General features: G+C 55.5%; 83 protein-coding genes, 3 tRNA genes and 1 other RNA gene. 35 read left to right on the top strand and 52 right to left on the bottom strand.

All coding sequences use genetic code 11. From position 1 onward, the window contains the following. The 16 genes from AC2FJ5_RS18825 to AC2FJ5_RS18900 all read right to left on the bottom strand — a co-directional run. Positions 1-747, bottom strand: a 747-nt coding sequence (locus AC2FJ5_RS18825) for a lipid-A-disaccharide synthase (protein WP_496794306.1), incomplete at its 3' end; no start/stop codon positions are given. After that, on the bottom strand, positions 747-1,541 hold the full coding sequence (locus AC2FJ5_RS18830; protein ID WP_496708432.1) for an LpxI family protein: 795 nt from the start codon (positions 1,539-1,541) through the stop codon (positions 747-749). The genes AC2FJ5_RS18830 and AC2FJ5_RS18825, both read right to left, overlap by 1 nt. A gap of 4 nt (positions 1,542-1,545) precedes the next feature. Then, positions 1,546-2,331, bottom strand: a complete 786-nt coding sequence (gene lpxA, locus AC2FJ5_RS18835) for an acyl-ACP--UDP-N-acetylglucosamine O-acyltransferase (RefSeq protein ID WP_271947043.1) — start codon at positions 2,329-2,331, stop codon at positions 1,546-1,548. Beyond that, positions 2,328-2,801, bottom strand: coding sequence for a 3-hydroxyacyl-ACP dehydratase FabZ (fabZ, locus tag AC2FJ5_RS18840; protein WP_496794308.1), 474 nt, complete (start codon positions 2,799-2,801; stop codon positions 2,328-2,330). The genes lpxA and fabZ overlap by 4 nt, the downstream gene beginning before the upstream one ends. Before the next feature lie 72 nt (positions 2,802-2,873). Continuing rightward, complete coding sequence (locus AC2FJ5_RS18845) at positions 2,874-3,356, bottom strand: OmpH family outer membrane protein (protein WP_496695397.1); 483 nt, start codon at positions 3,354-3,356, stop codon at positions 2,874-2,876. Between the two features lie 108 nt (positions 3,357-3,464). Continuing rightward, complete coding sequence (gene bamA, locus AC2FJ5_RS18850) at positions 3,465-5,825, bottom strand: outer membrane protein assembly factor BamA (protein WP_281972129.1); 2,361 nt, start codon at positions 5,823-5,825, stop codon at positions 3,465-3,467. A gap of 128 nt (positions 5,826-5,953) precedes the next feature. Continuing rightward, the gene (locus AC2FJ5_RS18855; RefSeq protein ID WP_496695396.1) at positions 5,954-6,082 is read right to left on the bottom strand and encodes a hypothetical protein; all 129 of its coding nucleotides are present in this window, start codon (positions 6,080-6,082) and stop codon (positions 5,954-5,956) included. Positions 6,083-6,174: 92 nt separating this feature from the next. Further along, entirely contained in the window at positions 6,175-7,527 is a 1,353-nt protein-coding gene (rseP, locus tag AC2FJ5_RS18860) for an RIP metalloprotease RseP (protein WP_496693192.1), read from the bottom strand. Position 7,528: 1 nt separating this feature from the next. Beyond that, positions 7,529-8,704 (bottom strand): 1-deoxy-D-xylulose-5-phosphate reductoisomerase, encoded by a 1,176-nt coding sequence (dxr, locus tag AC2FJ5_RS18865; RefSeq protein WP_496794309.1) that lies wholly within the window; start codon positions 8,702-8,704, stop codon positions 7,529-7,531. Further along, positions 8,704-9,486 carry a phosphatidate cytidylyltransferase gene (locus AC2FJ5_RS18870; protein WP_142633917.1) on the bottom strand — a complete coding sequence of 261 codons (783 nt, stop codon included), beginning with the start codon at positions 9,484-9,486 and terminating at the stop codon, positions 8,704-8,706. The genes dxr and AC2FJ5_RS18870 overlap by 1 nt, the downstream gene beginning before the upstream one ends. Further along, positions 9,483-10,214 carry an undecaprenyl pyrophosphate synthase gene (gene uppS / locus AC2FJ5_RS18875; protein ID WP_142633919.1) on the bottom strand — a complete coding sequence of 244 codons (732 nt, stop codon included), beginning with the start codon at positions 10,212-10,214 and terminating at the stop codon, positions 9,483-9,485. Before uppS ends, AC2FJ5_RS18870 begins: the two co-directional genes overlap by 4 nt. A 9-nt stretch (positions 10,215-10,223) precedes the next feature. Next, positions 10,224-10,787 (bottom strand): ribosome recycling factor, encoded by a 564-nt coding sequence (gene frr / locus AC2FJ5_RS18880; protein WP_142633921.1) that lies wholly within the window; start codon positions 10,785-10,787, stop codon positions 10,224-10,226. A gap of 186 nt (positions 10,788-10,973) precedes the next feature. Further along, the gene (acuI, locus tag AC2FJ5_RS18885) at positions 10,974-11,969 is read right to left on the bottom strand and encodes an acryloyl-CoA reductase (protein WP_496691270.1); all 996 of its coding nucleotides are present in this window, start codon (positions 11,967-11,969) and stop codon (positions 10,974-10,976) included. Positions 11,970-12,054: 85 nt separating this feature from the next. Further along, positions 12,055-13,158 carry a dimethylsulfoniopropionate demethylase gene (locus AC2FJ5_RS18890; RefSeq protein WP_496788600.1) on the bottom strand — a complete coding sequence of 368 codons (1,104 nt, stop codon included), beginning with the start codon at positions 13,156-13,158 and terminating at the stop codon, positions 12,055-12,057. A 141-nt stretch (positions 13,159-13,299) separates the two neighbouring features. Further along, complete coding sequence (locus tag AC2FJ5_RS18895; RefSeq protein ID WP_281994647.1) at positions 13,300-14,004, bottom strand: DUF1326 domain-containing protein; 705 nt, start codon at positions 14,002-14,004, stop codon at positions 13,300-13,302. A gap of 4 nt (positions 14,005-14,008) precedes the next feature. After that, complete coding sequence (locus AC2FJ5_RS18900; protein ID WP_496688004.1) at positions 14,009-14,800, bottom strand: DUF2182 domain-containing protein; 792 nt, start codon at positions 14,798-14,800, stop codon at positions 14,009-14,011. Between the two features lie 87 nt (positions 14,801-14,887). Here AC2FJ5_RS18900 and AC2FJ5_RS18905 point away from each other — a divergent pair, with 87 nt between their 5' ends. From AC2FJ5_RS18905 to AC2FJ5_RS18935, 7 genes are all read left to right on the top strand, one after another. Then, entirely contained in the window at positions 14,888-15,622 is a 735-nt protein-coding gene (locus tag AC2FJ5_RS18905) for a FadR/GntR family transcriptional regulator (RefSeq protein ID WP_142633929.1), read from the top strand. 7 nt (positions 15,623-15,629) lie between these two features. Further along, positions 15,630-15,992: a DUF4345 family protein gene (locus AC2FJ5_RS18910; RefSeq protein ID WP_496688002.1), complete on the top strand. Its 363-nt coding sequence runs from the start codon at positions 15,630-15,632 to the stop codon at positions 15,990-15,992. 37 nt (positions 15,993-16,029) lie between these two features. Next, positions 16,030-16,375: a transfer-messenger RNA gene (gene ssrA, locus AC2FJ5_RS18915) on the top strand. A gap of 100 nt (positions 16,376-16,475) precedes the next feature. Beyond that, positions 16,476-16,907 (top strand): ester cyclase, encoded by a 432-nt coding sequence (locus AC2FJ5_RS18920; RefSeq protein ID WP_142633933.1) that lies wholly within the window; start codon positions 16,476-16,478, stop codon positions 16,905-16,907. A 129-nt stretch (positions 16,908-17,036) separates the two neighbouring features. Then, positions 17,037-17,840: a chromate resistance protein ChrB domain-containing protein gene (locus AC2FJ5_RS18925; RefSeq protein WP_496794311.1), complete on the top strand. Its 804-nt coding sequence runs from the start codon at positions 17,037-17,039 to the stop codon at positions 17,838-17,840. After that, a complete protein-coding gene (gene chrA, locus AC2FJ5_RS18930; RefSeq protein WP_496794312.1) occupies positions 17,837-19,093 on the top strand; it encodes a chromate efflux transporter in 1,257 nt (418 codons plus the stop codon). Before AC2FJ5_RS18925 ends, chrA begins: the two co-directional genes overlap by 4 nt. 76 nt (positions 19,094-19,169) lie before the next feature. Further along, positions 19,170-19,628, top strand: coding sequence for an SspB family protein (locus AC2FJ5_RS18935; protein ID WP_281972137.1), 459 nt, complete (start codon positions 19,170-19,172; stop codon positions 19,626-19,628). A 34-nt stretch (positions 19,629-19,662) separates the two neighbouring features. Here the strand turns inward: AC2FJ5_RS18935 and AC2FJ5_RS18940 are convergent, their stop codons facing one another. Then, positions 19,663-20,226 carry a hypothetical protein gene (locus AC2FJ5_RS18940; RefSeq protein ID WP_496794314.1) on the bottom strand — a complete coding sequence of 188 codons (564 nt, stop codon included), beginning with the start codon at positions 20,224-20,226 and terminating at the stop codon, positions 19,663-19,665. Between the two features lie 206 nt (positions 20,227-20,432). Here AC2FJ5_RS18940 and fumC point away from each other — a divergent pair, with 206 nt between their 5' ends. The 4 genes from fumC to AC2FJ5_RS18960 all read left to right on the top strand — a co-directional run bounded on the left by fumC (position 20,433) and on the right by AC2FJ5_RS18960 (position 22,886). Further along, positions 20,433-21,827 carry a class II fumarate hydratase gene (gene fumC / locus AC2FJ5_RS18945; RefSeq protein ID WP_496794315.1) on the top strand — a complete coding sequence of 465 codons (1,395 nt, stop codon included), beginning with the start codon at positions 20,433-20,435 and terminating at the stop codon, positions 21,825-21,827. After that, positions 21,827-22,003, top strand: a complete 177-nt coding sequence (locus AC2FJ5_RS18950) for a DUF4169 family protein (RefSeq protein ID WP_281972139.1) — start codon at positions 21,827-21,829, stop codon at positions 22,001-22,003. The genes fumC and AC2FJ5_RS18950 overlap by 1 nt, the downstream gene beginning before the upstream one ends. Continuing rightward, positions 22,000-22,215, top strand: a complete 216-nt coding sequence (locus tag AC2FJ5_RS18955) for a ribbon-helix-helix domain-containing protein (RefSeq protein WP_271947000.1) — start codon at positions 22,000-22,002, stop codon at positions 22,213-22,215. Before AC2FJ5_RS18950 ends, AC2FJ5_RS18955 begins: the two co-directional genes overlap by 4 nt. Positions 22,216-22,283: 68 nt before the next feature. Beyond that, positions 22,284-22,886: a DNA-3-methyladenine glycosylase I gene (locus tag AC2FJ5_RS18960; protein ID WP_496691276.1), complete on the top strand. Its 603-nt coding sequence runs from the start codon at positions 22,284-22,286 to the stop codon at positions 22,884-22,886. A 6-nt stretch (positions 22,887-22,892) separates the two neighbouring features. Here AC2FJ5_RS18960 and AC2FJ5_RS18965 read toward each other — a convergent pair whose 3' ends face one another. From AC2FJ5_RS18965 to AC2FJ5_RS18980, 4 genes are all read right to left on the bottom strand, one after another. Next, positions 22,893-23,774 carry a fructose bisphosphate aldolase gene (locus tag AC2FJ5_RS18965; protein ID WP_496794316.1) on the bottom strand — a complete coding sequence of 294 codons (882 nt, stop codon included), beginning with the start codon at positions 23,772-23,774 and terminating at the stop codon, positions 22,893-22,895. Positions 23,775-23,846: 72 nt separating this feature from the next. Next, positions 23,847-25,196: a cytochrome P450 gene (locus AC2FJ5_RS18970; protein ID WP_496794317.1), complete on the bottom strand. Its 1,350-nt coding sequence runs from the start codon at positions 25,194-25,196 to the stop codon at positions 23,847-23,849. Next, a complete protein-coding gene (locus tag AC2FJ5_RS18975) occupies positions 25,193-26,407 on the bottom strand; it encodes a hypothetical protein (protein WP_496691279.1) in 1,215 nt (404 codons plus the stop codon). The genes AC2FJ5_RS18970 and AC2FJ5_RS18975 overlap by 4 nt, the downstream gene beginning before the upstream one ends. 63 nt (positions 26,408-26,470) lie before the next feature. Continuing rightward, positions 26,471-27,223 carry a cytochrome c biogenesis CcdA family protein gene (locus AC2FJ5_RS18980; RefSeq protein WP_271946989.1) on the bottom strand — a complete coding sequence of 251 codons (753 nt, stop codon included), beginning with the start codon at positions 27,221-27,223 and terminating at the stop codon, positions 26,471-26,473. A 105-nt stretch (positions 27,224-27,328) separates the two neighbouring features. Between AC2FJ5_RS18980 and AC2FJ5_RS18985 the strand changes: the two genes are divergently transcribed. Further along, positions 27,329-27,562, top strand: coding sequence for a sulfurtransferase TusA family protein (locus tag AC2FJ5_RS18985; protein WP_496794319.1), 234 nt, complete (start codon positions 27,329-27,331; stop codon positions 27,560-27,562). A gap of 45 nt (positions 27,563-27,607) precedes the next feature. On the opposite strand, the gene AC2FJ5_RS18990 is transcribed toward AC2FJ5_RS18985, so the two are convergent. The 7 genes from AC2FJ5_RS18990 to purC form a co-directional block, all read right to left on the bottom strand. Continuing rightward, positions 27,608-30,343, bottom strand: a complete 2,736-nt coding sequence (locus AC2FJ5_RS18990) for an Rne/Rng family ribonuclease (RefSeq protein ID WP_496794320.1) — start codon at positions 30,341-30,343, stop codon at positions 27,608-27,610. Positions 30,344-30,849: 506 nt separating this feature from the next. After that, positions 30,850-32,184, bottom strand: coding sequence for a sigma-54-dependent transcriptional regulator (locus AC2FJ5_RS18995; protein WP_142633961.1), 1,335 nt, complete (start codon positions 32,182-32,184; stop codon positions 30,850-30,852). A gap of 12 nt (positions 32,185-32,196) precedes the next feature. Beyond that, positions 32,197-33,975, bottom strand: a complete 1,779-nt coding sequence (locus AC2FJ5_RS19000) for a sensor histidine kinase (RefSeq protein ID WP_496691283.1) — start codon at positions 33,973-33,975, stop codon at positions 32,197-32,199. 36 nt (positions 33,976-34,011) lie between these two features. Beyond that, positions 34,012-34,680 carry a phosphoribosylformylglycinamidine synthase subunit PurQ gene (gene purQ / locus AC2FJ5_RS19005; RefSeq protein ID WP_142633965.1) on the bottom strand — a complete coding sequence of 223 codons (669 nt, stop codon included), beginning with the start codon at positions 34,678-34,680 and terminating at the stop codon, positions 34,012-34,014. A gap of 22 nt (positions 34,681-34,702) precedes the next feature. Continuing rightward, complete coding sequence (purS, locus tag AC2FJ5_RS19010; protein WP_142633967.1) at positions 34,703-34,933, bottom strand: phosphoribosylformylglycinamidine synthase subunit PurS; 231 nt, start codon at positions 34,931-34,933, stop codon at positions 34,703-34,705. 95 nt (positions 34,934-35,028) lie between these two features. Continuing rightward, on the bottom strand, positions 35,029-35,688 hold the full coding sequence (locus AC2FJ5_RS19015; RefSeq protein ID WP_496794321.1) for a MarC family protein: 660 nt from the start codon (positions 35,686-35,688) through the stop codon (positions 35,029-35,031). A 130-nt stretch (positions 35,689-35,818) separates the two neighbouring features. Next, positions 35,819-36,574: a phosphoribosylaminoimidazolesuccinocarboxamide synthase gene (gene purC, locus AC2FJ5_RS19020; protein ID WP_271946969.1), complete on the bottom strand. Its 756-nt coding sequence runs from the start codon at positions 36,572-36,574 to the stop codon at positions 35,819-35,821. Between the two features lie 186 nt (positions 36,575-36,760). Between purC and AC2FJ5_RS19025 the strand changes: the two genes are divergently transcribed. Both AC2FJ5_RS19025 and bmt read left to right on the top strand, forming a co-directional pair. Continuing rightward, positions 36,761-37,078: a DUF1476 domain-containing protein gene (locus AC2FJ5_RS19025; protein WP_142633973.1), complete on the top strand. Its 318-nt coding sequence runs from the start codon at positions 36,761-36,763 to the stop codon at positions 37,076-37,078. Positions 37,079-37,196: 118 nt separating this feature from the next. Then, positions 37,197-38,210, top strand: a complete 1,014-nt coding sequence (gene bmt / locus AC2FJ5_RS19030) for a betaine--homocysteine S-methyltransferase (protein ID WP_271946964.1) — start codon at positions 37,197-37,199, stop codon at positions 38,208-38,210. A gap of 5 nt (positions 38,211-38,215) precedes the next feature. On the opposite strand, the gene AC2FJ5_RS19035 is transcribed toward bmt, so the two are convergent. The 10 genes from AC2FJ5_RS19035 to AC2FJ5_RS19080 all read right to left on the bottom strand — a co-directional run bounded on the left by AC2FJ5_RS19035 (position 38,216) and on the right by AC2FJ5_RS19080 (position 49,632). After that, positions 38,216-38,992 (bottom strand): enoyl-CoA hydratase-related protein, encoded by a 777-nt coding sequence (locus tag AC2FJ5_RS19035; RefSeq protein WP_142633977.1) that lies wholly within the window; start codon positions 38,990-38,992, stop codon positions 38,216-38,218. 71 nt (positions 38,993-39,063) lie between these two features. Further along, positions 39,064-39,522 (bottom strand): cytochrome c-type biogenesis protein, encoded by a 459-nt coding sequence (locus tag AC2FJ5_RS19040; RefSeq protein WP_496708417.1) that lies wholly within the window; start codon positions 39,520-39,522, stop codon positions 39,064-39,066. Then, entirely contained in the window at positions 39,519-41,483 is a 1,965-nt protein-coding gene (locus AC2FJ5_RS19045; RefSeq protein WP_496693202.1) for a heme lyase CcmF/NrfE family subunit, read from the bottom strand. Before AC2FJ5_RS19045 ends, AC2FJ5_RS19040 begins: the two co-directional genes overlap by 4 nt. Positions 41,484-41,558: 75 nt before the next feature. Beyond that, entirely contained in the window at positions 41,559-42,137 is a 579-nt protein-coding gene (locus AC2FJ5_RS19050) for a holin family protein (RefSeq protein ID WP_496794322.1), read from the bottom strand. Beyond that, on the bottom strand, positions 42,128-42,739 hold the full coding sequence (locus AC2FJ5_RS19055) for a holin-associated N-acetylmuramidase (protein ID WP_496708415.1): 612 nt from the start codon (positions 42,737-42,739) through the stop codon (positions 42,128-42,130). Before AC2FJ5_RS19055 ends, AC2FJ5_RS19050 begins: the two co-directional genes overlap by 10 nt. A gap of 121 nt (positions 42,740-42,860) precedes the next feature. Beyond that, positions 42,861-43,307, bottom strand: coding sequence for a cytochrome c maturation protein CcmE (gene ccmE, locus AC2FJ5_RS19060; RefSeq protein ID WP_142633987.1), 447 nt, complete (start codon positions 43,305-43,307; stop codon positions 42,861-42,863). Between the two features lie 7 nt (positions 43,308-43,314). Beyond that, a complete protein-coding gene (gene argC, locus AC2FJ5_RS19065) occupies positions 43,315-44,343 on the bottom strand; it encodes an N-acetyl-gamma-glutamyl-phosphate reductase (protein ID WP_496794324.1) in 1,029 nt (342 codons plus the stop codon). Positions 44,344-44,437: 94 nt separating this feature from the next. Then, the gene (gene murI / locus AC2FJ5_RS19070) at positions 44,438-45,247 is read right to left on the bottom strand and encodes a glutamate racemase (protein ID WP_271946944.1); all 810 of its coding nucleotides are present in this window, start codon (positions 45,245-45,247) and stop codon (positions 44,438-44,440) included. A gap of 8 nt (positions 45,248-45,255) precedes the next feature. Then, entirely contained in the window at positions 45,256-46,134 is an 879-nt protein-coding gene (locus AC2FJ5_RS19075; RefSeq protein WP_271946941.1) for a lysophospholipid acyltransferase family protein, read from the bottom strand. Between the two features lie 78 nt (positions 46,135-46,212). After that, entirely contained in the window at positions 46,213-49,632 is a 3,420-nt protein-coding gene (locus tag AC2FJ5_RS19080) for an indolepyruvate ferredoxin oxidoreductase family protein (protein ID WP_496794325.1), read from the bottom strand. 169 nt (positions 49,633-49,801) lie between these two features. Here AC2FJ5_RS19080 and AC2FJ5_RS19085 point away from each other — a divergent pair, with 169 nt between their 5' ends. From AC2FJ5_RS19085 to grxD, 6 genes are all read left to right on the top strand, one after another. After that, entirely contained in the window at positions 49,802-50,707 is a 906-nt protein-coding gene (locus tag AC2FJ5_RS19085; RefSeq protein WP_142633997.1) for a LysR family transcriptional regulator, read from the top strand. A gap of 278 nt (positions 50,708-50,985) precedes the next feature. Next, complete coding sequence (locus AC2FJ5_RS19090) at positions 50,986-53,235, top strand: mechanosensitive ion channel family protein (protein WP_271946936.1); 2,250 nt, start codon at positions 50,986-50,988, stop codon at positions 53,233-53,235. A gap of 234 nt (positions 53,236-53,469) precedes the next feature. Further along, complete coding sequence (gene purL, locus AC2FJ5_RS19095) at positions 53,470-55,629, top strand: phosphoribosylformylglycinamidine synthase subunit PurL (RefSeq protein WP_496691347.1); 2,160 nt, start codon at positions 53,470-53,472, stop codon at positions 55,627-55,629. 134 nt (positions 55,630-55,763) lie between these two features. Next, positions 55,764-56,000, top strand: a complete 237-nt coding sequence (locus AC2FJ5_RS19100; protein WP_142634001.1) for a BolA/IbaG family iron-sulfur metabolism protein — start codon at positions 55,764-55,766, stop codon at positions 55,998-56,000. A 238-nt stretch (positions 56,001-56,238) separates the two neighbouring features. Further along, positions 56,239-56,514, top strand: coding sequence for a hypothetical protein (locus tag AC2FJ5_RS19105; RefSeq protein ID WP_282021284.1), 276 nt, complete (start codon positions 56,239-56,241; stop codon positions 56,512-56,514). A gap of 1 nt (position 56,515) precedes the next feature. Next, the gene (gene grxD, locus AC2FJ5_RS19110; protein ID WP_281972151.1) at positions 56,516-56,878 is read left to right on the top strand and encodes a Grx4 family monothiol glutaredoxin; all 363 of its coding nucleotides are present in this window, start codon (positions 56,516-56,518) and stop codon (positions 56,876-56,878) included. On the opposite strand, the gene AC2FJ5_RS19115 is transcribed toward grxD, so the two are convergent. From AC2FJ5_RS19115 to AC2FJ5_RS19125, 3 genes are read right to left on the bottom strand one after another with little or no spacing between them, the layout of a single operon-like run. After that, positions 56,879-57,223 (bottom strand): MliC family protein, encoded by a 345-nt coding sequence (locus tag AC2FJ5_RS19115; RefSeq protein WP_496691294.1) that lies wholly within the window; start codon positions 57,221-57,223, stop codon positions 56,879-56,881. It lies immediately after the preceding gene. 5 nt (positions 57,224-57,228) lie between these two features. Beyond that, entirely contained in the window at positions 57,229-57,624 is a 396-nt protein-coding gene (locus tag AC2FJ5_RS19120; protein WP_281994664.1) for a cell division protein ZapA, read from the bottom strand. Then, positions 57,624-58,370: a hypothetical protein gene (locus AC2FJ5_RS19125; RefSeq protein WP_496794326.1), complete on the bottom strand. Its 747-nt coding sequence runs from the start codon at positions 58,368-58,370 to the stop codon at positions 57,624-57,626. The genes AC2FJ5_RS19120 and AC2FJ5_RS19125 overlap by 1 nt, the downstream gene beginning before the upstream one ends. Positions 58,371-58,604: 234 nt before the next feature. Here AC2FJ5_RS19125 and tkt point away from each other — a divergent pair, with 234 nt between their 5' ends. Beyond that, positions 58,605-60,629 (top strand): transketolase, encoded by a 2,025-nt coding sequence (gene tkt / locus AC2FJ5_RS19130; protein WP_496691296.1) that lies wholly within the window; start codon positions 58,605-58,607, stop codon positions 60,627-60,629. A gap of 58 nt (positions 60,630-60,687) precedes the next feature. Here tkt and AC2FJ5_RS19135 read toward each other — a convergent pair whose 3' ends face one another. Continuing rightward, positions 60,688-61,650, bottom strand: a complete 963-nt coding sequence (locus AC2FJ5_RS19135) for a DUF808 domain-containing protein (RefSeq protein WP_142634015.1) — start codon at positions 61,648-61,650, stop codon at positions 60,688-60,690. A gap of 184 nt (positions 61,651-61,834) precedes the next feature. On the opposite strand from AC2FJ5_RS19135, the gene gap (AC2FJ5_RS19140) reads away from it, so the two are divergent. The 3 genes from gap (AC2FJ5_RS19140) (at position 61,835) to gap (AC2FJ5_RS19150) (ending at position 64,138) form a co-directional block, all read left to right on the top strand. Beyond that, positions 61,835-62,836 (top strand): type I glyceraldehyde-3-phosphate dehydrogenase, encoded by a 1,002-nt coding sequence (gene gap, locus AC2FJ5_RS19140; RefSeq protein WP_142634017.1) that lies wholly within the window; start codon positions 61,835-61,837, stop codon positions 62,834-62,836. A gap of 71 nt (positions 62,837-62,907) precedes the next feature. Next, entirely contained in the window at positions 62,908-63,051 is a 144-nt protein-coding gene (locus tag AC2FJ5_RS19145; RefSeq protein WP_496679620.1) for a hypothetical protein, read from the top strand. A gap of 82 nt (positions 63,052-63,133) precedes the next feature. Next, complete coding sequence (gene gap / locus AC2FJ5_RS19150; protein WP_496794327.1) at positions 63,134-64,138, top strand: type I glyceraldehyde-3-phosphate dehydrogenase; 1,005 nt, start codon at positions 63,134-63,136, stop codon at positions 64,136-64,138. Here the strand turns inward: gap (AC2FJ5_RS19150) and coaD are convergent. From coaD to AC2FJ5_RS19165, 3 genes are all read right to left on the bottom strand, one after another. Next, positions 64,130-64,621, bottom strand: coding sequence for a pantetheine-phosphate adenylyltransferase (gene coaD, locus AC2FJ5_RS19155; RefSeq protein ID WP_142634021.1), 492 nt, complete (start codon positions 64,619-64,621; stop codon positions 64,130-64,132). The two genes, gap (AC2FJ5_RS19150) and coaD, sit on opposite strands and share 9 nt — an antisense overlap. 85 nt (positions 64,622-64,706) lie before the next feature. Next, a complete protein-coding gene (locus tag AC2FJ5_RS19160) occupies positions 64,707-65,144 on the bottom strand; it encodes a CBS domain-containing protein (protein ID WP_142634023.1) in 438 nt (145 codons plus the stop codon). A 60-nt stretch (positions 65,145-65,204) separates the two neighbouring features. Continuing rightward, positions 65,205-66,107, bottom strand: coding sequence for a LysR family transcriptional regulator (locus tag AC2FJ5_RS19165; RefSeq protein WP_496708410.1), 903 nt, complete (start codon positions 66,105-66,107; stop codon positions 65,205-65,207). A 101-nt stretch (positions 66,108-66,208) separates the two neighbouring features. Between AC2FJ5_RS19165 and AC2FJ5_RS19170 the strand changes: the two genes are divergently transcribed. Together AC2FJ5_RS19170 and AC2FJ5_RS19175 are read left to right on the top strand one after the other, a co-directional pair. Beyond that, positions 66,209-67,708, top strand: coding sequence for a CoA-acylating methylmalonate-semialdehyde dehydrogenase (locus AC2FJ5_RS19170; RefSeq protein WP_142634027.1), 1,500 nt, complete (start codon positions 66,209-66,211; stop codon positions 67,706-67,708). A 201-nt stretch (positions 67,709-67,909) separates the two neighbouring features. Beyond that, positions 67,910-68,497, top strand: a complete 588-nt coding sequence (locus AC2FJ5_RS19175) for a L,D-transpeptidase (RefSeq protein ID WP_185956612.1) — start codon at positions 67,910-67,912, stop codon at positions 68,495-68,497. A 55-nt stretch (positions 68,498-68,552) separates the two neighbouring features. Here AC2FJ5_RS19175 and AC2FJ5_RS19180 read toward each other — a convergent pair whose 3' ends face one another. Continuing rightward, positions 68,553-69,029, bottom strand: coding sequence for a fasciclin domain-containing protein (locus tag AC2FJ5_RS19180; RefSeq protein WP_496695341.1), 477 nt, complete (start codon positions 69,027-69,029; stop codon positions 68,553-68,555). Between the two features lie 77 nt (positions 69,030-69,106). Further along, positions 69,107-69,952 carry a class I SAM-dependent methyltransferase gene (locus tag AC2FJ5_RS19185; RefSeq protein ID WP_496693212.1) on the bottom strand — a complete coding sequence of 282 codons (846 nt, stop codon included), beginning with the start codon at positions 69,950-69,952 and terminating at the stop codon, positions 69,107-69,109. 144 nt (positions 69,953-70,096) lie between these two features. Here AC2FJ5_RS19185 and AC2FJ5_RS19190 point away from each other — a divergent pair, with 144 nt between their 5' ends. From AC2FJ5_RS19190 to AC2FJ5_RS19215, 6 genes are all read left to right on the top strand, one after another. Continuing rightward, positions 70,097-71,212 (top strand): carboxylate-amine ligase, encoded by a 1,116-nt coding sequence (locus AC2FJ5_RS19190; RefSeq protein ID WP_496794328.1) that lies wholly within the window; start codon positions 70,097-70,099, stop codon positions 71,210-71,212. Between the two features lie 128 nt (positions 71,213-71,340). Next, on the top strand, positions 71,341-72,483 hold the full coding sequence (locus AC2FJ5_RS19195; protein WP_142634037.1) for an acyl-CoA dehydrogenase family protein: 1,143 nt from the start codon (positions 71,341-71,343) through the stop codon (positions 72,481-72,483). Between the two features lie 7 nt (positions 72,484-72,490). Continuing rightward, a complete protein-coding gene (locus AC2FJ5_RS19200) occupies positions 72,491-73,531 on the top strand; it encodes an enoyl-CoA hydratase/isomerase family protein (RefSeq protein ID WP_496700941.1) in 1,041 nt (346 codons plus the stop codon). A 3-nt stretch (positions 73,532-73,534) separates the two neighbouring features. Beyond that, complete coding sequence (mmsB, locus tag AC2FJ5_RS19205; protein WP_496679606.1) at positions 73,535-74,407, top strand: 3-hydroxyisobutyrate dehydrogenase; 873 nt, start codon at positions 73,535-73,537, stop codon at positions 74,405-74,407. 94 nt (positions 74,408-74,501) lie between these two features. Then, complete coding sequence (locus AC2FJ5_RS19210) at positions 74,502-74,900, top strand: hypothetical protein (RefSeq protein ID WP_496695335.1); 399 nt, start codon at positions 74,502-74,504, stop codon at positions 74,898-74,900. Between the two features lie 143 nt (positions 74,901-75,043). Then, positions 75,044-75,700: a site-2 protease family protein gene (locus tag AC2FJ5_RS19215; protein ID WP_496708407.1), complete on the top strand. Its 657-nt coding sequence runs from the start codon at positions 75,044-75,046 to the stop codon at positions 75,698-75,700. A gap of 17 nt (positions 75,701-75,717) precedes the next feature. Here AC2FJ5_RS19215 and uvrA read toward each other — a convergent pair whose 3' ends face one another. From uvrA to AC2FJ5_RS19230, 3 genes are all read right to left on the bottom strand, one after another. Then, a complete protein-coding gene (gene uvrA, locus AC2FJ5_RS19220) occupies positions 75,718-78,576 on the bottom strand; it encodes an excinuclease ABC subunit UvrA (protein WP_496794329.1) in 2,859 nt (952 codons plus the stop codon). Between the two features lie 167 nt (positions 78,577-78,743). Continuing rightward, a tRNA-Asp gene (locus AC2FJ5_RS19225) sits at positions 78,744-78,820 on the bottom strand. A gap of 44 nt (positions 78,821-78,864) precedes the next feature. Further along, positions 78,865-78,941, bottom strand: a tRNA-Asp gene (locus AC2FJ5_RS19230). Between the two features lie 547 nt (positions 78,942-79,488). Here AC2FJ5_RS19230 and AC2FJ5_RS19235 point away from each other — a divergent pair. Together AC2FJ5_RS19235 and AC2FJ5_RS19240 are read left to right on the top strand one after the other, a co-directional pair. Further along, positions 79,489-81,315 (top strand): M10 family metallopeptidase, encoded by a 1,827-nt coding sequence (locus AC2FJ5_RS19235; protein WP_496794330.1) that lies wholly within the window; start codon positions 79,489-79,491, stop codon positions 81,313-81,315. Between the two features lie 142 nt (positions 81,316-81,457). Continuing rightward, positions 81,458-81,532: transfer RNA gene (locus tag AC2FJ5_RS19240), tRNA-Val, on the top strand. Positions 81,533-81,643: 111 nt separating this feature from the next. Here AC2FJ5_RS19240 and lon read toward each other — a convergent pair. Further along, positions 81,644-84,052 carry an endopeptidase La gene (gene lon, locus AC2FJ5_RS19245; protein ID WP_496794331.1) on the bottom strand — a complete coding sequence of 803 codons (2,409 nt, stop codon included), beginning with the start codon at positions 84,050-84,052 and terminating at the stop codon, positions 81,644-81,646. Between the two features lie 351 nt (positions 84,053-84,403). Here lon and AC2FJ5_RS19250 point away from each other — a divergent pair, with 351 nt between their 5' ends. After that, a complete protein-coding gene (locus AC2FJ5_RS19250) occupies positions 84,404-85,573 on the top strand; it encodes a sugar-transfer associated ATP-grasp domain-containing protein (protein ID WP_142634053.1) in 1,170 nt (389 codons plus the stop codon). A 49-nt stretch (positions 85,574-85,622) separates the two neighbouring features. Here AC2FJ5_RS19250 and AC2FJ5_RS19255 read toward each other — a convergent pair. Further along, on the bottom strand, positions 85,623-86,291 hold a 669-nt coding region (locus AC2FJ5_RS19255; RefSeq protein ID WP_496794332.1), incomplete at its 5' end, for a tRNA guanosine(34) transglycosylase Tgt.

Raw genomic sequence — 86,291 nt, forward strand, 5'->3', positions numbered from 1 at the left:
GATCACGACGGGATTGCCTGGCCATGTCTGCAGATGTTCGGTTACGGCCTCGACCATATGTGCAACCGCCGGAACAATAACCCGCGTACCCGGCCGGTCGGCTAGGAATTGCCCTAAGGCCTGACCAAATACAGGCGCCAGACGGTCAACCTCACCCTTGCGCGACCCCGGCAAGGCAAGAACCAGCGGAGCATCCCCAAGATCATAGGCGGCGCGAAACTCCTGGATATCGCGATCTGAGGCGATGGGTTCGCTTGCAACCGGATGGCCAACAAAATCACATTCCATCCCGGCGCGTTCCATATAGGGCGGCTCAAACGGAAGCAACGCCAGCACATGGTCGATGACCTTGGCCATCTTATCCGCACGCCCCGGTCGCCAGGCCCAAACGCTGGGGGCCACATAGTGGACGGTTCGAGTATCGCTTGCTGCTTTGACCAACTTGGCAACGCGCAACGAGAAGTCTGGACTGTCGATGGTGATCAATACGTCAGGTTTGGTGTCCAGAACGGCCTGCGCTGTCTCAGATATCCGGCGCTTGAGGTGAAAGAATTTTGGCAATACCTCGATCAAGCCCATCACTGACAATTCGGACATCGGAAAGCGGCTGTTCAGACCCTGGGCCTGCATCAATGGTCCGCCGACCCCGTCGAATGTAACATCTGGGACAAGGGCACGTAGCCCTTCCATCAACGCGCCGCCCAATCGATCGCCCGAAGGTTCGCCGGCGACCAGAAACACCCGCATCAGTTGGTTCGCTCACGCACATAAAGGAACAAACCCAGGCGATCGCACTCAGCAATTACACGTTGTCGCTGCAATACAAGCACCCCGCCCTTTTCGATCACGATCCCGGACAAACCAGCTGCGACGGCGCTGGAAATGGTTTCAGGTCCAATAGCTGGCAGATCCGCGCGAAAGTCCTGATCAGGCTTTGGACCCTTGAAAAGCACCCCACCCCCCGCATCGGGCCGTTGAGTCAGAGACTCGAGCATCCATGCGGTGCCAAAAATTCCTTCGATCGCCAAAGCCTGCCCTTTGGAAACTGCACAGGCCTGGCCGATATCAGCTGCCCCCATGGCACGCAGGATACTGGATGCCCGATCCGCATCTGCGCGATCCGCGTCTGAGGGCTGTGCCTCTGTCAAACAACCAAGCGGAGGCAGCAGTTCAGGCGCAATCTCATGCGCGGCACGGACATTCAGGCCTGAGTTTTCGAATATCCCAATGACAGCCCGTAATGCGCCGTCATCGCCGGATTGAATCGCCTGCACCAGAATAGGCACCAACGGCATCGTCGCGGCATCAATGCGCGACGGGTCAACGGCGGGACGTTGAACCGCTCCGGCCATACAGATTTCAGTTACGCCACGGGTTTTGAGATCTGCGATGAATGATCCAAGCTGTTCCAGCGGGAAAACGATGTCGGCAGACAGAGTATCCGGGGCAAAGCCTTCCATCGCGCAGATCAAGGGCCGTTCAGCCAGACAGGAAACCACTTCGTCCGGCAACACACCTGTTCCCGCGATCAGTGCCAACATGATGTTACTTCCTCGGTGTCAGAAAGGACCGATCCGAATCGCCGGTTACGAAATTGACGATTTCGCGGACATATTCGCTTTCGGCATCTTCACCCAAGCGCTTGGCGCGGTCCATAAAAGTTCCGTCACCATCGGACAATTCGCGAAACGCTGCGCGTAAAGCTGAAATATCAGCTCGTGCGACACCGCGCCGTTTGAGGCCAACAAGATTCAGGCCGTCCAGCTCGCCGCGAGGCGCTTGAACAAGCCCATAGGGAATCACGTCGTTGGGCACCATCGTCAGCGCGCCGATAATCGCCCCACGGCCCACACGAACCCATTGATGCAAACCCGAAATCCCGCCGACGATAACATCGTCTTCGATAATGCAATGTCCCGCGGCACCAGAATGGTTCACCATGATCACGCGATTGCCAATCTGAACGTCGTGAGCCACGTGAACACCAGCCATCAGCAAACAGTCATCGCCAATCCGGGTTACACCGCCACCGCCGTCTGTTCCAGAATTCACTGTTACATGTTCACGGATACGGTTTCGTTTGCCAATTTCCAGCCGCGTATCTTCACCGCCGAACTTAAGGTCTTGCGGGATTTCACCGATGACCGAAAAATTGAAGATTATGGTATCTTCATCCACCTCGGTGTCACCGGTAACAACAACATGCGACTTCAGTTCTACCCGGTCTTTCAACCGCACCCTTGAACCAACAAAACAAAAAGGGCCGATGACACAGCCCTCTCCGATCTGAGCACCGTCTTCGATGATTGCGCTAGGGTGAATCCCACTCATGTTGTCTTTTCCATGTCCCAATCAACATAGGCTGAGAACTCAGCTTCGGCTGCGACCTCTCCATCAACCGTGGCCCTGCCAGAGAACTTGAAGATCTTGCCACCCTTCTTGCCGCGCACAGTGTCAACATGCATCTCGAGCACGTCACCGGGCACGACTTTGCGGCGGAACTTGCACTTGTCGATATTCATGAAATAGATCAACAAGTCGCTGTCGATGACATCCATCCCAACGCCAAGCATAACACCTGCGGTCTGCGCCATTGCTTCAACAATGGTCACACCAGGCATGATCGGTGTACCAGGGAAATGGCCCTGGAAATGCGGCTCGTTCATGGTGACGTTCTTGATGCCGACCGCTGACTGATAGCCTGAAATCTCGACCACCTTGTCGACCAGCAGAAACGGATAGCGGTGCGGCAATATCCGTTGAATCAGCTGAATGTCGGCGCTTTTGGTGTCCGTGCTCATAGTTCTGATATCCTGTTCTGGATTTCTCTTTTCAATGTGGTTAGCAACACCGCGACCCGAGGGCAAGCAAACCTATTCGCCTGTACCTTCGTCAAGTGTTGTTCCATCACCAATGGCTGTATCAATTCGGGTGATGGCGGCATCTGTCACATCGGACAGATCCGAACTGAGAAACACGCTGGAGCGTTGAATAATGACCGAGGCGCCAGATTCGCGCAAAAGATCGATCAATACTGGGCGGGCGAGTTCAAAAAACATCTGTTGTGCATCTTCACTGCGACGCGCAAGGGCATCAAGCTTGGCGCGCTGCCCTTCTCGGTGGTTCTGAACCTTTCTGTCGAACGCCTCTGCGAGGGGACGAAATTCTTCAGCAGACAGAGAGGCGCGCTTTTCGGTGAGGTCCTTCTCCTCCGCGCTGAGCTCTGCAACGATCCGCTCGTTCTCGGCAGCAAGCAGAGTCCCCTCTGCTTCGATCTCACTGAGAATGCGACGTCCAAACGCCGAGTCAGAAAACAATCGTTCGCTGGAGATTGTCAGGACGCTGGCTTGTGTCACGCCAAGCTGCTGTCCGGTAACCGGTCCTGCCAGGGTTAAGGTCAGAAAAAGACACAGGGCCCGAATGGGGCCCTGCATATAGGTTTGAAGACTACCTCGCATCCGAGATCAGAACCTCGCCTGAATGGTCAGGTCGAAATTCTGTTCCTTGTCAAAGTCCTCTTTCTTGAGCGCTTGCGAAAAGTTAAAGCGCAGCGGGCCAAACGGTGTTTCCCATAGGACTGCAACACCCAGAACATGGCGGATAGACCCATCCGCACCGACAATGTTGGCACCCGAAGTGTTTACATCGTCGATATTGTACAGGTTACCGAAATCATAGAACACGCCTCCACGCAGGCCCAATTCTTCGGGCAAGCCCAGAGGAAAGTCCGATTCCAGACGCGCGACCCAATAGTAATTCCCGCCGATAGCGTCATCCTGACCATTTGACAGATCCCGTGGCCCCAAACCCGCTGGCTCGAACCCGCGGAATTTATTGGGGCCCAACACAAAGCGATCCAACGTCCGGCTGAAATCGTTGCCAGTCCAGTGCATTGCACCCATTTCAAGCGATGCACGAAGAACGACTTCTTCACTCAGAACGCGTGTTTGGGCAATCCCGCGTGCGCTGGTTTTGTAGAACTTGTTGTCCCCACCCAGCCCAGCGGCATCCAGGCCAACCTCAAACAAAACACCGGCATTGGGGTTAAGCCCACCAAGGCGGCTGTCATATACATAGGACACACCCAGAGAACTGGTCGTGCGTTCACCCTGATCAATCTCAGAGGCGATGACCGCGCCGTTTGCCTCGTTGTCCTGCTGCTTCATCTCGCTGTTTTCCCAGGCATAGCGTACGCGCAACGAAGACAGCTCTCCGATCGCATAGCTCAACTGAGGGTTAAAGAACACACGCTCGGTGTTATAGCTGGCAAAACTGGAGTCGGTCGACGCCAAACCCAGACCAAGATCAAAGCGAAGCTTGCGGCCCAAAAGATAGGGTTCGGTGAAATTCAGGGAGTACTCTTCTGAATCCTGTGCGGTCGAAATCGTAACCCCGACGGTCTGTCCACGGCCTAGAAAGTTTGACTCACTTAGGCCGATCGCAATGCCGAAACCGTCAGAGATCGAGTAGCTACCACCGAGGCTGAGCGAGCCTGTTGGCTGTTCTTCGACGTCGACATCCACGATCACTTGGCTGGGCGTCGAACCCTCGCGCGGTTCAACATCAGCGACGGCGAAATAGCCCAATGCCCGGATACGTTCAGCCGCCTGCCGGATTTCACGCGGGTTGAAAGGATCACCCTCGACGGTGTCGAATTGACGACGGATCACGCGGTCAAGCGTGGTGGTGTTGCCCTCGATGTCGATACGCTCGACAAAGATACGCGGTCCTTTGGTCAGAACGAATTCAACATCCAGCGTCAGATCACGTGCATTGCGCGTGACGCGCGGCTCAACCCGCAGAAAGTCCACCCCTTGCCGAATGCCCAAACGCTCTTGCCTGGCGATAGAGTTTTCGACCAGTGAAGGAGAATAGGTGACACCCGGCTTGACCTTGAGTGCGGCCTGATATTCGGCCGCATCCACACCGGGTATTTCGCTCACGGTGGTGATCTTGCCGAATGAGAATTTCTGACCTTCGGTTACATTCATCACCAGGAAAAACGCGTCGCGCTCACGCGTGAATTCAACATTGGCGCTGTTGACGCGGAAATCGACATAGCCACGCGACAAGTAGAAATCACGGATGACTTGTTTGTCGAACTCGATCCGGTCAGCGATAAAAGTATCGCCCCGCAGGAACGTACGCAGGAAATTGGCTTGCTTGGTTTCAAGCACACGGCGCAGACGCCGGTCGGAATAGGCCCGGTTGCCAACAAAGCTTACGCGCTCAACCTCGATCGTCGTACCTTCGGAGATTTCAAAAACGAGGTCTACCCGATTGTCGCTGCGGCGGATGATTCTGGGGATGACGGTTGCTGCAACACGTCCTTGAGCCAAATAGATTTCGGCAATCATGTCTGCGTCAGCTTCAGCGACCTGAGGTGTAAAGACCCGGCGGGGCTGAGACGAAACGGCATTGAGCAACAGCTCATCCTTAAGCCTCTTGTTACCCTCGATGCTGATCTGGTTGATCGTAGGATATTCCTGAACTTTGATGACCAAAGTGCTGCCACGAGGGGTCAAATCGACTGTTTCAAAAACACCACTGTCAAGCAGCCGTTGGAAGGCATCGTTGAGTTGTCCAGCTGTCACCGTCTGCCCAGGTTCGATTCCCGATCGTGCGATGATTGTCGATGTCTCGATGCGCCTGTTCCCCTCAACTTCGAACGAGTTGATGGTGTAGCTTTGCGCCTGAGCAGCCTGCGGCAGTGACAGCAAACTAACTGTGGCAAATAAGAAAAAGAATGTTAGGGCCTGCCACAAAATCTTGTTTACCGGCTTTTGCCCCCCGCAGGATGTGCCTGCGCCTCGCCTGTCGGTCATATTTTTCTCTACCCAGAATTTTAAGACTTTAAAGCTGAGTAACGGGATTGTCTGGCCTTGTCAAAAGCCGAAAAAGAGAAAGCGGCCCAATGGGCCGCTGTTCAGCAAATAAAAAGAAAGGAACAGAATCACATGGTGATCAGATAAGCGCATCCACCCATAGCCAACGCAGTCGCGCCGAAAAACAAGATCGAGTCCCAGTTCAGCACAAGCAGGAAGCTAAAGCTGCGATATGATTTTTTGATAGCATTCGCCATGATCGCCTCTGACAGACAAAATTATGAAACGAACACATCCTATGAGGGAATTGGGGCGGAATTGCGACTAGATTGTGCAAGCCCCGCCCAAATCAACAGAATAGGTCATTTGAGACGGAAAACAGCATCAGAGCCAGAATGATTGACACTCCGATGCCCATCAAAATCCGCAGCGCTTTGTCGCTGGGTGGTTTCCCGGAAATGGCCTCATATGCGTAAAATACCAAGTGTCCCCCATCCAAAGCCGGAATCGGAAACAGGTTCAGCAAACCGACAGCAGTTGACAGAACGGCGATAAAGAAGATGAAGTTCTGCGCTCCCTGGCTGGCCATCGCACCCGAGGTTTCGGCGATTCCGATCGGGCCGGACATGTTGCAGGTGCTGATCGCTCCGGTCACCATGTGCCAGATACCTGAAAGAGACCCGTCAATAATTCGCAATGTTTGTCGCACACCGCCGCCAAGAGATGTCAGGATGCCCGCCCTTTCGGTTGCAGGTTCTAGCATCATGCCGCCGACGATCCCGATCCTCCAATGCGTTACAAAACCACCATCAGACTGCGGCTCATCCGTGCGGCGTGGAGCCAGGGCAAACTCCAGTTCCGCTCCGTCACGCCAGACATTCAACAGCAGTGGCCGCCCATCAGAGCTTTCCACATGGTCCTTGAGCTGTTCAAAGGCATAAACCGGGTCGCCATTAACCGCTGTTATGACATCCCCCTGTGCCAAGCTGATATCCATTGCTGCGCTGCGCGGAACAACCTGTTGAATCAGGGGGGGGAACAGCCAAGGTGCGGAAACGTCCAATGTGTCACCGTCACGAAGAACTGTGTAATCAAGTACGGGGTCAACGGGCAAAGAGTCTACGAACTCGCTCCACGATCCTTCTTGCTCGAAATCTGGCAGGTCAATACCTGCAATCGCGTGGATTTCATCACCTTCACGCAGCTCTTGCACTGTCCCCGGCAGAGGATGCAGAGACCCAACGGTCAGAGGGTCTCTGGTTGCGCCTTGCGTAAAGAAAATTAGGGCAAAGACCAGTATCGACATTGCGAAATTAAAGATTGGCCCTGCCGCAACAGTTGCCGTCCTAGCCCAAAGTGGCGCGCCATGCATTGTGCGGCGCAGCTCCTCCGGGCTTTGCTCAGAAATTTCAGACATAGCCGCTTCGTCTTTGCCGGATGCTGCATTGGCGTCACCCAAAAACTTGACATACCCGCCGAATGGAAGCGCTGCGATCTGCCAGCGCGTTCCCCTTTTGTCGATACGGCTCCAGAGTACCGGACCGAAACCGATTGAGAACACTTCGGCGTAGATGCCGGACCAACGGCCAACAATGTAATGCCCGTATTCATGTACGGCTACGATGGCGGATAACGCGATCACAAAGGCGAATATGGTGTAAATCAAATTGCCGAACTGTGGGATCAGTGAGAGTACGTCCAATTTATTTTCCTGCTCGTTGCGCAACGGCGCTATCGACCCATATACGTGCCAGATGGTCGGTTTGCAGCACGTTATCAAGGGTCATTGGGGCGTCAATATGGTTGTCTTGTGCATCGAAACGATCCAAGACGGCGGCCACGATGTCTGCCATATCAAGAAAACCAATGCGACCTGCAATGAAATGGTCGAGTGCACATTCTTTGGCTCCGTTGAAAACCGCTCCGGACAGCCCGCCCCGCTCCATGACGTCGCGCGCTAACCGCAAAGCCGGATATCGGTTTTCGTCTGGTTCCTGAAATCGCAACTGTCCCAGCTTTGCAAGGTTCAGCCTTTCGACCGGAAGGGTCTGACGTTTTGGCCAATTCAGGGCATATCCGATCGCGTGGCGCATATCTGGCGCGCCCATATGGGCCATAACCGCTCCATCGTTAAACCCGACCATCGCATGAACGATGGATTCCGGATGCACAATCACTTCGATCATATCCGGGGATATTCCGAAGAATTCGCGTGTTTCGATCACCTCGAGCGCCTTGTTAAACATCGAAGCGCTATCAATCGTGATCCGCTGCCCCATATTCCAGTTCGGGTGGCTCGATGCCTGCTCAACCGTGGCCGAGGCCAATTTGCTCATTGGCCAATCACGGAAAGCGCCGCCGCTGGCAGTGATGATGATACGCTCGACCGATGCCATATCTTCACCGACCAGAGCTTGAAAAACGGCAGAATGTTCGCTGTCCACCGGCAGCAATCGGGCATTGTGCTTTCGGGCAGTATCCAGAACCAAAGTACCCGCGCAGACAAGCGTTTCTTTATTCGCCAAAGCCAGCGTCGCGCCCTGTTCAAGCGCCGTCAGCCCTGGTTGCAACCCCGCAGCCCCAACGATGGCAGACATGACCCAGTCAGCCGGTCGCGCCGCAGCTTCGGCCAGAGCATTCGCGCCGGCGGCGACCTCGACATCAGAACCGGCCAAGGCCGCTCGCAGGTCCTCAAGCCGGTCTGGGTGGGCTGTAATCGCGATATCCGCATTCAAACGTTTGGCGTCACGTGCAAGTTGTTCGATATTGGCTCCACCAGTCAGGGCGACAACATCATACGCTGATGGATTTCGGTCAATCAGATCTATCGTGTTTTGCCCGATAGAACCCGTCGCTCCAAAAACAGAGATTTTGCGCATCACATGGCTCCGGGGGAAAAAATCAACCCCACAAGCAGAACGAACAGAGCGGCCCCCATCATCCCATCGAATCGATCAAGGAAGCCGCCATGGCCGGGAATCAGGTTCGAACTGTCCTTGACGCCGAATTTTCGTTTGGCCGCGCTTTCGACAATATCGCCGGCCTGGCTGGCCATTGACGCCAGAACCGAGATCACGATGAACCAAGTTCCGAAGCCGCCGTAAGCCGCAAAGGCTAAGCCAACAATGGCAGCCGCTACCCAGCCTCCTGCTGTTCCCGACCACGTCTTTTTCGGGCTGACTCGTGGCCAGAATTTTGGCCCACCCAATGCCTTTCCGACAAAATATCCGGCGACATCCGTAGCAACGACGACCGATATCAGCCAGACCATCCAGACAAATCCCATATTCGTCCGGATTGAGATAAAGCCCAGCCCCGCGGCCGCGATCCACAGCGCGAAGAGAGTATAGATACCCCGGTACCGGCTGACCTGCCCTGCCCCGACCAGTGCCGGAGCAAGCAAGAAGGGAAGTTTATAGAGTGCCGGAAGATGGTAACTCAGCACCACCGCAAAACCGGTCAATATGGCAAGCTGGATCGCAACAGCTTTCCTGCCCGGGTCGATCATACGGACCAGTTCCCAGGTCATCAGCCCGCAAGCAATGGAAATGAAGGCTTCGAACCACAGACCGCCCAGCCAGACCTCGACAGCGCCAACGGCAACAAGGACACCCGCCGACAATACGCGGGCAGTCAGGTCGGACCAGCGCCCGTCACTCATGCCGGTACAGCTCCGAACCGTCGGTCTCGGCTGCCATAGCTCAGGCACAGGCGCTCAAGCTCTGCCGCAGTGAAGTCTGGCCAGAGCGTGTCGATGAATTCGTATTCCGAATAGGCGGATTGCCATAACAGAAAATTGGAAATACGAGCCTCGCCGCTGGTTCGGATCACCAGATCAGGATCGGGAAGAACATGTGTGTCCAGATATTTCGGCAGCGTTTCTTCGTCTACATCATCAGGATGCAAGCGCCCGTCAGCGACATCCTGTGCCAGACGTTTGGTAGCCCGCGCGACTTCATCCCGACCGCCATAGTTCAACGCAATGGTCAGGTGAACCAGATCATTTCCCTCGGTCTCGGCCTCAAGCGTATCCATCAATTCGATCAGTTTGGCATCCAACTTGACCCTGTCACCGATGAAACGCACCCGAACACCCGAGTCTCGGAGCGTCCGGGTTTCCTTGATAATATAGCGCCGAAACAAGCTCATCAGACCGGCAACTTCGACCTGAGTGCGTTTCCAGTTCTCGGTCGAAAACGCAAAAACAGTCAGATATTTGATACCAAGCCTCGGGCAGGCCTCGACCACATCGCGCACACGTCTTGCCCCGGCGTGGTGGCCAAACAGGCGAGGTCGCCCGCGGGCCTGCGCCCAGCGACCATTGCCATCCATGATGATCGCGACATGCTGGGGCCCTCTTTCGGGCATGGTATGCGAGGAAGAGGGCATCACCCGGTCTCAGACCTGCATGATTTCTGCCTGCTTGGTCTCAAGCGCGGCATCTACTACCTTGATCATCTGGTCGGTTAGATCCTGCACTTCGCTTTCCCAGAACTTCTGGTCATCTTCGGACATACCGTCAGCCTTGGCCTTCTTGATCTGATCCATCCCGTCGCGGCGCACATTGCGGATCGAAACGCGCGCGTGTTCGGCATATTGTCCGGCGACTTTGCCCAACTCGCGACGGCGTTCTTCGTTCAGTTCCGGGATCGGTAGCATGATGATCGTTCCGTTAAGCTGAGGGTTGATGCCCAGCCCACTTTCGCGGATCGCTTTTTCCACTTTGCCGACCAGCCCTTTATCCCAGACATTGACCGTTACCATACGCGGCTCGGGCACATTGACCGTTCCCACCTGGTTGATCGGCGTCATCGAACCATAGGCATCGACCATCACCGGCTCGAGCATCGAGGCCGAGGCGCGCCCGGTGCGCAGCGATGCAAATTCGGTTCTGAGGTTTGACATTGCGCCGTCCATACGGCGCTTCAGGTCGTCTGTGTCCAGTTCGAAATCGTCAGACATTCTGCTCACTCCCCGTCTTCAGGTACTGTTTGCATGGCTCATAAGCCATTCAATTTGGGATGTATAGCAATGATGATCCGTATTTACGCCATTGACCAGAGGTGTTTGCCGGATTTTCGCGAACCTGCAGCTACAAAATTAACCGACCGCAAATCAATGCGGTCGGTCAGACATATTCATTCCGGATCAGGCGTTTACGTCTACGACAACACGACCTTTAACCTGACCTTGCAGGATATCCGCCCCTAATTGGGGCAGATCGCTCAGCTTTGCGGGATGGATCATCGCCTCAAGCTTGTCCATCGGAAGGTCGGTTGCTATCCGCTGCCAGGCCCGCAGCCGATTTTCATAAGGCTGCATCACGCTGTCGATCCCCAAGAGGTTCACACCGCGTAAAAGGAAAGGGATAACAGTTGCCGGAAGGCCCGCGCCGCCAGCCAACCCCACGGCCGAGACCGAGGCACCGTATTTCATCTGCCCCAGAACGCGTGCCAGCATTGCGCCGCCAACCGCGTCCACACAGCCAGACCATGCCTCGCTTTCCAGGGGGCGCTTAGTTGTCTCGTTCAACTCTTCGCGTGGCACAATGGTCGTGGCGCCCAAAGACTTCAGGTAATCGCTGGTTTCCGGTCGTCCGGTGACGGCTGCCACTTCGTATCCCAAATTGGCAAGAATCGCCGTCGCGACCGAACCAACACCACCTGCTGCCCCTGTGACCAAAACCGGACCCTGCCCCGGTTTCAGCCCATGATCCTCAAGTGCCATAACTGCCAGCATCGCGGTGAACCCAGCGGTTCCGACGGCCATGGCCTGGCGGGGCTCCAACCCATCGGGCAGCGGAACCAACCAATCGGCACGGGCATTAGCTTTTTGTGAGTACCCACCCCAATGCGCCTCACCGACACGCCAACCGGTCAGGACCACTTTGTCACCCGGTTTATATCGCTCATCCGAAGACGACTCGACCGTCCCCGCATAGTCGATGCCAGGAACATGCGGATAGCTGCGTACCAGCCCCCCGCCTTTGGGCGACAGGCAAAGACCATCCTTATAATTTACCGTTGAATACTGAACCGCCACGGTAACCTCACCCTGCGGCAGATCCCCTTCCGAAAGCTGTTGAACCGAGGGGCTGGCCAGCCCGCTTTCCTCGTCTTTTTCCATCACCAGTGCGTTGAACATCAAAATGTCCTCCTGTTTTGGACGTCAGAGTACAGCCCCGACCCCGTGTAATAACCTGTTTCTGAACCCGATACGCCGCTTGCGATCATATCCAGAATTTTTCCCTTACAGTCGCCTCACGCATACCGTCGGGCGTTTCGACCTCTATCTTCGTGCCTTCGTCCCAATGGCTGAGCTTGAGCATCCCAATGGAAACATTGGTGTTGAAATCCGGAGACCAAGCGGCAGAAGTGATTTGACCAACCCGTTTCCCCTGAGCGTATACCGACCATGGAGCAACGCAGGCACCCACCGCCGGCCCAGCGATTTCAATCGGACGGATTTGCTGGATCGGCCCTTCTTTTGCGACCCGCAACAACGCGTCCCGGCCAATGCACCCAATCGCCGTGTGTGTGTTACAGAACTTGCCCAGGCCACATTCATGTGGGGTGTTGTCGTCGGTCATATCGTTTCCGTAGGACAGCAACCCAGCCTCAATGCGTTCGATCAGGTTGGGACAACCTGCGCGTATGTTCAAATCCTCGCCTGCCGAAAACAGCGCATTCCACAGCGTCATTCCGATATCGCTGCCCTCGACATAAATCTCGAACCCGCCCTGCTTTGAATACCCCGACCTGGCGATGGCCAGATCGCGGCCCGCAAACTCGAACATGTCGAACTTGAAAAACCGAATGTCTTTGACGCGCTCGCCAAATACGCGAGACATCAGTTCATCCGCCATTGGCCCCTGTACCGCCAAGGGTGAGACGTCTGGCTCATCCACCAGAACATCCAGCCGATAACCGTTCGCGATTCCTTTGACCCATAACAACAAATCGCTATCCGCGATGGAGATCCACCAGCGGTCCTCGGACAGTTTCACCGCAACCGGATCATTCAACATGCCACCGGTCTCATCAACGATAGGGACGTAATAGCACTGGCCGGGCAACATGCCTCTCAAATCGCGTGGCGTCAGCATTTGCATAAGGCGTGCCGCGTCGGGACCTCTGAGTTCGACCTGTCGCTCACACGAGACATCCCAGACCTGCACATGCTTTTTCAAGTGCCGGTAATCAGCCTCGACGCTGTCGAATACAGTTGGCAATAGCATCCGGTTATAGACCGTGAATGCCTTTACGCCTGCGGCTTCGACCCCTTCAGAAAAAGGTGTGCGCCGCAACCGGCGAGAGAAGGAAATATTGGCCACTCAAGCCTCCTCGTGCATAATGCCAGATCACAATTCGAAGCCTGCGGTCCCGTCAGCATCTGGTGCAAAAGGCCGCGATGGCGTGTCTGGCGATTGAAAAATTTGGATCACGTATTGCACGTAATCCTTTGAGATTACGTATTATTTCGGCCCTTGCCAGTCGATTGGGCAAATTTCTGCGGATTTTCCACCGAAATCCCAGACCCGACCGTAATCGCGGACTTTGGATTTGGTGCCGCGCGCCACGATAATGTCCGGTCCCATCCAGTATTTCGAGTTTGAGACCATCACCGGATGCTCGGGGTCTTTGCCCGCCAACATCTCGATTTCGCCCTGGATTTTCCGACCAATCATGATGCGGCGCTTGGTCCCGTCGCGTTCGATCTGAACCGGAGCACGTTCGGCCCCGATAATTTCGCTGACCAGCATGGTAAACAAGCCGGTCGTGCCCCCGGCCTGACCGCTGAATATCTGGAGCAACCCGTTATAGGCCTTACCGCTGGCCCGTTCGTCGACATAGGCGGCAACTTTCCACTGCCCCTCACCCATGCGACCCGGAATATCGACCAGAAGGCCAACATTGAGGCCCGACAGATCTTCGCCCTCGTAATGGCCCTCATCGATGACAATCCCCATCCAGGCATGACAATGACCCTCGGTCGGAGGATGCGCGCCAAGCGATACGACACAGGGGCAGAACAGATCGCACGAGCAGTTAAGGATCAGCTCTCCCTTGATCGCCCAATTCGTCGGGCTCATCTCACGCCGCTTGGGGTTGGGCATGCGGCTGTCGATACGTTGGCTGATCGGCAGGCGATCTGCCTCTGGTTTTTTGTTCTTAGCCAATAGCTTATCCTCCATAGATAAAGGGGTATACGAGCAAGGCACAGCCGCCCGCGATAAGAGCAAATCCCAGCGGCCGTGTAATCACGTGACCGATCTGGGGTAGTTTTTCGAGAACCATAAAAAAGGTCGCCAGACCCATCCACAGCAGACTCATGACGCCGCCCACAAAGCCGAGCGCCATAAAGCCCCAGCAGCATCCGACGCAGAACGCACCAAGGCCAAGCCCCATGCGAAAACCGCCTGAAAAACCGGTTTTCCAATGGCCGAGAAAATAGGTCATTGGGGCATGGCAGACCCCATGGCACAGCTCTTTGGCGCGGGTGAATTGAAAGGCGCCGACGGCGATCATCAACCCGCCCGCAACAAGCCCGGATTTCGCAATGCCCAGCATGTCGACAACGCCGCCAAACAGCAGAACCAGTTGCACCCCGGTAATGAGCGCGGCAAACCCGACCCAGACCACGAAGTAGCCAATCAAGACACCAATCCAGCCGGAGCGTGTGCCATTTGCACTGCGGATTAGATCGTCGTAGCTGCGCAGAGTTGGAATAATGGTCGGCAACATCATTGCGGCCATCATGATGGCCCACATCCAAAACAGCGGGCCGAACTCTGCCATGGGCATATACATGTCCATCCTGGGGTCCATGGCGCGCATCGCCTGCCCCATTGCTCCGGGACGGCCGATCCAATCCAGATCCATGGCGCGGTTCATCACGAACATCATCCACCACGCCCACAGGATCAGAGCGTAGAATCCCAGCCAAAACCCATTACGTAGAACTGCGCGACTCACTTGTTCCTCCCGACTCAGTCCTTGCAATTCAAATGTCAGACTTTTAAATGTCAGACAAATGAAAATTTGCCTGCGGCCCTGCTCAAAATGAAAATCGACCCCAAGAAACCTGCTGACCTTTCGGTTCAGATCGCCCAATCAATCCGAGATGCGATCATATCGGGTCGGTTGATTGTAGATGAACGCCTGCCTTCTGAGGCGGAACTGTCCGACCAGTTTCAGGTGTCCCGACCAACCGTGCGTGAGGCCCTTAAACGCCTTGCGGCACAGTCCCTGATCCGCACCCAACGTGGCGCGACGGGCGGAGCATTTGTCAACCGGCTGAGCTATCAGGATGCGTATTCCCAACAGATCACCACATCCACGTTGCTGCTGTCCATGAACGCGGTCAGTTTTGAAACGGCTTGCGAGGCTCGGTATTCGCTGGAACGCGCCTGCGCAACTTTGTCAGCCGAACGCAGGACGGCGGATCATCTGGCGACGATGCGTGCCGAGATATTTCGGCAGGCTCAACCCGGGCTGACAGACGAAGCCTTTTGCGCCTCGGATGTGACCTTTCACCGGGCATTGGTCGATGGGGCCGGCAATCCGGTGTTATCCTATCAACTGGCCGGCGCCGTCGAGGCGATGCAGCCTTTGATGAACATGATCACGTTTACGGCGCGGTCCCGAGAAGAGATCATCGTATTGCACAACCAGATTGCCGATGCTTTGGATCGGCGGGACGCTGCTGCGGTAGATTCAGCACTGGTGGATCTCGAAGCTTATACCCGTAAGCTTGCCCTGGACGTCGCCAAACAGCGGCGCAAACCAACCGAATGAGGGTACAATGACGTCGATTTTGAATATTGCCGCGGCGGTTCTGACAATCGGTTTCGGCCTCTTTGGGTTTCTAGCACCCGCTTGGACCGCGGCCTCGCTGGACCTGGCGCCTACGAACAGCACCATGGGGTTAAGCGAATTGCGCGCTTCGGTCGGTGGGCTTTTTGTTGTCACCGGAATTGCGGTCATTTGGCTGAACACTCCCATGGCCTATGCGATGTTGGGCGTTGTTTATGCCGGCGCAGCCTTGGGCCGGTTTGTTTCCGTCATTCTGGATCACCCCCCTTTGATCAAAGCGATGACATTTGGGGGAATCGAGCTGATATTGGCGCTGTGGCTGATCCTGGCAAACATTAACCGAACAAGCTAAGACGTTATTATATAATCCGTCTTTTCGTTGAAGTATGGGGTTTGCTTTCCCCTTGTGGCTCACCTATATAAGGGATGTCCTTCGGGACTATGGACATAAACGCGCTCGTAATAAGCGGATCGGACCCGGGGGCGGTACCCGGCGGCTCCACCAACATCCTTCATTTGAGGATCGCGGGGCCGAAATAGGATCGACGAACGTCTAAAGGGGTTAGCTTTGTCTCGGCGGGGTGCCACCGTACCGGCCCAAACAGTACAATTGCAAATGACAATCGTGCTCCGGTTGCAGTTGCTGCGTAAGCAGTAGCAAGACCGAAACTTAAGCCCTTGCGCCTAGCAGCGTAAGGCGGGGTTCGCAGGTACCTGGCAACAGAAACCTGCATTTTCCCTTAAATGTCTGCTGTTTAACCCTGTCTGTGTTCACGTTCAGAGTTTGTTCACTCATTCGCGTCATGCTCGGCCCGTGAGGAAAAGGAGAGCTGGGATGTCACACGCAGATATACTCAGAGAATGGTATTCAGAGGTTTGGGAAAACGGAAATACCGATGCGATTGATCGGTATTTCGCGCCGGAAACGACAGCCGAAGGACTGATTCCGGAAATGCAGGTGGGGGCCGATGATTTTCGGGATCTGGTCATGGCGTTTCGCCACATTCTGGGCGATATCCATGTTGAGCTGCCCAAAATCATCGAAAATGGCGATTGGGTATCGGCGATATTGCAGGTCAGCACAACACGCGCCGATAACGGCGCACCACTGCAGGCCTCTGGCAGTATGATTGGCCGCATTAAAGAAGGTCGTATTGTCGAGGCGTATAACCAGTTTGACTTCATTTCCTTATTTGAACAGCTTGGTCAGTTTCCCAAGGACACCCTGCCCGTATGCATGACTGGTCAACGGCTGGACTGGGCCTAGGAAATGAGCTCGCAATCTTGACCCCGACCGGCCTGTCGCGGTAGCAAAGCCTATGGGGTAAGATTGCGAACGCCCCGTGAGGCGACAGCCCAAGTTTCGCATGTATCCGTCGATCACAGGAGACATGCTATGCCTGCGCCTAATGCTATCACACCGAAACAACTGTTACGTCTGATCGGAACGCCTCGGGCGCCTGTTCTGGTGGATATCTGCACCGATGCCGATTTTGAAATGGATCCCTTTCTGATACCGGGCTCGGTTCGTCATCCGGCGAAGGATCTGGATGGGCTGAAGGGGCTCATCGCTAACCGCCCCAGCATCATCATTTGCCAAAAGGGCAAAAAGCTGAGTCAGGCCGTTGTTTCCTGGCTGAGGAGTGAAGGCGTGGCCGCTGAGTATCTGGAAGGCGGCATATACGCATGGCGCGAAACACCCGATGCTCCGCGCATCCCATTTGCAGATATACCAGCGTCTCCTTCACTCTGGGTAACGCGCCATCGGCCTAAGATTGACCGCATCGCTTGCCCCTGGTTGATCCGCCGGTTCATCGACCCCAACGCACGTTTTCTGTTTGTTGCCCCATCCGAAGTGGCAAAGGTATCCGAAGTCTTTAACGCCACCCCGTTCGATGTTGAGGGCGTCTGCTGGAGCCATCGAGGGGATAACTGCACATTTGATGCTTTGGTAAAAGATTTCCAACTCGCCACGCCCGCAATGAACAGGCTTGCGACAGTTGTCCGGGCCGCGGATACGAACAGGCATGATCTGGCGCCCGAAGCAGCCGGGCTTCTTGCGGTTTCAGTGGGGCTATCGCGCCTATATAAAGACGACCATCAGGCCATCGAGGCCGGGATGCATCTGTACGATGCCTTGTATCTCTGGGCCCGCGACGGGTTTGACGAGAAACATGATTGGCCGGCAGTCGAGAAATGAGCACACCAACATATCCTGAACTCATCCGAGTGTTTGGCCGCATTGGATTGCTGTCCTTCGGCGGCCCGGCAGCCCAAATATCATTGATGCATCAGGAACTCGTCGAAAGGCGTCCCTGGCTGGACGAAGAAACCTATCTTCGGGCTCTGTCGCTGTGCATGTTGCTGCCCGGCCCTGAAGCGATGCAGCTTGCAACCTATTCCGGCTGGCGTCTGCGCGGCGTCTCGGGCGGTATGATCGCAGGCAGCCTGTTTGTTCTGCCCGGTGCGATCATTATCTCAGCATTGGTGGCACTATACGCGGCCTATGGCGCGCTTCCTCTGGTGCAGGCCGCGTTTCTGGGCGTGAAAGCTACGGTGATCATCATCGTGCTACAGGCCCTGCGAAACCTGTCCCGCAAAGCGCTGTCGGACGTCTCACATCGTGCGATCTCGGGCCTCGCGTTTCTGGCAATCTTTCTGTTCGACCTCCCCTTCCCCGCGATCATCGCGGCGGCAGCCCTTTGGGGGTATCTGAGCTTCAACGGCGTCGCCGCCCGACCGGTCGACACCCCCACCCCGCGCCTAAGCGAAGTGCTGCGGAACGCGTCGATCTGGTTGGTTCTTTGGCTTGGCCCGTTGTGGCTGTTAAGTCTTTCTGGGCAGAAACTTCTCAGCGATCTTGGCTGGTTCTTTGCCCGCCTCGCAGTTGTGACATTTGGCGGGGCCTACGCTGTTCTAGCTTACATGACGCAGACCGTTGTGGATCAGTATAACTGGATATCCACAGATCAGATGATCGACGCGCTTGGTCTGGCGGAAACGACACCGGGGCCTTTGATTTTGGTAACACAATTTGTCGCTATGCTGACCGGTCAGATCTCGGGCGGATCGATGCTGGCCATCGCCGCAGGTATCGTTGCACTTTGGGCAACATTCGTTCCCTGCTTTCTGTGGATATTCCTCACAGCCCCCTATCTTGACCACATCGCTGCGCGGCCCCGGTTATCGGCGGCCCTGCAAGGTATTGCCTCTGCTGTAGTTGGGGTGATTCTCAACCTATCCGTGTGGTTTGCCCTGAATGTGCTGTTTTCAGAACTGCCAAATAAAACCTTTGGACCAATCAGCCTGCCCTGGCCTGAATTGACCTCATTGGATGTGAAAGCCGCTGTGCTGACTGTCTTCGCCGGAGCGTTGATTTTTAAACTTAAATTCGGCATGGCGCTTACGCTAATGGTTATGCTAGCTGCTGGCACCGGCCTGTTTTTTCTCTGAACAGTCAGCGTGTAACCGGCCTTTCGTTTCCAAAGGAATCCCTTATGCTGAGGGAAGCCACTTTTGAGGATGACACATGTCGCAAGACATCGACTATGGGAACCTGATGCACACCGCCATGCGCGGGTTGATCAAGACGGTTCTGACCAGCGTTTCAGAAAATGGCCTGCCGGGTGCGCACCACTTTTTCATTACGTTTGATACCAGGTGTGACGGCGTGGAAATTGCCGACTGGCTACATGATCGTTATCCGGAAGAGATGACTGTCGTGATGCAGCATTGGTTCGAAAATCTTGAGGTCGGCGAAAGCGGATTTGCCATCACGCTCAACTTTGGCGACGCGCCGGAACCTTTGTACATCCCCTATGCCTCGATCAAAACATTTGTCGACCCCTCTGTGGAATTTGGCCTGCGTTTTGAAAGCCCGGATGAAGAGGATGACTTTGATCCGATGGACGATGAGATAATCGAGGTCGAAGAAGAACCGCAACAGCATGACGCTGATGTCGTGTCGCTGGACAGCTTCAGAAAATAGTATATGCGCTCGTAAGCCTCGCGGTTCGCGGGGCTTACTCTTTCGTCAGGAACGTCTCTACGGAACGTGATTTGGTACCGTTGCGGAAACGGGAAAATGACAGGTTCAGACCGCCTTCTGCCAGCGTTCTGTCATATTGCTGCAGCTCATAGCCGCCATTTTCTGCAATGAACAACGAAAACACGGTCAGAGTTTGACCCTCAATCCGGCCCCAGACGAACGGTTCCCCCTGCATCGGGTCAAGCGGAACTTCATGGCCGAATACATTGCGCTTCATGGCCGCGGAAAAGATGTCCGATCTGTCCGAGGTCTGAAAATCAATCGAGAACGCCTGTTCCTTGACGCGGCCATTCAGTTTGTAAGTTGTCGTCTTCCAACTAACATTGAACCCGTTCTTCGATTCCTGGATTGACACACTCATATCACGAGGTGTTTCGGTCCCGTTTGCATCGACAACATTGGCAGACCCAACGTAGCTGCCAACAAAGGGCTCAATATCTGCCGCATGAAGCGGATTTACCGCCAAGGAGGCCCACAGAACGGTGGCAAAGGAATAGATAATGAATTTCAGGCAAGTGGTCGGGTGATTCAGACGCATTGCGGCCTCCGGCGTGCTCTGACTCTATAGTAGCTCACCCACCGACGCGTACAATGGCGGTGATGGCGATTGCGACGAGAAAAATGACGCAGCTCTGCGCCTATACCTTTGTCAGGCATAAGTTTATGGTGCGCGCAACTGGCCGATTGCACCGCGACGCTGCTGACTGTAATTGGCATGCAATGGTATACATGACGGAGTGACCGATGTCTCAAACCCGCACCGAATCCGACAGCTTTGGCCCGTTGGAAGTTCCCGCAGACAAATATTGGGGTGCACAGACCCAGCGTTCGATTATGAACTTCCCGATCGGATGGGAAAAACAGCCTGTGGCCATTGTGCGGGCATTGGGTGTGATCAAAAAAGCCTGCGCCTTGCAGAACAAGTCGACCGGGAAACTGGACGCGCGGATTGCGGATGCGGTGATTCAGGCCGCGGGTGAGGTTTTTGAAGGCAAGTTCGACGACAACTTTCCGCTGGTCGTCTGGCAAACAGGATCCGGCACCCAGTCGAACATGAACTCGAACGAGGTTATTGCGAACCGGGCTATCGAAATCCTGGGTGGTACAATCGGCACAAAAGACCCGGTTCATCCAAACGATCATTGCAACATGGGCCAGTCCTCGAACGACACGTTCCCGACGGCCATGCATATCGCCACGGGTATGAGCGTTCGGGACGTTCTGCTGCCGGGTCTGGAAAAGCTGGCCTCGGGGCTGGAGCAGAAGGCCGAAGAATTCAAAGACATCATCAAGATCGGCCGGACCCATACGCAGGATGCCACGCCGCTGACACTGGGTCAGGAATTTGGCGGCTACGCCCATCAAATTCGTCAGGGTATCGCACGGGTCAACGCCGCGATGCCTGGAATTTACGAGCTTGCCCAGGGCGGAACTGCTGTTGGTACTGGCCTAAACACTCAATCCGGGTGGAGCGAAGCGGTCGCTGCGAATATGGCAGATATCACCGGCCTGCCCTTTGTTACCGCTCCGAATAAGTTCGAGGCGCTCGCCGCCCATGATGCGATGGTTTTCCTATCGGGTGCTTTGGCGACCATTGCTGGCAGCTGCTATAAAATTGCAAATGATATCAGACTTTTGGGATCTGGACCGCGTTCCGGTCTGGGCGAATTGATCCTGCCTGAGAATGAGCCCGGATCGTCCATCATGCCAGGCAAGGTAAACCCAACACAAGCCGAAGCACTGACACAGGTCGCAGCACACGTCATGGGCAACGATGCCGCCATAAAATTCGCCGGCAGCCAGGGGCATTTCGAACTGAACGTCTATAACCCTATGATGTCCTACAATCTTTTGCAGTCGATCCAGTTGCTTGGTGATGCCACAGACAGCTTTACCGAGCGGATGTTGCTAGGCATTCAGGCCAACGAACCACGCATCGAAAAACTGATGAAGGAATCGCTGATGCTGGTCACCGCGCTGGCGCCAACCATTGGGTACGACAACGCAACGACTGTTGCCAAGACCGCGCATAAAAACGGCACCACCCTTAAGGAAGAGGCCATCGCGCTTGGCTTTGTCGACGCCGAAACCTTTGACGCGGTTGTGCGCCCCGAACAAATGATTGGACCCAAGGACTGATGGCAAAGCCGGTCAATCTGAACCGGTACAGAAAAGACAAGGCGCGGGCCGAGAAAAAGGCCCGCGCGGACCAAAACGCCGTGTCATTCGGGCGCAACAAAGCCGAGAAAGACGCCAGCAAAAAGCATCTGGATAAGTCGCGGCGCGATCTGGACGGACATGAGATCGACAAATGAGCGGACGTCCCATCAAACGCTCATTGACGCTTAAGGGCCATCGAACCTCGGTATCTCTTGAGGACGAGTTTTGGAAAGCCTTTCGTGCCATTGCAGCTGATAAGGATATGGCAATCAATGCCTTAGCTGCGGAAATTGATTTTAACCGTGACCCTGAGGTCGGATTGGCTTCGGCAATACGCGTTTATATTCTGAACTGGTATCGCGGCTGACTTTCCGTTCTTGATTTGGCCTCTGGAAAATGCCTATGCTCATACCAGAACAAAAAGGGAACTTAGTGATGAGCGAAACAGTTACCGGCCCAGACGGTCAACCGCGTTGTGCATGGTGTCAGTCTGCGCCAGAGTTTTTCGACTATCACGACAATGAATGGGGCTATCCGGTCAGCGACGATCAGCGTTTGTTTGAGAAGCTGTGCCTTGAAAGCTTTCAGTCCGGCCTCAGCTGGCGCACCATTCTTTCCAAACGCGAGAACTTTCGAAAAGCATTTAAACATTTTGATTACAACGCAATAGCGAAGTTTGATGAGGCCGATGTCACCCGTCTTTTGCTGGATGCAGGCATTGTCAGGCATCGCGGAAAGATCGAAGCAGTCATCAACAACGCCCGGCGCGCCCAGGAGCTGGTGGCAGCTGAGGGGTCGATTGCAGCTTATGTCTGGCGCTATGAGGCCAGTTCACCGCCAGCGCCACAAACAGCCTCAACTTCGGCTGAATCTATTGCCATGTCCAAAGACCTTAAAAAGCGGGGATGGAAGTTTGTGGGCCCGACCACGGTTTTTGCATTCATGCAGGCCATGGGTCTTGTAAACGATCATGCGACCGAGTGCTCTATGCGGGCAAAAGCGGCGCAGATGCGCCGCGATTTCATTAAGCCGGAATAGTGTTGCTTAGGCCGAAGCGCCAAAAATCTTATCGATATTGCTGCCCAGAGCCGTATTGAACTCGGCATCTGACTGCTTTTTCGACAGCCCTTCGGTCAGCGCACGCGAGAATGACGCGATCATCTTGCCATTCTGCGCCAGCAGATCGCAGGCTTGCTCGGTCGAATATCCGCCCGACAGGGCCACGACCCGCAGGACTCTGGGGTGGTCAGCCAGATCGTCATACAGATTAGCCTGATTGGGGATGGTCAGCTTAAGCATGACATCCTGCCCATCATCCAACTGATCCAGATTCTGCAGGAATTCCGCTTTCAGAATGGCTTCGGCCTCGGCTTTGGTGGCCGAGTTGATGTTCACCTCAGGCTCGACAATCGGGACCATACCGGCGGCAACAACTTCACGCGCCACGTCGAACTGTTGCGCCACAACGTTTGCGATGCCTTTCGCGTTGGCCTCATGGATCACAGAACGTTCCTTGGTACCGAAAACGCCCTCGGCCTTTGCCAAAGTGTCGGCCAGACCGGGGATCGGTTTCATGACCTGAACGCCGTCTGCCTCATCCTCGAGGCCCTTGTCGATTTTCAGAAACGGAACGATGCCTTTTACGTTCCAAAGGAAATCAGCGACTTTACGGCCATCAATCTCTTCGCCGAGCGTGCGTTCGAACAGGATCGCGCCGATGACTTTGTCGTTTGTGAAGCCATCCGCCAGAATGATACGCGCGCGCATCTTCTGGATTTCGCCGAACATCTCTGCGTCCGAGCCGTATTCTGACGCGTCTACCCCATAAAGCGCCAGCGCCTTGGGGGTCGAGCCGCCACTTTGGTCCAGTGCAGCAATAAAACCGGCACCGTTGGACATCTGCTCGCGCTGTTGTGTTTTGGACATATGACTTTCCCGTTCGAAATGATTCCGCGTTTTTCAACCGCATACAGCATGGAGCATGCCGATGGTAGTTTGTTAGCGCTCAACCAGGCGCAACCAAATTCCATCTTTGGATCTGATGGTCAGATGAGCCACCGGAACCGGCTCTGGCATGTCCGAGATTTCGAACCTGAACTTCCGCAGTAGTGACGACAGCAATAACGGACCTTCGACCATTGCAAAACCGGCACCGATGCAAATGCGCGACCCGGCCGAGAATGGGATGAAAGCCTCTCTGGGACAACTTTCCTCATTGCCCTTAGCCCAGCGGGACGGGTCGAACCCGTCGGGGTCTGCCCACAGACGTTCGTGCCGATGCAGGTGCCACGGGCTGATGACTATCTGCGAGCCCGGTTTAATCGCTCGGCCCCTGAAGTTTTCGCGGCATGTGGCCTCTCGCACCATCATCGGGACCGGAGGGTACAGGCGCAGCGTTTCGCGAAACACGTCGCGGCTGAGCTTCAACAGCGATACGGAGGTAAAATCGGATAGGTCCAGCCCTTGCGCCTCGGCCGCCAGCTTGTCCTGCCAATCCGGGTGGGTCGCCAAAAGGTACAAGGCCCAAGCCAACGCAGAAGCGCTGGTCTCGTGGCCTGCCAGAAAGAAGATCGCCACCTGATCAACCATCTCCTGCGTGTCAAAACACTTGCCGGTCTTGGGATCAGCCGTTGTCATGATCTTTGTCGCCAGATCATGCGGCGCCTGCCCGGCCTCAATCATCCTCGCGCGTTGAGCAGTCATTTCGGTGATCAGCGTCCTGATTTCACGCGCGGTCTTGCGAGTTTTTCTGGAATGTAGCCGCGGCATCCATTTGGGCAGAGGCAGAAACGCCGCCAAATTCAACAGCGGCTGCTCTCTTTGATAGGTTCGGAATTTCTCAAAAACCTGAGACGCAACGCGGTCTTCAATCGGTACAGAAAAAAGCGTTCGAAAGATCACATCCGCGGCGACGTGACTGGTGACCTCTTCGCACTCGATGACAGAACCGGCCTGCCCGCGCAAACGCGCGACGCAGGCCTCTGCCGCCTGGACCATGGCCGGATAAGTATCTTTCAGGCGCCCGCCCTCAAACGCTGGGTCGATAACCCGACGCTGGCGTTTCCAGTTTTCACCATTGGTCAGAAAGACCGAATTCCCCAGCAACGGCCGCAGACCCTCGCCAATACGGTCTGATTTCGGAAAATCATCGGGGCGTTTTTTCAGAACGGTTTTAACAAGTTCTGGCTGGTTCGTCAGGTATGATCGAAAGAACGGCGTCTTAAACTCGGCCATCCATGCGCGGTACAATCGCTGCGGCTGTGCCGAGAGGATGTCCTTGCGAAACAACCTGAAATAGCGCCACAGCGAAACCCTGTCTGGCCGCGATGTGGGTTTTGGCGGGGTCATGGCTGCACCGATACATATTTGGACACGGATTGCGCAATCCGTGATCCCGAGGGTTTACGCCCTGCGAACCGATGCCCAAGCGACAGAGGCCCGGCAGTCACGCGGAAATAATCGTACCTGTCCGGGTGATCAAAGGCGCAGAGATATTGGAAGTGCAGTCTGAAAAACCGCCACCTCAGGGCGCGCCACCGTTCTGCTGACAGCGTTTGCGTAAACGCGGCAGATAACACCAAAGGCCAGCGCTGATCGGCATCGGCTACCCCGCTTACAGCGACAGGATCACACAGAGCAAATGCGCAGCCGTCCCCGGGTGCAGAAATGTCGACCCAAGCCAAGTCTTCGCGTTTCGAAAGAAACCTCAGGTCCGCGCGCAGATCATATGCGTTGGGCAGGAACGAGACCATGGGAACCACCTGCCCCAATGTCAGAAAGGACAGCTCAGGCCCGTCTGTGCCCACCCGTCCGGATCGGATCAGATTGGCCAGAACCGTGACACCCAGATGAGCGCCGGAACTGTGGCCGACGATCAGAACCTCATCCGTCTCATCGGTAAGAGCTGCGGCAATCGCATTTGTGAACTCCGATAGGCGTCCGGCCAATTCAGGAGGTGTTTTACCGCCTGAAGCCGCTGAATAGGCGTAATCGTGCATCAGGTAATAGACGAACAGCCTGTTGTCGATTTTCCGGAACCACAGCATCAGCACATAGGCAACACCAATAGACAGAACCAACGCCACCAAAGACAGGACCGGCGCAAGCAGAACCGTCAATCCGATGACCACAGCCATTGCGACCAAAAGCTGTGCGATCAGCATCACGATCGGGTAAAGCGCGGCTATCACCGGACCTTTGCGCAATCGCATCAGGCGCCATAACACGCCCGTCGAGATATAGATCCATGCCGTACGCAGCATCTGCAGATAGGTGGCCACAATCGAGTTCGACATGCTGGAGCGTACGATGTCGGACCAGACCAGCACCTCGACATCTGTGTGAACTTCAGCCCCGTCCTGAACCGATTGGACGTGCCATCCATACAAGCCCTCTCCGGTTTTGGGCGAGACCGAGATTTCATACCCTGAAATAGCCGCCTGTCTTGCGCTTTCACTGCGGTAAAGCTCGCGATAGCGCCGTGGCGGGATCGGGTCATATCCGGGAATATAGAATACCCTACGCCGTTTCACCCGAGGCTGATTTGTCTGACTGCTCATGGTCTTACCTTCTGCGACGCAGGTTAGCGCAGCATTACAGCCAAAGTAAGTCAGATAAGAGGGTTACCCAAAGTTTGCCAGCGCCGGGAAGGCTTCCAACAGCCACCAACTGAACTCAGTGAACAGGCCGGTGATCAGCATGATACCAACAAACAGCAACAGGCCACCCATGATCCTCTCGATCAGTGCCATATGGGGCTTTATTCGGTTCATCACCGACATGGATCGGTTCAGGAACATCGCGGCGAGCAGGAAAGGTATGCCAAGACCCGCTGCATAGACGCCCAACAACAATGTCCCACGTGCGACGGATGCCTCGGAGGCAGCCAGCGACAGGATCGCACCCAGTTGCGGGCCGATACAGGGCGTCCAGCCAAAGGCGAAGGCCAGACCCAGAATATAGGCCCCAAAGACCGACCCGCCGCTGTCGCCGGCTTCGATCCGGGCCTCACGGTCAAGGAATGGGATGCGGAAAACGTTCAGGAAATGCAGGCCAAAGACGATGACAACCGCGCCCGAGATCTTGGCGAACAGCACCTGGTTCTGCAGCACGAACGCCCCAAACGCAGAGGCTGTGAAGCCAAGCAACAGAAACACCGTGGACAGCCCCATAACAAAGAACAGCGCCGAAAGTGTCGCCTTTCTGCGTGCACGGGCCTCATCCTGCATCTCGTTGATCGTGACGCCACTCATATAGGCGAGATAGGGCGGCACAATCGGCAGCACGCAGGGCGATAAAAAGCTAATCAACCCACCGAGCAATGCGATGAACATGGCGGGCAACAGCCCTGCGTCAATGATATCAATTCCGAACATGTTTCAGCACATATGTCATGAAGTCGCCCGCGTCACGGGGCCATTCGGTCACATCCTCGTGGTTGCACGCTGGACACCGTCTGAAAGTGGAAATATCTCAGGTACATGTCAAACCAAACCGAGACACTGGACGCGTTGGGGCTGCTGTGCCCTCTGCCCGTCCTGAAGGCCCGTAAACGGCTCAAGTCAATGCCCGCGGGAGCGGTCTTGAAAGTGCTGGCGGATGATCCCGCTGCAGTCATTGATGTTCCACATTTCTGCATGGAAAGTGGACATCTCTTGCTGTCACAGGAAGAATCTGACGGGCATCAGGTCTACACCATCCAGAAGTCCGTTTGAGACCTATCAAATAAAAAGGCGGGCTCTGAGGCCCGCCTTTTCAACTTACTGGCCCAACGACCACCAACCGCGCCGTTTTGGCTTGGCAGGCTCCGATGGCGTTTCCGGTTCATCCGCAACCACTTCCAGCACAGGCTCTGTGACTTCTACTGCTGGTTCCTCAGTGGCTTCAACCGCAACAACCTCTTGAACAGGCTCTGCCGCTTCCGGCGTTTCTTCTGTCGGCACGGCAGTTTCCGAAACCGTTTCCTGTTTGGGTGCTGCTTCGGCTTCGACAGTTTCGATTTCTGCCGGAGCTTCCGTTTCAGCTTCGACCTTGGCCTCTGGTTCAGCTTTGACGACCTGTTCGGTTATCGTCTCGGCATCTTCGGCGTCCTTCTTCTTGCGACGCGGAGCCCGGCGGCGTTTAGGCTTGGCAGGCGCTTCTTCCTGCGTCTCTTCCACCGCTACTACGGCATCTGTTGCAGGCTCTTCCACAGCTTCCTCGGACGCTTCAGCTGTATCTTCATCAGCCTCCTGCCCGTTAGAATCCTGCCCCTCGGCACCACCATTGCCCTTCTTGCGACGACGCCGACGGCGCTTGCGCTTGGGTTTGGTTTCATCTTCAGCCTGCGGCGTTTCTTCCTCGACGGTCTCTTCTTCAGAGGCGTCGACCATTTCCATCAGCGTGGCATCAACCGATACAACCGGCGCACTGGCTTCGGGAACAATCCGGCTGGCGGTCTTGAACTTCTCCATCGAGAAATCAGGGCTTACCAGATGCACATCCCCTTCGATGCGAACCGACAGACCATAGCGCGCCTCAATCTGTGCGATATGCTCGCGCTTTTGGTTCATCAGGAAGTTGGCGATGCTGACCGGGCAGCGCACCAGCACCTCGCGTGAGCGACGGCGCGTGCCTTCTTCCTCGATCTGGCGCAGAATGCTCAGCGCCATGTTGTCATCCGAACGGATCAGGCCGGTGCCATGGCAGGCCGGACAAGGCTGTGTCGTTGCCTCCAACATACCGGGACGCAGGCGCTGTCGGCTCATTTCCATCAGACCAAAACCAGATATGCGACCAACCTGGATGCGCGCACGGTCTGTTTTCAGTTTTTCTTTCAGGCGTTTTTCGACAGCGGCGTTGTTCTTCCGCTCGTCCATATCGATAAAGTCGATGACGATCAGACCGGCCAGATCACGCAGGCGCAACTGGCGAGCCACCTCTTCGGCGGCCTCAAGGTTGGTCTTCAGTGCCGTTTCCTCGATCGAACCCTCTTTGGTTGCCCGACCCGAGTTCACATCGACCGCGACAAGCGCTTCGGTTACGCCGATCACGATATAGCCACCCGATCTCAGCTGTACCGTCGGGTTGAACATCCCCGCCAGATAGCTTTCCACCTGATAGCGCGCGAACAATGGCAGCGCGTCTTCGTACCGCTGCACATTCTTGGCGTGCGACGGCATGATCATTTTCATGAAGTCCTTGGCGATGCGATATCCGCCTTCGCCTTCGACCAAAACCTCGTCGATGTCGCGATTATAGAGATCGCGGATCGACCGTTTGATCAGGTCGCCTTCTTCATAGATCTTCGCAGGCGCGATGGATTTCAACGTCAGCTCGCGGATCTGTTCCCACATACGTTGCAGATATTCGTAATCGCGCTTTATTTCGGATTTGGTGCGTTTCGCCCCGGCGGTCCGAATGATAAGACCCGCCCCTGTCGGGACGTCAATCTCAGCCGCAATTTCCTTAAGCTTTTTGCGATCAGGCGCGTTGGTAATCTTACGGCTGATGCCGCCGCCCCGCGCGGTGTTCGGCATCAAAACACAATATCGGCCAGCAAGTGACAAATAAGTGGTCAGAGCTGCACCTTTGTTGCCACGCTCTTCCTTGACGACCTGCACAAGCAGAACCTGGCGTACTTTGACGACTTCTTGAATCTTGTACCGGCGCGCGCGTGGTTTGCGCGGTGGACGGATGTCTTCGCTGTCATCTTCGTCGGCAACCGACTCAATAGTCTCGTCTTTTGCGGTGGCGTCCGTACGGGTGTTTTCTTCTTCGTCGTCGCCAACCTCGTCAGGGGCGTCATCGGCGTTGGCTTCAGCGCTTGTCGCGTCATCCGCGTCCGTCTCAGTCGCGGCGCTTTCCTGCGCCCCGGCCTCTTCGTCCGTGCCGACTTGATCAGCGCTAGCATCTGATTGGTCGACTTCTTCCGCAGGCGCGTCTTCAGTTTCTGCGGTTGCTTCTTCCGCCTCCGGTTCGTCCGTCGGCTCTTCTACCGGAGTTTCTGCCACATGATCGGCCGGAGATGTTCCTTCTTCTACAGAAGGATCATTGGCCTCATCGCTCTCATCCAGGTCAATCGTTTCCATGCCTGTGGGTTCGGACGAGACCTCGACCGATTCCACTGCATCATCCGATTTGATATCGGCGGCCTTGGCGCGCGAGCGCGAACGGCGTCTTTTGGGCTTGGTTTCCTCAGCCTCATCACGCGCACGCATTGCCTCGGCATAGGCGCGCTCTTCTTCCATCAGAGCCTCGCGATCAGCGACGGGAATCTGATAATAGTCGGGATGAATTTCGGAGAACGCCAGGAATCCGTGGCGATTTCCGCCATAGTCAACAAAAGCTGCCTGCAGCGAGGGTTCGACCCGTGTAACTTTTGCTAGATATATGTTGCCAGCAAGCTGACGTTTGTTTTCGGATTCAAAATCAAATTCCTCGACCTTGTTTCCGTCAACCACCACGACGCGGGTTTCTTCCGCGTGGGTGGCATCGATAAGCATTTTCTTAGCCATGTTTCCTTGGTGCACCGCGCCAAACGCGTTGTCCTAACCCGTCCAGGAGGACAGGTGCTTTTGGGGTGGTGTCTTGTCAGGGCGATTTCAGACGGCGCGCTGCAGGGTCTGGCACTGTGGCCCCCTGCCCGTACACTCAGTCGTTGCGCGCGCGTCATCGCGGTTCTTCTCCGACAGGCGCGAACGACCGCTGCCTGCCCATTTATTCCTTTCGCCCGCTTTTCTGCGGGCTCAGGCGTTCAATCACCCCGTTAAGGGGCACAATCGGTCTGCTTGGCCAGTGTGGGACCTGGTCTCCACCAGTGGCGTAGCAGCGAATCTCAAAGATCGGGACTTTTCGGCGTCAAATCCGCCCGGCCCGTCTGGTTACAATAAAAGCAGTCCTGTGGAAAAGACAATGGGCAAACTGCATTGAAGACCCCGACCACCGGTCGGGATCTCGTTATCCAGCTAAAAACATTACTTGGTATCACCCAAAGGGCGACAAAGGCATCGCCGCAAGCCCGTCACAGGTAATCGGAACGTTGCAGGCCATATTTGGCCATCTTCTCATTCAATGTCCGACGCGGCAGGCATAGTTCATCCATAACCGAGGCAATCGACCCCTTATGCCGCCGCATGGTATTGTCGATCAGCATCCGCTCGAATGCCTCGACATATTCCTTGAGCGGCTTGCCTTCGGTCGTCATCACGGGCTGCATTTCTTCGTGATCAGACATCAACAGAGACGCGATCGTCCCCGATCCGCGACGGGATTGCAGCACGGCACGTTCCGCGATGTTTATCAGCTGCCGTACGTTTCCGGGCCACGGCGCTTGCAAAAGCTGAGCCGCCTCTTGCGCACTGACCTGAGGTGCATCGCAGCCGTATTCTTCGGCGAATTGCTCGCTCAGCCGTGTGAACAGGGTCAGAATGTCTTCGCCGCGCTGACGCAGCGGCGGCATTGTGATCCGCAACGCTGCAAGCCGGTAGAAGAGATCGGGGCGCAGAACGTCCTCGCTGGTTTTCCCAGCTTCCTGAAGGTTGGAAATGGCGACGATGCGGGTTTCAGCAGGCGTGCCCTGATCGTTCATGACACTCAGCAGTTTCGCCTGAAGCGTATCGCTGAGCGCCTCGACATCCTCCAGAACCAGGGTTCCACCCCGGGCTTCTTCAATCGCGGGCAGTTGGCTGTCTTCGGGCATCATCGGGCCGAACAGACGCTTCCCCAACGCCTCTTCCTCAAGCGCGGCACAGGAAACCAGGACAAATTTCTTGCCGGCGCGGCTGCCAACGGCATGCAACGCATGTGCGACCAGAGTTTTGCCGGTGCCGGTCTCTCCGTCGATCAGAACATGACCGTCGGCCTGCCCCAGATCCAGAATATCCTCACGCAGGCGCTCCATCACGGGGCTGGCACCGATAAGCTTGTTCATGATCTGAGTGCCACCGGACAGCTCGCGGCGCAGGGCCCGGTTGTCCAGCGTCAACCGGCGGGCGTTGCTGGCACGTTTGGCCAGTTCGGACATCCGATCAGGGTTAAACGGCTTTTCCAGGAAATCAAACGCGCCCACGCGCATGGCCTCAACCGCCATTGGCACGTCACCGTGGCCTGTGATCATGATCACCGGCAAGGTGCTGTCCGCGCCCATCAGCTTTTTCAACAGCTGGATACCGTCCATACCAGGCATCTTGATGTCCGATATGACGATACCCGGATAATCCGGACCCAGAACTTTCAGTGCATCCTCGGCACTGGAAAAGGTTTCAGTGTCATATCCCGACAGTGCCAGCCATTGGCTGATCGACTGGCGCATGTCCTGTTCGTCATCAACAATGGCGATTTTCATGGCCTGTGCCATTTTCATTCCTCGTTATTCAGCGGCCTCAAGGCCATCGCTTCCAAGTATCGGCAGTTGCATCTCAAACACCGCGCCACCGTGCTGGCTGTTGCGCGCGGTCAGCCGTCCCCCATGGTCGTTCACGATACCGGATGAGATGGCAAGCCCCAGACCGACTCCATCGCCGGGTTGTTTGGTCGTGTAGAACGGTTCAAACAGGTTTTCGATGTCTTCAATCCCATAGCCGTTATCGCGTACAGTCAGCACCGCCTGGTCACCCGCGGCCAGTATGATTTCAACATCCGGTTCCGATACAGACTTGGTGGCGTCCAAGGCATTACGCAAGAGGTTCACCATCACCTGTTCGATCCGCATGCGGTCGCCCATGACCAGTACGGTTTCTTCCGGTAGTATCTGCGTAATCTTGACGTGCCTCTGACGCAGTTGCGGCTCCATCATTGAGAGGGATGAAGCGAGCGCTTCGCCAAGGTTAACTGGTGAAAACGCATCCGCACCCTTGCGGGCATAGGACTTGAGCTGGCGTGTTATTGCGCCCATTCGTTCAATCAGACCGTCGATGCGGCCAAAGCTGGCCAGCGCCTCTTCGGGGCGGTTCCGTCGCAGCAGCAAACGCGCGCCGGCAAGATAGGTCTTCATTGCAGCCAAAGGTTGATTCAGCTCGTGGCTGACGGCCGCAGACATCTCGCCCAGGGCCGCGAGTTTCGAGCTTTGGGCCAGCGTCTGCTCGGCTACTTCCAGCGTCTTTTCAACCCGTTCCCTCTCAGCGATTTCCCGCTGTAGCCTTGCGTTCAATGCGCGAAGCTCTGCCGACTCGCGCTGGAACAAGGCCATTCTGAACGTGGCCCTACGGCTGAGCGCATAGAAGGCAAGCGCCAACAGAATCGCAAAACCCATGATTTCCAATGCAAGAACGCTGTTTACCTTCTCACGGATCGAGGCGTAGGTCGTGAACGAGGTCATGGTCCAGCCGCGGAATGGAATGCGTGTCTCCATGCGGATCACCGCCTCGCCCTGTAAATAGGCGTCGGGGGGCAGAGCCGTCCAATCGGTCGTGGCCCTGATAGCGCGCTGGATGGCACTTTGCGGCGGCTGCCGCAGCATGGCAGCCCCCTCCTCTACTCCGCGCCATTGCGGTTCGGTTGACAGAATAATGGTGCCCGTACTGTCAGCGACCAGAACAGCATCGGAGATACCTGCCCAGGCGCGCTCAAATTTTTGCAAATCAACCTCGACGACTATGACCCCAAGGATGTCCGACGAGGCCTCCATCCGGCGCGAATAGATAAAGCTGTAACCACCGGATTCCTTTTCAATCACGGTGAAGATGGTCGAGTTTGACCGAATGGAATCTACAAAATACGGCGCGTTCCGGTGCGTCTCGCCCAACCGGTTGCGATCAGTTGCGGCAACAGATCGGCCATCCCGATCCAAAAGCATCAAGGATGCGGCGCCTATCTCTTCGACAAAAGAAATAAGTCGCTGCGTAGACAGTGTAAAATCGCTGGATTGCAACGCCGAGATCAGCGTCGGATCCCGCGCCAGCAGCTGCGGTACAATCGCATTTCTGCGCAGCTCGCTCAGCAGGTTTCCGGAATACAGCGCAAGGCGCAGCTCGGCGCGGTTTCGCGTGGATTCAGTAAACCGATCCGTCAGCAGACTGTTGGTTATCCATATCGTCGCAACCGTTGCCAGCAAAAGCACCAGAACAGCCGCGCGCAAAGGCCAGCCAAGAGGCGCAGCGCGGAGCGGTTTGAACAGTGCAGACCAGGTAGAGCGTGTGTCGGAACTCATCCCCGAAAGTTACGCGGGCTAAGATGCAAGCTCAAGTCACGCAGGTGCGACGATGCCCGACAATGCGCGAAACAATGCCGTTCCATCGGTGCCACCATGCCCTTCGTCTGCCGCTCGTTCGGGATGCGGCATCATACCAAGAACACGGCGGTTTTCAGACAGAATGCCCGCAATGTCGCCAACCGAGCCGTTCGGATTCTCGGTATAGGTGAATGCGATCCGGTCGTGATCCCTGAGCGCGGACAATGTAGCCTCATCCGCGAAATAGTTTCCATCATGATGTGCAATCGGAATGCCGATCACATCGCCAGCGTTATAGCCTTGGGTAAAGGCGCTGTCGCTGGTTGCGACCTTCAGGCCTACAGTACGACAGATATATTTCAGGTTCGCATTGCGCAGCAGAGCGCCGGGCAGAATTCCGGTCTCGGTCAGGATCTGAAACCCGTTACAGATACCAACGGCGTATCCGCCCCGCTCGGTGTGGTCGACCACGGCCTTGCAGATCGGGGATTGTGCGGCAATCGCTCCGCAGCGCAGGTAGTCTCCATAAGAAAACCCGCCGGGGACACCGACAATGTCCACGCCCTTGGGCAGAGCGGCATCTTTATGCCAGACCATGTCTACCTGGAATCCGGCCTGTTCAAAGGCAACGGCAAGATCCCGATCACAGTTGGAACCGGGGAAAACGATGACAGCTGCGCGCATGGCTAGCCCTCCTACAAGCGGTTCAGACCAGTTCGATCTCGTAGCGTTCGATGACCGTGTTAGCCAACAGTTTTTCGCACATCTCGGTGACGTCCGATTCCGTCGCACCCTCGGCGAGTTCAAGATCAATCACCTTGCCCTGACGGACGCCTTCAACCTGATCAAAACCCATGGCACCCAATGCGTGGCGCACCGCTTCACCCTGCGGGTCAAGTACCCCGGTTTTCAGCATCACATGCACACGTGCTTTCATTTACTGCAACTCCAGCTGAGGGCCGGTATTTGAGGCCCGTTCCGTTGTGCGCGGGGATAGCGCGACTGTCGGCGTTCGACAACCCTTGTCAGCACCTACCCGGACCCCTTTAGCGCGGGATAATGCGTATCTATTGCGTTGAAGGTCCCTGTCAGAACCATTTCAACCGCTACGGCAACCAAAATGATGGCCATAACACGGGTGATCACATTGATCATTGTCGGCCCAAAGAACCTGGAAATAGGGTCAGCGAATAACAATCCCAGCCCGACAATAGCGCAGGCAATCAAAACGGCCGCCCCCAATGTTACTACCTCGGCGCCGTCGGGCAAACTATGCGCGAACACAATGGTTGTCGCGATAGTGCCGGGCCCAATCGTCAACGGGATAGCCAGGGGAACAACCGCAATGTTCTTCTTCTGCGCGCCATCTTTAACGGCTTTCTGATCGCTTTCTGACCGGTCAGACGCGTTCAGCATCGACATGCCAACCCCAAGAATGATCAACCCACCAGCGATGCGAAAAGACGGAATGTCGATACCGAAAAGCGCCAGAATTTCTTCGCCGATCAGTACCGAAATCAGTGATACAATCACAATCGTGGCTGTCACAACCATTGCAACGCGTTTACGTTCTGGCGGGCTGTACCCCTCGGTCATGCTGAGGAAGATCGGGATGCCGTATAGCGGGTTGAAAATCGCCAGCAGCGCAGCGAGGAACTTTAAAAATACTGCCTGATCAAATAGCTCGGCCATTTTTGTTCACCCGATTACGCTTGTTCAACAGACAATGCCGGACAAGCTGCGGCCCTGTCAAATACCCTATCTCAATTAAAAAACGCCGCCCGGTATTGGCGGCGTTTTTGCGTTTTTCTTCGGCTTTCGATCAGTTGATCAGGGTCGGTTTGGAAACATTGCTTTTCGGCAGAACGCCTAGGCGACGCGCAACTTCCGAGTAGGCGTCGGTCAGGCTGCCCAAGTCGCGGCGGAACACGTCCTTGTCCAGCTTCTGGCCGGTTTCGATATCCCAAAGACGGCAGCTGTCTGGGCTGATTTCATCCGCTATGATCAGGCGCTGGAAGTCACCTTCATAGACGCGACCGATTTCAATTTTGAAATCGACCAGACGAATGCCAACCGCCAGCATCACACCGCTCATGAAATCATTCACCCGCAATGCGAGGCTAAGAATGTCTTCCATGTCCTGCTGGCTGGCCCAGCCAAAGGCGGCGATATGTTCTTCGGTGACAAGAGGATCACCCAACGCGTCGTCCTTGTAGCAGTATTCTACTATCGGGCGCGGCAGCTGTGTCCCCTCGGCAATGCCAAGGCGTTTGGACATCGTGCCAGCCGCGAAATTGCGTACAATAACTTCAAGCGGTACGATTTCGCAGTTGCGGACCAACTGTTCGCGCATGTTCAGGCGACGGATGAAATGGGTCGGTACACCGATTTGATTCAGTCCGTTCATGAAGTATTCGCTCAGGCGGTTGTTCAGCACACCTTTCCCGTCGATCACGTCCTTCTTTTCAGCGTTGAAGGCAGTGGCGTCATCCTTGAAATACTGCACGATTGTACCCGGTTCAGGGCCTTCATACAAAATCTTGGCCTTACCTTCGTAAATTTTCTTGCGACGCGCCATGAGCGACCTTTCCAGACTGTCGCGAGGGAAAAAGTTCCTTCGCCTTGGCGCTCTCTTAGTCCAACCCCCACCTTCCCGCAAGTTCCGAGGACCGAGAGGCTTTGACGCAGCGCAAATACCTTGCACCCGGATCGTCGTATCGTCATATCATTAAGGAAAGAACTACCAACCCAAGGGGTCCAACTGATGACTACGTTTGACGAGCGCGAAAATGCATTCGAAGCAAAATTCGCCCATGATGAAGAAATGCAGTTCAAAGCACAGGCGCGTTGCAACAAACTGCTTGGCCTTTGGGCGGCCGAAAAACTGGGCAAAACCGGTAATGAAGCCGATGAATACGCAAAATCCGTTGTGATTTCAGACCTGGAAGAAACCGGGCATGAAGATGTCGTGCGCAAAGTTTCCGGCGATCTCGGGGATCTGTCTTCGGATGACGATATCCGCGCAAAAATGGCCGAGTTTCTGGTCGAGGCCAAAGCACAGGTTCTCAACGAAACCAACTAAGGTCTCCCCGCAATATTCATGATCTTCATGAGATTTATGAATTTGATTTGACGCCCCGGTCATGAGACACGGGGCGTCTCGCATTTTTAGCGCGGCTCGACAGTTTCGGAATATTCTTATGACAAATGCGCTCAGCAAACTTCTGGACTCCAACACGACTCTTTTGGCGGATGGAGCAACAGGTACAAACCTATTCAACATGGGCCTGCAGTCGGGCGACGCGCCCGAGCTTTGGAACGTGGATGCGCCGGATAAAATCCGCGCGCTTTATCAGGGTTCGGTGGACGCAGGCAGCGACCTTTTCCTGACCAACACATTCGGCGGGACATCTGCGCGTCTCAAACTGCACGAGGCTCAGAACCGGGTCGCTGAACTGAACCGCGCAGGCGCAGAACTTGGCCGTGAGGTTGCTGACAAAGCCAACCGTCCGGTTATCGTCGCGGGATCGGTCGGACCAACCGGCGAGATCATGCAGCCTGTTGGCGCCCTGTCCCATGCCGATGCCGTGGAAATGTTCCACGAACAGGCGCAGGCATTGAAGGACGGCGGTGTCGATGTTCTTTGGGTCGAAACCATCAGCGCCCCAGAAGAGTTCAGGGCCGCGGCAGAAGCCTTTGCGCTGGTCGATATGCCTTGGTGTGGCACGATGAGCTTTGACACGGCTGGCCGCACCATGATGGGTGTCACATCCGCCGACTTTGCTCAGTTGGTTGAAACGCTCCCTAACCCGCCGGTTGCCTTTGGCGCAAATTGCGGGACTGGCGCGTCTGATATTCTGCGCACTGTCCTTGGATTTGTCGCACAAGGTACGGAACGGCCGCTGATATCAAAAGGCAATGCCGGTATTCCGAAATATGTGGATGGACATATTCATTATGACGGCACGCCGGAACTGATGGGCCATTATGCGACCATGGCGCGAGAGGCCGGCGCAAGCATTATCGGCGGATGTTGCGGCACAATGCCCGAGCATCTGCGGCACATGAGAGCTGCGCTTGACGGTGCCCCGTCCGGTATACGCCCAACCCTTGATCAGATCACAGACGCGCTGGGCCCGTTCTCATCCGCAACTGACGGGACTGGCGAGTCCGCCCTTCCGGAACGGCGCGTGCGTAAACGCCGCCGCGCCTGACAACCTCAACGCCCTTCGAATTTCGGGGGGCGTTTTTGCATGAAGGCAACGACGCCTTCGGAAAAGTCTCGGCTGCGGCCACATTCACCTTGCAGATGCGCCTCTGCCTCGAGCTGTTGCGGCAGAGTGTTTTCATAGGTGCCGCGAATAGCCTTTTTGATGGCGCCAAACCCTGAGGTTGGACCTTTGGCCAGATACATGGCCCGCTTGCGCCAATGCGCTTCGAACTCCGCGTCGGGAACGGCTTCCCAGATCAGGCCCCAGTCGTCGGCCTGACGAGCACTGATCTTATCGGCAAAAAGAGCAGCGCCCATGGCTTTGGCGAACCCCATCTGGCGCGGCATAAACCAGGTGCCTCCAGCGTCGGGCAACAGGCCGATACGGGCAAAAGCTTGCAGGAAATAAGCACTCTCCGTCGCGATCACGATATCCGCGCATAGCGCCAGATTGGCCCCTGCCCCCGCAGCAGCGCCATTTACTGCGGCGATTGTTGGAACCGGGCAATTATAGATTGCTTCAAGCATGGGCTCGTATTCGTCGCGCAGCGTGCGCTCAAGATCAATCTTCCCGGTGCTTGAGGCATCACCTAAATCCTGACCCGAGCAAAAAGCGTTTCCCTTACCGGTCAAAACAATCGCGCGGGCATGGGTGGCAGCGTGTTTCATCGCGTGCGTGACTTCGGCCCGCAACTGAGCGGTCATTGCGTTCAACTTCTCTGGGCGGTTCAGAGTTACCACTGCCAGATCATCCGCAATATCCAACAGGATCGCTTCGTATTCCATCCACCCCTCCAAGGTTCGCTGCGCCTGCGACCCTGCCTCAATTTCCAATGAAGGAAAAGGTGAACCGAAGGTCAATCTTTGAGGATTTCGCGTAATCGTTCTTTCTCGGCGTCGCTAAGGAGGCCGTCACCTTCCCTTCGGTCCTGTTCTGCCGATCTTTTGCGTAAAAAGCTGAAACCAGTCGCCACAGCGATCAAAAGCATGATCGGACCGGCCAGCCACAAAAGGATGTTCGATCCTGACGTTGTTGGCCTTAGCAAAACATATTCGCCGTAGCGATCAACGATAAAGTCAATCGCCTGTCGATCTGTATCGCCGGCCACCAGACGTTCGCGCAATAACAGACGCAGGTCACGGGCCAATCCTGCATTGCTTTCGTCGATGCTTTCGTTGCGACAAACCAGACAGCGCAAGCCGGCACTCAGATCCCGCGCCCTCTGTTCCAGGATCGGATCATCAAGCACCTCGTCAGGTTGGACAGCCATGCTTGGCGTTGCCAGTAAAAGTAGTATCAGTAGAAACCGTTTCATTCCGCCGGAACCCCCTGCGTCGGCGTCTTACGCGCGCCTGCCGCAACGCGAAAACGCCTGTCGCACAGGCTAAGAACGCCTCCGAGCGCCATCAGTAGGCACCCGCCCCAAATCCAATTCGCTAAAGGCTTGATATAAGTCCGCACGACCCAGCCACCATTTGTCTGCTGATCTCCAATGACGACGTAAAGATCCCTGAGAAACCGATAGTCGATCGCAGCCTCAGTCGTTGGCATCCTTGAAACTGGGTAGTCGCGTTTTTCCGGATGCAGTGTTGCGATTGTTCGACCGGCCTGTTCGACCTTTACATCGGCTGTAGTTGAGAAATAGTTGGGCCCCTCGACATTCCGAACCTGTTCAAGTGTCAGGGTGAACTGGCCAACCTCGAAAGGCTGCCCCGTCTGCGCAACGCGGATATCCTCGACCTCCCATGCGGTCAGCCCGGCGATGGCAAAGATCGTAACCCCCAGTCCGGTATGGGCTGCAGCCTTGCCCCAATCGGCACCGGGCAGTCTGAACAGACGCTGCAGGTTGTTTTTTCTTCCAGTACGGCTCCAAAGGTCCACAATAGCGCCAAATGTGATCCAGGCCCCCAGAAACAGCCCCACGGGTCCCAATGCGCTGCGACCGGTCTGCATGACCCAAACGAGCAAGCCAAGCGCAACCGCCAGAAGGAATGCGAACCGCAACGAATGCGCCGCCTTGCCAAGCTTTCCACGTTTCCACGGAAGCATTGCACCAAGCGGTAATACAATCCCCAGCGCAACCATGAACGGTGTGAACGCCGCATTAAAGAACGGCGCGCCGACCGAGAGTTTACGATCAAATGCCATCTCGGCCACCATCGGCCACAAGGTTCCGAAGAACACAACGAAACAGCTGACCGCCAGTAGAATATTGTTCAGCACCAGGGCGCTTTCGCGGCTGACCATACCAAACACGCCCTTGGCCTCCATCGCTTGCGCGCGTGCCGCATAGAGTGTCAACGCACCGCCAATGAAGACCACAAGAATGATCAGGATAAACACGCCACGTTCAGGATCATTGGCAAAGGCATGTACCGAAGTCAAAAGCCCCGATCGCACAATGAACGTCCCGATCAGCGAAAAGCCAAAGGCGATGATCGCCAGAAGGATGGTCCAGCTCTTCAGCGCTTCACGCTTTTCGACCACGATAGCAGAATGCAACAGGGCTGCCGCCAATAGCCACGGCATGAAAGAAGCGTTTTCGACCGGATCCCAGAACCAGAACCCGCCCCAGCCCAGCTCGTAATAGGCCCACCAGGATCCAAGCGCGATCCCAATGGTCAGAAAAATCCATGCGGCCAGCGTCCAGGGACGCACCCACCTCCCCCAAGAGGCATCCACGCGCCCTTCGATCAGCGCGGCCACTGCAAAGCTGAATGCCATGCTCAGGCCGACATAGCCCAGATACAGAAACGGCGGGTGGAATGCCAAACCTGGATCTTGCAATAATGGGTTGAGGTCCCGCCCATCGAACGGGGCGATAATCAGACGGTCAAATGGGTTCGAGGTGAGCAGGATAAACGCGTAAAACGCCACCCCTACGGCCGCCTGAACCGCCAGCACGCGCGCTTTGAGCGTCGGAGGTAACCCTGCGCCAAAAAAAGCGGCCATGGCCCCGAAAACTGCGACGATCAAGACCCACAGCAACATTGACCCTTCGTGGTTGCCCCACGTGCCGCTGATTTTATACAGCATCGGTTTGGCGGAATGGCTGTTTTCAACCACTATCCGCAATGAGAAATCAGAGGTGGTAAAGGCCCAGACCAACGCCGCGAAAGAGAAGGCGACTAACAGAAACTGTGCAATAGCGGCCGTTTCTGCAAAGGACATCCAGCCAGTCCACCGTTTCGCCGCCCCTATCAGCGGAATGACCGTCTGAACGATGGCGACGAGAAAGGCGAGTATCAGCGCGAAGTGACCAAGTTCTGTAATCATGGTCCCGCATATATTCCTGTTGAGGGACAATCACCAATCACTTTCGCCTCTGCAGGACGCACATAGTGTCGCGGGTCAGGCGGGCCGACCCCGCCGCCAATCCTCGAGCGCAGGGTTGAAATCGGGTTTTAGGACCTCATCGGCCAAGCCTGCATCTGTCCCAGTATCAGCGACCCCAATCAAACGTTCCCGCATCTCTGCCAGTGTTTCGATGTTTTCCATAACTTTCGGAGTACGTGTCATCGTTGCTGAAATTTCACGCTGCAGATCCTGCACCTTGGTCTGGTGTCTTGCGCCGAAATAGAACGAGACGACCACGCCCAACAACCACCACAAGGGCTCAGGCACCAACGCAATCCCCTGCATCCGAGCGGCAAACCAAAGCGGATCGACCATAGCGGCGACAAACAGTCCCAGTGTTCCCAAGGCCATGGCGGGGCGCGGCAGCCGGTTGAGCCCATCCATAAAACGGTCGAATGCACCTTTTTGAACCCGCTCATACTCAGCCCTATACTGTTCCAGTACTCCCTGTTGTCGCGTCAGGTCGCGTTTAGCGCCCTGCTCAGCATTTTCACGAAAGACTTCAGTTGTTTCACGCACGACATTCCGACCCTCGCCAAACAAGAACGCAAATATCCCCGAGATCAGCCCCATTCAGAAACCCTCCTTTGAAATTCTGCGTCGCTAAGATGATAGGTCGGTGACAGGAATTCCTCAGCGCGTCGTATCCAGCCACCTTTTGCCCCAGACCGGGACCGAGCATATTTGCGAGAGGCTGGACGCCGTTCCGCTATCCGGAAATAATAGTTTCTCCTGGCAACGCCATAGGCATCCCGCAGCGCGACAGGGTCCGGTTCAGACGCAGCACTACAAGCCTGCGCCGTCTGCGGGCCTACAACGCCATCTACGACGACATGATACCCCATTTCACGCAGCAAATGTTGCATAATTTTAACAGCTTGAGCGCCTGAATTCACGTACATGTCGAAAACAGATGGCTGCAAAATGTTAGGCAGTAGGTGTAATCGTGGTTTTGAGAAATAGTGGCGGATAAAGATTTCAACGGCCTGCGGCCGGCTCAGCCGCCTTACATCGGATACATCAACGTTCCCGTCCTGCGTCAGGTCCAGTTGCAATCTGCGCATGGTATGGATTGTTACGCCGAATTTTGTCGCTCCACCCGGATCGTCGGGGTCATCGACAAAACCACCTTCACGCGTAACTATCTGTTCCGCGATCTGCCGAACCGTCTGCATGTACTGTTCTCCAACTTGGGACAGACAGACGCTCGGACAATTCTGTTAATACAGCTAAAATAGAAAGGGCGCTGCATGTCGATCCACGCAACGCCCGAATTCCGATCTCAACGCCTATGGCTCAGCTCTCGCCGGCCTCCTTGTAAATACCTTGTTCTTTCAAAGCGTCCACAACCTCTTTTGGCATATAGGTCTCATCGTGTTTCGCAAGAATTTCTGAGGCTTCAAAGACTCCGTTTACGTAGCTTCCGGTGCCAATCATACCCTGGTTTTCCGAGAACAAATCAGGCAAAACTCCAGTAAACGTGACCGGCACACTTTCGCCTCCGTCCGTCACCACAAAACGCACGGTTTCCCCTTGCCCCCGCACGATCGAACCCTCTTCGACCAGACCACCGATCCGGAATACTTCAGTCGGTTTTGGCGGCTCTGCCATTACTTCACTGGGCGAGCGGAAGAAATTGATGCCGTCCTGCATAGCGTATCCGATCAACGCCGTAGACACTGCCAAAGCAACGATTGACAGAAGGATGATCTGAACGCGACGACGTTTCTTGAGCGTTTTCATTTGTTCCTCATGGGAAAAGTGGGGCCATCATCAGACCCGCAGTTTCAGCTTCACCTAACATTAGGTTAGCGTTCTGCAAGGCTTGGCCACTGCTACCTTTTGTCAGGTTATCCAGTGCTCCGATCACAATGGCGCGCCTCTCGATCCGGTCGCTGACCACGCCGATATGGCAGAAATTCGAGCCGCGCACATGGTGGGTCGAGGGTGTTTCGCCAAATGGCAGAATCTGGATAAATGGTTCGTTTTCATAGGTTTTCACGAGCGCTTCATAAACGCTCGTGGGGTCACCTTTGACATATGTAGTGGCTAGGATACCCCGGTTTGCTGGAACCAGATGTGGAGTGAACTGAACATTGACCGGGCGCCCTGCAAGGGCAGAAAATTCTTGATCGAATTCCCCCAAATGCCGATGCGTACCGCCAACAGCATATGCGTTATACCCTTCGCTAAGTTCGGCATGCAGCAGGTTTTCTTTCAGCGACCGCCCGGCACCAGACACCGCGCATTTGAGGTCCAGAATGATGTCATCCAGATCAATGACACCAGCCGAAATCAAGGGGCGCAAAACATATTGTCCGGTGGCGGCGTTGCAGCCTGTTCCGGCAACCAAGCGGGCCGTGCGAATTTGATTGCGATAAAACTCGGTCAGGCCGTAAACGGCCTCCTCCTGCTGCTCCAAAGCCGCATGAGGGTTGCCATACCATTTTTCATATTCCTCAGGGTCGCGTAGCCTGAAATCGGCGGACAGGTCGATGATCTTCAGGTCCTTCGGCAGATCGCGGATAACTTCCTGGCTGGTTTTATGTGGCAGCGCGCAAAAGCACAGGTCGATCCCTGAAAAGTCGATTTCCGAAATCTTGCAAAGAATCGGAAGCTGCAGGTGCCGCAAATGAGGGAACACCTGCGCCATCGACTGTCCGGCTTTCCGCTCGGCAGAAAGTGCAGCGATTTCCATATTCGGATGCTCGGCGATCAACCGAACCAGTTCAGCGCCGGTATAACCCGAAGCGCCCAGAATTGCGATTTTATGGGTCATCTTGGACCTCTTGAAACTGTATGCCACTGTTCATGCCCGCCACTGTGACGGTCATGGGATTACGGGTTCTTTCAGGCCGCGTCTTTGACCAAAGTCAGACAGCCTCGAAAGTAATTTGTCGTCGGAGGAACTGGGTGGCGCGATCACTGACAACGCCTGGCTTACCAGTGGTCAGATAACCGCCCTTTGCCGCACCCTGCATGTTCGGGTGCCGCTGCAAATAGTCTGCCAGACTTTCTGCAACCAGATCACCCTGGCTGAACACCTCAACGTCGGGTCCTAAGGCCTTCTGAAACGCCTCAGCCATTAAGGGATAGTGCGTACAGCCCAGAATTGCGGCCTGAGGCTCTGGCATCTTGCGTTTCAGGGCGTCCACATGGCTTCGCACCAGCGCTTCAGCCAGGATCATGTCGCCTTCCTCGATGGCATCAACAACCCCACCGCAGGCCTGCGCCTCAACATCTACGCCAATCGCACGAAAGGCCAACTCGCGTTGAAACGCGCGACTCGATACGGTGGCCGGGGTCGCAAACAAAGCGACGTGTTTGACCGCGACTTCACGCGGCGGGCTGTTGTCACCCCATTGCCGCTCAGTCAGCGCTTCGATCAATGGAACAAAAACGCCCAAGACGCGTTTGCCTTGAGGCACGCCCTCTTCCTGCATCCGCCGCAAAGCAGCAGCGCTGGCCGTATTGCAGGCCAGAATCACCAGATCACAACCCCGGTTCCAGAGGTCGTTCACCGCACCCCGGGTCAGCTCATAGATATTCTCTACATCACGCACCCCGTAAGGCGCATGTGCGCTGTCCGCGTAATACAGGAAATCAACGTCGGGAAGACGTTTCTGCGCGGCGTTCAGAACGGTCAGACCGCCCAAACCAGAATCAAAAATGCCTACTGCCATTTGCCCCTTTAGGCTCGATGCCGTTCCTCAAATTCATAGCCATAGTCATAAGACTTTAGTGGCTTTGGAGACAGCTCATACGTTGCTTTGCGCAAGAAATCCATCATCTTGCGCGTATCCTTGGCCAACGGGTCCAGAACGTCGCGGCCGATGGGCTCTCCGATCACCACCTGGACCGGGGTATCAACGCGTTTTTTGAATTCCTTGATCAGCAATCCCATGCGCAATGTATTGTGCAGATGGCTGGCAATCTGAAACAGGCGTGAGGTATGACCGTCAAAAAAGACCGGCACAACTGTCGCGTCTGATTTGGCAACCATCCGCGCTGTGAAGCCACGCCAGCCCGGGTCCATCGGGTACGAGAAAGGCTTTGCCCCTGTGCTGACGGTACCGCCGGGAAATATGCCAATCGCGCCGCCCTCGCCCAGATAGTTCAAAGCTTTCTTGCGGGTCTCGAGGTTCTGCTTCATCGCAGCTTTTGTATCGTCGAATGAAATCGGCAGAACGACCCGATTCAGATCCTCTGCCTTACGAAACACATGGTTGGCCAGAATGCGAAAATCCCCACGCGTACTGGACAACATGTGCCCCATCATCAACCCATCCAGAATTCCATATGGGTGATTGGCAATCAGAATCAGAGGGCCATCACGGGGAATATTAGACAATGACCCGCCAACCACATCCAGAGACAAACCGTATCTCTCAACCATGACCGACCAGAAATCTCGCCCGTTGGCCACGTCTTTTTCGTACCCATCAGCACGCCTGATAAGGCGCAGGCGGCCTGTGGTGTTCTCCATAAGCTTGATGACCATCCGTCCGCTTTTGGTTTCAGCGGAATAGGCATAAGAAATGTCACGTGCAACATGGCGTCGCGAGGGCATGGAAGTCTCCGGTTTTGTACCTGCATTTTAAATGCAAGTAACAATTTTGCCTAGCTGTCGTGACACGGTTGTGACGAATTACTCGGCGGCGGCCTGTAATTCAGGTCCTCCGTTCCGTATCGTGGTCAACAATTCCTCTCTGCGTTTGGCGGCGCTCGCCTCATTCGCCTTAAGGACGGGTCCAAAACCTTTGATATCCAAGGGCAACTTGGCGAGCGCAATTACGGCATCCTTTGTTTGGATGGAAATCAGCGGAGTGATCTCTTTGAGATCACGCTCATATTGCTTGATCAGCGCGCGCTCCATTCGACGTTCGACACTATAGCCAAAGATATCCAGCGGAGTACCTCGAAGAACTTTTAGCCGAGACATGAATTTCAGCGGCTTCAGCATCCATTCGCCGAAACTCCGTTTGCGGGGTCGGCCATCTGGTCCTTTGCCACCAAGCAGCGGTGGGGCAAGGTGGAAAGTCATTTTGAATTCGCCATCAAATTCAGCGGCGGCTTTCTCCCGACTGGACAGTAACAACCGGGCCACTTCGTATTCGTCCTTGTAAGACAACAGCTTATGATACCCTTTTGCGACAGCATCACGAATTTCTGCATCCTCAAACGAGTCAACATTTTTGCGGTAGCGTTTCGCCAAACGAGCGCTTTGATACTGGGTCAGATGATCTGCGCGGAACGCGATGACCTGCTCTGGTGATTTCGGGAGGTCGGAAACACCTGGCCGTAGAATCTCATCGACTTTTTCCGGGTGTAAAACCGCCCAACGACCGATCTCAAAGGCTCTTTTGTTGCGTTCTACCGCCGTTCCGTTCAGATCAATGGCTGCAATCACCGCATCGAGGCTGACGGGTATCAGCCCGCGCTGCCATGCGGCCCCAAAAACCATCATGTTCGAATAGATTGAATCTCCCATCACTGCGCGCGCAAGCTCAGTGGCATCAAACAGGGAAACGTCTTCTTTCAATCGTGCTTGCAGCGCCAATTCCAGCCTCTCACCAGGAATCCTAAACTTAGTGTCGCGCGTGAAATCGCCGGTAACGGTTTCGTGGCTGTTGACCACCGCTCCGGTCTGACCCAAGCGTGTCAGGCCAAGTGTTTTGGCCCCGGCGGACACAACCAAATCACCACCGATCAATGTGTCGGCTTCACCCGTTGCCACACGTATTGCACTGATATCATCTGGCAGGTTGGCTATACGGCAATGAATATGAACCGCACCGCCTTTCTGAGCCAAGCCTGCCATCTCCATCATTCCGGCGCCTTTGCCGTCAATCTGGGCCGCCTGTGCCAGAATCGCCCCCAGCGTGACAACTCCGGTCCCACCGATGCCGGTGATGACAACATTATGTGTGCCCACTATTTCAGGCAGCTCGGGCATCGGAAGATCGGGCAGATCAAGTTCGGTCGTCGCTTCTTTGCGAATCTTCGCGCCTTCCAGCGTCACAAAGGAGGGGCAGAACCCACTCAGACACGAAAAATCCTTGTTACAGCTTGATTGGTCAATCGCGCGCTTCCGGCCAAGTTCGGTTTCCTTGGGAACAATCGAAACACAGTTCGATTGGATGCCGCAGTCACCGCAGCCCTCACAGACATCCGTATTGATAAAGACCCTTTTGTCCGGGTCGGGAAAGGTTCCGCGTTTACGACGACGGCGTTTCTCAGCGGCGCAGGTCTGGACATAGACGATGACTGAGACGCCCTCATAGGTGCGGAATTTCTCTTGCACATTCATCAGTTCGGCGCGCTCAAAGCTCTCTACTCCTGCGGGTAGGGCTTTGAAGTTTACATCTTCTTTTTCGTCATAGACCAGCGCGACATGTGTGACGCCCATAGCCTTGACCTCGGCCGCGATCCTTTCGGCGGTCAGATCACCCTCATTGCCCTGCCCGCCCGTCATTGCGACCGCATCGTTGAACAGAATCTTGAAGGTGATGTTCGTACCCGCCGACAAAGCTGCCCGGATCGCCTGAACACCGGAATGGTTATAGGTGCCGTCTCCGAGGTTCTGGAACACATGATTGGTGGTCGAGAACGGCTCTTCCCCGATCCAGTTTGCCCCTTCGCCACCCATCTGAGTAAAGCCAAATGTGCTTCGATCCATCCACTGAACCATGTAATGGCATCCGATGCCTGCATAGGCCCGGCTTCCGTCTGGTACCTTGGTCGAACTGTTATGCGGGCATCCAGAACAGAAATACGGAAGGCGCGAGGCTATTTCCTCGGCATTGTCCGCCCGGCGCGCTTCGGTCAGCTTGGTCAAACCTGCGCGGACCCCGTCGGTATCACGGCCTTCTTCAATCAGAATTCCGCCCAGTTTTTCAGCGATCATGTTCGGATCTAGGGCACCGCGGGTGGGAAACAGCTCTTCCCGGTGCAGCGTCCCAGCACCGCCCTTGTACCAGCCATAGACTCGTCGACCACGGCGGTCGTCAAAGATCGCTTCCTTAACCTGAACCTCGATCAGTTTACGTTTTTCCTCAACGATTACAATCAGGTCCAAACCTTCTGCCCAGTCATGAAATCCGGACATATCCAGAGGGAACGTCTGTCCGACCTTATAGGTCGTGATGCCAAGGCGCTCGGCCTCGGCCTCATCAATATTCAGCAAGGAAAGCGCGTGGGTAAGGTCCAGCCAGTTCTTACCAGCGGCCACCAGACCTATCTTTGCGCCGGGTTTGCCCCAGACACGTTTGTCCATCCGGTTGGCCCGTGAAAACGTTTCAGCCGCAAAACGCTTGTAATCAATAATGCGCTCTTCCTGCAGATGAGGCGTATCGCCAAGCCGGATGTTCAGCCCTCCTTCGGGCATATCAAACTCGGGCACCACGACATTCATGCGATCAGGGTTGCCATCAACAACCGAAGTCACCTCTATCGTGTCCTTCATGGTCTTGAGGCCGACCCAGACACCGGCGAACCGGCTGAGCGCGAATCCGTAAACGCCGTAGTCGAGTATCTCTTGTACTCCGGCCGGGCTGACCACTGGCATGTACATATCAACCAGCGACCACTCGGACTGATGCAGCACGGTCGAGCTTTCGCCCGTGTGATCATCCCCCATGGCCATCAGAACGCCACCATGTGCCGCCGTCCCTGCCATATTGGCATGGCGCATCACGTCGCCTGACCGATCTACACCAGGTCCTTTTCCGTACCACAGACCAAAGACGCCATCGAACTTGCCGTCACCCCTTAACCCGGCCTGCTGACTGCCCCAAAGCGCGGTTGCCGCAAGATCCTCATTCAGACCGTATTGAAAAGTGACATCGCTTTCTGTCAGCTGTTTCTGCGCGCGCATCATCTGCTGGTCGACCGCTCCAAGAGGCGATCCGCGGTATCCCGTCACCAATCCTGCAGTGTTCAGACCCGATTTCGTGTCGCGCGCCTTTTGCATCAGCATAAGGCGAACAAGCGCCTGAGTGCCGTTCAATAAAACCGTGTTTTTGCTTAAGTCGAAACGGTCGTTCAAAGAAATTTGTGGCTTACTCATCAAACGCCTCCCCTCGTCAGATCAGTGTGCTTCATCTGCTTCCATATTAGGTCATAATAACTGACCTGCCTAGAGCTTATCCTCTGAAACGCAAGGATTTCGCCGTTTGAATGTGGAAGTTGTCACCTATTTCATATAGGCGTTCGGCAGGATAACGAAAGTTGCGGCGATGGATTGGGACAAGCTTAGGATATTTCACGCGGTTGCAGATGCGGGCAGCCTGACACATGCAGGCGATAAGCTGAACCTATCTCAATCGGCAGTCAGCAGACAAATTCGGGCATTGGAAGAGTCACTTGATTCGACGTTGTTCCATCGTCACGCCCGCGGTCTAATTCTGACCGAACAGGGTGAGCTGCTGTTCGACGCCACCTCGGCAATGTCCAAGCGACTGGACGCGGCAGCGGCGCGCATACGAGACAGCGAAGAAGAAGTCTTTGGTGTGCTACGGGTCACAACCACATTTGGGTTCGGGACCCTATGGCTCGCTCCGAGGTTGCCAAAGCTGTATGAACAATACCCGGACCTAAATATCGACCTCATGCTTGAGGAACGCGTTCTTGACCTGCCAATGCGCGAGGCCGATGTCGCCATCCGTATGAAAGAGCCTAGCCAGGCAGATCTGGTGCGCAAGCGCCTGATGACAGTACAGATGCTGCTTTATGCTACCCCGGAATATCTAAAGGAAAGCGGTCAACCTGCCTCCCTCGAAGAAATCTCGAGCCATCGACTTATCTGTCAGACCCCCTCAGCCCCCCAAGTAGGGGCCAGTGCGGCAATGGTACGGCATCTGATGACCTATAACCCGGCGTCGTTGCTGACAGTGAACAACTATTTCGGTGTCTTGCAGGGCGTACTGCACAATCTGGGAATTGGCTTGCTGCCCGATTATGTCACGCATGATTTCCCGCATCTGCTGCCGGTACTTTCAGACATCGAAACGGCTGACGTTCCTGTTTATCTCGCCTACCCCGAAGAGTTACGCCATTCCAAACGCGTGGCAGCCTTCCGCGATTTTGTGCAGGACGAGATCATCGCGCAGCGTAAACACCTGAAGAAAATGGGGAAACTATAGCTATGCGTCAACGTCATAGCGGACATGACGGACTATCACACTGAAACGCCTTGATCGTTATCAAACTGATGCCTAAATGAGCACTCGAAGGCGGTGATGCTGTAACGCTCATCATCTTCATACCTCCCTGTTGGACTACGGCCGAGCTTAGTGCTCGGCCTTTTTTTTTGGTCCTGGCTTAATCGGTGACACCGAACAGCCGAAAACTGCTGGGAAATTTCCACCTCCGCGCCTATGATCCCGTAAAAGATCAAAAATTCGTGTTCGAGGGAAAATTCATGCACCATCCACTCCGCCTATTACTGGCGTTGATTTCCGCCATTCTTCTTGCGGTACCAGTACACGCACAAGACAGTGGGACCGCGTCGTCTACGGTCACAATTCCAGAGGACCTGACGCCCGATCAGGTTGATGGCTTGGTGGCACGTATGTCCGACGATCAGGTTCGCGCCATTTTGCTGGAACGGCTCGACGCGGTTGCAGAAAAGCAGGCGGCAGCAAACGAAAACCATGAAGATCCGCTTACCGAAATCAGTGAAATCTGGGCCGAGATGGTTACCTCTTGGACGCAGGTTTTGACCACATTGCCAAATATTGTCAGCGCCCAGGTTGAGGCGTTCAGCAATTTCTCAGCGAAATTCGGATCTACCGGGGTGTTTGGCCTGTTTGGGCTGATCCTAGCAGTTCTGGTGGCCGGATACGCTGCTGAAAAATTGTTTGGGTTTCTCACCCGCAAATGGCACGAAGAGCCCGATGGGAATTCCGATGCTGATCTTTGGAGCGCGGTACGTTACTTGTTCCGCCGTTTCTGCCGGGAAATCGCAGGACTTGTTGTGTTCTATGTTGTTATCCGGGCGATTGGACGGGGCTTGCTGACGACAGAACAGCTTACCTATGCCGCCCCATTCGTTTTCTACCTGATTTGGATTCCGCGTCTGGGCGCAGCCGCCTCACGCTTTGTACTGGCGCCCAAAAAGCCACATTACCGGTTGGTCAACATAGACGATCATTGGGCCAAATATCTGCATCGCAACCTGATTGGCCTTCTTCTATTGATCGGCCTCACGCTCTTTATCGTACGGTTCAACTTGCTTAACGGTATCACCCCGGCCGATACGCGTATCGGTTTCTGGCTGAACGCTGGCATCCATATATACATTGGGATCATCGCCTGGACCGCGCGCGAAGGGTTGTCTCAGATGATGTTGGGCACGGACCCGGATCACACCAAATTCGATGAAAAGGTCGCTCATTACTATCCCTACTTCGCTATCGGCGTTTCGGTGGTGATATGGTTCCTGGTCGAATTCCTGATCGCACAGCGTGATCCCAGAACACTTGCCCTGCTTGGCAAAGGGCCACATTTCACGACGATGTTCTGGCTGCTGATCGCACCAGCGCTTGATACGCTGATCCGTGGCCTCGTGCGCCATCTTCAACCCCCAATGTTGGGCGACGGACCATTGGCCGAACGCGCCTATAAATCAGCCAAGCGCAGCTATATCCGGATCGGTCGCGTGCTGGCGGGCCTGTTTGTGGTCTTTATGATCGCGCGGGTCTGGCAGCTTGATCTTCGACATGTCGCCTCTGCCGGGATCGGAACCGACGTTGGCGGTACGGTTATCGAATTCCTGATGATCATCGCTGTCGGATACATCTTGAACGAGGTCGTCTCACTATGGATCAACCGTCGTCTTGCCAAGGAACAGACAACGGCAGAAGAGCTGGATGAAGAGGCCGGTGGCGAGGGTGGCGGTGCAGGCGGCTCACGTCTGGCGACGGTTCTTCCCCTGCTGCGGATCACGGCGCAAGTCACGATTGCGGTCATCTTCGGCCTGCTCGCATTGGGCGCGCTGGGCATCAACATCACCCCACTTCTGGCAGGTGCCGGTGTCCTTGGTCTTGCGATCGGTTTCGGCGCTCAGAAGCTGGTGGCTGATATCGTCGGCGGTGTCTTCTTCCTTATCGACGATGCGTTTCGCGTGGGTGAATATGTCGATGTCGGTGGCACCATGGGCACCGTCGAGAAAATCTCGATCCGTTCGATGCAGCTCCGCCATCACCGTGGGCCCGTTCACACGATCCCCTATGGCGAGATTCAAAAGCTGACCAATTTCAGCCGTGACTGGGTGATCATGAAGCTAAAGTTCACCGTGCCGTTTGACACTGATCCCAACAAGGTCAAGAAGATCTTCAAGAAGATCGGCGCCGAGATGATGGCGGACGAAACCCACAAAGAAGGCTTCTTGCAGCCCTTTAAATCGCAAGGTGTTTTCGACTTTGACGATGTTGGCATGATCATCCGCGGCAAGTTCATGGCCAAGCCGGGCAAGCAGTTCACGCTTCGCAAGGAGATCTTCAACCGGGTGAAGGCCGAGTTCAATGCCAATGGCATCGACTTTGCCCGCCGCGAAGTTCGCGTAGCAATTCCTGGTCTGGAAGAGGCCGAGAACCTTACCGAACAGCAAAAAGCTGCTGTTGGGGCCGCTGCGGCGGACTCGATCAACAAGGGAGAAACCCCAGCTTAAAGACCAGATACAGACGCCAAGCGGCTTTTGGGCCGCCTGGCAGGAAATACTATAGACGGAACCGGCCACTGGCGCGGTTCCGTTTCTTTTTCTGGGTACACAAAGCGCAGAAAAGCTCGAAATTGGCATATGCCGGTTACGTTATTCGACCCTGCGCTGACTTGGCCCTTCCCACAGACGCGCCCTTGCCCTACAAGGCCCGCAATCTCGGCCACCATGGACACAGGACAAACGATGCAAGAGCCCGCCATCACACCGGATCTGATTGCCGCGCACGGGTTGAAACCCGAAGAATACGAGATGATCCTGGAGATTATCGGGCGCGAGCCAACCTTTACCGAGTTGGGCATTTTCTCGGCCATGTGGAACGAGCATTGTTCCTACAAATCCTCCAAGAAATGGCTGCGCACCCTGCCCACTTCTGGACCCCAGGTGATCTGCGGACCGGGTGAAAATGCAGGTGTGGTCGATATCGGCGATGGTCAGGCCGTGGTCTTCAAGATGGAAAGCCACAACCATCCGTCTTACATCGAACCCTATCAAGGTGCAGCCACAGGTGTTGGAGGTATCCTGCGCGATGTTTTCACCATGGGTGCGCGCCCAATCGCCTCGATGAACGCGCTGTCTTTTGGTGAACCCGGCCACCACAAGACCCGTCAGCTGGTCAATGGCGTGGTCGAAGGTATCGGCGGCTATGGCAACTGTTTCGGCGTGCCTTGCGTTGGCGGCGAAGTCCGCTTTCACCCGGCCTATAACGGCAACTGCCTTGTGAATGCCTTTGCCGCTGGTCTGGCTGACAGTGATAAGATCTTTTACTCGGCGGCCTCTGGCGTCGGCATGCCCGTGGTCTATCTCGGTGCGAAAACCGGACGCGACGGCGTGGGCGGAGCCACCATGGCCAGCGCCGAATTTGACGACACGATCGAGGAAAAGCGCCCCACCGTTCAGGTTGGCGACCCGTTCACCGAAAAACGCCTGATGGAAGCGACGCTGGAGCTGATGCAGACCGGCGCGGTGATCTCGATCCAGGATATGGGCGCGGCGGGTCTGACCTGCTCGGCCGTGGAAATGGGCGACAAAGGCGGTCTGGGCGTTCGGCTTGATCTGGAAAACGTTCCCCAACGCGAAGAGAACATGACAGCCTATGAGATGATGCTGTCGGAATCCCAGGAACGCATGTTGATGGTTCTCAAACCCGAGCTTGAAGCCGAGGCTCGCGCCGTTTTCGATAAATGGGATCTGGATTTCGCTATCGTCGGTGAAACCCTCGCCGAAGATCGCTTTCTGATCATGCACAATGGCGAGGTCAAAGCTGATCTGGTTCTGTCCAAGCTCTCGTCCACTGCGCCCGAATATGACCGCCCGTGGGAGGCTACTCCGCAGGCAGAAGACCTGGCCGACGTGCCTCAGATCGACCCGATCGACGGTCTGCGCGCCCTGCTCGCTTCGCCAAACTATGCGGGCAAGCAATGGGTTTACGAGCAGTATGACACCATGGTTATGGCTGATTCCGTGCGTACGCCTGGTCTAGGCGCCGGCATGGTTCGTGTACACGGCACCGACAAAGTTCTTGCTTTCACCAGTGACGTTACCCCGCGCTATGTGCGAGCCAACCCTGTAGAAGGCGGCAAGCAAGCTGTTGCCGAAGCTTATCGCAACCTGACCGCCGTCGGGGCATTGCCGCTGGCGACCACTGACAACCTGAATTTTGGCAACCCGGAAAAGCCCGAGATCATGGGCCAGTTCGTCGGTGCCATCCAAGGCATTGGTAAGGCCGTCGCAGCGTTGGATATGCCCATCGTGTCCGGCAACGTGTCACTTTACAACGAAACCGACGGTCAGGCGATCCTGCCGACCCCGACAATTGGAGCGGTCGGCCTTCTGGCGCACACGGACGAGATCATAGGTAATGAGGTCCGCGACGGCCACGTGGCTCTGGTCATCGGCGATACGCAGGGGCATCTGGGCCAATCCGCCCTTCTGGCCGAAGTGTTCAACCGCGAAGATGGCGACGCGCCGCATGTCGATCTGGATGCCGAAAAGCGCAACGGAGAGTTCATCCGCGCAAACCGAGAGATGATCAAAGCCTGCACCGATCTTGGCGATGGTGGTCTGGCATTGGCGGCCTTCGAACTGGCCGAGGCAACCGGCGTCGGCATCACGCTTGACGACGCCTCGACCGAATTCCTGTTTGGCGAGGATCAGGCCCGTTATCTGGTCGCCTGCAACTTTGACCAGGCCGAAGCCCTGATGATTGCCGCAGGTCAGGCTGGCGTTCCACTGGTATCGGTCGGGCGGTTCACGGGCGACAGCGTCCGCATCGGCTCTTCTGAGGCCTTGCTTGATGAACTGACTGCCACTTTCCGCAACAGCTTCGCCGAAGCCGTCGCCTGATTTTGGGGCCTGCGCTTCTTAAAACCTGCACTTTGACAAGTGCAGGTTTTTGTCATTTCGGGGCGTCTATCTGACCCTTGCGCGCCCCGCCCCGGCGCACTACATCTTGAGAAAGACTTTCAGGAGAAACCTACATGCCGATGAGCGCCCACGAGATTGAGAACCTGCTGCGCGACGCGTTTCCCGATGCGGACATTCAGGTCGGCGGCAGCGACGGCGTACATATGTCGGCCATGGTCGTGGATGAGAGCTTTCGTGGCAAAAACCGGGTGCAACAACAGCGAGCAGTTTATGCAGCCCTCAAAGGCAAGATGGACGGCCCGGATGGCGACTTGCACGCGCTGGCTCTGACGACGAAAGTGCCTGAGTGAGCACGACTTTCTGGATTTACGGGATTTGCTCTTTGGTGGCGCTGGTTGGGTGCATATTTGTTGTTCGATCAGCTTTTTTGCCCGGCACCAATAAGAAAGCTCGCGGAAGCGAACCCGGCCAAGGAGATCAACTAATAACTCATGGCGTGCATACGGGCGGCCCGGGCGGTGGACACCCGACTGTGGCGAGGGTGACCCGAGATCCGCAGCAATACGCTAAAGCCATGGCTCCAAAAAAATGAGTACATGGCTGGCTTGGATATCAGCAATCGCGGCTTTGATAGTTGCCGCCGCGCTGATCGAGGCCTATGTGAAGCGAAACAGAAAGCGTAAACTGGTCGACATGCGTCCAAACCCGGACAAAATCAGCAAGGTTGACGGCATCGAGAGATACGGGCTGAATCCGCTGGCCCTGGCGCAGGCCGAACACCGACGGCTGGAAAAGGAAGGATGGGTCGCCGCCCCATCACAGGATGAAACGACCGCCCCGGATGCGGATGACAAGGAAAAGTAACATGACCGACGTGAAAACCCAGATCGACGAGACCGTCAAAGCCAATGATGTGGTGCTATATATGAAAGGCACCAAGGAAATGCCGCAATGCGGATTCTCCTCGCGCGTGGCAGGCGTGCTGAACTACATGGGCGTAGAATTTGCTGACGTGAATGTACTGGCCGACGAAGGCTTGCGTCAGGGGATCAAGGACTATTCTGACTGGCCGACTGTTCCGCAACTCTATGTCAAAGGCGAGTTCGTAGGCGGATGCGACATCATCACCGAGATGACCCTGTCAGGTGAGCTGGACACCTTGTTTGATGACAACGGTGTCGGCTACAACAAGGAAGCCGCTGATAAAATCAGGGAAGCAAACGCCTGATCAGCGACTGACGCAATTTCCCAATAAGACCTGCTCGCTGGCGGCATCTGCACCTGTCGCCAGAAAGCTCACCGTGGCGTCCCAGCCTTTGGAGCGCAGGATGTAAGTGCCAGTTGTTCCGTCGGATTCATAGCGGATACCAGAGCCGCTCTGAGCTTGGTGCAAAGTCACCAGCTTATTGTCGACCATCATGGCTGCCGCGCTGGATCCATCCTCGGCATTGAAATAGGCAACCTCAAGTGGCACGCCGTTATCACAAGTAAATGTGACGGGCAGAATATCGATCCCAGCCCAGGAAACCTGCGCTGACACAGACATGAAAGTTGCAATAGCAATAGTACGCATATTTATCATTTCGTTGACTTTTCTTCTATGAATGCCGCCATTGCCTCGGCCCGAGCAGCCAACTCTGCCAAGGTGTCAGTGACCGAAGGTGGAACCACGGCAACTTCAATTCTTTCCGGCTCGGGCTGTGGCATGCTACGCAGGTTCCGAAGCTCGGCTTCGGCCTCCGCCAGCTTATTTTCCAGCGAGTTGATTTTGTCACCTGTGGCGGCGGCTTTGTCTGCCAACATCAATCCAGCCATCAAAAGCATCCGGGATTCAGGCATCCGACCGATCTGATCCGACAATACCTGCGCTTCATCATCCAGCAATTTTGCAGCAGCTTGCAGGAAAACCTCTTCGCCTTCTTGGCACGAAACCTCAAAGCCGCGCCCCCCGATTTGAATGGTCAATTCAGGCATTATTCCACCTCTCCTTCGGCCAATTTCGCCTGAGACAGCAACGGTTCCAACCGGGCCAGCACGGCATGTGCTTCGGCCGCATCGGTGGCCTGCGCTGCGCGCGTTGCCTCAAGCTCGGCAGCTGTGGCACGGTTCAACAGATCCGCATCGGTCATTCCGTCTTCTGCAGCTGTGCGCAGCTCTTCGACCGACATTCGTAGTTGTTCGTTGGCTTTGCGCATGCGCTGTAGATCATCATCCAGACGCGACATCGCCGAGCCATGGCTACTGCGTTCGGCGCGCAGCATTTCTAACTCGGCGCTGAGTTCCGCCACGCGTTCACTATCCGCCAATTCCGAACGAAGACGGGCATTTTCGGCTTTCAGTTCTTCGACAACATCCTGATCTTCCAATGCTGCCTTTGCGCTTGCCAACTCGGCCCGTGCGGCTTCGACCGAGGCAAGCTGTGCCCTGGCATCGTCGAGTTGCTCGCGCAGCGCTGCACTTTCCTGACTATCAGACGGCGTATTGCGCAAGCCTTCGATTTCTAGGCGCATGGCATCGACTTCGGAATCGTGCCTTTCTTTTAATGATCTGAGACGCTCTTCAAGTTGAGCATTCGCAACCCTCTCATCATCCAGAGCTACACGCAGAGTGTCATCTTCTCCACCGCTGCCTGCGCCAACTTCCGCCATTGTCGCAATGCCGGATCCAATCCGATCCATCGCGGCCACAATACGGCGTTGTAGTTCTTCGATCTGGCTCATGCCCCTGCCACCTTTTTATCAAGGTTCCTTGTTTCGCGAGGTTATCCGAATCAACCTTGTACGCGTCTTGGCCTAGTCTAACCCAATGGCATCGAAAATACCCACTGTTTGCTTTCAACGACTTGGGTCACATTCTTGATCCAGCAAAACCCTGCAGCACCCAGTTCTACTTGCACTTTGAGGGCTGAATGGTATTGAGCGGCCATCTGCCTGTAATCCAAAGGAACAACACCCGTGGACCTGACTGCGCTGCGCAATGCCAACCCCGAACACTGGGACAAAGCTGCGGCCATCCGCACATTGACCCTCGACGCCGTCGCCGCCGCCAATTCCGGCCATTCCGGTATGCCAATGGGCATGGCCGATGTCGCGACTGTACTGTTCGAAAAGCACCTTAAATTCGACGCCTCGGCCCCAAACTGGCCCGACCGCGACCGGTTCATCCTGTCCGCCGGTCACGGCTCGATGCTGATCTATTCGCTGTTGTATCTCACTGGGAACGCTGACGTTACGCTGGAACAGATCAAGAATTTCCGTCAGCTGGGCGCAAAAACTGCAGGTCACCCCGAGAACTTCCTTGTCAACGGGATCGAAACCACAACCGGCCCGCTGGGTCAGGGGATCTCGAACGCCGTTGGTTTTGCCATGGCCGAGGAAATCCAGCGCGCTCATTACGGCAAGAAGATCGTAGATCACTATACCTATGTCATCGCGGGCGACGGCTGCCTTATGGAAGGCGTTAGCCAAGAGGCCATCACGCTGGCCGGCCGTCACGAGCTGGGTAAGCTGATCGTGTTCTGGGACAACAACAACATCACCATCGACGGCACGGTCGACATAGCTGACCGGACCGATCAGGTGAAACGTTTTGCCGCCTCGGGCTGGCAGGTCATCGAGATTGATGGTCATGATCCGCAGGCCATCGACGAGGCCATCACCAAGGCGAAATCGTCAAACAAGCCGACCATGATCGCCTGTGAAAGCCATATTGCTTTGGGTCACGCCGCGCAGGATACCTCGAAAGGCCACGGCGCCCTGACCGATCAGGAACAGCTGAAAGCGGCCAAAGAGGCCTATGCCGCCCCGCATGGCGCCTTCGAAGTCCCGGCAAATGTCAAATCAGCCTGGGAAGCAATCGGTTCGCGCGGCGCAGCCGAGCGTTCTGCGTGGGAGGAGCGTTTCGCGCAGATCTCTGAACGCAAACAGGCCGAGTTCAACCGCTCTTATGCGTTCGAGGCACCCAAAAAGCTGGCCGGGGCCATCCGCTCGTTCAAAAAGCAGATGTCGGAAGATCAGCCCAAGTTGGCCACCCGTGCCTCGTCCGAGAAAGTTCTGAACGCGGTCAATCCGATCATGCCGGAAACTATTGGCGGCTCTGCTGACCTGACCGGTTCGAACAACACGAAATCGGCCGATATGGGCGTGTTCCTGCCGGAAAACCGCAAGGGTCGGTACATCCATTATGGTATCCGCGAACACGGCATGGCCGCAGCGATGAACGGTATGGCGCTGCATGGCGGCATCCGCCCCTATGGCGGTACCTTCATGGCGTTCACCGACTATGCGCGGCCCTCGATGCGGCTTGCAGCGCTGATGAAGATACCCACGGTCTTTGTGATGACCCATGACTCGATCGGTCTGGGCGAAGACGGCCCGACCCACCAGCCGGTCGAGCATCTGGCGATCTCACGCGCGACACCGAATACCTATGTTTTCCGCCCGGCGGATGCCGTTGAAACAGCGGAATCCTGGGAACTGGCGCTGACCTTCAAGGACAGCCCTTCGGTCTTGTCTCTGACCCGCCAAGGCGTGCCGACCGTACGCAAGGATCACAAAACCAAAAACCTGACTGCACAAGGCGGCTATGTTCTTGCCGAAGCCGAAGGCAAGCGTCAGGCAATCCTGATCGCAACCGGTTCGGAAGTGTCGCTGGCGATGGAAGCCAAGGCGATGCTCGAGGCCGAGGGCATTGGCACGCGCGTCGTGTCGATGCCATGCATGGAACTGTTCGCCGAGCAGGATGAAGCGTATCGCAAGCGGGTTCTGCCCGGTGGAGCCGTCCGTGTCGGCATCGAGGCCGCCGTCCGCGCCGGAGGCTGGGACCGCTGGCTGCTGGGGGAACGCGGCCGTGACGCCAAGGCGGGCTTCATCGGCATGTCGGGCTTTGGCGCGTCTGCGCCCGCTGATGAACTGTATAAACATTTCGGCATCACTGCAGAGGCCACAGTTGCAAAGGTCAAGGAATTGCTGGAGCTGTAATTCCCAATTTCAAACATCAAGCGAAGGGCGGCCATGCGCCGCCCTTTTCGTTTTCTGATTAATGCGTTTCAGATTTCCGAGACAAAATCGGCGCGACCACTTTGGTTGCAATCGGGATAAGCACGAACCCCCAGGCCAGTCCGAATATGCCATCCATCGTGGCTTTGGAAATCCACTCCACAGCACCTTCCCATTGCGCCGAAACCGCATGCCCGGCTGCATAGGCCATGTCATGGATCTGATGCCCCAACCAGCCAAAACCCAGAACCTCAAGCCCGTGAATGATGATCGAGCCGCCAACCCACAGCATCGCAGCTGTGCCGACAATCGACAGCACTTTCATGACAACCGGCATCGCCTTAACCAATCCACGCCCCAATCCGCGCCCGATCGGCGTTGGTGCGTTTCGCGCCAGGAAAAGGCCCACATCGTCCATCTTCACGATCAAGGCGACCGAGCCATAAACGGCCAGAGTCACACCTAGTCCAACAACGGCCAGCGTTGCCGCCTGCATCCAGATATTCGGTGCCTCGATGGCGGCCAAGGCGATTGTCATGATCTCGGCGGACAGGATGAAATCGGTTTTGATCGCACCCTTGACCTTCTGCTCTTCCAGATGGCCCGGGTCTTTGACCTTCATATCTTCGTCTATAACGTGGCTGCCATGAGGGAAAAGCAGGTGAAATATCTTTTCTGCCCCTTCGAAGCACAAATAGGACCCGCCAAGCATCAACAAGGGCGTTATCAACCAGGGTGCAAAATTGGCCAGCAACAAAGCGACTGGCAACAGCAGGATAATCTTGTTGAAAATCGAGCCGCGCGCAATGCGCCAGATGATCGGCAATTCCCGCGCCGGGGCAAAGCCCTGCACATATTTCGGAGTAACTGCTGCATCGTCGATGATCACGCCCGCAGTCTTGGCCCCGGCCTTGCCGGCGGCAGCGACCACATCGTCCACTGACGCCGCAGCAACCTTTGCTATGCCAGCAACATCATCCAACAGTGCCAACAAACCACTCATGCGTGTTTCCTCTCATCTCACCTGTCGCCAGGGGACCCTACCCGATCCGACGGCTAGCGCAAGCGTTAGCGCAACCGGCGAAGGTTTGCGCTAACACGTTAAGAATATGTCACTTTTGCCCTTTTGAGAAAGCGTCTGTGCCGCTATATGCCCCGCAGAGCAAGCGCATTTTTGGAGACGTCAGATGACCATCAAGGTCGGCATCAATGGATTTGGCCGTATCGGCCGCTGCACCCTGTCGCATATTGCGGCATCGGCCCGCAACGACATCGAAGTGATCAAGGTCAACGCGACCGGCCCATTGGAAACTACCGCCCACCTGCTGAAATACGACAGCATCCACGGCCGCTTTCCCCGCGATGTTTCGATCGAAGGCAACACCATGGATTTGGGCCGCGGCCCAATGGAGGTGTTCTCGACTTACGATATGAACGAGCTTGACTGGGAAGGTTGTGACGTCGTTTTGGAATGCACCGGAAAATTCAACGATGGCCTGAAAGCCAAAACGCATCTGGAACGCGGTGCTCAGAAGGTTCTTTTGTCTGCGCCAGGTAAGAATGTTGATAAAACCATTGTCTATGGCGTGAACCACAACAGCCTGGTTACTGAAGATAGAATGGTTTCGAATGGCTCTTGCACCACGAACTGCCTTGCTCCGCTTGCCAAGGTGCTGGACGAAGGTATCGGGATCGAACACGGTATCATGACTACGATCCATGCCTATACCGGCGACCAGCCGACACTGGATCGCCGTCATAGTGACCTGTATCGCGCGCGCGCCGCGGCGATGTCCATGATCCCAACTTCAACAGGTGCAGCCAAAGCTCTGGGCGAAGTTCTGCCGAACCTGAAGGGTCGTTTGGACGGCTCGGCTATCCGTGTACCAACACCAAACGTTTCTGCTGTCGACCTGACTTTCCATGCGGCGCGTGACGTGACTGTCGAAGATGTTAATGCCATCGTTCGTGAAGCATCACGGGGATCAATGCAGCGAGTCGTGGGCTATGAGCCCGCGCCGCTGGTCTCGACCGATTTCAATCATACCGAAGAAAGCTCGATTTTCGCACCAGACCAGACACGGGTCGTTAACAACCGCATGGTTCGTGTTCTGGCTTGGTATGACAACGAATGGGCCTTCTCGGTCCGTATGGCAGACGTCGCCGTTGCCATGGGACGGCTTAACTAAAACGCCGTAGAAATGTTGTACCTTTACACCCGCTCAGTTTATCTGGGCGGGTGTTTTCATTCGGGGCCAACATGACCAATCAAATTGCTATCTGGCTTGGCCTTCTAATACTTGGCTGTCTGCTAGTCGATTACGCAATGTTCGACTCTGAGAACCTGATCTTCCTGGGAAAGAAACTTTACACCTTCCTGGACTGGCTCGCCTTCTGGCGCTGACAGAGGTTTTTCTTGACTTTTTCCTTGATCTAGCTTTGTTAGCGCTAACTTTGCAATAACAGACACCCAGACGGAGCAGACCATGACACTCAAGTTGGCAATCAATGGATTTGGACGGATCGGGCGCGGTGTTTTGCGGGCCTTGATGGAATCTGGGCGGACCGACGTTCAGATCGTGGCCATAAACGATTTGGCCAAGCCCGAAATTAACGCGCATCTCTTTGAATTCGACAGTGTGCATGGACGTTATACAAAGCCCGTTTCCCTGACCGACGCCGGTTTGGATGTCGGTGCAGGCCCGATCCGCCTAACCAGCGAACGTGAGCCTGAGAAACTCGATTGGTCCGATATTGACGTTGTTCTCGAATGCACAGGCGTGTTCCGCACGCGCGAAGCCGCGGCGCGCCATTTTGACAACGGCGCCAAAAAAGTTTTGATTTCTGCTCCTGCCCGCGGGGATGGTGCGGTCAAAACCATCGTCTTCGGGGTAAATGACCATGAGCTGACCGTCGAGGATACGATCGTTTCGAACGCATCCTGCACGACCAACTGTTTGTCGCCCGTTGCTGCGGCGCTGGACGAGGGTTTGGGCATTGTCCACGGAAACATGACAACCGTTCATGCCTATACAGCCAGCCAACCAGTTCACGATACCGCCGGAAAAGACCCGTATCTGTCACGCGCGGCTGCATTGTCGATGATTCCCACCACTACGGGGGCAGCCTCAGCCGTAGGTCTCGTATTGCCCCAGTTGGCAGGTAAATTGACTGGACAGGCAATCCGTGTTCCCACTCCGAACGTCTCGGTTGTGGATCTGGTGGCCGAAGTGTCGCGCCCAACAACCGAAGAAGAGGTCAACCAGTTGTTCATTGATGCCGCGGTCAATATTCCTGGTGTCCTGGCTGCGGAAAACCGCCCACTAGTGTCGATCGACTTCAATCACGACGCACACAGTTCGACCGTCTCTTTGGCTGAAACCAAGGTGACAGACGGCACGTTGGTCCGGGTGCTGGCCTGGTACGACAATGAATGGGGCTTTTCGAACCGGATGCTGGACACGGCGGCCGCGATGGGCGCGCTATCCTAAGCGCGCACGCAGCGCGTCATTTACGCGGGGCGTGACGAAATTCGACACGTCCCCGTTCAATCGCGCGATCTCTTTCACCAGTTTCGAGGCAATCGCCTGATGGCGGGCCTCAGCCATAAGGAACACCGTCTCGATTGAGTCGTCCAATGCGCGGTTCATACCGACCATCTGGAACTCATACTCGAAATCCGCAACAGCACGCAGGCCTCTGACAATGACCTGAGCACCTACGTCGCGGGCACAGTTGATAAGCAGGTTTTCAAAAGGATGGGCGACAATTTCAGTTCCGGTCTGTTCGGAAAGAAAGGAACATTCGGCTTCGATCATCTCGACCCGTTCTTCCAACGAAAATAACGGCCCCTTTTCCCGATTGATCGCCACCCCAATCACGAGCTTGTCAACCAGAGCGGCCGCGCGACGGATGATATCAATATGACCCAGTGTGATCGGATCAAATGTTCCGGGATACAATCCAACCCTCATTGCCGCCTCCTGCGCAACGAAATTTCTGCGCAAGCAAACATAACTTGGCTATGGGTGCAAGTAGTTGCGTCGCGTTTCTATGGGCTCAATGGCCCATGATCATGCCTTCCAATGCGTCTTTTTCCATTGCCAGTTCGGAAAGCTGTGCTTTGACAACGTCGCCTAGGGTAACAATGCCAACGAGGTTACCGTCCTCAACAACCGGCATATGGCGAAAGCGCCCTTCGGTCATCCGCGACATTATATCCTGGACAGTATCCTGTTGCGTCGCTGTCACCAGCTCGCGGGTCATATACGCGCTTACGGGTTTTGATAGGCATCCGCTGCCGCTTGCGGCCAGTTCGCGAACAATGTCACGTTCTGATAAGATGCCTGATGCGGTCTTACCGCCATCTTCTGATACAACCACCGTTCCGATGCGCTTTTCCGCAAGGATTCCTGCAACCTCTGAAACTGTGCGCGAAGGAGCAACTGTCACCACGCCTCCGGTGGCTTTGGATTTCAGAATGGCCTGAACAAGCATTGACGTAACCTCCGAAATAACTTCGTGTTTTCCAAAGCGTTGCCGGAATGAAATAGCCTGTCAAGGTGAAGCTTCAGCCTCAAGCCGCTCAACTTCATCGCGAATCCCTTGGGACAGGGCCTGCGCGAACCGATTCAGCCGCTCGTTTCGTTGGTCACCTTGATGTCGAACCAGATGAAAACTGCGTGTCAAACTCACTTGATCAACCAGTATTTTCTTCAACTTCGGGTGAAATGGCAGTGTGAAATCATGCGCAATGCAGATCCCTGATCCCTGCGAAACCTGCCGCAGTTGGACAGAGACCGAATTCGAGGCCAGCGCGACACGGTCAACACCCAGATCGACCAGATAGTCCAGTTCGCGGTCGAATATCATATCAGGTATGTATCCGATCATACGATGCCCCCCTAACGTGCTGATGGAATAAACCGCAGGGTGATCGGCAAGGTATTCCTGCGTTGCGACAAGATGAAGTTTGTAATCGGTAATTTTCTGTACAAGCAGTTTTCCAGCGGTCGGTGCGCTGACGGTCACGGCCATATCGGCTTCACGGCGGGAAAGGTTGATGACGCGCGGCAAGGCCAGAATTTGTATGTCCAGATTGGGATTGGTGTCACAAATCTTGCCACACACCTGCGGCAACAAGTAATTCGCACAACCGTCCGGTGCGCCGATCCGGATTTGCCCGCTCAGCCTCTCAGATGGTTCTGCCATGGCGCCTGCTGCAGCGCGCATCGCCTCTTCGGCTTTCAGACCGTGGTCCATCAAACGCTCACCAGCTGAGGTCAGCACATATCCCTGCTGCGATTTGGTGAACAGCGGCGCATCCAGAGACGCTTCCAACCGCGCTACACGGCGTCCGACCGTAGCCGGGTCAATCCGAAGTAATCGTCCCGCCGCCGAAAGGCTTTCTTCGCGGGCTACGGCCAGAAAGACCCTCATATCATCCCAATTAGGTGTCACGCTTCACCTTTGCAATTTTGCAAAACACCTTTGGGACATTGCCTCTGTTCAAGCCATTTATGCAAGCCTATTCTGCGCGCAGACCTTCGGAGGAATTCGCAATGAACGAACTGTCCCATTTCATCAACGGTGAGAATGTCGCCGGCACGTCCGGCCGATATGATGACGTGTTCAACCCCGCTACCGGCGAGGTACAGTACAAATGCCCGATGGCAAGTGCTGCCGAGACCACAGCAGCCATTGCTAGCGCCGCAGCCGCACAACCGGCCTGGGGTGCAACGAACCCGCAAAAACGCGGGCGCGTGATGATGGCGATGGTTCACCTGATGAACCGCGACATGGACAAGCTGGCCGAAGCGCTCAGCCGCGAGCACGGCAAGACGATCCCTGACGCGAAAGGCGATCTGCAGCGCGGTCTGGAAGTGATCGAATACTGCATCGGTGCGCCGCAGATGTTGAAAGGTGAATTCACCGACAGTGCGGGCCCAGGCATCGACATGTATTCTATGCGCCAGCCTTTGGGGGTTGTGGCCTCGATCATGCCCTTCAACTTCCCGGCCATGATGCCACTGTGGCATGTGGGCCCTGCCCTGGCCTGTGGCAACGCGGTCGTTCTGAAACCGTCCGAGCGCGATCCTTCAGTACCTTTGATGCTGGCGGAACTGTTCGTTGAGGCTGGTTTGCCCAAAGGTGTGTTCCAGGTGGTCAATGGCGACAAAGAGGCCGTGGACACGCTGTTGGACAGCGAGATCATTCAGGGCGTTTCCTTTGTGGGCTCGACCCCAATCGCGCAGTACATCTATTCGCGCGCCACGGCCAACGGCAAACGCGCGCAGTGTTTCGGCGGTGCCAAGAACCACATGATCGTCATGCCCGACGCCGATCTTGACCAGGCAGCAGATGCCCTGGTTGGCGCCGGTTTCGGCGCGGCCGGCGAACGCTGCATGGCCGTATCGGTTGCCGTCCCGGTCGGAGAGGATACCGCCGACGCGCTGATCGAAAAGCTTATTCCGCGTATCGAGAAACTGAAGGTCGGCCCCTACACCGCTGGGGATGATGTCGACATGGGGCCCGTCGTGACCGGTGCCGCCAAGGAACGCATTCTGGGCCTGATCAGCTCGGGCGTGGAACAGGGCGCCAAACTGGTTGTCGATAACCGTGACTTTAGCCTGCAAGGCTATGAGGACGGTTTCTTCGTCGGCCCGCATCTGTTCGACCACGTGACGCCCGAAATGGACATCTATAAGCAAGAGATCTTTGGCCCGGTTCTGTCGACCGTCCGCGCCGGGTCCTACGAAGAGGCGATTGGCCTGGCCATGGACCACGAATACGGCAACGGCACCGCGATCTTTACCCGTGACGGCGACACCGCGCGTGATTTTGCCAGCCGGATCAATATTGGCATGGTCGGTATCAACGTTCCGATCCCGGTTCCGTTGGCCTATCACACCTTTGGCGGTTGGAAGAAATCCATGTTCGGTGACCTGAACCAGCATGGTGCGGATAGCTTCAAATTCTATACACGCACAAAAACGGTCACCGCGCGTTGGCCGTCAGGCATCAAAGAAGGCGGCGAGTTCAACTTCAAAGCCATGGACTGATCCAAACGAAAGCTGCGGATCCACACAGCCCGGCCACCACTGGCCGGGCTTTTTCAATACACGGCCAAGTTTCGCTTGTGATGTTCGCTTCACAATAAATTCACTCAACACTCCCTAGGAAATCTGATCAACAAAACTTAAGTTACACGCAGTTTCGCGAGAGCAGTTCCTGAACCGGAGGCCAATTTGTCAGATCCCCGCATGACCCGTCGCTCTGCATTGTTAGGTGCAGCGTCTCTGTTGATGACACCTGCATTGGTGCGGGCACAAAGCAGCGCCGATGCTTTCCCGCTCGACGAAGAGGCGATCAGCACACAGCTCGCTGTGCGGCGGAATGTCTCCTCATTCTCGCACCAGAATTGGCAGGATCACTTCGATGAGTTAGGTGTCGGCTGCCTACTGGCAGATATCACAAGCCGCGCTGTACACTATTGGGGGGCTGACGGGACTTACAAACTGTACCCTAGCTCAGTCCCTATGAGCGAAGAACTCACAAGGCGTGGTTATACCGAAGTAGTACGCAAGCGCGAAAACCCAAGCTGGACCCCGACCGCCTCAATGCGCGAGCGCGACCCGAACCTGCCCATCCGAATAGAAGGTGGCGAGTCCGGGAATCCGCTGGGTACGCGGGCGATGTATCTGGGCTGGCCAGCATATCTGGTGCACGGCACGCACGATACACGCAAGATTGGTCGCCAAAGTTCTTCTGGATGTATTGGCCTTTATAATCAGCATGTTGAAGAATTGTACCCGCTGGTTCAGGTTGGCACCAAGGTCAGATTGGTCTGACAGAACTCCCCGGCCATAACGGCCAGGGTTTTTGCTTGAACACGGTGGTTGCCAATTATTCCGGCAGGATCACCGCATCGACGACGTGGATCACGCCATTGCTGGCCTCGATATCAGCCTGCACAACCTTGGCGCCATTCACTTTTACGCCGTTCTTACCATTCACACTCAGGCGATCACCCTGCACGGTCAGCACTTTGGCGCGCTTGCCAGCGATGTCACCTGACATGACTTTGGCCGGAACCACATGGTAAGTCAGGATTGCGACCAATTGGTCTTTGTTCTCGGGCAGTAGCAGCGATTCCACCGTCCCTTCGGGCAGTGCGGCAAAGGCCTCATCCGTGGGGGCAAAAACGGTGAACGGACCGTCCCCTTTCAGCGTATCGACCAGACCCGCCGCTTGAACCGCCGCGACCAGAGTGGTGAATGATCCGGCAGATACGGCTGTATCCACGATATCGGCGGCTTTCGCTTGAACCGGCAAGGTAAGTGCGATTGCGGCGGCGGCGCTCAGGAAAGTACGGCGAAACATATTTGAGATCTCCTATCCAGGTTGTTATGGAAAGGGGTACGGGCGTTTCGCTGCACCGGATCAATTTAGTGTCAGATTTATTTGACCTGAACCCAAATACTTTGCGCGCGCCCATCTTTCAAAAACGGTAGCGCCTCGACCGCATCCTGGCGATCCTGTTGCAAGAAGTATCCAGGCCAAAGCATTGAATATGCACTAGATTGCAACAATGCATGCAACATATATTGCTCGCCCCATCCCGGGCAGTCATAGAAGAACCGCTTGGGGTATTCGTAGGGTAGAAAAACATCGTGCACATGGATCACAACGCCTGGTTTTAAGGCCGGTATGATGCGACAGAACAGATGCGCGACATCATTGCTCATCCGGACAACATGGCTGGAATCGATGAACAGGATGTCACCCGCTTCAAGCTGTTCGAAGAGGGCTGGATCGACCTCTTCCAACCGTTTCTGTTCGAATTGATCGACTACATGCGCGATGTCCGCGCGCGGATAAGGATCAATGGCGGTGATTTGCGTCTGCAGCCCGCCATCCAATACAGCCTGCCGTGTCACGCGCGTTGAATTACCGCAGCCAACCTCAATCACCCGCTTGGGTTTGAAACGACGGACCATAAGATACAACGCATCCGCATCTGGACTGTCATAATACCCGTTGCCGATCCTATATCCGGTTTGATTGCGGGACGGATCTTTCAATGCAGCCAAAGCGGCGGCATGTTCACCATATTCGGCTACCAGCTGCGAGATGTCGAAATCGGCCATTCCCGGTGACAACGAATAAGCCGGACGGGTCAGCCCGCCTGCCCTTTCGAACGCCTCCAGCCGGGCGCGCTCGTCCCGTTCCGTGACTTTGTCAATCAGCCTGACACCAAATCGGTCGAGAACGGCATTCAGCCGGGGGAATTTCCTGGGTTTCACACAAAGGCTCCGGGGTTCTTCTGAACTTTGACCCGTTCCTTACCGTTGCTAGCCCGATGACCGCAAGGACTCTGCCGGTAAACACTTGGCAAAAAGCGTATTTCCGTATTCACTGTTTCGCATAAAGCTAGAAAGAGGGCCGCCATGCAGCAGGAATACACGCTGGGCATTGAGGAAGAGTATCTTCTGGTCGACCGCGACAGCCTTGAACTTGCCCAAGCACCCTCTGCCCTGATGGAAGCCTGCCAGGCCGATTTTCAGGGCCAGGTCAGCCCTGAGTTTCTGCAGTGCCAGATAGAGGTTGGCACCCGCCCCCATGCGACGATCCGCACGGCCCGAGAAGATTTGAAACGCCTGAGGGCGGGTGTGGCGGATCGGTCCGCCGAATACAATCTGGCCCCGATTGCTGTGTCCTGCCACCCCTTTGCGGACTGGAAGAAACAGCACCACACGCGCCGAGAGCGCTATGACGCCTTGCAGCATGCCCTGGGCGGTGTCGCGCGACGGATGCTGATCTGCGGGATGCATGTGCATGTCGGTGTTGAAGAACCATCCTTGCGGGCCGACCTGATGCCGCAGCTTTCCTATTTCCTGCCGCATCTGTTGGCGCTCTCCACATCCTCGCCCTATTGGAACGGAGAGGATACCGGCCTGTCTTCCTATCGTCTGACCGTATTCGACAACCTGCCCCGCACCGGATTACCACCTGTTCTCGCAAGTTGGTCGGAATATGAACGTACGACAGGCATTCTGGTCGAACTTGGCGTGATCGAGGATACCTCGAAAATCTGGTGGGATTTGCGCCCCTCGCATCGCTTTCCAACGCTCGAAACACGCATAATGGACGTGCAGCCTAGGTTGGAGCACACGTTGTCACTGGCTGCAATGGTACAGGCGCTGGTCCGAATGTTGTGCCGTCTGAAAGACCGCAATTTGCGTTGGCGGCAATATGACAGGTTCCTGATTGGTGAAAACCGGTGGCGTGCGCAGCGTTACGGAGTCGGCGAAGGCATGATTGATTTCGGGGATCGATCCATCAAGCCCATGCCGGAACTTATGGGTGAACTGATGGGGATGCTGGCCGAAGATGCCGAAGCACTGGGCACCATGACTGAACTTGCCCGGCTACAGCAAATCGCACAAAACGGCACATCTGCCACGCGGCAACGACGTGTTCACGCCGAAGCGACGGCCAAAGGTGCGGATGCAGGCAGGGCTGTGGTTCAGCATCTGATCGAAGAATTCCATCAGGATTTATGACCTGCCTCAAAGTATGATCTAATCGTTTTCGCAATATCCCTGTCAGGAATTGCTGGGCGTGCAAAATTTCTGTAAGAATCAGGAAATAAACACTCGTTCAATTCATCCGGCGACGTGGGAGGAAACCAATGGATTTTGCACCAACCGAAGAGCAAACTGCTATCTTCGATATGGCCTATGAGTTCGGGCAGGAGCATATCGCACCCTTCGCCCGGCAATGGGAGGCAGATGGCACTATTCCCAAAGACCTTTGGCCCCGTGTAGGGGAGCTTGGCTTTGGCGGTCTCTATGTGTCCGAAGATAGTGGCGGTTCCGGTCTTAGTAGGCTGGATGCGACGATGGTGTTCGAGGCCCTTTCGATGGCTTGCCCTTCAGTCGCGGCCTTCCTGACGATCCACAATATGTGCGCCAAGATGTTGGACACATTTGCCGCGGATGAGCTGAAATCGCGGATCATGCCGGATATTCTTAACCTGAACACAGTCCTCAGCTATTGCCTGACCGAACCCGGATCAGGCTCGGACGCAGCCGCGCTGAAAACTCGCGCCGAACGCACGAACGAAGGTTATACGCTGAACGGAACAAAGGCCTTCATCTCGGGCGGCGGATACTCAGATGCTTATGTCTGTATGGTGCGCACCGGACAGGATGGTCCCAAAGGGATTTCAACCCTGTATGTCGAAGATGGCACTCCAGGTCTTAGCTTTGGCGCGCTTGAACAAAAGATGGGCTGGAAAAGCCAACCAACGGCGCAGGTTCAGTTTGACGACTGCAAAGTTCCGGCGGGCAATCTGGTGGGTACAGAAGGTGACGGATTCAAATATGCGATGATGGGCCTGGATGGCGGTCGCTTGAATATTGCCTCATGTTCTTTGGGGGCGGCACAAGCAGGTCTGAACATGACGCTTCAGTATATGTCCGAGCGTCAGGCATTCGGGAAGTCGATTGATCAGTTTCAAGCGCTGCAGTTCAGGCTTGCGGATATGGAAATAGAATTGCAGGCGGCCCGGACGTTCTTGCGTCAGGCAGCCTGGAAACTGGACACGGGCGCACCGGACGCCACCAAGTTTTGTGCAATGGCCAAGAAATTCGTGACTGAAACCGGATCAAAAGTGGTCGACCAATGCCTGCAACTGCACGGCGGTTATGGGTATCTCGCCGATTACGGTATCGAAAAGCTTGTCCGCGACTTGCGCGTTCATCAAATTCTGGAAGGCACAAACGAGATCATGCGCGTCATTGTTTCTCGTCAGATGCTTGCCCAACGCTGAGACCCCGATGTCAGATATTGAAATTCACACTACCGGCCGCGCTGGACGCATCACTCTGACACGCCCCAAGTCTTTGAACGCGCTGAGTTATGACATGTGCATGGCGATAGATACGGCCATGCGCAACTGGCGCGAGGACGAGTCAGTTGACCTGATCATACTGGACGCCGTTGGCGATAAAGCATTTTGCGCCGGGGGAGATATCGCAGAGCTTTATGATACCGGGTGCAAAGGCGACTTTGCCTATGGGCAGACTTTCTGGCGCGATGAATACAGGCTGAATGCACTGATTTTCGAATACCCCAAGCCCGTGGTCAGTTTCCTACAAGGGTTTACTATGGGTGGCGGCGTCGGAATTGGGTGCCATGGAAGCCACCGCATAGTCGGTGAAACATCTCAGATTGCCCTGCCCGAGTGCTCTATCGGTTTGGTGCCGGATGTTGGTGGCTCTCTGATGCTCGCGCTGGCTCCGGGTCGACTGGGAGAATACTTGGGCACAACAGGTCACCGAATGGGCCCTGCGGACGCCATTTATGCGGGCTTTGCCGACCATTTTATCCCCATTGAAGAATGGCCCGGCCTGATCGAACTGCTCGAAGCTTCCGGGAACACAGACCTGTTGGTCGAGCATTCCCAGACGCCACCCACAGGTAACCTTGAAAAGGTTCAGGCGGAAATCGACGTGCTTTTCAATGGCGAGGGGTTGAACGACATCCTCAACGCGTTGCGCTTCTCCGAAACCCCGTTCTCTGACGCGGCGCAAAAGTTGATGGGCCGCAACTCTCCACTATCGGTGGCTTGTACCATTGAAATGATTCATCGGCTTAAGGCGCTGGATCTGTCGATCCGAAAAGCCCTGGAGATGGAGTACCGTTTTACGGCGCGCGCCATGGAACACGGAGATTTTCTGGAAGGTATCCGCGCGCAGATCATAGACAAGGATCGCTCTCCTAATTGGCGTCACCATGGCAAACCTGTTCCCGCCGTGGATATTTCCGCAATGCTGCGGCCCCTGGGCAGCGTCGCCCTGACATTCGAGGAGGATTAAAGAATGAAAATCGGGTTTATAGGCCTTGGAAACATGGGCAATCCAATGGCAGTCAATCTTGCCAATGCCGGGCATGAAGTCGCTGGGTTTGATATGGCCGAGGTGTCGGTTTCCGGTGTTACTTTGACTGGGTCAGGGGCCGACGCTGCAAAAGACGCAGACATCGTCATCACCATGCTTCCGAATGGCCAGATACTTCGATCCGTCGCAAATGAGATCATTCCAGCGATGAATGAAGGGGCCGTCTGGGTCGATTGTTCGACAGTGGATGTCGACAGCGCCCGAGCTGTTGCCGATATGGCATTGGCTGCGGGAGTTTTGGCCGTCGACGCGCCCGTCTCGGGCGGTATCGGAGGCGCCTCGGCTGGGACGCTGACATTCATGGCAGGTGGAAGCGCCGAGGCATTCGAAAAAGCCCGGCCCTTGTTCGACATCATGGGGCAAAAGGCAGTACATTGCGGAGACGCGGGCGCGGGTCAGGCGGCCAAGATCTGCAACAACATGATTTTGGGCGTCACCATGATTGCAACCTGCGAGGCCTTCGCGCTGGCCGACAAGTTGGGGCTGGACCGGCAGAAAATGTTCGACGTTGTCAGCACCTCCTCGGGCTATAGCTGGACGATGAACGCATACTGCCCTGCCCCCGGTATCGGCCCGCAAAGCCCGGCCGACAATGGTTATCAACCCGGCTTTGCCGCCGAACTGATGTTGAAAGACCTGCGCCTCAGTCAGCAGGCGGCGGAAAGCTCGGATGCCGACACCCCAATGGGGATGATGGCGACCGAGCTGTATCAGCAATTCGTCGAAAGCGAAGATGGGCTGGGGCTGGACTTCTCGGCCATGCTTCCGCGATTTGAAAAGCGCGGTCGGAACTAGGATGCCCTTGGGCGGCTTCCTGCCCATAGGGTTGACCCCTTTCCTGCCGATGTCCATCTAATGGAGAGGTTCAGCATCGATTCTTGGGGCTACGATGACGCATAATTTGGTCAAAGCGCTTACTGTTCTTGCTCTGGTCGTGACCCCGGTGGCGGCCATGGCCGGTAACGGGAAGGGAAACGGCAAGAACAAGAATAGCAATAAGGTCATCCGCATTGCGCCTCAGGGCGGTATTGTTGCAACTGGAAACGCCGTCCACTGCCCGCCGGGGCTGGCCAAGAAAAACGTACCCTGTGTCCCTCCGGGACAGGCCAAAAAGCTGTACAGAAATGGCGAGTTTATCAATGGCGACTATCGCTGGATTGATGATCCGTTTCGGTATGGCCTGAATAGGGGAAGCTATGTCCGCGCAGGCGACTACGTGTATCGTGTCGACCCGGATACACGCAAAGTTCTGAACCTGATCGGCGCGGTTGCAGACATCCTGAACTGACAAGCGCGGCCTGAATTCAAGCGGTCGAAAAGCAACCTCTGTCGATTTGAGAGAGTAAGCAGGCTCGGGCGTTTTTCAGCCTGTTTTCAAAATTTTGACGCAATCTAACATCATCATAAACCTCACTATTTCGAGGTTTTATTATGAATACTGAAAACGTGCTATTTGAGCTCCGCGGCCCATGGAACGTACCGATACATTTCAGCCAAAGCCTTATTTTTCTGGTTTTGATCGTTGTCGGAATTAACGCCGATCCGGTCAACCTGCCCTATGCGCTCGCCTTCGTGGCGATTCTGTTGATTTCGATTCTTCTGCACGAGTTGGGCCACGCATGGGGCTGTCTTGTGCAGGGCGTGCCCGTCAATCGAGTCGTCCTTTATGGGGGCGGCGGATTCTGCGAACATCGCCGGTCGACCTCTGCATATGAAGACGAATTGATTGTGGCCATGGGGCCGATTGTGAACCTGACCCTGTGGGCGGTGTGTTCATTGCTGGAACCGTTTTCCAACTCGCCTGAAATTGGCTGGGTTCTGATGGTGACGGCAGATCTAAACCTGTGGCTGGCGCTGTTTAACATGCTGCCCCTGATGCCGCTTGATGGGGGGCGTCTGCTCTTTGCTTTGCTCACGCGCATTATGTCGGCGAACTCAGCCGCACGTGTTTCCGGGTTTATTGGGCTGGTTGGCGTTCTGCTGTGGATCCCGATGATGATCTTTGCCTATATCAGCTTCGGTTTCGTGTTCCTGTTCTTTCCGCCAATACTGCGCCACTGGCAGATGCTGCGATACGCCAGATACTGAAGTTGCCGCGACGGAGGTTATTCCGCCGCGACCCGTTCGGGGTTCAGCAACTGTTTCAAATACCTGCCCGTATGGCTGCGTTCCACAGCAACAACATCTTCGGGCGTTCCCGTGGCGACAATTTCACCACCACCGTCACCGCCTTCGGGCCCGATATCAATGATGTGGTCGGCCGTTTTGACAACATCCAGATTGTGTTCGATCACAACAACCGTGTTACCCTGATCAACCAATTCATGCAGCACTTCCAACAGCTTGCGGACGTCTTCGAAATGAAGACCGGTCGTCGGCTCATCCAGAATGTAAAGCGTCCGACCAGTTGAGCGTTTGGAGAGTTCTTTTGACAGCTTCACCCGCTGTGCTTCACCGCCCGACAGGGTCGTCGCCTGTTGCCCGACCTTGATATACCCCAGACCGACCCGCGCCAGCGCGTCCATCTTATCGCGGATCGACGGCACGGCTTTGAAGAACTCTTGTGCATCTTCCACTGTCATATCAAGGACATCCGCGATGGACTTGCCTTTGAACTTGATCTCGAGCGTTTCCCGATTGTACCGCGCGCCTTTGCAGGTTTCGCAGGTAACATAGACATCGGGCAGAAAGTGCATTTCGATCTTGATGACGCCGTCGCCCTGACAAGCCTCGCACCGACCGCCTTTGACGTTAAAGCTGAACCGGCCAGGCTTGTACCCTCGCGCCTTGGCCTCGGGCAGACCGGCGAACCAGTCACGGATCGGCGTGAACGCCCCCGTATACGTGGCCGGGTTCGAGCGTGGTGTACGCCCGATGGGCCGCTGGTCGATGTCGATCACCTTATCCAGATGCTCGAGCCCTTTGATCGTCTCGCACGGCGCAGGTGTCTGCCGCGCGCCATTCAGCCGCATTGAGGCTGTCTTGAACAGGGTTTCAATCGTCAAGGTCGATTTGCCACCGCCGGATACGCCGGTCACACAGACGAACTTGCCCAGAGGAAAATCAGCGGTCACTTTCTTCAGATTGTTCCCGGTGGCTTTGACCACAGTCACTTTCTTTTTGTTCCCCTTCCGCCGCTCGGACGGCACCGGGATTTCGCGGGTGCCTGACAGGTATTGGCCGGTGATCGAGGCTGCATCGGTCGCGATCTCGGACGGGGTACCATGGCTAACCACCTGCCCACCATGCACACCCGCACCCGGACCGATGTCAAAGACATAGTCGGCTTCGCGGATGGCTTCCTCGTCATGTTCCACAACGATGACCGTGTTCCCCTGATCCCTCAGGTTTTTGAGCGTACCCAGCAAGCGGTCGTTGTCGCGCTGATGCAACCCGATCGAGGGTTCGTCCAGTACATACAACACCCCGGTCAGACCCGAACCGATCTGGCTCGCCAGACGGATACGCTGACTTTCCCCGCCCGAAAGCGTTCCACTTGAACGTGACAGCGTAAGGTATTCCAAACCAACGTTATTCAGGAACCCAAGCCGCTCACGAATCTCCTTGAGTATCACCCGCGCGATTTCATTTTTCTGAGCGCTCAGATGGTTCGGGGCATCCTCAACCCAAGCCAGTGCCTCGCGGATCGACATCTGGACCACCTGCCCGACATGCAATCCGGAGATCTTGACGGCCAGCGCCTCAGCGCGCAGGCGATAGCCTTCGCAGGTGCCGCAGGAGCGGTTGTTTTGATAACGCTCAAATTCTTCACGGATCCAGGCGCTGTCAGTCTCGCGATAGCGCCGCTCCATATTCGGGATAACACCTTCGAAACTGCGGGTTACCTGATATACCCGGCCACCCTCGTCATAGCGGAACTGGATTTCTTCCTCACCCGACCCGCGCAGGAAAACCTGTTGCACCTTTTCGGGCAAATCTTTCCACGGCGTGTTTTTGTCGAACTCATAATGTCGCGCGATGGCTTCGATGGTCTGCAGAAAATACGGCGACTTACCCTTGCGCCACGGAGCCAACGCGCCGTCATACAGTTTCAATGTCTGATCCGGAACTACAAGGCGTTCATCAAAGAACAGCTCGACACCTAGCCCGTCGCAATCCTGACAGGCCCCAAAGGGTGCATTGAAGGAAAACAGGCGTGGTTCAATCTCGGGGATGGTGAAGCCACTGACGGGACAGGCAAAATTCTCGCTGAATGTGATCCGTTCCGGGTCGCCTTCACGCGGTGCGGTTTCCAAAATCGCAATGCCATCGGCCAAATCAAGCGCCGTGCGCAAGCTGTCCGCCAGCCGCGTTTCCATGCCCTCGCGCACCACCAATCGGTCGACCACAACGTCGATGTCATGGCGGAATTTCTTGTCCAGTGTCGGCGGCTCGTCCAGCTCATGAAACGCGCCATCAACCTTGACGCGTTGAAAGCCCTGTTTGCGCAGTTCCAGAAACTCTTTCTTATACTCGCCCTTCCGGTCTCGCACGATCGGGGCCAGGAGATACCCTCGCGTGCCCTCCTCCATCGTCATGATCCGGTCGACCATATCCTGCACCTGCTGGGCTTCGATCGGCTTGCCCGTGGCAGGGCTGAACGGTGTACCAGCGCGGGCAAACAGCAGACGCAGATAGTCGTAAATCTCGGTCACGGTTCCCACGGTAGACCGTGGGTTCTTTGAGGTCGTCTTCTGTTCGATGGAAATAGCCGGAGATAGACCACTGATATGGTCCACATCTGGCTTTTCCATCATATCCAGAAATTGCCGGGCATAGGCCGACAGGCTTTCGACATACCGGCGCTGCCCTTCCGCATAGATCGTGTCAAAGGCAAGCGACGACTTGCCCGAGCCTGACAGACCAGTGATGACCACAAGCTGGTCACGCGGAATATCCACGTCAATGCCTTTGAGGTTATGTTCGCGCGCGCCGCGCACCTCGATATTCTTCAGCTCAGCCATGTTTGGCCCCCAACACATAAGTGTCCTAGAGATAAGCGAGCCACACTGAGTCTCCAACAGAAAAGTTAGAACAAAATGTGAACGAGAGAGATGTTGCCGCCACCTACTGACAACAAACCAATAGAGTCACCCGGTAAACGGTATGATTTCTGAAAACTAGTGGAAAATGGCGCGGTTGACGGGGCTCGAACCCGCGACCCCCGGCGTGACAGGCCGGTACTCTAACCAGCTGAGCTACAACCGCGCATCTATTTCGTGGCCTTTACCCTGGACCAAGGATGGCAGCGATGGCGCGGTTGACGGGGCTCGAACCCGCGACCCCCGGCGTGACAGGCCGGTACTCTAACCAACTGAGCTACAACCGCCCGCTGCCCGTTCGTTGCTGAACGTTGGGGTGTATTATGGCCACGCCCGGACATCGTCAAGCGGCGAATTGAAGTTTTTTCTCAGAACGTAATTTTTGTTAGAGATGTTTTCTCGTCACACGACGAATGGCCAAACAGAAACCAGCCGATAATTCACGACCCACTGCCTTTGGCCAGACAAAAATATTCTGAAACCTTGCGCAGCACATCACACGGCATGGGTCCGCTAGATCCAGATCTCAGGGCAGTTTCCAACCTCTAATCCAAGCTTATTCCGGTTTATGCTCAACTATAACAGTCATACCAACTCACCAAGAGCTTGCCACGTTCCGCATCTTTTCAACCATAGATTGCCTGCAAGACGATTACGAACACCTCTGCCAAAAGATATTTCATATGCGCGGCCTCTCCTCGGGCTAAAACTTGGAAAGTTCTGATGCCAAAGGAAGAATTACCGATTCTAGAACCGGTCAATATATACGGCGCCAATTTTGTATTCCGGAAAAACCGGGAACAAACGGCGTGTTAGACAAGGAAGAAATTTAAGATGTCAGTTGCCAGCACAACTTCTCCGGGTGCAAATGTTACCGGCCATGTTTATGTAGACAGCCTGATTTGGGGCACGTCTTGGGACACCAGCGCCGGAGGCGTCAGTGCTCCGGGCACAATCACATACTCCTTCGATGATGGATCGTTAGGTCGCCGTGGCTTTGCCTCCTACATGAAGGAAGCAATCCGCAAAGCATTTGCAATTATCGAAACGATCATTCCGATCGAGTTCAACGAAGTCGGCTTTCTGACACCAGCAGGCGAGATTAATGACGTTAACATCACCTACGCTTTGCTGACCCAAAACGATCTTGGCGGACCCGGATCTCTTGGTGTCCATCAAGTTCCGGGTGACGACCCCCTGCTGCAGGATTCTGGCATTGACGCCCTGTTCGGCATCTTTGCCTATGATACGCCTCTGTTTAGCAAAGAGGCCTTACGCAAAGGCGGTGAAGGCTTCGCGACAATCATTCATGAGATTCTTCACGGCCTTGGCCTAGCCCACCCACATGATGAAGGCGGTAGCTCGACTATTTTTCCGGGGGTTACGCAGCCCTTCGACGACTACGGGACAGATGGGCAGAACCAGGGTGTTTACACCATCATGTCCTACAACTCGGGCTATCCCGAAGTTGTTCCTCTGAAGACATATAAGGCTGGCGGCACTGCCTCGCCTATGGCCCTTGATATAGCTGCGTTGCAGGCCATCTACGGAACGACGGACCACAACACCGACGACAACGTCTATAAAATCAAAGGCAAGAATGGCGCCAGAACATTCTGGACATCCATCTGGGACACCGATGGGGTCGATACGATTTCAGCAAATGGTGTTAAGCGCAGCGTCACGATCAACCTCAATGACGCGGATCTTGATGGCAGCGATGCAGGCGGCACTCCATCCCATGCCAAAGGCATAACCGGCGGATTTACGATCGCAAATGGAGTCGTCATTGAGAATGCGCAGGGCGGCAAAAAGGGCGATATCATCGTCGGGAATGAAGCTGATAACCTATTGGTGGGTGTCGGCGGTAGCGACGTTATTTTTGGCGGTGAGGGTAACGATATAGTTCTTGGTGGTCAGGGCAATGACACCTTGACCGGGGGTGTTGGGAACGACGTGCTGAACGGTCACAAAGGGACGGACAACTTTGTCGCCGAGGACGGAGACGGTGACGATTTCATTAACGGCGGCAAGGGCGTTGATTGGCTGCGTTTTACCGGCACGAGCGCGGCAACCGTTGATCTTTCTGACATTAACGCTCAGGCGACCGGATACGGAACCGATACCATTACGGGTGTCGAAAACGTCGATGGGTCCGAGCAAAATGACGACATTACAGGTACGGACGGTCGAAACATCCTGCAGGGTAATGGAGGGTCTGACCGCCTGGACGGGGGCCTTGGCAAAGATACCCTGAATGGTGGCGCAGGCAGCGATACTTTGATCGGTGGTGCCGGAAGGGACACCATGACCGGCGGCGAAGGGGCCGATGAGTTTGTGTTCACGTCAACAACCGAAAGTTCGCGCAAAGCAAAATATGCCGACCGGATTACCGATTTCACTCAGGGTGAAGACAAGATCGACCTAAGTGCGATCGACGCAAGCACCGTAATTGACGGCGATGATTCATTTGTCTTCAACGGTACAACACCGGCCCAGACGTCGGACGAAGGCGAAATCTATTACGTCAAGAAAAACAACGCAGGCACCAAGAACGACTTCACACTTGTTCTTGTGGATACTGAAGGCGACAAAAATACTGAGATGGTTATCAAGATCTCTGGCTTGCACGATCTGACCCAGGACGATTTCATTCTTTGACATCGAACAAGTGAAAGGGCGGCCCCACAAGGCCGCCCGTTTTGGGCACCTCGACTGGGCATTTGCGGGGTAATCCCCGGGGCCCAAAAGGCGCAAAGACCTCTTGCGGCTTTGCTGAACTCCTTATAAGACCCCTGCTCACGGGTGATTAGCTCAGTGGTAGAGCGCTTCGTTCACATCGAAGATGTCAGGAGTTCAAATCTCTTATCACCCACCATTTCACAATCTGCGATCCGACATGCAAAGCCAGTAATTGGCTGACTATTTGGTCTGACCAAAGAAAAAGGGCGAGGTGCTAACCCCGCCCCTAATTGCCATATTCTGACCTTTAGTGCGCCCTGGCGGACGGGGACGTGTTCTCAGCCGTTTTGGCCGCAGCCGCGGCGGCCTCTTCTGCGGCTTCGTCCCATTCGACAGGTTCAGGATCCCGAACCAGAGCGTGTTTCAGAACTTCCGAAACATGCGTGACCGGGATGATTTTCAGCCCCTCCTTCACGTTGTCAGGAATTTCGGCCAGGTCTTTCTCATTCTCTTCCGGAATCAGAACAGTCTTGATCCCGCCGCGCAGAGCCGCCAGCAGCTTTTCCTTCAAACCACCGATGGGCATCGCATTGCCGCGCAAGGAAACCTCTCCTGTCATGGCAATATCCTTGTGCACCGGGATACCCGTCAGAACCGATACGATTGAGGTCACCATTGCCAAACCGGCCGAAGGACCATCCTTGGGCGTTGCCCCGTCCGGTACGTGGACGTGGATGTCCAGGTTGTCGAATTTGGGCGGCTTCACCCCGATCTTAGGTGAGATTGACCGCACATAAGATGAGGCCGCATCGATGGATTCCTTCATCACATCGCCCAGCTTCCCCGTGGTCTTCATCCGCCCCTTACCGGGCAGTTTCAGCGCCTCAATATGCAGCAGATCGCCGCCAACGGAAGTCCAGGCCAGACCGGTTACAACCCCAACCTGATCGTCCTGTTCGGCCAGACCATAGCGGAACTTGGGCACGCCCAAGAATTCATCCAGATTGTCCGGCGTCACCGTGACCGAATCCGCCTCTTTCTTGATGATCTTGGTCAGCGACTTCCGCGCCACCTTGGCGATTTCGCGTTCAAGGTTCCGCACGCCAGCTTCTCGGGTGTAGGTGCGGATAATCGATTGCAGCGCCTCATCGGATAGTTCGAACTCTTTGGCTTTCAAACCGTGGTTCTTGATCTGCTTACTGATCAGGTGCTGCTTGGCGATCTCGCTCTTTTCATCTTCGGTGTAGCCCGCCAGAGGAATGATCTCCATCCGGTCGAGCAAAGGCCCGGGCATGTTATAGCTGTTGGAAGTAGTCAGGAACATCACGTTGGATAGGTCATATTCAACCTCAAGGTAGTGATCCATGAACGTGCTGTTCTGTTCCGGGTCCAACACTTCCAGCATGGCCGAGGCCGGATCGCCACGGAAATCCTGCCCCATCTTGTCGATTTCATCCAACAAGATCAGCGGGTTCGTAGTTTTGGCCTTTTTCAGCGCCTGGATAATCTTGCCGGGCATTGAGCCGATATAGGTCCGGCGGTGGCCGCGGATCTCGGATTCGTCGCGCACGCCGCCGAGGCTGATGCGAATGAACTCGCGCCCAGTAGCTTTGGCAACGGATTTACCCAGCGACGTTTTACCAACGCCCGGAGGGCCAACAAGACACAGGATCGGGCCTTTCAGCTTTTTCGACCGCTGTTGAACCGCCAGATATTCGACGATCCGCTCTTTGACCTTCTCAAGCCCATAGTGATCGTCGTCCAGAACTTTCTGCGCACGGCCAAGGTCTTTCTTGACGCGGGACTTGGTGCCCCAAGGCAGGGCCAAAATCCAGTCGAGGTAATTGCGTACGACCGTGGCCTCAGCCGACATCGGGCTCATGTTGCGCAGCTTCTTCAGCTCACCTTCGGCCTTTTCACGCGCCTCTTTCGACAGTTTGGTCTCGGCGATTTTCTCTTCCAGCTCGGCCACTTCGTTCGAGCCGTCCTCACCATCGCCAAGTTCCTTCTGAATGGCCTTCATCTGCTCATTCAGGTAATACTCGCGCTGCGTCTTCTCCATCTGGGTTTTGACACGGGTCTTGATCTTTTTCTCGACCTGCAGAACCGACATCTCGCCCTGCATCAGGCCATAGACCTTTTCAAGCCGTTCGCTGACCGACAGTGTTTCCAGCAGTTCCTGCTTTTGCTCGACCTCGATACCTAGATGTCCCGACACAAGGTCGGCCAACTTGGCGGGTTCGGCGGTTTCGCCAACAGCGGTCAGTGCTTCTTCGGGAATGTTCTTGCGGACTTTGGCATAGCGCTCGAACTCGTCGGCAACGGTGCGAAGCAACGCTTGTGTAGTGGTCACATCACCCGGAATCTCGGTCAGATATTCTGCACGAGCCTCAAAAAACTCTTCGTTATCAAGGTATTCTGTAATCTGTACGCGCGCTTGCCCCTCGACCAGAACTTTCACGGTTCCATCTGGAAGCTTCAGCAGCTGCAGCACATTCGCCAGCACGCCTGAGCGATAGATTCCGTCGATTTCCGGATCATCATCACCTGGATCAACCTGGCTAGACAGCAGAATTTGCTTATCGTCCTGCATCACTTCCTCAAGTGCGCGGACAGACCTTTCCCGACCCACGAACAAAGGCACGATCATATGAGGAAAAACCACAATGTCGCGCAGCGGAAGTACTGGGTATGAGGAATTCAGGGGCTCTTGCATGCTCAATCCTTATCTTTGGCAAGACGGCACTGGTCCCTCATCTAGGCAACCCCCGGCCGTCTCCTGTCTGGAAGGTAAAGGTGGTGCGCCAAGCGTCCTATTTCAACCTTACCTGTAGTGGACCTAACAATGACCGGAAGGTTGCGCCTCTGCAAGACGATAACATGATCGGTCTTGTCAAATTCTCAATTTGACCCCGCTTGGTTTCTTCGGCGATTGCCTGCCTGGAAATTCAGAAACCAACAGCAAAAGTACAACACTATCTAACAGCCAGCTGCCCAAAGCCTGCCATCATTGCAAACAATATGATTGCATACCCCAACTTCTGATCGATTACTGTGAGTCGTAGAGATGACAAATCCAAAAAATATCAATGCTGCGGAATCCGACCATCAACGGTACTTATCTGCCCGCGACTCCGATCATGCGACTCTTTTAGCGCATGCCGCCAAAAGCTCTGGGCGCTCAGTTTTACAAGTCCAACGGAGCTTCAATCAAATGGCAAAGCCTCCCAGCCGTTTGAATATGGTCGAGTATGTGCGCAATGGCCTTCATCACGAAGACCGCTTTACCGACGCCGAACGCGCGGCATACATCTCCAATGATCTCCATTGGCCCATCGCCCACAAGTGTAACCATCATGGTTGGAACAGTGCCGCAGAAGACAAGATACTGGCTTCTACTTTGCTTGAAACAGCGGGTGTACCTGTCCCGGAAACCGTTGGCGTCATCGACCGTTCGAACCGACACTACCCCGGGGTTACGAAGATCAACACTCCTGAGGCGTTGCGCGATCTCGTTTGCAACCATCTGGAAGGTGGTCTTTTTGGAAAGATCGTCGAGGGGATGGTAAGCTTTGGGGCCTTTTTGATCGAGGACGCGGATCAATCCACTATCACTTGTGCAGGCCAACCGCCGATCACCTATGAGGCATTCCTAGACGAGTTCGTTGGGCAGAATTCATATGTCGTGCAACCTTTGCTCAAAAATCACTCTGCAATCCAAGACTACGCTTCAGCCCTTGCAACGGTGCGAATGGTTACTCTGGTAAGAGAAAACGACGTCTTTTGCCCAGTTGCCGTTATTAAACTTCCGCAGGGCCCCAATATTGCGGACGCCTTCTGGAGACCGGGGAACCTTGCTTGTTCGATCAATATCGAAACCGGTGTTATCGAAACCGTCGCGCGCCGCGCCAAGATGGAAACAGAATTCCTGGATGACCATCCTGACAACCCCGGTTTAATGGGCTTGAAACTGCCTTTTTGGGACGAATTGATCGAAATAAATGACCGTGCTGCAAGAACCTTTCAGCCAATTCGATATCAGTCGACCGACATTGCTATAACCGAGTCTGGTCCGGTCGTTGTCGAGCTGAACTATGGCGGTGGCTTCGACCTGCCTCAATATGCAAGTGGCCGTGGGATGTTGACCCCAGAAGTTCGTAGCTTTTTCGAAGGGTTTGGCTACGACCTCGATGCAAAACCACAAAAGAAGCGCTGGCTGTTCGGTAAACGCAGGTAAAGCGCCCTCAATCTGGTGTCTTGTTAAGTCTACTGAAAAGGCGCTGAACCTAAATCTGTTCAATATCCCCTTGCGCGCGCTGCGCATGGAAGGTCGCCTGCCAGGCATCGAATGTACCAGCAGCAATGGCATCGCGCATACCCTGCATGATTTCTTGGAAATAGTGCAGATTATGCCAGGTCAGCAGCATGCCCGAGATCATCTCGTTCGAGCGGAACACATGGTGTAGATAGGCGCGAGAGTAGTTCGAACAAGCCGGGCATGAGCAGGCCTCATCCAGCGGGCGCGGGTCATCGGCGTGGCGGGCATTCTTTATGTTGACCACGCCGTAACGAGTGAACACCTGTCCTGTGCGACCGGACCGTGAGGGTAAGACACAATCCATCATGTCGATCCCGCGGGCGACAGCTCCGACAATGTCGTCAGGCTTTCCAACGCCCATCAAATAGCGCGGTCTGTCGGCTGGCAGAAAGTCAGGAGCGTAGTCGAGGCAACCAAACATTGCCTCCTGACCTTCGCCCACGGCCAGACCGCCAACCGCGTAACCTTCGAATCCGATCGCTTTCAGCGCCTCGGCACTTTCTTCGCGTAGATCCTGTTCCAGCCCGCCTTGCATGATCCCAAACAACGCATGTCCAGGACGGTCGCCGAAGGCCTGTCTCGACCGATCGGCCCATCGCATCGACAGGCGCATTGATTCAGCAATTCGATCCCGATC

The organism is Ruegeria sp. CDSA221, assembly GCF_059611825.1.

Bases quoted from the DNA above. Each gene is read 5' to 3' on its own strand.
- AC2FJ5_RS18830 (WP_496708432.1), bottom strand. From the start codon at position 1,541: ATGTTGGCACTGATCGCGGGAACAGGTGTGTTGCCGGACGAAGTGGTT.
- lpxA (WP_271947043.1), bottom strand. From the start codon at position 2,331: ATGAGTGGGATTCACCCTAGCGCAATCATCGAAGACGGTGCTCAGATC.
- fabZ (WP_496794308.1), bottom strand. From the start codon at position 2,801: ATGAGCACGGACACCAAAAGCGCCGACATTCAGCTGATTCAACGGATA.
- bamA (WP_281972129.1), bottom strand. From the start codon at position 5,825: ATGACCGACAGGCGAGGCGCAGGCACATCCTGCGGGGGGCAAAAGCCG.
- AC2FJ5_RS18855 (WP_496695396.1), bottom strand. From the start codon at position 6,082: ATGGCGAATGCTATCAAAAAATCATATCGCAGCTTTAGCTTCCTGCTT.
- dxr (WP_496794309.1), bottom strand. From the start codon at position 8,704: ATGCGCAAAATCTCTGTTTTTGGAGCGACGGGTTCTATCGGGCAAAAC.
- AC2FJ5_RS18870 (WP_142633917.1), bottom strand. From the start codon at position 9,486: ATGAGTGACGGGCGCTGGTCCGACCTGACTGCCCGCGTATTGTCGGCG.
- uppS (WP_142633919.1), bottom strand. From the start codon at position 10,214: ATGCCCTCTTCCTCGCATACCATGCCCGAAAGAGGGCCCCAGCATGTC.
- frr (WP_142633921.1), bottom strand. From the start codon at position 10,787: ATGTCTGACGATTTCGAACTGGACACAGACGACCTGAAGCGCCGTATG.
- acuI (WP_496691270.1), bottom strand. From the start codon at position 11,969: ATGTTCAACGCACTGGTGATGGAAAAAGACGAGGAAAGCGGGCTGGCC.
- AC2FJ5_RS18905 (WP_142633929.1), top strand. From the start codon at position 14,888: ATGAAAATCGACCCCAAGAAACCTGCTGACCTTTCGGTTCAGATCGCC.
- AC2FJ5_RS18910 (WP_496688002.1), top strand. From the start codon at position 15,630: ATGACGTCGATTTTGAATATTGCCGCGGCGGTTCTGACAATCGGTTTC.
- AC2FJ5_RS18920 (WP_142633933.1), top strand. From the start codon at position 16,476: ATGTCACACGCAGATATACTCAGAGAATGGTATTCAGAGGTTTGGGAA.
- AC2FJ5_RS18925 (WP_496794311.1), top strand. From the start codon at position 17,037: ATGCCTGCGCCTAATGCTATCACACCGAAACAACTGTTACGTCTGATC.
- chrA (WP_496794312.1), top strand. From the start codon at position 17,837: ATGAGCACACCAACATATCCTGAACTCATCCGAGTGTTTGGCCGCATT.
- AC2FJ5_RS18935 (WP_281972137.1), top strand. From the start codon at position 19,170: ATGTCGCAAGACATCGACTATGGGAACCTGATGCACACCGCCATGCGC.
- AC2FJ5_RS18940 (WP_496794314.1), bottom strand. From the start codon at position 20,226: ATGCGTCTGAATCACCCGACCACTTGCCTGAAATTCATTATCTATTCC.
- fumC (WP_496794315.1), top strand. From the start codon at position 20,433: ATGTCTCAAACCCGCACCGAATCCGACAGCTTTGGCCCGTTGGAAGTT.
- AC2FJ5_RS18950 (WP_281972139.1), top strand. From the start codon at position 21,827: ATGGCAAAGCCGGTCAATCTGAACCGGTACAGAAAAGACAAGGCGCGG.
- AC2FJ5_RS18955 (WP_271947000.1), top strand. From the start codon at position 22,000: ATGAGCGGACGTCCCATCAAACGCTCATTGACGCTTAAGGGCCATCGA.
- AC2FJ5_RS18960 (WP_496691276.1), top strand. From the start codon at position 22,284: ATGAGCGAAACAGTTACCGGCCCAGACGGTCAACCGCGTTGTGCATGG.
- AC2FJ5_RS18965 (WP_496794316.1), bottom strand. From the start codon at position 23,774: ATGTCCAAAACACAACAGCGCGAGCAGATGTCCAACGGTGCCGGTTTT.
- AC2FJ5_RS18970 (WP_496794317.1), bottom strand. From the start codon at position 25,196: ATGACCCCGCCAAAACCCACATCGCGGCCAGACAGGGTTTCGCTGTGG.
- AC2FJ5_RS18975 (WP_496691279.1), bottom strand. From the start codon at position 26,407: ATGAGCAGTCAGACAAATCAGCCTCGGGTGAAACGGCGTAGGGTATTC.
- AC2FJ5_RS18980 (WP_271946989.1), bottom strand. From the start codon at position 27,223: ATGTTCGGAATTGATATCATTGACGCAGGGCTGTTGCCCGCCATGTTC.
- AC2FJ5_RS18985 (WP_496794319.1), top strand. From the start codon at position 27,329: ATGTCAAACCAAACCGAGACACTGGACGCGTTGGGGCTGCTGTGCCCT.
- AC2FJ5_RS18990 (WP_496794320.1), bottom strand. From the start codon at position 30,343: ATGGCTAAGAAAATGCTTATCGATGCCACCCACGCGGAAGAAACCCGC.
- AC2FJ5_RS18995 (WP_142633961.1), bottom strand. From the start codon at position 32,184: ATGGCACAGGCCATGAAAATCGCCATTGTTGATGACGAACAGGACATG.
- AC2FJ5_RS19000 (WP_496691283.1), bottom strand. From the start codon at position 33,975: ATGAGTTCCGACACACGCTCTACCTGGTCTGCACTGTTCAAACCGCTC.
- purQ (WP_142633965.1), bottom strand. From the start codon at position 34,680: ATGCGCGCAGCTGTCATCGTTTTCCCCGGTTCCAACTGTGATCGGGAT.
- purS (WP_142633967.1), bottom strand. From the start codon at position 34,933: ATGAAAGCACGTGTGCATGTGATGCTGAAAACCGGGGTACTTGACCCG.
- AC2FJ5_RS19015 (WP_496794321.1), bottom strand. From the start codon at position 35,688: ATGGCCGAGCTATTTGATCAGGCAGTATTTTTAAAGTTCCTCGCTGCG.
- purC (WP_271946969.1), bottom strand. From the start codon at position 36,574: ATGGCGCGTCGCAAGAAAATTTACGAAGGTAAGGCCAAGATTTTGTAT.
- AC2FJ5_RS19025 (WP_142633973.1), top strand. From the start codon at position 36,761: ATGACTACGTTTGACGAGCGCGAAAATGCATTCGAAGCAAAATTCGCC.
- bmt (WP_271946964.1), top strand. From the start codon at position 37,197: ATGACAAATGCGCTCAGCAAACTTCTGGACTCCAACACGACTCTTTTG.
- AC2FJ5_RS19035 (WP_142633977.1), bottom strand. From the start codon at position 38,992: ATGGAATACGAAGCGATCCTGTTGGATATTGCGGATGATCTGGCAGTG.
- AC2FJ5_RS19040 (WP_496708417.1), bottom strand. From the start codon at position 39,522: ATGAAACGGTTTCTACTGATACTACTTTTACTGGCAACGCCAAGCATG.
- AC2FJ5_RS19045 (WP_496693202.1), bottom strand. From the start codon at position 41,483: ATGATTACAGAACTTGGTCACTTCGCGCTGATACTCGCCTTTCTCGTC.
- AC2FJ5_RS19050 (WP_496794322.1), bottom strand. From the start codon at position 42,137: ATGGGGCTGATCTCGGGGATATTTGCGTTCTTGTTTGGCGAGGGTCGG.
- AC2FJ5_RS19055 (WP_496708415.1), bottom strand. From the start codon at position 42,739: ATGCAGACGGTTCGGCAGATCGCGGAACAGATAGTTACGCGTGAAGGT.
- ccmE (WP_142633987.1), bottom strand. From the start codon at position 43,307: ATGAAAACGCTCAAGAAACGTCGTCGCGTTCAGATCATCCTTCTGTCA.
- argC (WP_496794324.1), bottom strand. From the start codon at position 44,343: ATGACCCATAAAATCGCAATTCTGGGCGCTTCGGGTTATACCGGCGCT.
- murI (WP_271946944.1), bottom strand. From the start codon at position 45,247: ATGGCAGTAGGCATTTTTGATTCTGGTTTGGGCGGTCTGACCGTTCTG.
- AC2FJ5_RS19075 (WP_271946941.1), bottom strand. From the start codon at position 46,134: ATGCCCTCGCGACGCCATGTTGCACGTGACATTTCTTATGCCTATTCC.
- AC2FJ5_RS19080 (WP_496794325.1), bottom strand. From the start codon at position 49,632: ATGAGTAAGCCACAAATTTCTTTGAACGACCGTTTCGACTTAAGCAAA.
- AC2FJ5_RS19085 (WP_142633997.1), top strand. From the start codon at position 49,802: ATGGATTGGGACAAGCTTAGGATATTTCACGCGGTTGCAGATGCGGGC.
- AC2FJ5_RS19090 (WP_271946936.1), top strand. From the start codon at position 50,986: ATGCACCATCCACTCCGCCTATTACTGGCGTTGATTTCCGCCATTCTT.
- purL (WP_496691347.1), top strand. From the start codon at position 53,470: ATGCAAGAGCCCGCCATCACACCGGATCTGATTGCCGCGCACGGGTTG.
- AC2FJ5_RS19100 (WP_142634001.1), top strand. From the start codon at position 55,764: ATGCCGATGAGCGCCCACGAGATTGAGAACCTGCTGCGCGACGCGTTT.
- AC2FJ5_RS19105 (WP_282021284.1), top strand. From the start codon at position 56,239: ATGAGTACATGGCTGGCTTGGATATCAGCAATCGCGGCTTTGATAGTT.
- grxD (WP_281972151.1), top strand. From the start codon at position 56,516: ATGACCGACGTGAAAACCCAGATCGACGAGACCGTCAAAGCCAATGAT.
- AC2FJ5_RS19115 (WP_496691294.1), bottom strand. From the start codon at position 57,223: ATGCGTACTATTGCTATTGCAACTTTCATGTCTGTGTCAGCGCAGGTT.
- AC2FJ5_RS19120 (WP_281994664.1), bottom strand. From the start codon at position 57,624: ATGCCTGAATTGACCATTCAAATCGGGGGGCGCGGCTTTGAGGTTTCG.
- AC2FJ5_RS19125 (WP_496794326.1), bottom strand. From the start codon at position 58,370: ATGAGCCAGATCGAAGAACTACAACGCCGTATTGTGGCCGCGATGGAT.
- AC2FJ5_RS19135 (WP_142634015.1), bottom strand. From the start codon at position 61,650: ATGAGTGGTTTGTTGGCACTGTTGGATGATGTTGCTGGCATAGCAAAG.
- gap (WP_142634017.1), top strand. From the start codon at position 61,835: ATGACCATCAAGGTCGGCATCAATGGATTTGGCCGTATCGGCCGCTGC.
- AC2FJ5_RS19145 (WP_496679620.1), top strand. From the start codon at position 62,908: ATGACCAATCAAATTGCTATCTGGCTTGGCCTTCTAATACTTGGCTGT.
- gap (WP_496794327.1), top strand. From the start codon at position 63,134: ATGACACTCAAGTTGGCAATCAATGGATTTGGACGGATCGGGCGCGGT.
- coaD (WP_142634021.1), bottom strand. From the start codon at position 64,621: ATGAGGGTTGGATTGTATCCCGGAACATTTGATCCGATCACACTGGGT.
- AC2FJ5_RS19160 (WP_142634023.1), bottom strand. From the start codon at position 65,144: ATGCTTGTTCAGGCCATTCTGAAATCCAAAGCCACCGGAGGCGTGGTG.
- AC2FJ5_RS19170 (WP_142634027.1), top strand. From the start codon at position 66,209: ATGAACGAACTGTCCCATTTCATCAACGGTGAGAATGTCGCCGGCACG.
- AC2FJ5_RS19175 (WP_185956612.1), top strand. From the start codon at position 67,910: ATGACCCGTCGCTCTGCATTGTTAGGTGCAGCGTCTCTGTTGATGACA.
- AC2FJ5_RS19180 (WP_496695341.1), bottom strand. From the start codon at position 69,029: ATGTTTCGCCGTACTTTCCTGAGCGCCGCCGCCGCAATCGCACTTACC.
- AC2FJ5_RS19190 (WP_496794328.1), top strand. From the start codon at position 70,097: ATGCAGCAGGAATACACGCTGGGCATTGAGGAAGAGTATCTTCTGGTC.
- AC2FJ5_RS19195 (WP_142634037.1), top strand. From the start codon at position 71,341: ATGGATTTTGCACCAACCGAAGAGCAAACTGCTATCTTCGATATGGCC.
- AC2FJ5_RS19200 (WP_496700941.1), top strand. From the start codon at position 72,491: ATGTCAGATATTGAAATTCACACTACCGGCCGCGCTGGACGCATCACT.
- mmsB (WP_496679606.1), top strand. From the start codon at position 73,535: ATGAAAATCGGGTTTATAGGCCTTGGAAACATGGGCAATCCAATGGCA.
- AC2FJ5_RS19210 (WP_496695335.1), top strand. From the start codon at position 74,502: ATGACGCATAATTTGGTCAAAGCGCTTACTGTTCTTGCTCTGGTCGTG.
- AC2FJ5_RS19215 (WP_496708407.1), top strand. From the start codon at position 75,044: ATGAATACTGAAAACGTGCTATTTGAGCTCCGCGGCCCATGGAACGTA.
- uvrA (WP_496794329.1), bottom strand. From the start codon at position 78,576: ATGGCTGAGCTGAAGAATATCGAGGTGCGCGGCGCGCGCGAACATAAC.
- AC2FJ5_RS19235 (WP_496794330.1), top strand. From the start codon at position 79,489: ATGTCAGTTGCCAGCACAACTTCTCCGGGTGCAAATGTTACCGGCCAT.
- lon (WP_496794331.1), bottom strand. From the start codon at position 84,052: ATGCAAGAGCCCCTGAATTCCTCATACCCAGTACTTCCGCTGCGCGAC.
- AC2FJ5_RS19250 (WP_142634053.1), top strand. From the start codon at position 84,404: ATGACAAATCCAAAAAATATCAATGCTGCGGAATCCGACCATCAACGG.